Consider the following 106,696-nt stretch of genomic DNA (forward strand, 5'->3'; position numbering starts at 1 on the left):
CATGGCATGAAGGCGTGCGGACCATCAAGCGCGGGCGAGGAGACCCCCAAGCCCGGGCAATGAACCGGACCTGACTGTTCGGCGCCGGGAGGGGCACACGTAGGTCGACAGGATCCCGACTCGAAGGGGCGAAGATGGAGATCTCCGGAATCATCAGCGCGATCGTCATCGGCTGCGTCATCGGCGTGCTCGGCCGCCTCGTCGTCCCCGGCCGCCAGCACATCGGCGTCCTGTGGACCATCCTCGTCGGCATCGCCGCCGCCCTCATCGGCTCCGCCATCGCGAACGGCCTCGACGTCCAGGACACGAACGGCGTCGACTGGATCGAGTGGCTCATCCAGATCGGCCTGGCGGCGGTGGGGGTCACGGCGCTGGACCGCACGAAGTCGCGCCGCTGAGGGGGGTGTCGGGCCGGACGGGCACCAGCGCCACCGCCCCGACGCACGCCGCGCGGCGAACCACGGGCCTTCCGGAAACGGAGGGCTCGCGGCGTGGGGGGGGCCACGCGCACGCGAGGAGGCCGGGGACGGGAGCCGGAAACGTACCAGGGAGGTTTCGGTGCCCCCGCGCACGCGAGGAGGCCGGGCGCTCAAGGCGGCGCGGCCCGAGGATCACGGACGCTCCCCACGCGCACAGGAGGCCCCGAGCCCACCCCCCGTACGCCACCCCGCGCAGCCCCCGTACAGCAAACTGCCCCGCGCGCCCGTACGACGCTCCCGCGCGCCGTTCCCCCCTCGGGCGCCGGGGTCTACGCTGGACGGACACACAAAGGTCCGGTACCGGGCCCGCCGCCTCGGCTCCCCTCAACGCACGGCGGGCCCACTCGGACGGGACGCGCTCGCGGGCCCGGCGTTCAGAGGGCCCCGGTCAGAGGGCTTCACCCGTTCAAGAGGCTTCCGGCAAAGGTGAGTTCACCGCACGGTACGAACCCGGCGGCATCCGGCCCGGCCCCCTCCGGCACCCCCAACTCCCTCACGGCGTATACACGTACGGCGTCGTGGTCCCCAACTTCGCGAAGCCCAGCCCCTCCAGGATCGGCCGGCTGTCCTTGGACGCGTCGACCTGGAGGAACTCGTACCCCCGCGCGGCGGCGATGCGGGCCCGGTACGCGATCAGCGCGCGGTAGATGCCCCTCCCCCGCCACTCGGGAACCGTCCCGCCGCCCCAGAGCCCCGCGAACCGTGTGTCCGGGATCAGCTCCATGCGGGCGGAGCTGACCGGCTCGTCCCCGGCGAGGGCGACGACGGCGACGAGGATGTCGGGGTCCTCGGCGAGCCGCACCCGCAGCAGATCCCGCAGCCAGGAGGCGTCCCGCCCGAAGGCGCGCTCGTTGGCGCGGACCATCAGCTCGACGCCCGCCATGTCCGTGACAGGCTCGATCCTGACGCCCTCGGGCGGCTCGGCCCCGGTGAGCTGGGTCTTCGTCTCAGCGATGAGGAGGGTCTCGGCGTCGTCGGGCACGAACCCGGCGGCCCGAAGGCGTTCCCCCAGGTCGGCAGGCGTGTCGTGGGAGTACGTCTTCCACTCGAACTCCCGCCCGAGCCCCGTGTAGAAAGCGACCTGCTCGGCGATCACCGCATCCGCGTCCCCCTCACCGAGCCCGGACCACAGGACCCCGCTCCACCCCTCGGCGGAGGCGATCTGCCGGACGACCTGCCCGGTACGGTCGATCCGGGCGTCGGAGCTGTCGGGGCGGGCGCCCTGGCGCATCTCGCGGTCGTACAGGGCGAGGATGTCGGCATTGTTCATACGCCCACTCCAACACCCCGCCACGCCGCCCACAACACAATTACCCTGCCCCCAGGAGGACGGACGTGAAGGACTCGGAGCTGGGCCACCTGCGCCGCGCGGTGCAGCTCGCGGCGGACGCGCTGGACACCGGCGACGAGCCGTTCGGCTCGGTGCTGGTCGGCGCCGACGGGACGGTCCTCGCGGAGGACCACAACCGGGTGGCGTCCGGCGACCGCACCCGCCACCCGGAGTTCGAGCTGGCCCGCTGGTCGGCGGCGCAGATGACACCCGAGGAGCGCGCGGCGGCGACCGTGTACACCTCCGGCGAGCACTGCCCGATGTGCGCGGCGGCGCACGCGTGGGTGGGCCTGGGCCGGATCGTGTACGTCGCCTCGTCCGAGCAACTCGGCGCCTGGCTCACGGAGTTGGGCGTCCCGGCGCCCCCGGTGCGCACGCTCCCGGTCCACGAGGTCGCGCCCGGCGTGACGGTCGAGGGCCCGGTGCCGGAACTGGTCGGTGAGGTGCGGGAGTTGCACCGGCGTTTCCACGCGCGCTGAGGGCCGTACCGGCTCGGTCGGTACGGCCCTCGGACGGCCCGGCGGGGTGCACCTCAGGGATGTCCCGGCAGCCTCGCGGAAACGCCCGGCGCGCCCTCGCGAAAGGGTCCGGCGCACCCCCGCGCAGACCTTCAGCGCACCGTCACGCCCTTCAGCGCACCGCCCCCGGCCGGAACCGCCGGTACAGTGCGGCCCCGCCGAGGAGGAGGGCCGCGCTTCCGCCGAGCAGCGCGCCCTGCCCGTCGGACCCGGTGCTGGCCAGCGTGACGTTCATCCCGGGGGTGGGTGTCTGGGTGCGCGGGACGGGGGCGGCCGGCCGGTGTGGCTGCGGCGCCGGGTCGACGGGGCGGGCCGGCGGGTCCTCGTGCGAGGTGTTGACGGCCTCGTTGCCGAACGCGGGGTTGAGCGCGCCGACGACGTTCACGCTGTTCCCGCTGATGTTCACGGGGAGGTGCACGGGCAGTTGGATGCCGTTGCCGGACAGGACGCCCGGCGAGCCGTGGGTGCGCCCGTCGGTGTGGGCGCCGCCGCCATTGGCAGCCCCTGAACTCGCCGACCCTGAACTCACCGATCCCGGACTCGCCGGTCCCGACGAGGAGTTCACGCACTTGTTGCCCATCGCCGGATTCAGCAGCCCGACGACGTCCACGGTGTTGCCGCACAGGTTCACCGGGATGTGCACGGGGAGCTGGACCGTGTTCCCGGAGACCGCGCCGGGCGAGTCGGCGGTGGAGCCGTCCGCCGCGGAGTCGGCGTGGGCCGGCATCGTCACGGCCATCGCACCGGACGCGGCGACGACGGCGATCACGCCGGTTCGGGTCACCCGTCTCATGGGGTCCCTGCCTTCCAGTCGGGGCGCGGGCGTTCCCCGCACCGGACACGGGCGCCTGGCCCGCACCGGTTAAAACGCGGGCGAACCATCGGAGTTATGGCTCATCGTCCTTCCACCCCATCGAGTGACCCGCTTGTCGAACTGGCAGTAAAGCCGTCGAATCGGCACCGAGGCACCACGAGGGCCGTGCAGGGTAACCCCGCCCCGCACCCCCCGCACCTGGGCGGGCGCGCCCCGAGAACCCCGCCTATCGTGACCGTGGGCACTGCGCTCCGGGAGGCATCGATGCTGGTCACCTTGGTCGTCACGGTCTCCCTGCTCGGCGCGGGGACGGCCGCGCCCGCCCTGGATCCCGCCCGCTTCGGCCGGCAGCGGGTCGTCTGGTCGGCGTGCGAGGACCAGGACGTGCCGAAGGATCTGGAGTGCGGAAAGGTCACCGTCCCTCTCGACCACGCCCGTCCCGGCGCCGGGACCCTCGAACTCGCGCTCGCCCGCTATCGGGCCACCGGCGAGAAACACGGCTCGGTGGTGCTGGACTTCGGCGGGCCCGGCGCGCCGGGCGTACCCGAACTCGCCTACAGCCGCCGGACGTTCGCCGATCTCACCAACCACTACGACGTCGTCTCCTTCGACCCCCGGGGCGTCGGCCGTTCCTCGCCGGTGAGTTGCGGGGACTGGGCCTCGGACGAGGAGGAGGTGACCGGCGACGACCCGGGGGCGCTGCTGGCGCGGCTGCGGAAGATCGCCGGGCTCTGCGCGCGGCACTCGGGGCCTGTACTCCCGTACGTGGGAACGGTGTTCGCCGCGCGCGACCTCGATGTGATCCGCTCGGCGCTGGGCGAGCGGAAGCTCAACTACCTGGGTTTCTCGTACGGTTCGCGGCTCGGCGCGGTGTACGCGGCGCAGTTCCCGCGCCGCGTGGGGAGGCTGGCGCTCGACGGGGTGGACACGCTGACCGAGCCGGTCGCCGAGCAGGGCATCGCGGGGGCGCGGGGGCAGCAGGTGGCGCTGGATGGCTTCACGTCCTGGTGCGCGCGGGGCCCCGCCTGTCCGCTGGGCGAGGAGCCGCGCGCGGCGCGGGAGGAGGTCGTCCGGCTGGTGCGGTCGCTGGACGCGCACCCCGTCCGGTCGTTTCCGGTCGGGGAGTTCACGGGCCAGGATCTCGTGGGCGCGCTGGGGCAGGCGCTGTACCGGCGGGACTGGTGGCCGGCGCTCCGGGTCGGGCTGACCCGGCTCACGCGGGACGGGGACCCGAGCGGGGTGCAGTCGTTCGCGGCGGGCGGCATCTCGCTCAAGTCACCCACAAACACGCCTGGTTCCCACCTTTCACGGCCTCTCAAAGGCATCCACACCCCCCTGACCGACCCCGCCGACGTCCCGCTCGACAACATGGCCGCCGCCCTGATGGCCATCGACTGCGCCGACGACCCCGACCGCCCCACCGCACGCCGGATCACCGAGGGTCTGCCCGCCCTGCGCGCCTCCTTCCAGCGGGCGTCCCCCGTGTTCGGCCCGTACCGCCTCGCCCAGACCCTGATGTGCTACGGCCGCCCCAGGGGCACGGAGTTCATCCGCGAGGACGTCAAGGACCTGCGTACGCCGAAGCTGCTGCTCGTCGGGACGCGGGGCGATCCGGCGACGCCGTACCGCTGGACGACGGAGACCGCGGCGCGCCTCGGCGGTGCGGCCGTCGTCCTCGACAACCGCGGTGAGGGGCACACCGGTTACGCCTCCTCGCGGTGCGTGCGGCGGAAGGTGAATGACTTCCTGTTGTACGGATCGCTGCCGCCGAGCGGGAGTTCGTGCGGGGCGGACGAGGAGCCGCGGCCGTCCTCTTGACCTCGCGTGACACCCTGGTGATCGTCGCCGCGGAAGGAGCTCACGAGAGGAGCCGTGGACGTGACGGAGTTGCTGGGTGTCGCCGTGCTGGGTGCCGGGCACATGGGGGCGGACCACATACGGCGGCTGGACCAAGTGGTCGGTGGGGCCAGGGTCGTTGCCGTCGCCGACCCGGACACGGACCGCGCGAAGGACGCGGCGGCCGGCGTCGACGGCGTCACCGTCCACGCGGAGGCCGAGGCCGCTCTGCGGGCACCCGGCGTCGAGGCCGTCCTGGTCGCCTCCCCGGGCCCCGCCCACGAAGCGGCGCTGCTCGCGGCGTTCGAGCGCGGCCTGCCGGTGCTGTGCGAGAAGCCGATGGTCCCGGACCCGGCGGGCGCCCTGCGGGTCGTCGAGGCGGAGGCCCGCCTCGGGCGCAGGCTCGCGCAGGTGGGGTTCATGCGGCGCTACGACGCGGGCTACCGGCGCCTCAAGTCCGTACTGGACGAAGGGGCGTTGGGCCGCACGCTGATGCTGCACTGCGTGCACCGCAACGCGGCCTCCCCGGCGTTCTTCACGAGCGAGATGCTGATCGAGGACTCGGTGGCGCACGAGATCGACGCGGCGCGCTGGCTGCTGGGCGAGGAGCTGACGGCGGTGACGGTGCTGCGCCCGCGCCCGTCGGCCGGGGCTCCAAAGGGCCTGGCCGACCCGCAGTTCGTGGTGTTCGAGACGTCCGGCGGCGCCCTCGTGGACGTCGAGGTGTTCGTCAACTGCCGCTCCGGCTACCAGGTCCGCTGCGAGGCGGTCGGCGAGCACGGCAGCGCCCGCATCGGCGACGACCAGGGCCCGCTGGTCACGGTGGCGGGCGCGGCGGCGACGGAGGTGCCGCAGGACTACGTGGTGCGATTCGCGGACGCGTACGACCGTGAGGTGCGCGCGTGGGTGGACGCGGCCCGGCGGGGGCGGGTGACCGGGCCCTCGGTGTGGGACGGGTACGCGGCGTCGGCGGTCGCCGAGGCGGGGGTGCGGTCGCTGCGCGGGGGCGGGCGGGTGGCCGTGGAACTCGCCGCGCGGCCGGGGCTGTACGCCGCTGCGACGGGATAGGGCGTACGGGGTTCGAACACTCGGGTGAGGCCCTTGTGCTGCTCTGATGCAACCGGCAACTCCCGGTCCACGTCTAGGACTTGGAGGGCGTGGGGCATACCCGCCGGTAGCCTGGAAAGCCGTCCGGGAGGCCGGTGGCATATGCCGAGCGCATCACCTGAAGGTGTGTTGCCAAATCCCTTACACGACGTCGCGCGCTGTGCAACAGTCGTAACGGCCTTTCCGTTCGGCAACCCCGGCCGAACCGTCCCCGCATCGGAGTGCGTCATGCCGTCCCCTCTCTCCGCGGACCGCCCAGCCGACCGGCCAGGACCGGTCGACGCGCTGATATCGCAGGCGCGCCGGCTGCGCGGGGACATGGCGGCGGTGCGCCGGGAGGCGCGGCCCACCGGCTGCGAGCCGGCGGACCTGTGGCAGCGCGCGCTGTACGACCTGGCTCTGCATCAACTCAGCGACCTGGACGAGCACTTGGCCCAGTTGCGGGACGGGCCCCCCGGGGCAGCGGAGGCCGCGCCGACCGCTCCCCGGCGCGCCTCCCTGCTCAGCCGGGTCGGCAGCGCGGAGTGGAACCTGATGGCGGACGAGGCGGTGTGGTCGGCGGAGTTCCACCGCATCCTCGGCCGCGATCCGGCGTCCCCGGCGCTGACCCTGGACGAGCTGCCGTCGCTCGTCCTGGAGGAGGACCGGCCGAAGCTGACGGCGATGGTGACGGACTGCCTCATCGACTCGCGGCCCATCGACGGCGAGTTCCGCGTCGTCCGGCCGGGCGGCGAGGTGCGGACCGTGCACCTGATGGGCGAGCCCGTGCTCGGCGCCGACGGATGCACCGCCTCGATGTGGGCGGTGCTGCGGGACGTCAGCGAACTGCGGCGCAGCCAGCGGGCGGTGACCGAGACCCGTGACTCGCTCCGCCGGAGCGGGCCGCGTCCGCGTACCGAGGCACGGCTCGCGGTCGAGTCGCGGGGAGCCGCCACACCCCCCTGGTGCGGCTCCCTGCGACTCCCGCGCCAGGCGCCCGCCGTCCTGGACGTCGCCGGGCTGCACCTGCCCGCGTCCGGCGGCGCGCCGATCGGGGCGGACTGGTTCGACTCGGTCCAACTGCCGGGCGGCGACACGGTGTTCACGGTCGGCTCGCTGACCGGGAACGCCCAGACGCTGGAGGCCACGGCGACGATGCTGCTGGGCGCGCTGCGCGGGATGGCGCTGGCCGGCACCGAGCCGGGGCGGCTGCTCGGGTTACTCGGGCAGCTCCTCGGCGCGGGCGAGCGGCCCGCGCTCGCCGGTGTCGTCTGCTGCCGGTACCGGCCCGCGAACCGCACCCTCACCTGGGCCCAGGCGGGCCCCTGCGCCCCCCTGCTGGTCCGCGGCGGCACCGGGCGCCGTCTGACCGGGCCCGGCGGCGCCCTCCTGGGCACCGCGCCGGGCGCCGTGCACCGCCCGTCCGAGACGCGCCTCGAACCGGGCGACCTGCTCCTCCTGCACACCGACCCGGACGCCCGGACCGTCCTCACCTCCCGGCTCGTGGAGGCGAGGACGGCACAGGAGGCGGCCGAGGCGGCGGCCGAACCCCACACCGGCGAGGACTCGGCGTGCGTACTGGCGGCGAGGGTGCCGGTGTGACGATCAGACCGTCAAACCGAATCGGGCCGTCACCCCGAATCAGGCCGTCACACCGATGAGCGCCCTCACGTCGACACCACCGCCCCCCGCCCGCCCTTCGCCTTCGGCAGCGCCGACTTGATCTCCTCCCGCAGCTGCGCGATCTTCGGCTCCTTCGCGTACGGCCCGGTCAGCCGGTACATGTCGCCCAGCCGGTCCCAGGTCCGCAGCGACGAGTTCGCGCCCATCGACGACAGCGCCTGCCGCGCGTAGTGGTGGGCGTGCTCCGCGTCCCCCGCGATGAACAGCGCCGAGGCCATCGACAGGTGGTCGAAGATCCGGGACCGCTGCTGGGTGTCGTCCCGCAGGGCGAGGGCCTTGTCGGCGAAGTACTGCGCCTGGGCCGCCGCGCCCGGATCGTGCTCGGCGAGGGTGCGGTAGGCGAGGCCCTGCATGCCGTACAGGTCGGCCTCGTTGAAGAGCTGCATCCAGCTCGGCGTGGGCCCGTCGTCCCGGGCGGAGGCGAACAGGTCCTCCGCCTTGCCGAGGGTGCGGCGCATGGCCTGCCCCTTGCCCTCCGCGGCCTGCGCCCACGCCTCGATGGTGTGGAACATGGCCCGGGTGCGCGGCAGGATCTCGGGCCCGGCGCCGGACTGGGCGAGCCGCATCAGGTCGAGCGCCTCGCCGGGCTCGCCCAGGTGCACCTTCTGCCGCGCCGCACGGGAGAGGGCCTCGCTGGCGCGGGGCCGGTCCCCGCCCTCGCGGGCGGCGTGCGCGGCGATCAGGAAGTACTTCTGGGCGGTGGGTTCGAGGCCGACGTCGTGGGACATCCAGCCCGCGAGGACGGCGAGGTTGGCGGCGACGCCCCACAGGCGGCGCTGGAGGTGTGCCGGGTGGCGGTAGGCGAGCATGCCGCCCACCTCGTTGAGCTGTCCCACCACCGCCTTGCGCTGGAGTCCCCCGCCCCGGGCGGCGTCCCAGGCGCGGAACACCTCCACGGAGCGCTCCAGCGCCTCGATCTCCTCGGTCCCGATGGGGGCGGCCTCGTAGCGGTCGAACCCTACGGGGTCGGCGTTCAGGGGGTGGTCGAGGACGGGAGCGTCGGCGGACAGGATCGGGTCGGTGTGCAGCCAGTCGTACATGGCGCTGCTGAGTGCGGAGCCCGCGGCGAGCGCGGCGCCCGCGCCCACCAGGCCGCGTCGGTTGAGCATGAGGTCCATTCCCGTGAATTCGGTGAGGAACGCGACCGTCCGGTCGGGCGTCCAGGGAACCCCGTCGGGGCGCTCAGCGCTCCCGCCGCTCTGCCGTTTCCCCGGGCGCCCGTGCCGGACCAGACCGAGGTCCTCGATGGTCACGACACGGCCGAGACGCTCGGTGAACAGGGCTGCCAGCACCCGCGGTACGGGATCGCGCGGGATCTCTCCCGTGTCGATCCAGCGCCGTACCCGCGAGGTGTCGGTGGACAGTTGGGGGTGGCCCATGGCCGCCGCCTGCCGGTTCACCAGTCTCGCGAGTTCCCCCTTGGACCAGCCGGCCAGGCCGAACAGGTCCGACAGTCGGGTGTTGGGTTCTCCGCTCACGTCAAGCCCCCAGGTTCTCGGCTGGAGTCGACACTAGCCGCACCGGCCGCGCCGGGGTTGCCGGGCGACTATTCGCCAGGGTTCGCCAGGGTCCGCCACGTGGTGTGCCACGGCCGATCGGGTGTCAGGTAGGAACGCGCCACCCCGACCCGGTCGTCCGGGGACACTCCCCAGGGTGCACCTGGGTGACCGGGCCGGGCGGCGCACTTGACTTCGCAGGCACACGAAGGGATCTGTCTCGCCCATGTACGCAGCATCGTCCTCCGTGTCCGCGCCGCCCCGGCCCGCCTACCCCCGCCAGGGTGGTGGCCCCTACCTCGCACCCGTCGCCCCCGGCATGGTGCGGCAGCGCAGGCCGGCGGGCGCCGGGACACAGCCCCTCAGCGGCAGACTGGACCTGTCGGGCCCGCAGGGCGCCCAGTTGCGCACCGCGCTCGCCTCGGTGCACCGGATCTGCCCGGACTTCGCCCCGGTGCAGGTGCTGCGCCGCAGTGGCCGCAGCGTCCTGCTCGCCGGTACGACGGGCCGCAAGCAGGCCGTGGCGAAGTGTCTGCTGGACCACTCCCCCGTCTGGGCGGAGCGCGGCCGGCACGAGATAGCCGCGTACCGCACGTTCGTGCGGCAGCGTCCGCCGGTGCGTACGCCCCGGCTGATCGCGGCGGACCCGGAGAACTGCGTCCTGGTCATCGAGCGGATGGCGGGCCGGGTCGCGGCGCTGACGCGGCATCCGGTGGAGGCGCCGCCGCGCGCCGACATCCGGGCGGCGCTGGCCGCCGTGTGCCGGCTCAACGCGTGGCGGCCCCCGGCGGGCACGTTCGACGCGCCGCTCGACTACGCGGCCCGGATCTCCCGCTACCACGACCTCGGCCTGCTGACCGACCGCGACCTCGGCGACCTCCAGAAGCTGCTGCACGGCATCGCGCAGTCGGCGGGCCGGGGCGGGATGGGCCAGTTCTGCCACGGGGACGCGCTGCTCTCCAACCTGCTGCTGTCCCCGGCGGGCCCGGTCCTCGTGGACTGGGAGCACGCCGGCTGGTACCTGCCGGGCTACGACCTGGCGGTCCTGTGGTCGGTCCTCGCGGACGCGCCGGGCGCCCGCCGCCAGATCAGCCAGCTCGCCCAGGCGGCGGGCCCGGCTTCCCGGGACGCGTTCCTGGTGAACCTGATGCTGGTCCTGACGCGCGAGATCCGTACGTACGAGACGGCCGTCCAGCGCGCCCTGCACGACCCGGCGCCCGCCCACGGCTCCCTGCCGACCGGTGAGGAACAGCGCCTGCTGCTGCGGCGGTTGCACGACGACGCCCAGATGGCGCGGCGTGCGGTACGCGCGGCGGTCGGCACGCGCTGACGGCCGCAGTCCATGGTCCGAGGGCCTGCGGTGCGCCAGAGCGGCGGCGCATCGCAGGTCCTCAGCGCGTCCTGGGCTCCCCGCCGGGCGAAACGCGCAGGGTACCGCTGTGCCGAGGGGGATCGGCTCCGCACGGGCATGATTGACGGACCGTCAGCGGGCCGGTAGGCACAGACGTGTCCGGCCCGCGCGATCCCCCCCACCGGAGGCCGCATTGCCCAGACGCATCCCCCAGGCCGTCGCCTCGGCAGCCCTGCTGCTCCCGCTGCTGGCCGCCGCCCCGCCCCACGAGTCCGGCGCGTCCCGGCTCGCCCTGCAACGCGCCTTCGACGCGGCGGCGGCCGAGTACGGCGTTCCGCGCAGCGTCCTGCTCGGCGTCTCCTACCTCCAGTCCCGCTGGGACGACCACGCGGGCGCGCCCAGCGTCACGGGCGGCTACGGCCCGATGCACCTGACGGACGCCCGCACGGCCCTCGCGGGCGCCTCCCACCACAGCGACGGCGAGGAGGACCCGCGCGGCGACCCGGCGCGTCCGGCGCTGCGCCCGTCGGCCGTCCCGGCGAAGAGCGCAGACGCCCCCCGCCTGCACACCCTCGCCCACGCCGCCGACCTCACCGGCCTCGCCCCCGAGGCCCTGCGCACCGACCCCGCCGCGAACATCGAGGGCGGCGCGGCTCTCCTCGCCGCCGCCCAGCGCGCCCTGGGCGAGCCCCTCAGCGCGGACCCCGCCGCGTGGTACGCCGCCGTGGCCCGCTTCTCCGGCGCCGACGACACGGCGACGGCAGCCGCGTACGCCGACGACGTGTACGAGGTGCTGCGCACCGGCGAGGAGCGCACGACGGACGCCGGTCAGCTCGTCGCCCTGGCCGCACAGCCGCGTCTCGCGCCGGACGAGGGGCAGTTGGCGCACGCCGGGCTGCGGCAGCCGGTGACGGCCGGGACCGAGTGCCCGAGGGACGTGTCCTGCGAGTGGATCCCGGCCCCGTACGAGGAGTTCGGCGACAAGGACTACGGCAACCACGACCTCGCGGACCGCCCGGTGTCCCAGCCGGTGCGCTACATCGTCGTCCACGACACCGAGGGCGCCTGGGAGGGCGTCCTGAACATGGTCAAGGACCCGACGTACGTGTCCTGGCACTACACCCTGCGCTCCACCGACGGCCACATCGCGCAGCACGTCAAGACGAAGGACGTCGCCTGGCACGCCGGGAACTGGTACGTCAACGCGGCGTCCGTCGGCATCGAGCACGAGGGGTTCCTCGCGCGGCCCGACGCCTGGTACACGGAGGCCATGTACCGAGCCTCCGCGCGCCTGGTCCGCCACCTCGCGCAGCGCTACGGCGTACCGCTGGACCGCCAGCACATCCTGGGCCACGACAACGTGCCCGGTCCGACGACCGCGAACGTCCCGGGGATGCACACCGACCCGGGCCCGTACTGGGACTGGCGCCACTACTTCGAGCTGCTGAAGGCGCCGATCAGGGCGACGGCGCAGGGGCACGGCGGGCTGGTGACGATCCGCCCCTCGTACGGCGCGAATCGGCCTCCGTACACGGACTGCGCGGCGAAGGGGCAGCCCTGCGCGGACCACGGGTCGAGCGAGGTGCGGCTGTACACCGGCCCGGGTGAGACGTATCCGCTGGTCAAGGACATCGGCCGGGGTACGGAGCCGACGACCGGCGTCAACGACATCTCCTCGCGGGTCTCCACCGGGCAGCAGTACGCGGTCGCCGGGCGCAAGGGCGACTGGACGGCGATCTGGTACCTGGGGCAGAAGGCGTGGTTCAAGAACCCGCGCAAGCACGCGACGGCCGTGCACGCGGCGGGCCTGGTCGCCCGGGCGAAGGCGGGCCGCGCGTCGGTGCCGGTGTACGGGCGCGCCTACCCGGAGGCGTCCGCGTACCCGAAGGGCGTCCCGGTCCAGGCCCTCTCGCCGCTGTCGTACACGCTGCCCGCCCGGCAGGCGTACGTGGTCGGCGGCGAGGTGCCCGGCGAGTACTACTACGCGGTCACCTTCGCCACCGGCTCGCACCGGGTCGTCGTCGGCAAGGACAGGTACTACGAGATCCAGTACGGCCACCGCGTCGCGTACGTGCGCGCCGCCGATGTGGACGTCGTGCCGTCGCAGCGGGGCTGAGGCTCTTCCCCGGGGGGGGTCAGCCCTGCTGGAACAGTTCCGCCGGGAGCGGCTTCAGGAGGGCGTACAGGTCGTCCGTGATGGGGCGGTCCCAGGCGGCGATGGTCACCAGGACGTTGTCGCTGCGGTCGAACTGGACGCAGGAGATCCGGCTCTCGGAGAGCTTGAGGCGCCGGACGATGAGGAGGTTGTCGCCCTGCATCACCGGCATGTCCTCGGTGCCGGTGACGGTGACCTCCTCGTCGTTCTCCAGCGCGAGCAGGAGCTGGGCGACCTCGAAGGGGATCTCGTCGTCGGCGGTGTCCCTGGCCGGGGAGCCCTCGGGGAGGTTGCCGATGATCATCGCGGGGCCGCGTCCGCCGAAGAGGTCGTAGCGCAGGAAGACGCCCTGGCAGGTGCCGTCGGGGGCGGGGAGGAGGCCGGCACCGAGGTTGCCGGGCCAGTCGCCCGGGTCCATGGCGAGGACGTCGAAATCGGGGCCGGCGGGGGTTGCGCTTCGGCGGCGGAGGAACGACATACGGCCATCGTACGGGGTGGCGGGGCCATGTGGCCGAGCGCGGGTCGGATGGCGGTGGAGCACGGGCACGGGCCCCCGCGCGCGGTGCACGCGCGCGGGGGCCCGTACGCGCCGTGTCAGGTCAGGTCGAACTCGCCCTCCCGCGCGCCCGAGACGAACGCGCCCCACTCCGCGGGGGTGAAGACGATGGACGGGCTCTCGGGCCGGCCGCTGTTGCGCATCGCGATGAAGCCCTCGACGAAGGCTATCTGGACATCCCCCAGACCCCGGCTGCCCGGCTGCCACTGTGCCTCGCTGAGGTCCAGGTCCGGCTTCTCCCAGCCCGCCAACGGCTGCTGCTGGATGGTGCTTTCGGCCACGTCCGTGCTCCTCCCGGTTCCGTCGTCCGCGGGTCAGCCTAGCGATCGGCCCCGGGCCCCGACAGAGCACATCGGCCGTACCTTCCCCCCGGCTTTCAGGAGGCGGGCGCCTCGGCTCCGACGAGCCACATCGAGAAGAACTGGGAGCCGCCGCCGTACGCGTGCCCCAGCACCCTGCGCGCGCCGTCCACCTGGTGTTCCCCGGCCTGCCCGCGTACCTGGAGCGCCGCCTCCGCGAACCGGATCATGCCGGAGGCGCCGATGGGGTTGGTGGACAGGACGCCGCCGGACATGTCGACGGGGAGGTCGCCGTCCAGCTCGGTCACCCCGGACTCGGTGAGCTTCCAGCCCTCGCCCTCGTCGGCGAAGCCGAGGTTCTCCAGCCACATCGGCTCGTACCAGGAGAACGGCACGTACATCTCGACGGCGTCGATCTCCCGGCGCGGGTCACTGATCCCGGCCTGCCGGTACACGTCCGCGGCGCAGTCTTTGCCCGCCTGGGGAGACACCGCGTCCTTGCCGGCGAACAGCGTCGGTTCGCTGCGCATCGCGCCACCCAGCATCCAGGCGGGCGGCCGGGGCGAACGGGCGGCGCCCGCGCGGTCGGTGAGGACCATCGCGCAGGCCCCGTCGGAGGAGGGGCAGGTCTCGGAGTAGCGGATCGGGTCCCACAGCATCGGGGAGGACTGGACCTTGTCGAGGGTGATGTCGTGCTCGTGGAGGTGGGCGTACGGGTTCTTGAGCGCGTTGCGGCGGTCCTTGTACGCGACGAGCGAGCCGATGGTGTCGGGGGCGCCGCTGCGCCGGATGTACGCGCGCACGTGCGGCGCGAAGAAGCCGCCCGCGCCCGCGAGCAGCGGCTGCTGGAAGGGGATCGGCAGGGACAGGCCCCACATCGCGTTCGACTCGGACTGCTTCTCGAACGCGAGGGTGAGCACGGTCGTGTGGATACGCGAGGCGACAAGGCTGGCCGCCACCAAGGCGGTCGAGCCACCGACGCTCCCGGCCGTGTGCACCCGCAGCATCGGCTTGCCGACGGCGCCGAGCGCGTCCGCGAGGTACAGCTCGGGCATCATCACGCCCTCGAAGAAGTCCGGCGCCTTGCCGATGACGACGGCGTCGACGTCGGCCCACGTCACCTCGGCGTCTTCCAGCGCCCGTTGGGCTGCCTCCCGGACCAGCCCGGCGATGGAAACGTCCCGTCGGGCCGCGACGTGCTTGGTCTGGCCGATCCCGACGACGGCCACGGGTTCCTTGCTCATCGCGGATCCCCTTCCAGGACGGCGACCAGGTTCTGCTGGAGGCAGGGCCCGGAGGTGGCGTGGGCGAGCGCCCGGTCGGCCTCGCTGCGGTGCACGCGGGTCGCGGCCTCCCCGATGCGGATCAGCCCGGCGGCCATCACGGGGTTGGAGGCGAGCGCCCCGCCGGAGAGGTTGACGCGCACGCTGTCGTCGAGCTTGAGCGCCTTGCGCAGGACGACTTCCTGGGAGCTGAACGGTGCGTGCAACTCGGCGGTGTCGACGGGCCGTTCGAAGGCTCCGGCCTTCTCGGCGGCGAGGCGCGTCGACGGGGAGTCGGTGAGGTCGCGCACCCCGAGGGAGTGCGCCTCGATGCGGTGGTCGATGCCCCTGACCCACGCGGGCCGGTCGCACAACTCCCGTGCCCTGTCCCCGGCGGCGAGGATCACGGCGGCGGCCCCGTCGCCGACCGGCGGGCAGTCGCCGTGCCGCAGCGGGGCGACCACGTACTCGCCCTGCGGGTGCGAACCCCGTTGCTGGGCATGGGGGTTGAGGGTGGCGGCCCGCCTGCTGCGGGCGGCGATCTCGGCGAGTTCGCGTTCGTCGGTGTCGCCCGCGTCGATGAGGGCCCGCGCCTGGAGGGCGGCGAGCGCGACGGAGTCGGGCCACAGGGGGGCGACGTAGTACGGGTCGAGCTGACGGGTGAGGACGTCCCTGAGGTGGCCGGGCGAGGACTTGCCGTACGCGTAGACGAGCGCCGTATCGGCGTCCCCCGTACGGAGTTTGACCCACGCCTCGTACAGCGCCCAGGCGCCGTCCATCTCGACGTGCGACTCCGAGATCGGCGGCCAGGCGCCGACCCCGTCGAGGGCGAGGGTGAAGGAGAAGGCGCGGCCCGCGAGGTAGTCGGAGGAGCCGGAGCAGGTGAAGCCGATGTCGGCGGTCTTGAGGCCGGTGCGGTGCAGAACGTCGTGCAGGACCGGCATCAGCATCTCGACCTCGGACGACTCCTCGGTGGAGCGCCGGATGTCGCTCTGCGCGAAGGCGACGACCGCGATGTCCCGGGTCACAGGAGCTCCTTGTAGGTGTCGTAGTCGGCGTCGGGTTCGCCGGTGGGCCGGTAGTGGTCGGGGTAGCGGGCGCCTTCCGTCCAGACGGGTTCGACGCGCAGGCCCATGCGGACCTGGTCGTAGGGGATGCCCGCGATGCGGCCGTGCAGGGCGAGGTCGGCGCCGTCGAGGGCGATGTGGCCGTAGACGTACGGGACTTCTATGTCGAGGTTCTTCGCTTTGATGTTGACGACGCAGAACGTGGTGACCGTGCCGGCGGGGCCGACCTCGACCTGTTCGGCGGTCGCGACGCCGCAGGTGGGGCAGGCACCGCGCGGGGGGACGTACACCTTGCGGCAGCGGGGGCAGCGCTCGCCGACCGTGCGCTGTTCGGAGAGGGCGGCGATGTAGGCGGTCTGGGCGCGGCCGGGTGAGTAGGTGTAGTCGAGGCGGGCGGGGGCGACGATGCCGGTGACGGGGGCCGCGAACTCACCTGTGTGGCCCGCGAGTTCGGGGGTGTCGCCGTCGTACGGCTCGAAGCAGGCGATGTCGGTGATGGCGCCCTCTCGGTCGTCGGCCCAGCGGATGCGGACGCGCATGCCGGTGTGGACGGTCTCGGCGTCGACCGCGTGCAGGAGGGCGGTGTCGGCGCCGTCGAGGCGGATCAGGGCCCAGGCGAAGGGGGTGGCGAGGGGCTGAGCGCGGCGTGGGGTGGGGTTGAAGGCCCAGGTGGTGACCGTGCCGGTGGGGGCGACTTCGACCAGGTCGCGGAGTTCTTCGGCGGTAACGGGGTCGTACTCGACGGGCGGGACGAGGACGCGGCCGTCGGCGGCGCGCACGCCCAGGACGGTCCGCTCGCGCAGCCCTGTGAGGAAGGCGCTCTGGACGGGGCCGAGGGAGCGTGTGAAGGGGAACTCGACGACGAGCGGTGCCTTGAGCACGGTGGTGGTCCTTCGGTCAGGCCCGCTTGTAGACGGGGGCGCGTTTCTCGGCGAAGGCGCGGGTGCCTTCCTTGGCGTCGGCGGTCGCGAACACCGGCCAGCCGCGCTTGAGTTCGGCGGCGAGCCCCTCGGCCTCGGTGAGTTCGGCGGTCTCGTACACGGACGCCTTGACGGCCTCGACCGCGAGCGGGCCGCAGGCGTTGACCTGTTCGGCGATCTCCAGCGCCTTGTCCAGGGCGGTGCCGTCGGGGACGACGTGCCCGATCAGGCCGATCGCGGCGGCCTCGCGGGCGGTGTAGGGGCGGCCGGTGAGGAGCATCTCCAGGGCGTGGGTGCGGGGAATCTGCCGCTGGAGGCGGACCGTCGATCCGCCGATCGGGAAGAGGCCGCGTCTCACCTCGTACAGGCCGAAGGTCGCGGACTCGCCGGCGACGCGGATGTCGGTGCCCTGGAGCATTTCCGTGCCGCCCGCGACGCAGTGGCCCTCGACCGCCGCGATGACCGGTTTGCGGGGGCGGTGGTGGCGGAGCATCGCCTTCCAGTGCAGGTCGGGGTCGGCGTCGAGGCGGCTGCGGTAGTGCTCGCCGTCGATGCCCTTGCCCGCGAGGGCCTTGAGGTCCATGCCGGCGCAGAAGGTGCCGCCGGCGCCGGTGAAGACGATCGAGCGGATGCTGTCGTCGGCGTCGGCCTCGATCCAGCCGTCGTACAGGCCGACGAGCATGGGCAGCGAGAGGGCGTTCCTCGCTTCGGGCCGGTCGAGTGTGAGGACGAGGGTGGCGCCCTCGCGCCGGACTGTGAGGTGTTCGGTACCGCTCTCGGTGCCGCTCATGGGCGCTCTCCCCTCCTGAGCCTTCGGGGGAACAGGTTGCAGGAGGCCGGTGGGCACTTCAAGGGGCGACCGGCGACTTTCTGACAGACAGTCAGATTTCTCTGCCGTGAGGCTTCCCAGTTGCCGCCGCCTTTGCTCTGATGACCGGCGAGCCGAGGTGGGGAGGAACGGTGGAGTACAACCTTGCCGACCTGTTCGAGTCGGTCGTGGACGTCGTGCCCGACCGCGAGGCACTCGTGTACGTCGACCATCCGGGGACCGGCGCGGAACTGCGGCTCAGCTACGCCGAGTTGGATGCCGCGGCCAACCGGATCGGGCATCACCTGCTGGCGCGGGGGCTGCGGACCGGCGAGCATGTCGGGCTGCACCTGTACAACGGGGTCGAGTACCTCCAGGCGGCGCTCGGGTGCCTGAAGGCGCGGCTGGTGCCGGTGAACGTCAACTACCGTTACGTTGAGGACGAGTTGGCGTATCTGTACCGGGACGCCGACCTCGCCGGGCTGGTCTTCGACGGGGAGTTCGAGGACCGGGTGCGGGCGGTGCTGACCCGGACGCCGGGGGTACGGGAGCTGCTGCGGGTGCGGGAAGGGGAGTTGGGGGACTCCTTCGCGGAGGCCGAGGGGTCCGGGGAGCGGGGTTTCCCCGCGCGGTCCGCCGACGACGTGTTCATCATCTACACCGGGGGCACGACCGGGATGCCCAAGGGTGTGATGTGGCGTCAGGAGGACCTGTTCTTCTCCGGGATGGGCGGGGGCGCGCCGACCGGGGAGCCGGTGAAGAAGCCTCAGAAACTGGCCGAGCGGGTCGCCGCCGGGGCGCCCGGCATCACCTTCTTCCCCACTCCCCCGCTCATGCACGGCACCTCGACGCTCACCGCGTTCATCGGCTTCAACTTCGGCCAACGCGTCGTCCTGCACCGCAAGTTCGTGCCGGAGGAGGTGCTGCGGACGGTCGCGAAGGAGAAGGTCAACGCGATCTCCCTGGTGGGCGACGCGATGCTGCTCCCCCTGATCGACGCCCTCTCCGGGCCCCTGCGCGGCACCGACTGCTCGTCCCTGTTCAGCGTCTCGTCCTCCGGCGCGGTCCTCTCGGACACGGTCCGCCGCCGCTTCCGCGAACTCCTGCCGAACACCATGCTGTTGAACAACTTCGGTTCCTCCGAGTCCGGCTTCAACGGCACCGCCACGGACGACTCCGGGCCCGACAAGGGCTTCCGCGTCCAGGTCAACTCCCGTACGCGAGTGGTCGATCCGGCGACGTACGCGCCGGTCGCCCCCGGCGAGGTGGGCCGCGTCGCCCAGCGTGGGCACGTCCCCCTCGGCTACTACAACGACCCCGCGAAGACCGCCGAGACGTTCTTCGAACGCGACGGCGAGCGCTGGGTGCTGCTCGGCGACATGGCGACCGTCGACGAGGACGGCGTGGTCGTGGTGCTGGGGCGCGGGTCCCAGTGCATCAACACGGGCGGCGAGAAGGTGTACCCCGAGGAGGTCGAACAGGCCCTGAAGGCCCACCCCGACGTGTACGACGCGCTGGTGGCCGGGGTGCCCGACGCGACCTGGGGCAACCATGTCGCGGCGGTCGTCCAACTCCGCCCGGGCTCCGCCGAGTTGACACTCGACGCACTCCAGACCCACTGCCGTGCCAGCCTCGCCGGGTACAAGGTCCCCCGGCAGCTGGTCATCGCGGACACGATCCGGCGGTCACCCAGCGGCAAGGCGGACTACCGGTGGGCGCGGGAGGTCGCGGTGGAGGCGGACCGTTAGCGCAGGAACTCGCCGACGTGCGCCAGGAACTCCGCCGGCCGGGTGGCGTGCACCAAGTGCCCTGCGTCGACGGTCACATGACGGGCGTCGGGAATCCGCGCGGCGAGTTCGGCCACCTGCTCCTGCGGGATGAGGCTGCTCGGGCCGCCGCCGATGAGGAGGGTCGGCGCGGTGATCCGCGCCGCGCCCTCCCGCCAGGCCGGGTCCGGGGCGTTGCGCTGGGCGTCGGTCGCGGTGATCATCGCCCAGTCGTACGGGAGGTCGCCCTCGGGGCGTTCGGCGGGCGGGCGGGGCGGGTCGAGGGGGACCGTGACGGGGACGTCCTCCAGCACCAGCCTCCGTACGGCGGCCGGGTGTTCCTGCGCGAGGAGGAACGCGACGATCCCGCCCAGGGAGTGCCCTATCAGGTCGGCGCCGGTCAGGTCGAGGGCTTCGAGGTAGCCGTGGACGTCGTCGCGCATCGCCTCGTACCCGTACTCCCCCGGCCAGTCGCTGTGGCCGTGTCCGCGCAGGTCGGGGGCGTGGACGCGGCGCCCGCCCGCCGCGAGGCGTTCGGCGACCCGCGTCCAGTCGGCGCTGTCGAGGCCGCGGGCGTGCAGGAGGACGACGGGCGGGGCTGCCGCGGGGCCCCAGGTGCGGTGGGCGAGGGTGATGCCGTTCGTCTTGACGGTGTGCATGGCGGGGAGGGTAGCCGGGGGCGGGGCGGGCGGGGCGGTCACTCTGCCGACCGCAGAAAGGCGTTGACGTGGCGGACGAACCAGTCGGGGTCGTCGAGCCAGGGGATGTGGCCGGCGTCGGGTTGGAGGGCTGCCTCGGCGTGGGGCAGGAGCTCGGCGGTGCGGTGGGTGAGGGCCGGGTTGGGGGCGCCGTCGTGGGTGCCGGAGAGGAGGAGGACGGGGGCGGACAGGGCGGCGAGGGCCCTGCGGGTGGCCGGGGGGTCGTAGGCGTCGGGGCTGTGGAAGAGGGCGGCGGCCTCGTCGTTCGTGCGGGACTCCATGAGGGCCAGGTGGGCTCGGGTGGTGGCGTCCCAGCGGGAGTAGATCAAGGCGCCGAAGGACTCCAGGCCGCCGGAGAAGTCCCCTGACTGCCAGGTCCGCAGGGCCGCGTACGCCTCCTCGAACCACTCCTCGCCGCTGCGCAGGCGTGCGGCGGCCAGGTGGTCCTCGTCGGTGGCGTGCAGGCCGAGGGCGCGGGCCAGGACGGCGATCAGGACGAGGTGCGCGACCCGGTCGGGGTGGCGGGCGGCGTACAGGAGCGCGAGGTTGCCGGACGCCGAATGCCCCAGCAGGTCGATCCGGTCCAGGCCGAGGTGGGCGCGCAGCGCCTCGACGTCGTCCACCTGGCGGTCGCAGCGGTAGGTCGCCGGGTCGGCCGGGACCCCGGAGTCGCCGGTGCCGCGCAGGTCGAGGAGGATCAGCGTGCGGTGGGCACTCAGGCCGCCGAGGTCGCCCAGGTACTCGGACGCCACCATCGGGCCACCGGGCAGGGCGATCAGGGGCGGGCCCTCACCCCGTACGTGGTACGCGAGTTCCGTTCCGTCGGGCGCGGTGAATGTCGGCATACGGCTCATCATCTCCCCTTGTCCCGTCCCCGGGCATCTGTGTTACTGGAGGGGCGGAGGTGAGGCGGATGCTGGACGCCGGTGAGCGGATGGGTGCCGAGGAGCTGCGGGACACGCAGTTGCGGCGGCTGCGGTGGTCGCTCCGGCACGCGTACGAGAACGTGCCGTTCTACCGGGACGCCTTCGACAAGGCGGGCCTGCGTCCGGAGGACTGCGCGTCGCTGGACGATCTCGCCCGGTTCCCGTTCACCACGAAGGCGGATCTGCGGGCGAACTATCCGTACGGGATGTTCGCGGTCGACCGGCGTGAGGTGCGGCGGCTGCACGCGTCCAGCGGGACGACGGGCGTGCCGACGGTCGTCGGGTACACGCAGGCCGATCTCGATCTGTGGGCGGACCTCGTGGCCCGGTCGATCCGCGCGGCGGGCGGGCGGCCGGGGGACGTCGTCCATGTGGCGTACGGGTACGGCCTGTTCACGGGCGGGCTCGGCGCGCACTACGGGGCCGAGCGGCTCGGCTGTACGGTCGTCCCCGCGTCCGGGGGTATGACGGGCCGGCAGGTCCAGCTCATCCGGGACCTGGAGCCGCGGGTCATCATGGTCACGCCCTCGTACATGCTGACGCTCCTCGACGAGTTCGAACGCCAGGGCGTCGATCCGCGCTCCACCTCGCTGGAGGTCGGGGTGTTCGGGGCGGAGCCGTGGACGCAGGAGATGCGGCGGGAGATCGAGGAGCGGTTCGGGATCGACGCGGTCGACATCTACGGGCTGTCCGAGGTCATCGGTCCCGGGGTCGCGCAGGAGTGCGTGGAGACGAAGGACGGCCTGCACGTCTGGGAGGACCACTTCTACCCCGAGGTCGTCGACCCGGTGACCGGCGAGGTGCTGCCGGACGGGGCGGAGGGCGAGCTGGTTTTCACGTCCCTGACGAAGGAGGCGATGCCGGTCGTCCGCTACCGCACCCGCGATCTGACGCGGCTGCTGCCCGGTACGGCCCGGGCCTTCCGCCGGATGGCGAAGGTCACCGGCCGCAGCGACGACCTGGTGATCCTGCGCGGCGTGAACCTCTTCCCCACGCAGATCGAGGAGATCGTCCTGCGCACCCCGGGTGTCGCCCCGCACTTCCAGCTCCGCCTGACCCGCGAGGGCCGCCTGGACGCGCTCACCGTCCGCGCGGAGGCCCGCCCCGACGCGACTCCCGGGGACCGGCGTACGGCGGAGGCGGCGATCACCGCGGCCGTCAAGGACGGGATCGGCGTCACGGTGACCGTGGAGGTCGTCGACCCCGAGACCCTGGAGCGGTCGGTCGGCAAGATCCGCAGGATCGTGGACCTCAGGCCCCGCTGAACCGGTCCCGCAGCTCCCGCTTGAGGATCTTTCCGCTGGCGTTGCGCGGCAGGGCGTCCACGAACACGATCCGCTTGGGCGCCTTGAAGTGGTCCAGTCTCTCGCGGGCGTGGGCGAGGAGTTCGGCCTCGGTGACGTCTCCTCTCGGAACGACGACCGCGGTGATCGCCTCGATCCACTTCTCGTCCGGCAGGCCGATCACGGCCGCCTCGGCGACCGCCTCGTGGGTGTAGAGCGCGTCCTCGACCTGGCGGGAGGCGACCAGGACGCCGCCCGTGTTGATGACGTCCTTCACGCGGTCGACGATCGTGTAGAAGCCGTGGGCGTCCTTGACCGCGAGGTCGCCGGAGTGGAACCAGCCGTCCCGGAAGGCCGCTTCGGTCTCCTCCGGCTTCTCCCAGTACCCCTCGCACAGTTGCGGCGACCGGTACACGATCTCCCCGGCCGTCCCGTCGGCGACCTCCTCGCCGTTCTCGTCGACGACCTTCGCGTCCACGAACAGGACCGTGCGCCCGCACGAGTCGAGGCGGCCCTTGTGCTCGTCGGGTGCGAGGACCATGGCGAGGGGGCCGATCTCGCTCTGGCCGAAGCAGTTGTAGAAGCCGAGCTTCGGGAGGCGTGCCCGGAGCCGTTCCAGGACCGGGACCGGCATGATCGAGGCGCCGTAGTACGCCTTGCGCAGGCCGCTCAGGTCGCGGGTCGTGAAGTCCTCCCGGTTCGCGAGGGCGATCCACACGGTGGGCGGGGCGAAGAGGCTGTCCGCGCGGCCCGTCTCGATCAGCTCGAACAGGCGGTCCCCGTCGGGCGCGTCGAGGATGACGTTCGTCGCCCCGACCGCGAGGTACGGGAGCAGGAACACGTGCATCTGCGCGGAGTGGTACAGCGGCAGCGCGTGCGCGGGCCGGTCCCCGGCGCTGAGGTCGAGCGCCGCGATAGCGCTCAGGTACTCGTGGACCAGCGCGCGGTGGGACATCATCGCGCCCTTGGGCAGGGCGGTCGTCCCGGACGTGTACAACAGCTGGACCAGGTCCTCGGCGCGCGCACCCTCCCCGCCGTACGGCGCCGCCGCGGCGAGCCGGTCGAGGAGTGAGCCGTCGGCGTCCCTGAGCGCCAACCGCCGTGTGCCGTCCGGGAGGTGGCGCGCGAGGTCGGGGTCGGTGAGGACGAGGGTGGTGCCGGACTGGGTGACCAGGTAGGCGAGGTCGTCGCCCGTGAGGTTCTGGTTGACCGGGACGTGGACCAGGCCCGCCCTGGCGCAGGCGAGGAAGGCGATGAGGTAGGCGTCGGAGTTGTGCCCGTAGGCCCCGACCCGGTCCCCCTTCACGAGGCCCTCGGCGAGGAGCACGGCCGCCGCGCGGGAGACCGCGTCGTCGAGTTCCTCGTAGGTCCAGGTGCGGTCGCGGTACTCGACGGCGACCCGCGCCGGGGTGCGGCCGGCGCTGCGCCGCAGCACTCCGTCGACCGTGGTGCTGGCTTGTCCGGACGTCATGGTGGTGATCCTCGGCGGGGTGCGGTGAGCTGGTCAAGTCGGGGCCGGGTCGAGCCGATACGCCCCTTCACGCCGTCCCTCACACCAACCGTCCCCCCACTCCCGTCCGCCCCTCCGGCACCCCCACGAGCGTCACCAGCGTCCGCTCCCGCGCCTCCTCCCCCAGCACCCCGGCCACCGCGTCGGTGATCGCCCCGACCAGCCGGGCCGGTGCCTCGGGGACGGCCGGATGGCGGTAGGCCCCCTCCCTCATGCTCAGCGTGATCTGCGGCGCCGCCCCGCCCGTCACCATCCCTCCGGTCCCCCGGCGATGCGCCGGAACGCCGATCAGGTCCACCCCCACCAGCTTGCGGAAGTCGTCCCCGAAGACGGACCCGACCGCGTCGGTGAGGGCGACGATCAGCTTCGTCTCCTGCCCGGCGAGGGCCTCCTCGCCCAGATGGACGATGCAGTGCGGCATGACCAGCTCCCCTTCTCGCAGACGGCTTGCGTACGATGTCCGCCAGATTGCCTTGCCAGACAAAATAGCTTTGATCTCAAAGATAAAGGAACGGGAGCCGCCTGTCCATGCCCCCCGACGAAAACCCCCACAGCACCCCCGACAGCGACCCCGGCGTCGACCCCGCCGTCCGCGAACTCCTCCTGCTCATGCCCCGTCTGGTCGGCCGGGCGAAGAGGCTGCCGGTACCGGAGGCGCTCCAGTCCCTCTCCCTGGCCCCTCGCCACCTCTCCCTGCTGTCGTACCTCCTCTTCGACGGCCCGATGACGGTGAACGAACTGGCGGCGCGCCTCGGTGTCGCCCCCACGACGGTCAGCCTCCTGATCGGCGACCTGAGCAGAAAGGGCGTCCTGGAACGCCGCGAGGACGACCGCGACCGGCGGCGCCGGATCATCGCCCTCTCCCCCGACCACGAACCGGCGATCACGGCGTGGCTGGCCCCGGGCGCGGCGGCGTGGCGGCGTGTCCTGGCCCCCCTGACCCCGCTGGAGCGCCGCCTGTTCGTGAACACGCTGCTGGCGTACGAGTCGGAGGTGGGCGAGGAGCCGCCTTCTTGACCTTCCCCCGCCATTCCCCTGACGCGGCATTTACCCCTTGATACGCTCAACGTCCCTTTCCATCAACGACGTTGGGAGGCACGATGCGCACCCGCCTCAGACGGCTGACCGTCGCGGCCGTCGCCCTGTTCACCGGGGCGACGGCGCTTCCGGCAGCGGCGGCGCAGTCGCAGGGCCGCCAGGACCAGCCCTCATCAGGCCGCTTATCGGCGGTCGTCCGGTACACCGAGTACGGCATCCCGCACATCACCGCGAAGACCTATACGGACCTGGGCTTCGGCACCGGCTGGGCGCAGGCGGCGGACCAGGTCTGCGTCCTGGCCGACGGGTTCGTGACCGTCAGGGGTGAGCGGTCCCGCTGGTTCGGCCCCGACGCGACGAGCGACCAGTCCCTCGTCTCGGCGACCACGAACCTGTCGAGCGACCTGTATTTCAAGGGCGTCCGGGACGCGCGCACGGTCGAGAAGCTCCTCGCGGAGCCGGCGCCGCGCGGCCCGAGCCGGCAGGCGAAGGACCTGATGGCCGGGTTCACGGCCGGATACAACGCGTGGCTGAGGCAGAACCGCGTCACGGACCCCGCGTGCGAGGGCGCGCCGTGGGTCCGCCCGATCACCACCACCGACGTGGCCGCCCGCTTCTACGCCCTGTCGATCCTCGGCGGCCAGGGCGACAACGTCGACGAGATCACCTCGGCCCGGCCGCCGGCCGCGAACTCCCCTGCGCCGCAGGCCGATCCGCAGGCCGTGATCCGCGCCGTGGAGCAGCGCACCGCCGACGCCTCGATGGGCTCGAACGCGGTCGCGTTCCGCGGCGACACGACGGCGAACGGCCGCGGTCTGCTGCTGGGCAACCCGCACTACCCGTGGCACGGGGGCCGCCGCTTCTGGCAGTCGCACCAGACGATCCCGGGTCAACTGGACGTCGCGGGCGGCTCGTTGCTGGGCCTGCCGACGGTCTCGATCGGCTACAACGCGCACATCGCGTGGAGCCACACCGTCTCGACGGGCGTCCCCTTCAACCTGACCCAGCTCACGCTCTCCCCGTCCGACCCGACCGCCTACCTGGTGGACGGCAAGCCGGAGGCGATGACGAAGCGCACGGTGACGGTCGCGGTGAAGGACGGCGCACCGGTGACGCGCACCCAGTGGTGGACGCGGTACGGCCCGGTCCTCGCCTCCTCCAGCGCCGGGCTCCCGCTGCCGTGGACGGCGACGACGGCGTTCGCGCTGAACGACCCGAACGCGGCCAACCTGCGGTTCGCGGACACCTCGCTCGGGTTCGCCAAGGCCCGGGACACGGCGGGGATCGCCGCGTCGCTGGCGAAGCACCAGGGCCTGCCGTGGGTGAACACGATCGCCGCCGACTCCGGCGGGCACACCCTGTACTCCCAGTCGCAGGTGCTGCCCCGGATCACGAACGACCTCGCCGCGTCCTGCTCGACGCCGCTGGGCTCGGCGACGTACCCGGCGGCCGGGCTCGCGGTCCTCGACGGCTCGCGCACCGCGTGCGCGCCGGGGACCGACGCCGACGCCGTACAGCCGGGGATCTTCGGGCCGGCGAAGATGCCGACGCTGCGGGACGCGGCGTACGTCGAGAACTCCAACGACAGTCCCTGGCTGACCAATGCCGAGCAGCCGATCACCGGGTACGAGCGGATCTTCGGGAACATCGGCACGCAGCGGGGACTGCGGACGCGCGGGGCGATCCAGGACGTGGCGGCGCTCGCGGAGCGCGGGAAGCTGACCGTGCGGGATCTTCAGGCGCAGCAGTTCGCGAACCGGGTTCCGGCCGGGGACCTGGCGGCGGCCGACGCGGCGAAGGCGTGCGCGGCGCTGCCGGGCGGGCAGGCAACGGGGAGCAACGGTACGGCTGTTGACGTCTCCGAGGCGTGCGGGGTGCTGGCGGCCTGGGACCGGACGACGGACACCGGCAGCAGGGGTGCGCTGCTGTTCGACCGGTTCTGGCGGAAGCTGCCCGCGCAGCGCTGGAAGGTGCCGTTCTCGGCGGCCGACCCGGTGAACACGCCGAACACCCTCAACACCGACGGCCCGGCCTTCGCGGCGGCTCTCGCGGACGCGGTCACCGAGCTGCGGTCGGCGGGGATTGCGCTGAACTCCCCGCTCGGGGAGCACCAGTTCGTCGTCCGGAACGGGAAGCGCATCCCCGTTCCGGGCGGGACCGAGGGGCTGGGTGTGTGGAACAAGGTCGAGGGGCGGTGGGACCCGGCGGGGGGTGGCTACTCCGAGATCTCGATGGGGTCCAGTCACATCCAGGCCGTCGGCTGGGACGGCAGCGGGTGTCCGGTGGCGCGGACGCTGCTCACCTACTCCCAGTCGTCGAACCCGAACTCGCCGCACTACGCCGATCAGACGCGCCTGTACGGGCAGGAGCGGTGGGTGACGGCGCGGTTCTGCGAGAAGGACGTCAAGGCGTCACCCGTCCTTCGGACCGTCCGCGTCCACAGCTGAGTCCGCCCAGTACGGCTCCCGCAGGCGGCGTTTGTAGAGCTTGCCGTTGGGGTCGCGGGGCATCTCGGCGATGAAGTCGATGCTCTTGGGCCGTTTGTAGCCGGCGAGTTGTCCGGCGCAGTGGGCGAGGAGGCCGGCGGTGAGGTCCGGTCCCGGGGTGAAGCCCGGGGCCGGTTCGACGACCGCCTTGACCTCCTCGCCCCAGTCGTCGTGGGGGATGCCGAAGGCGGCGGCGTCGGCGACGGCCGGGTGGGCGAGGAGGGCCGCCTCGATCTCGGCGGGGTAGATGTTGACGCCGCCGGAGATGATGAGGTCGATCTTGCGGTCGCGCAGGAACAAGTAGCCGTCCTCGTCGAGGAGTCCGAGGTCGCCGACGGTGAAGAAGTCACCGATGCGGTTCTTGCGGGTCTTCTGCTCGTCCTTGTGGTAGGCGAACCCTCCGGTGTTCATCTTCAGGTAGACGGTGCCGAGTTGGCCGGGCGGCAGCCGGTTGCCGTCGTCGTCGAAGATGGCCAGTTCGCTGATGGGCCAGGCCTTTCCGACCGTGCCGGGCTTCTTCAGCCAGTCCTCGGCGCTCGCGAACGCCCCGCCGCCCTCGCTGGCCGCGTAGTACTCCTCGACGCAGGTGCCCCACCAGTCGATCATCGCCCGTTTCACGTGGTCGGGGCAGGGGGCGGCGCCGTGGATGGCGTGCCGCATGGAGGAGACGTCGTAGCGGGCGCGGACCTCCTCGGGGAGGGCGAGGAGGCGGTGGAACTGGGTGGGCACCATGTGGGTGTGCGTGCAGTGGTGACGGTCGATCAGGCGGAGCATCTCCTCCGGCGTCCACTTGTCCATCATGACCAGCCGGTGCCCGATGTTCAGCGACGCGCCCGCGAACTGGAGGACGGCCGTGTGGTAGAGCGGCGAGCACACCAAGTGGACGTTGTCGTCGAAGGGCTGGATGCCGAAGATGCCCAGGAAGCCGCCGAGGTAGGTCTCTTCGGGGAGTTTCCCGGGCAGCGGGCGGCGGATGCCGCGCGGGCGTCCCGTCGTCCCGGACGTGTAGTTCATGACCCAGCCGAGCGTGCGGTCGGCGGGGGCCGACTCGGGCTGTCCGTCGAGGAGTTCGGCGTACGGGCGGAAGCCGTCGATGCCGCCGACGGCGTACCGGTGGCTCGGCGGGAGGCCGGCCTCGTCGGCGGCCCGCGACGCCTGGCCGGCGAACCGTTCGTGGGCGATGAGGACCTTGGCGCCGGAGTCGGCGACGATCCAGGCGATCTCGGGAGCGACGAAGTGGTGGTTGACCGGGACGAGGTAGAGGCCCGCCTGGGTGGCCGCCAGGTAGGCGGCGATGACGTCAGGGGAGTTGGGCAGGACGATCGCGAAGGCGTCGCCGCGTTCGAGTCCGGCGGCGCGCAGGCCGTGGACGAGGCGGTTGGCCTGCGCGTGGAGGCGTCCGGCGGTCCACTCCTCGCCGTCGGGGGCGATCAGGACGACACGGTCGGGGTGTTCCGCCGCCTGGGCCCAGAAGCCGGGGGTCATCGGGGGCTCCTTCCCGCGGCGATCCGGTCGACGCGCTCGACTGCTTTCTCGAAGCCGCGCGTGAGGTCGTCGACGACGGCCTGGACGCTGCGGACCTCGGTCATCCGGCCGACGATCTGCCCGACGGGTGTCCCGAGCAGGGGTTCGACCTCGTACTTCTGGATCCGGGAGAGCGCCTCGGCGACCAGCAGGCCCTGGAGGGGCATGGGGAGGGTGCCGGGGCCGTCCGGGTCGTCCCAGGCGTCGGTCCACTCGGTGCGCAGCTGCCGGGCCGGTTTGCCGGTGAGGGCGCGGGAGCGGACGGTGTCGCCCGACCCGGCGGCGAGGAGCTTGCGGGTGACGGCGGCCGAGTGCATGTCGGCCTCGGCGGTGGTGAGCCAGAGCGAGCCGAGCCAGGCGCCCTGCGCGCCGAGCGCGAACGCGGCGGCGACCTGCGCGCCGCTGCCGATGCCCCCGGCGGCGAGCACCGGCAGCGGGTCGACGGCCTCGACGACCTCCGGGGTCAGGACCATCGAGGCGATCTCGCCCGTGTGACCACCGGCCTCGTAGCCCTGGGCCACGACGATGTCGATGCCCGCGTCCTTGTGCTTGAGCGCGTGCCGGGCGCTTCCGGCGAGAGCCGCGACCCGCACCCCCCGCGCGTGGGCGCGGGCGATGACGTCGGCCGGGGGTGAACCGAGCGCGTTGGCCAGCAACTTGATCGGGTAGTCGAAGGCGACGTCGAGCTGGCCTCGGGCGACCTGTTCCATCCAGCCGGTGATCCGCCAGCCGGACGCCTCGCCCTCGGCGAGTTCGGGTACGCCGTGTTTGGCGAGGGTCTCGCGCACGAACTGCCGGTGCCCCTCGGGGATCATGGCCTCGACGTCGGCCTCGGTGACGCCCTCGACCTTCTTGGCCGGCATGACGACGTCCAGTCCGTACGGCCGTCCGTCCGCGTGCGCGTCCAGCCAGTCCAGGTCGCGCTTGAGGTCGTCGGGGGCGGTGTAGCGGACCGCGCCGAGCACGCCGAACCCGCCGGCCCGGCTGATCGCCGCGGCGACGGCGGGGAACGGCGTGAAGCCGAAAAGGGCGTGCTCGACTCCCAGTTGGTTGCTCAGCTCCGTCTGCATGTCGCGCAGGATGCCGCAGACGGCCGTCCGAGGGAAGAGGTTTCTGATGGATCGTCAGATCTGGTGTTCCAATACGGCCATGGCCGCGTTGTGCCCCGGCACACCGCTCACCCCTCCCCCGCGGATCGCGCCCGCCCCGCACAGGTAGACGTTCGCGTGCGGTGTCTCCACGCCCCAACGCCCGTCGCCCTCCTGGGAGTAGGGCCAGGACAGGGCGCGGTGGAAGATGTTGCCGCCGGGCAGGCGCAGGTCGCGTTCCAGGTCGAGCGGGGTCTTCGCCTCGATGCAGGGGCGGCCGTCGGCGTCGGTGGCGAGGCAGTCGGCCAGGGGTTCGGCGAGGTGCGCGTCGAGCTGGGCGAGGGTGCGGGTCAGGAGTTCCTCGCGGGTGGCGTCGTTGTCGTCGCGGAAGAGACGGGCGGGGGTGTGCAGGCCGAAGAGGGTCAGGGTGTGATGGCCCGTCAGCTCCGGGCCCAGGATGGTCGGGTCGGTCAGGGAGTGGCAGTAGATCTCCGAGGGCGGGGCGGTGGGCAGCTGTCCGGCGGCCGACTCGGCGTAGGCGGTGGCGAGTTGGCCGTACCCCTCGGCGATGTGGAAGGTCCCGGCGAACGCCTCGCGCGGGTCGACGGCGGTGTCCTTCAGCCGTGGGAGGCGCTTCAGGAGCATGTTCACCTTGAGCTGGGCGCCCTCGGCGGGCTCGGGCGGTGTGGCGCCGGTGAGGTGGGCGAGGGCCTGCGGGGAGGCGTTCACGAGGACGTGGCGGGCGGTGGCGACGCCCTCGCCGTCGGCCGTGCGGTAACTGACCTCCGCCGTACGGCCGTCGGTGTCGATCCCGGTGACCTCGTGGCCGGTGGCGAGGACGGCGCCGGCCTCGCGGGCCGCTGCGGCGAGGGAGTCGGTGAGGGCGCCCATGCCGCCGACGGGGACGTCCCAGGCGCCGGTGCCGCCGCCGATGACGTGGTACAGGAAGCAGCGGTTCTGGGCGAGCGAGGGGTCGTGCGCGTCGGCGAACGTGCCGATCAGGGCGTCGGTCAGCACGACTCCGCGCACGGTGTCGTCCGCGAACCGCTCCTCGATCGCCGTCCCGACCGGCTCCTCGAACAGGGCGCGCCACGCCTCCTCGTCGTCGACCCTGCGCCTCAGCTCCGCGCGGCTCGGCAGGGGTTCGGTGAGCGTCGGGAACACGCGCCGGGCGACGTGCCCGGTGAGGCCGTAGAACCGCTGCCACGCCTCGAACTCCCGGTCCGAGCCCGTGAGTTGCGCGAAGGCGTCCCGGGTGCGGCGGTCGCCGCCGCCGACGAGGAGGCCGGTGGGCTTCCCGTGGCGCTCGACGGGCGTGTACGAGGAGATGTCGCGGGACCGGACGCGGAAGCTCAGGCCGAGGTCCTTGACGATCTTGTCGGGCAGCAGGCTCACCAGGTACGAGTACCGCGACAGGCGGGCGTCCATCCCGGCGAACGGCCGCGTCGAGACGGCCGCGCCGCCCGTGCTCCCCAGCCGCTCCAGCACGAGCACCGACCGCCCGGCGCGGGCCAGATAGGCGGCGGCCACCAGGCCGTTGTGACCGCCGCCGACGATGACGGCGTCGTACGCGTGGGATCCTTCGTGTGCAGGCATGGTTCTTGGTAACACGCGTGGGGGTGGGAGGGCGTGATCATGCGCGACGTACGGCTCGATCCGTACCGGCGAGGTGCGGCTCGGTTGTTCACCGACGGGCGGGAGGTCGGGTTGCTGGTCACCCGGGTGGACGTCTGGCGGGAGTACACGGGGTGGCTGTGGCGCAGGCGCGTGACCAGTGAGCAGGAGCTGCCGGAGTGGATGGTGTGGCCGGTGGGCTCCTCCGGCACGCTGGTCCCCGAGGACGACGTGGTCCGGGGCGAGGACGTCGACCGTGAACTCGCCGACTGGTCGGCGGGCCGCTTCCGGCTGCGCGACACGGTGTACGAGGCTCGGTGGCTGCCGGTGAGCGAGGCGGAACCCGCGCACCGGGAGCACGGCTGGGACGCGGTCTGACACTTAAGTCACGTGGTGTCACCGGGACTTGGCGCGGTGTCGCCTGTACGATCATCGAAACTCGGGGGGCATCTCAGAACGGTGCTCAGCAAGGTCGTCCTCAAAGATGCGGAGAGAACTTGTCCACCGCTTTCGTCACCATGACCATCGTCGGCGCGGTCTTCAACGGTGCCGCCGCCGTCACGTACCTGATCGGCCATGAGTACCCCAAGACCCAGGCGGACATGAAGGGCATCCCCCGCAAGTACGTCCCGGTCCTCGGGTCGTTGCTGGCGGCGGGCACCGTCGGACTGCTGGCCGGGCTCGCGGTGCCGGTGCTGGGCACGCTCGCCGCGATCGGTCTGATCCTGTACTTCGTGGGGGCGATCATCGCCCACGTGCGGGTGGGTTCCCGCAACATCGTGGGCGGGATCGTCTTCCTCGCCACGGCGGTGGCGATCCTCGTCCTCGGGCTACTCGACCACGGCCCCTGGTAGACCGGCCGCGAGGCGCCGGGAGAGTTCGACGCGGCGCGTCTTGAGGGTCGCGGTGCGCGGCAGTTCGGCCAGCGGGATCTGGACGGGCTCGGCGAGCTGCGGGTACCCGGCGGTGGCCGCGCGCCAGCGGCCGAGGTCGAGCGGCTCGTCGTGGTGGGTGCAGACGACCGGGACCGCCTCCGCGTCGGGCCCCTGCACGACGACCACCTCGGCGAGTTCCGTGAGTTCGTCGAGGAGGAGGTCCTCGATCTCCAGGTTGCTGCCGACGCCGGGAATCGCGTCGAACTCGCGGTCCAGCATGTGCAGGCAGCCGAACCGGGTGCGGTAGCCGACGTCGCCGGTGCGCCACCAGCCGTCGTTCAGGTTGGCGTCGTACCGCTCCTGCTCGCCGTGGTACGTCTTGGCGATGCCGTCCCACCGCACCTCGATGAACCCGGGGTTGTCCTGCGAGGGCCGCTGCCCGTCCCGGCTCACCAGCCGCACCCGCGCGCTGCCCGGCAGCGGGTAGCCGACGCAGCGGCCGTCCATGCGGTGCGCGAACCGGCGGAAGTACGGGCGCCCGGCGGCAGGGCCCACCTCGCTCTGGCCGTAGATCTGGAAGAACTGGGCGCGCTGCGTGGACGCGTGCAGCAGGCGGCGCACGGTGCGCGGGTGGATCGCGTCGAAGGTGCTGCTGAAGTACTTGACGGAGGCGAACGGGCGGCGCGCGTCGTCGGCCAGTTCCTCCCAGGCGAGGAACGTGTTGGGCAACGCCTCGATCAGCCACGGGCGTTGAGCCGCGAAGAAGGTGGCGACGGCGTCCGGGGTGCCGTCGTTGACCAGCAGGGGCGGCATGCCCTCAAGGAGGCACAGGGACATCGCCGCGAAGGTCCGGGAGTGGCCGAACGGGGTGTGGATCGCGACGGTGCCGCGCTTGCGCATCAGGCCGAGCAGGAAGATCTGGGGGCGCAGCCGGGAGCGCATCGTGCGGGGCGTGTGGACGACGAGTTTCGGCAGGCCGGTGGTGCCGGAGGTGTGGGTGATCATCGCCGGTTCGTCGAGGCCGCGCAGCACCGGGCGGACCGGCACCGAGCCGTCCAGCGAGGCGAGCGGGACCGCGCCGTGCCCGGCGTCGCCCACGCCGAGCACGCCCCGGGTCAGGGTGTCCAGGTCGACGCCGTCCGCGGTGAGGGCGTCCAGCTTGGGGCCGTCGGTGATCAGGTGGGGGCGGTCGAGGCGGGCGAGGAGCGCGGAGAGGGCCTCGGAGTCCAGGTGGTGGGAGAGCATCACCGGGACCGCGCCGAGGCGTTCGACGGCCGTCGCGAGGAGCCAGAGGTCGAAGTTGGGTGCCTTGCAGATCACGACGTGTCCGCCGGCGCGGACTTTGGCGACGGCCAGACGGTTCGCCATGTCGGCGACGTGGCCCGCGAGTTGAGCCACCGTCAGATCGCGTCCGGCGTCGGGCAGGACGTCCAGGTCGTGGTCGAGGACCACCGGCATCGCGCCGCGCACGCGGGCCGCCGCCTGCGGGACGACGCCGAGGTAGAGGCCCTTGCGGTGGAGTGCGGCGTGGTCGGGCTTGGGGCTCAGGCGGTACAGGAGTGTGCTCATGGCAGGGGTCCTTCGGGAGTCGTCAGCGGTCGCGGTAGGCGACCAGGTCGGCGAGTTCTTCGAGCCGCAGGCGCCAGGTGTCGGGCAGTCCGGCGCCGGTGACGGCCGTGCGGGCGTCGGTCACGAGGGCGTCGATGCGTTTCTCGACGTCGGCGCGTACGCCGGAGGCGAGGAGGGCGGCGTGCAGGGGGGCCGGGTTCCAGTCGGTGTGCCGGCTCTCCTCGACGAGCCGCGCCACCTCCGGGTCCTTGGCGGCGCCCAGCGCGATCAGCAGGGTCATCTTGTGCTCGTCGAGGTCCAGGCCGGCCGGCTTGCCGGTGACCTCCTCGTCGCCGAACGCGTCCAGCAGGTCGTCCCTGAGCTGGAACGCCTCCCCGGCCGCGACCCCGTACGCCTCGAACACGCCGTACAGCGCGGGGCGTCCGGCGAGGGCCGCGCCCAGGGCCAGCGGGCGGTGGATGGTGTAGCGGCCCGATTTGCAGACGGCGACCCAGCGGGCCAGCGCCTCGTCGGGGACGGCCTCGGCGGCGAGGGCGACGTCCAGTTGCTGGCCGACGATCATCTCGGTGACCAGCTCGTGCCAGACCTGCGCCGCCGGGCCGGTCAGCGTGCCCGCGAGCCGGTTCGCGTAGCTCAGGGCGAGGTCCCCGGCGAGGATCGCGACGCCCTCGCCGTACCGGCGCGACTCCCCCGCCCAGCCGCTGCGCGCGTGCAGGGCCGTGTGCGCGGCGTGCGCGGTCGGAGTGCCGCGCCGGGTGGGCGAGTTGTCGATGATGTCGTCGTGGATCAGCGCGAAGGCGTGCAGCAGTTCCAGGGCGGCTGCCGCGTCCACGACGGTGTCCTCGTCGCCGTCCGCGCCGGCCGCGAGGAAGCCGGTGACGCAGAACAGGGGGCGCAGCCGCTTGCCGCCCGCCGCGATCAGCTCCGCGACGACGCCGACCGGCACGGCGGCCCGGGGGTCGACGGAACTCCAGTGCGCCGCCTCGGCGTTGAGGAGGTCCGTGATGCGGCCCTCGACGCGGTCGAGGAGCTTGGCGCAGGCCTCTTCGGCATCCCGCGCCGCGCCCGAGGCGTCCCGCGCCGCGGCCGAGGCGTGTCGCCCAGCGCCTGACGCGTCAGCCCCCACCGCCCCGCCCGACTCCCTCAGCTCCCCCAATTCCCCCAATTCCCCCAACTCCCCCAGTTCCACCGGCAGTCTGAAGGTCACGTTCTCCACAACCGTCTCCTCCACCTCGACGTCCTCGAATCCCAGCTCCGCGAGCCGCCCCAGCGCCTGTGCCACCAGCGCCTCCGGCACGCTCGCCCCTGCCGTGAGCCCGACCGTGCGGACGTCCCTCAGCCACCCGGCGTCCAGCAGCACCGGGTCCGTGAGGAGCCGCGCGGGTGTGCCGGCGGCCCGCGAAACCTCCACCAGCCGCAGCGAGTTGCTGGAGTTCGCCGACCCCACGACCAGCACCAGGTCACTGCGCCCGGCGATGGCCTTGACCGCGTTCTGCCGGTTCTGGCTGGCGTAACAGATGTCGGCCGCCCCGGGCCCGGTGATGCCGGGGAACCGTTCCTTGAGCACGGCGACGATCTCGGCCGTGTCGTCCACGGACAACGTGGTCTGCGTCAGGTAGGCGGCCCGCGCCCCCGGCGCCAGTTCGAGCCGCCGCGCCTGCGCCACGTCGGCGACGACGACCGTCCGCTCCGGCACCTCCCCGTACGTCCCCTCGATCTCCTCGTGGTCGGCGTGCCCGATGAGGATCAGCGTGTCCTTGGTGCGGGCGTAGCGGATCGCCTCCTGGTGGACCTTGGCGACCAGCGGGCACGTCGCGTCGACGACCGTCAGCTCACGCCCCCGCGCGTTCTCGCGGACCTGCGGGGAGACGCCGTGCGCGGAGAACACGCACACCGCGCCGGCCGGCACCTCCTCCTCCGAGTCGACGAACCGGGCGCCCTTGCCCTCCAGTTCACGCACGACGTGCTCGTTGTGGACGATCTGCTTGCGGACGTACACGGGCGCGCCGTGGATCTCCAGCGCGCGTTGCACGGTCTCGATGGCCCGGTGCACTCCGGCACAGGCCCCCCGTGGCGCGGCGAGCAGCACTCGCGGTGTGGCGGACTGCATGGTTTCCCCCTCGGGATGGTCGGAACCGGATTCTGGAACCCGTGCGCAACCGCATCTTCGTCACGGCCCCTTGCCGGGGAATACGCGGCGAGTTGGCCCCGGCTTGGCGGCAAGCGGGCGCCAATCGCGAACCCAGTGGCCACCAAGTCGGCGCTGGCATTCTCGCTTTCTCCGCACCGCCCGCATTCCGCAGGGAAATTCCACCAGAGAGCGACACTCCATGAGCGGTCTGATCGTCCCTCCCGGCCACGGCAGGAAACTCGTCACGAAAGCGCAGGACGTGACGTTCAAAGTCACCGCGGCGGACGGCTCCTCCTCGTCCGTGTTCGAGGTGGTCGTACCGCCGGGCTTCGACGTCGGCGCGCACGCGCACACCGCGTCCCAGGAGTTCTTCTACGTCCTGGAGGGTGAGCTGGAGCTGTTCGCGTTCGAGCCGGCCGAGCGCACCGAGGACACCTGGCACGGCTGGGAGTCCCCGAAGGGCGAGCGCCCGGTCCGGGCGGTCACCGGCAGCTGCATGTTCGTGCCGCCGGGCACCCCGCACGCCTTCCGCAACGCCTCGGACGCCCCGGCCCGGATGCTCTTCCAGAGCTCCCCCTCGCCCGACCACGAGCGGTACTTCGAGGAGATCGTCGAGATCTTCGCGGCCGGCCCCTCGGTGGACCCGGAGGCGGTCGAGCGGATGCGCCGGCGCTACGACGTCCAGCAGATCACCCCGCTCCGCTTCACCCCGCCCGCAGAAAGGACGGTGGCCCCGTGACCACCAACGACAGCGTCCCTCTCGTCCACGCGAGCCTCGGCGCCCGTGAACTCGCCGCCGTCGCCGAGGTGTTCGCCTCCGGCTGGCCGGCCGGGCAGGGCCCGCGGGGCAAGGCGTTCGAGGCGCAGCTGAAGCAGCGGTACGGCGTCGGCGACGCGGTCGCGCTGAGCAACTGCGGCGCGGCCCTGCACCTGGCGATGCTGGCGCTGGGCGTCGAACCGGGCGACGAGGTGATCGTCGCCGACTACACGTTCCCGGCCCCGGCGCACGCGGTGCGCTATGTCGGGGCGACGCCCGTCTTCGCGGACGTGCGGCCCGACACCGGCACGATCGACCCGGAGGCGGTGGCCGCGCTGATCGGGCCGCGCACGGTCGGGGTGATCGCCGTCGACACGGTCGGCCTGCCCGCCGACTACGACGAGCTGATGGCGCTCGCCGACCGGCACGGGCTGTTCGTCGTCGAGGACGCGGCCTGCGCGGTCGGCGCGAGCTACCGGGGGCGGCCCGCGGGCGCGCTCGCGCCGGTCGCCTGCCTCTCCTTCCACGGCCGCAAGGGCGCCAGCAGCGGGGAGGGCGGGGCACTGCTCGCCGCCGACCCGGTGATCGGCGCGGACGCGCGGCTGCGGTCGTCGTTCGGCATCGGCAGCATCTACGACCAGGCGCAGGTGGTCGGGCTGCCGGTCCCGACGTTCACCGACATCGGCTACAACTACAAGCTCTCGGACATCGCCGCCGCGATCCTCCAGGTCCAGCTGGACCGGGTCGACGAACTCCTCGCCCGCCGCGGCACGGTCGCCGCCCGGTACGCCGAACTCCTCGCCGACGAGGAGCTGCTGACGCTGCCGTACGTCCCCGGCGACCGCACCCACGCCTGGCAGTCGTACCTCGTCACGCTCTCCCCGCTCGTCGACCGCTCCGCCCTCGCCGCCTCGCTGCGCGCGCAGGGCATCGGCTGCGGGCACGGCACCTGGGCGAGCCATCTCCAGCCGGTCTACGACGCCGTGCAGAGCTGCCCCGTCTCGGCGGACCTCTTCCACCGCAACCTCGCGATCCCCATGCACGCCGAGCTCCGTGACGACCAGGTCGAGCGGGTCGTGGACGTGCTGCGGGCGGAGCTCAAGAACAACGTCCGCGCGTCCTGACGGGAGAGCCCGTGCTTGTCGTCTGTCTTGTCGGGGCGGGGCCGCGTGGGCTGTCCGTCCTGGAGCGGCTGTGCGCGAACGAGCGGAAGTCGCCCGCGCACGGGGCGGTGACCGTGCACGTCGTCGACCCGTACGCGCCGGGCGCCGGGAAGGTGTGGCGTACGGACCAGTCGCGGCGGCTGCTGATGAACACGGTCGCCTCGCAGGTCACGATGTTCACGGACCACACGGTGACGATGGACGGGCCGGTGGAGGAGGGGCCGAGCCTGTACGAGTGGGCCGCGGGGCGGCTCGGTCCCGACGAGTATCCGACGCGGGCTCTGTACGGGGCGTACCTGGAGGACGTGTTCCGTACGGTGCGGGACGCGGCGCCGGCGCACGTCACCGTCGTGGAGCACCGCACGTCCGCGGTCGCGCTCGACGACTCGGCGGACGGCACGCAGGCCCTGCTGCTGGCCGACGGCACGCGGCTGGGCGGGCTGGACGCGGTGGTCCTCGCGCAGGGGCACCTTCCCGTCCGCCCGGCGCCCGGTGAGCCCCGCGGCGCCGGGTACTTCGCCCCGGCGAACCCCGCCGACCTCGACCTGTCCGGGATCGCTCCGGGCGAGACCGTCTTCGTACGCGGGCTCGGGCTGAACTTCTTCGACGTGCTCGCGCTGCTCACCGAGGAGCGGGGCGGCAGGTTCGTGCGGGAGGCCGGGCGGCTGCGGTACGAGCCCTCGGGGCGGGAGCCGCGCATCGTCGCCGGGTCGCGGCGCGGGGTGCCGTACCACGCGCGCGGCGAGAACCAGAAGGGGGCGTACGGGCGTCACGAGCCCAGGGTCCTGACCCTGGCGGCGGTCGCCCGGCTGCACCGGCGGGCCGAGAACGGGGAGCGGCTGTCGTTCGCCGCCGATCTGTGGCCGCTGATCGCCAAGGAGGTCGAGAGCGTCTACTACGGCACCCTGCTGGCCTCGCCCGAACGCGAGCCCTTCGTACGGGAGTTCCTGGCCGCGCCCGACCGTGCCGCCGAGGCGCGGCTCCTGGACGCCGCCGGGGTCGCGCCCGGTGAGCGGTGGGACTGGGAGCGGGTGGCCCGGCCGTGGCTCGGGCAGGACGTGGGCTCCCCGGACGCGTACCGGGCGTGGCTCCTGGCGCATCTCGCGGACGACGTCCGCGCGGCCAGGGCGGGCAACGTGCGCGGGCCGCTCAAGGCCGCCCTCGACGTGCTGCGCGACCTCCGCAACGAGATCCGCGCCGCCGTCGACCACGGGCGCCTGGAGGGCGGTTCGTACCGGGACGACGTGCAGGGCTGGTACACGCCGCTGAACGCGTTCCTGTCGATCGGGCCGCCCGTCTCGCGGGTCGCGGAGCTGATCGCGCTGATCGAGGCGGGGGTGGTGGACATCCTCGGGCCGCGGGTGCGGGTGACGGCCGGTGACGGCTTCACCGCCGTCTCCGGCGTCGTCCCGGGCCCGCCGGTACGGGCGACGTCGCTGATCGAGGCGCGGTTGCCGGAGCCCGACCTCGCGCGTACGGCGGACCCGTTGCTGCGGGGGCTGCTGGACTCCGGGCGGGCGCGGCGGTTCACGATCGCCGGGAGCTGCGGGACGCGGGTCGCGACGCGGGGGCTGGCGGTCACGGAGCGCCCGTACCGGGTGATCGACGCGACGGGGCGGGCCCATCCGCGCCGGTTCGCGCTGGGGGTCCCCACGGAGGGCGTGCACTGGGTGACCGCCGCCGGGATACGGCCGGGCGTGGACTCGGTGATCCTGGGCGACGCGGACGCGGTGGCGCGGACGGTGCTGGCGCTCGAACCGGCTGTATCGACTCTGGGAGCGTCCGCGTGACCGACCACGACCTGGGCCTTCTCTCTCCCGTCCGCGCCGGCACCCCCGCCGAGGCGGCCACCTCCGACACCGCCTGGCTGCAAGCCATGCTGGACGCCGAAGCCGCCCTCGCCCGGGCCCAGGCCGCCGTCGGGGTGATCCCCCCGGAAGCCGCCGAGGTGATCACCGGGGCCGCCCGCGCCGAGCGGTTCGACGTGACGGCCCTCGCGCTCATCGCCCGGGAGACCGCGAACCCCGTCGTCGGGCTCGTCGGCGCCCTCACCCGCGCCGTCGCCGCGACCTCGCCCGAGGCCGCCGCGTACGTCCACCACGGCTCGACCAGCCAGGACGTCTTCGACACCGGCGCGATGCTGGTCGCCGTCCGGGTGCTCTCCCTCGTCCGCGCCGACCTGGAACGCACCGCCGCCGCCCTCGCCGGGCTCGCCGTGCGGCACCGGGACAGCGCCATGGCCGGAAGGACGCTCGCCCTGCACGCCGTGCCCACCACGTTCGGGCTGAAGGCGGCCGGCTGGCGCCGGCTCGTGCTGGACGCCCGCGACCGGGTCGCGGCGCTGCTGGACGGCGGGCTGCCGTTCTCGCTGGGCGGGGCCGCCGGGACGCTCGCCGGTTATCTGGAGGCGGGCCCGGTGGGACCGCTGCTCGACGCGTACGCCGTGGAGACGGGCCTCGCCCGGCCGCCCCTGCCCTGGCACGCGCTGCGCACCCCGGTCGCCGACCTCGCGGCCGTCCTCGCCCTCACCACCGGCGCGCTCGGGAAGATCGCCGTGGACGTGCAGTCGCTCGCCCGGACCGAGGTCGGTGAGGTCGCCGAGCCCTCGCCGGCCGGGCGGGGCGCGTCGTCCGCGATGCCGCACAAGAGCAACCCCGTGCTGGCGACCCTGTTGCGCAGCGCCGCGCTCCAGGTCCCGGTGCTGGCGGCGGGGCTGACGCAGTGTCTGGTGTGCGAGGACGAGCGGTCGGCCGGGGTGTGGCACGCCGAGTGGCAGTTGCTGCGGGAGTGCCTGCGGCTGGCCGGGGGCGCGGCGCACACGGCCGTGGAGCTGGCCGAGGGTCTTGTGGTCCGGCCGGAGCGGATGCGGGCGAACCTGGAGCTGACCGGCGGCCGGATCGCCTCGGAGCGGATCTGCGCCGCCCTGGCGAAAGAGCTCGGCAAGGCCCGCGCCCGCGAGGTGGTCACCGACGCCTCGGCGGAGGCGGACCGCAGCGGGCGCGCCCTCGGTGACGTCCTGGGCGACCTGCCCGAGGTGACCGCCCGTCTGACGGCGGACCGCGTCGCCCGGCTCCTGGACCCCGGCGCGTACACGGGCGCCGCCGCCCTGCTGGTCGACGACGACGTCAGCCGGCCCTGAACCCCCCGAACGATCAATTTCCGAGAATTCCCCTACTGCCGAGAGGCGAATGCCGGACATGCCCATTCTCTGCAAGCCCGCGGTGCGCGTACCGGAATACGTCATCACGATGGAACAGACCCTGGATTTCGCCCGCACAGCGCACGCGGGAAAACCCCAATTGCCGCTCGCGCTCCGGCTGATAGAGAACACCGGGGTGAAGAAACGACACCTGGTCCAGCCGATCGAGAAGACCTTGTCCCACCCCGGTTTCGAGGAACGGAACCGGATCTACGAGATGGAGTCGAAGAAGCGCTGCCCGGACGCGATCGAGGAGGCGCTGGCGAACGCGCTGCTGCGGGCCGAGGACATCGACGCGATCATCTACGTGTCGTGCACCGGCTTCATGATGCCCTCGCTGACGGCCTGGCTCATCAACACGATGGGCCTGCGCTACGACACCCGCCAGCTGCCCATCGCCCAGCTCGGCTGCGCGGCGGGCGGCGCGGCGATCAACCGGGCCCACGACTTCTGCGCGGCGCACCCGGACAGCAACGTCCTGATCGTGTCGTGCGAGCTGTGCTCGCTGTGCTACCAGCCGGACGCGGACGACATCGGCTCGCTGCTGTCGGACGGCCTGTTCGGCGACGCGGTCGCGGCGGCCGTCGTGCGCGGCCGGGGCGGCCCGGGCGTCACCGGCGTCCAACTGGCCCGCAACGCCTCGTACTTGATCCCGAACACCGAGGACTGGATCTCGTACGCGGTGAAGGACACCGGGTTCCACTTCCAGCTCGACCGCCGGGTGCCGGGCACGATGGAGCCGCTCGCGCCGGTCCTCAAGGACCTCGCGGCCGGTCACGGCTGGGACGCCGGGGACCTGGACTTCTACGTCATCCACGCGGGCGGCCCGCGCATCCTGGACGACCTCGCGAAGTACCTCGGGGTCGACGGCGCGGTCTTCCGGCACAGCTGGGGGACGCTCACCGAGTACGGGAACATCGCCAGCGCCGTCGTCCTCGACGCCCTGCGCCGGCGGTTCGAGGAAGGCCCGCTGCCCACCGGGGCGACCGGCCTGATCGCCGGGTTCGGGCCCGGCATCACCGCCGAGATGGCCCTCGGCACCTGGGTCGACGACCACCAGTCCACGGGGAGGACCGCATGAACGACCACGGCACCACGCCCACTTCGGACCGCGTGATGCGGCTGATCAACGGCTACTGGGCGACCGGGACGGTGGGGACGGCGGCGACGTACGACCTGTTCACGCACCTGGAGGACGGCGCAGGCACCCCCGAGGAACTGGCGGCGCGGGCCGGGATCGCGGTGCGCGGGGCGCGGGCCCTGCTGGACGGGCTGGTCGCGCTGGAGCTGGTCGAGGTGGCCGGCGGGCACTACCGCAACTCCCGTGAGGCGTCGGCGTTCCTGGTCGCGGGCCGGCCCGCGTCGCTGGCGGCGTTCGCGCGGCTGAAGATGGGCCACCTGGGGTCGCTGGCCGCGCTGCCGGACGTCGTGAAGGCGGGCGGTCCGGTGTCGGACGCGGTCGTGGAGGTCGCCGACAACCCGCACTGGGAGAACCTCGTCCAGGCGATCGCCGCGCAGTCCGTGCCCGTCGCGCACATCGCCGCCGAGGAGCTGGGGCTGGCCGACGCCGGGAAGATCTCCGTGCTGGACGTCGGCGGCGGCTCCGGGGTCTGCTCGGCGGTGTGGCTCGGCCTCAACCCGGACGCCCGCGCCACCCAGATCGACTGGGCGCCGATCAACGCGATCGCCCGGCGGCTGCTCGCCGAACAGGGTGTGGGCGACCGGGTCGAGCACGTGGACGGCGACTTCCACACCGTCGGCTTCGGAGACGGGGAGCACGACGTCGTCATGTACTCCAACATCGCCCACCAGGAAGGGCCGAAGGACAACGAGGCGGTGTTCGCCCGGATCCGCCGGGCCCTGAAGCCGGGTGGCACGCTCGTCGTCTCCGACTACATCACCGACGACGACCGCAGCGGCCCGCCGTTCGCGCTGACCTTCGCCGGGGAGATGCTCCTCAAGAGCCGGCACGGGTCGACCTGGCGGCGCGGCGACTACCGGGCGTGGCTGACGGCGGCCGGGTTCGAGGAGGTGCGGTTCGTGGAGACGCCGTCGCCGACGACCCTCGTCCTGGCGCGGTGACACGAGGCGCGGTGGCCCCCGGAAGGGTCACCGCGCCGAAGCGGTCACGAGCGCTCCAGCTCCGGGGCCTGCCGCAGGATCTCCAGCTCCAGATGCTGCAACGCCGGGCTCGGCGAGATCCCCAGCCCCTCCACCATCCTCTTCTGGTGGGCGCGCAGCACCGACAGCGCGTCGGCCTGCCGCCCCGACCGGTACAGCGCGAGGGTGAGCAGCTCGCAGCCGTACTCCCGCAGCGGGTGGGCCTGTGTGAAGGCGACCAGTTCGGGGACCGCCATCTCGTGGCTGCCGACGGCGATGAGGGTGGCGCACCTGCCCTCGACCACCGACAGCCGCAGTTCCTCCAGGCGGACCGCCTCGGGCGCGACGTGCGGTGCGCCCGCGACCTCCGCGTACGCCTCGCCGCGCCACAGGGCGAGGCCGGCCTCGAACGCGTACAGGGCGCGCTGCGGATCGCCCCGGTCGAGGGCCTGCCACCCGGCGGTGGCGTGCTCCCAGAACCGGTGCGCGTCGACCTCGACGGCCCGGCTGTCGAGGAGGTAGCCGCGTCCGCGCGTGCACAGGACGGTGGCCGGGGTGCGGGGGGCGCGGTGGGGTTCGAGGGCGCGCCGCAGGTTGGCGATGTACGCGTGCAGCGAGGTGATCGCGGACTGCGGTGGCCGGCCCTCCCACAGGGCGTCGACGAGCGTGTCGACGGAGACGGGCTGGCCGACCTGGCTGACCAGCAGGACGAGCGCGGCGCGCTGCTTGGGCGCCCCGAGGTCGACCCGGCGGCCGTCGACGGCGGCCTCGACGGGGCCGAGGACCCGGAACTCGACGCCGGAGGCGGGCGCGGGCCTGCGGGGCGCACGCTGCGGGTCCGGCTGCTCCCGGCGTCGGGGGCCGGTGTCGAGGTCGAGTGCCTGGCTGACGTACTGCTTGAGTGTCTCGTTGGCGCGTCTGAGTTCGCGGACCTCGTGTTCGAGCTCGGCGATGCGCCGCGCACCGGTGCCTTCCGTCGAGGTGTCGCGGCGGAGTTCTCTGTCCCTCGTCTCCGTGTGCATAGATCTCTTGCCCCCGTTGCCGTGTTTCCGTGCGTGCGGTCGCCCCTGCCACGGGACCCCGGACAGGGGCGCCGTGGCAGAGACGGTTCACCTGCCGCTGTAGGCGGGTACCTGGCCGCTCTCGCCCGTCGCCGTGCCGGCGTCGTCGCGGCGGTGGAACAGCTTGCTGGGCCACCACATCCAGCGGCCCACGTCGAGGGTGAGCGCGGTGACGAGCACCGAGCGCACCACGAGCGTGTCGAGGAGGACGCCGAAGGCGACGGCGAAGCCGAGTTCGACGGCGAAGACCAGCGGCAGGGAGGCCATCGCGGCGAAGGTGCCCGCGAGGACGACGCCCGCCGAGGTGATGACCCCGCCGGTGGAGGAGAGGCCGGTGAGCGCGGCGCGCCGGGTGCCGTGCAGGGCGGCGTCCTCGCGGACGCGGGTGACCAGGAAGATGTTGTAGTCGATGCCGAGGGCGACGAGGAACACGAACGCGAGCAGCGGGAACGAGGCGTCGGCCCCGGCGAGGCCGAAGACGTGCTCGAAGACGAGGCTGCTCACGCCGAGGGCGGCGCCGAAGGACAGCAGGACGGTCGCCATCAGCAGCAGCGGCGCGACGACCGCGCGCAGCAGCAGGCCGAGGATGAGCAGGACGACGACAAGGACGATCGGGATGATCACCTTCGAGTCGCGGGCCGCCGCGTTCTCCGTGTCGACCATGATCGCGGTGGAGCCGCCGACCTGCGCGTCAGCGCCCTCGATCTGGTGGACGGCGGTGCGGGCGCGGTCGACGGTGCTCATCGCCCCCTCGCTGCTGGGCTCGTCCTTGAGCTGGGCGAGCAGGACCGCTTCACCGTCCTTGACGACGGGGTCGCCGACGCCGGTGATGCCGGGTACGGCCGCGAGCGCCGTCCTCACCTGCGCGGCGGCGTCGGCCTTGGCGACGACGTAGACGGGGTCGCCGGAGCCGGCCGGGAAGTGCTCGGCGCGGATCTCCTCGCCGACGGCCATCTGCGGCTTGTTCGTGAACTGGTCCTTGTTGGACAGGCCGGAGGCGTTCAGTCCGAGGGCGCCCAGCGCCATCGCGCCGAGCACGAGGACCGTGCCGGCCCACACCAGGCGGGGCCGGCCGGAGATGACGTTCCCGACCCGGTCCCAGACGCTCTCCCTGGCCTGCGCCTCGGCGCCGTACACGGGTTTCTTCGGCCAGAAGATCCACCGCCCGCAGGCGACGAGGAGGGCCGGCATGAGGGTCGTCATGGCGAGCAGTCCGACGATGATGCCGATCGCGCAGGCGGGGCCCATGCCCTTGGTGGAGTTGAGGACGGCGAGGGTGAGGAGCATGAGGCTGACGGCGACGGTCGCGGCGCTGGCGACGATCGCGGGCCCGGAGCGGTAGAGGGCCTCGGCCATCGCCTCGTGCCGGTCCTCGTGGCGGGCGAGTTCCTCCCGGTAGCGGGAGATCAGCAGCAGCGCGTAGTCGGTGGCGGCGCCGAAGAGGAGGACGACGAGGATGAAGCTGGTCTGTTTGTTGACGACCAGTCCGGCGTTCTCTGCGAGGAGGTAGATGAACGCCTCCGCCGCCATCAGGGCGACCCCGACGGTGAGCAGCGGCAGCAGGGGCAGCAGGGGGCTGCGGTAGGTGAGAAGCAGGATCGCCACGACGACCAGGGCGGTGATGGTGGTGAGCGCGCCGCCTCCGCCGAACGCCTTGATGGAGTCGGCGCCGTACCCGGCGGGCCCGGCGACGTGGAAGCCGAGCCCCCGCGCGTCCTTCTCGCCGACCTCGGTCATCGCGTCGACGACCTTGCCGAGCCCTTCCCAGCCGGTCTTGTCCTTGCGGACCTGGACGACGGTCTGGAGGGCCTTGCCGTCCTCGGAGACCACCGGGCCCTGGGGTTCGCCGACGACGTTGGTGATGCTCTTGAACGCGGTGGCGTCCGCGCGCGCCTTGGCGAGGTCGGCGGGGGTGGTCCCGGCGGCCCGGTCGTAGACGACGATCGCGGGGACGGTGTCGGCGGGCATCAGCTTCTGGGCGCGCTCGACGACGGCGGTGGACTCGGCGTTGCCCGGCAGCCAGGCCGAGTTGTCGTTCTCCTCCGCGTCACCGAGCTTCCCGGCGAGCATCAGCGCCGGAACCAGGATCACGGCCCAGATCGCGATGACGACCCACTTGCCCACCCTTCCGCTGGGCAGGGCGGCCAGTTTTCGCAGCATGCGTGTGGTCTCCAGTGTTCTGTGGGGGACGGGTGTTCCTTCGGGTCTCACGTGTCCAGGAGGCGGGCCCGGACGTGTCCGAGGGCCAGCAGCACCGGGATATCAGTGAGCAGCGGAAAGTGGTAGGCGAAGGGACGGGGTCCGACCATGTCGGGCGGTCCGTCGTAGCCGCCGTCGGCCTTCTGCCGCTCCAGGAGCCAGATGAGAGCGGCGCCGAGGGCGCGGGAGTCGTCGGCGTGGCAGAGGGTGACGATGCCGTAGGCGGTGCTGATGTCGTCGCTGGGGTCGCCGGGGCGCATGCCCCAGCCGCCGTCGTCGTTCTGGGTGTCGAGGACGGTGCGCTCCACGCGGGCGGCCATGGCGCCGGAGCGCAGGTCGTCGGGGTGGGCGGTGCAGGCGGCGAGGCGGACCCGGAAGAGGCTGTGCAGCCGGGAGCGGCTCCAGCCGGGTTCGAAGCCGCCGTCCGCGTCCTGGTGCTCGGCGAGGAACGCGAGCGCTTTCGCGCGCTGGGGCGCGGTCTCGGGGTGCGGGCCGAGGGCGCCGACGGCGGCGGCCGTCATGCAGGGCTCGGACGAGGCGCCGGCGACGTACGTGGGGAAGCCTCCGTCGGTGCCCTGGACGGCGAGGAGGGCGGCGACGCCGGCGCGGACGGTCCCGGCGTGGGCGACGGGGTCGACGGCGTGCAGGAACTCCAGGGCGCAGGAGGTGTCGTCGACGTCGTTCTGCGCGACGGCCGGTGACATGGACCAGCCGCCGGTGAGGGGGGTGCCCCGGGAGAGGGAGGGCAGGGGGGCGCCGCCGCGTTCGGCGGCGAGCGTGGAGGCCATACGGCGCAGCAGGGCGAGGTCGGCGCCGGCCGCGTGCAGGGCGAGGCCGCCGGTGGAGGTGCACCAGTTGTGCATCTCCAGGACGAACGGGAAGCCGCCGTCGGGGCGTTGGTGGCGCAGGAGGGTGGCGAGACCGCGCCGTACGGTGTCGTCGTGGCGGCCGGTGCCGGCGAGGGCGTGCAGCACCAGCAGGTGCATGAGGGCGTAGCCCTCCCAGACGGTGGTGTCCGGGTCGGTGGCGAGGAGGGTGTCGAGGGCCGCTTCGGTGGCCTGGTTGCGGACGTCGAGGGCGGTGGCGAGGATCAGGGTGATCGCGGCCTGCTGGACGGCGGCCCAGGAGTGCAGCGGGTCGGTGGGGACGTGTCCGCCGCCGGGGAGTTCCGCGTCGGCGGGCAGCGGGCAGCCGAGGACCGACAGCACGGCGTACACCATGAGGCGGCGCCGGGTGGAGATGAAACCGGGCGCGGAGCCCAGGATGTTCGCGGCGAGGGTCCCGGCGAGGACGCTGTTGCCGCCCGCCGTGCGACCGGCGGCGCCTTCGACGGCGTGGGTGGCGAGGACGCGGTCGAGGGCGTCGGGGGACTCCAGGTGGCCGCGCAGGTAGCCGAGGAGGCGTTCGCGGGCCGGGGAGGCGGTGCCGGTGCGGGTCATGAGGGCGAGGGCGAGGGCGGATTCGAGGACCCGGCTCTCGCACTGTTCGCGTATCGCGCCGTCGTCGTCGGTTCTGGCGCTGATATGGGCGGTCAGGCGGGCGGTGGCGCGGCGGAGTTCGGCCGGGGTGATCCCCTGGGGCAGTCGCAGCGGGGCCGGGCGCGTGAGGTCCGCGATCTTCATGTCGTGCTCCTGTCTGGTGCGGCCTGGGTGGCGGAGAACGGGCCCGGCCCCTGCGAGGGGGGCCGGGCGGTGCGGGTCAGCCGACGCTCTGGGCGAACCGGAAGAAGCCGTGCGGGTCGTACTTCCGCTTGGTCCGGGCGAGGCGCGCGTAGTTCTCGGCGTAGTAGGAGCGCCGCCAGTCGGGCAGCCGGGGGTCGATGAAGTTCTGGTAGGTCTCGCCCTGCGAGTAGGGGTCGATGACGGCGAACCCGTCGTCGACGAACTCCCAGGCGGCGGCCTTGGCCTCCGCGCTCACCGAGGCCGCGTTGGAGGTGAGGTAGCTGACGGAGAAGAGGCTGTCGCGGTGGACGTAGGCGGTGGCGTCGCGGGCGACGGTGTTGGCCCGGCCGCCGAGCGCGGAGATCTGGAGCTGGCGCATCTGCCCGCCCGCGAACCGGTTGGCATTGAACGTCTCCAGGGCCTTGGCCCAGCCGTCGCGGGGCATGCCGCGCTCCTTGAAGAGGCGGCTGCGCCAGGCACCGAACGCGGGGCGCTGGATCTTCCCGTCGGGCGAGGTGTCGGCGCGGTGGCACTGCTGCACGGACAGTTCGGAGCACTGGTAGAGCTGCATGAGGATCGCCCGGTAGGGGGCGGTGAACTTCTGCTGGTAGACCGGCGGCCGGCCGACCAGGGAGATGAGGCGGGCGATCTCGGCGTCGAATCCGGTGCCGGTGTCGACCGAGCCGAGGAACACGGACGCGGTCGGCACCCCGCCGGGGCCCGCGTCGGTGAGGGTGACGTTGACGCCGCTGCCGATGGTCCAGGGCGCGTCGGGCAGCCACCGCGTCCAGCCGTCGAGCATGTCGAGGGCCTGGTCGAAGGTCCACACGAGGTTGATCGCGGCGACGTCTCTCAGCGGCGAGGGGGTGATGTCGTACGAGGTGACGATGCCGAAGTTGCCGCCGCCACCGCCGCGCAGCGCCCAGTACAGGTCGCTGTTGCAGTGCGGGGCCGCAGTGACGGTCCGTCCGTCGGCGAGGACGACCTGGGCCGCGGTCACCTTGTCGGAGGCGATGCCGATGCTGCGGGTGAACAGGCCCATGCCGCCGCCCTGGAGGAACCCGCCCGCGGCGACGGTCGGGCAGTAGCCGCCGGAGATGCCGAGCCCGGCCGGGGCGAGGGTGTCGGCGATGTCGACGAGCTGGGCGCCGGGCCCCATCCGCACCGAACTCTCGCCCAGGGTGATGGAGTTGAGCTGGGAGACGTCGATGATGAGGCCCTGCGTGGTGGAGTAGCCGGCCGCGCTGTGGCCGCCGCTGCGGGCGGCGACGGGGATGCCGTGGGCGGCGGCGAAGCGGACGCAGGCGGAGACGTCGGCGGCGGAGGCGCAGTAGGCGACGGCCTGGGGGGCCGCGCTGTCGAACTGGACCTGGTAGAGCTGCTTGGCCCGCTGGTAGTCGGCGTCGGCGGGGAGCACCAGGCGCCCCTGGAGCCGGTCGGCGAGCTTGCTCCAACGGCCGCCGACCGTGGCGGACTTGGGTCGCGCGGCGCCGGTCAGCGCGGTCGCGGTGAGCGCGGCGCCGCCGACGGCGAGGAAGGACCTTCTGTCGATCATGGTGTTTCTTCCGTGTTGGTGAGGCGGAGCGGTCGGGCGGCGGGTCACGGGGCGCGGTGGCCGAGGACGAGGGCGAACGCCTCGGCCAGGGCGCCGGCCGGGTCGGCCTCGGTGCCGGTCGCCCGCCAGGCGACGTGCTGGTCGGGGCGGACCAGCACGGCGCCCCCCGCACCGGTGCCGGGCAGGGACTGCCAGGCGGCCTCGTCGAGGCGGGTCACGGTCAGCGGGACGGACAGCTTGTCGGCGACCTGCTCGGCGGCCTCGGCCCAGGCGGTGCCGTCCGCTCCGGTGAGCAGCGCGAAGCCGGTGCCGACCAGGTCGTGGGTGGAGCGGCGCTCGCCGTCGCGCCCGGTCCAGGCGTGCGGCAGGAGGTGGCCGGGGCGGGTGGTGGGCCGGTACACGTCGCCGAGCGGTGAACGGGCGGGCGGTGCGCTGCCGTCGGGGACGACCGCGCCCTGCTCGTAGGCGAAGCCGGTCTCCACGTCGAGGGCCTGGCACTCGGCCCGGTGGGTCGCGAAGATCTCCGCCGCCCGGGCCCGCTGCGCCGCCCCGACGGGGGTCGGCGAGAAGTAGGAGAAGAACGCGACGGTACGGCGCTCCGGCGGCACGTGCGGGCCGAGGCCCACGGCGGCGTCGATGACGACCTGGTGGTGTCCGGCGGCGGACATCGCCCAGCCCAGGTTGAACTGGCCGACCGGGCGGCGTTCGGCCTCGTACGTGTCGAGCAGGCCGTCTCCCGCGCGGCCCGTCACCACGGAGGCGAGCTTCCAGGCGAGGTTGTGCGCGTCCTGGATGCCGCTGTTGAGCCCGAGCCCGACGGCCGGGGGCTGCCGGTGGGCGGCGTCGCCGACCAGGAACACCCTGCCCTGCCGGTAGCGCTCGGCGATGACCGCCTCCACGCTCCAGCTCGTCACGTCGTGCAGGGTCAGCTCCAGCTCGGGCAGGCCCAGCACCTCGCGGATCCGGCCGATGACGGCCGCCTCGTCGGTGCGGTCGATACCGGCCAGCGGCAGGTGCAGGCCCCACTCCTCGCAACTCTTGCCCCAGGTCGGGCCCATCTCGATGAGGGCGCTCGACAGGTCGGGGCGGTAGGGGTTGAGGAACCAGGTGATGACCGAGCCCTCGGTCCACCACTGCGACAGGTCGGCGGAGAAGTACGCGGTGGTCGCGTCGAACAGGGCGGGCAGGCCCTCCATCCGGATGCCGAGGGCGGGTCCGACGGTACGGCCCGCGTCGGCGGCGATCACGTACTGCGCGACGACCGTCGTCGTCTCGCCGGTCTCCGTGTCGCGGATCTCGGCGGTGACGTTCTCGGCGTTCTCGGTCAGCGCGACCACCTCGTGCCCGAACCTGACCCGCCCGGGGCCCTGTTGCTCGGCGTGGCGGCGCAGGATCGGCTCCAGGCGCAGTTGCGGCAGCTTGGCGGGCAGCACGGGGCCCGCCGCCTCGTACGCGTCACGCAGTTCGCCGCCGCCGAAGGCGTCCATCTCGTGGATGACGCGCCCGTCGAGCGGGCCGGGTCCGGTCAGCGTGGTCTGCCAGCGGACCTTGCCGAACTGCTCGGGCCCGGCGGCGAGTTCGGTCACGTCGTCCACCAGGCCGTACTGGCGGAAGATCTCCATCGTGCGCTGGTTGAGGTAGTGCGCCTTCGGCAAGCGCGAGGTGTCCGCGCGGCGCTCGACGAGGAGGTGGTCGATGCCGTGGGCGGAGAGGAACACGGAGGCGGAGAGACCGGAACCGCCGCCTCCGACGATCAGGACAGGTACTTCCACGGTGCTCATGAAACGTCCTTCTGAAGGGAGTTGGTAAGGGAGAAAGAGGGAGGTCAGACCGGGTCCGCGAGGGCGCCGTCGGGGAGCTGCATGATGTCCGGCACGCCCGCGCCCCACCGGTAGTAGGACTGGAGCTTGTAGTACTCGCCGTCGGGCTGGGAGGCGACGGCGTACACGAACCGGGTCTCCGGGTCGGCGCCCTGGACGTGCCGCACGAACGTCCGGATGCGGTCGTCGAGCCGGACCGGCAGGGAGGCCGGGTCGGTCGTCGCGACGGCGAAGCAGACGCGGGTGATCGCCGGGGAGTCCCAGTCGAGGGTCACGTACACGCCGAACGCCTGGCGGCCGAGGCGGAGCATCTGCTCGCTGGGTTCCGCCTGGTCGACCTCGCGGAGCATGGCCCGGACGGACTCCGGCGCGATGCCTCCGGCGGGGGGTTCGCCGAAGTAGATGTTGACGGTGCGGTGGCGGTAGTCGACGCCGAGCAGGCCGACCGTGTCGCCGAGGCCGTGCCGGTCGATGAAGCCGAGGCTCGCGGCGAGGCTGCGCGGCATCGAGGGGAGGTCGGCGAGCGTCCTGACGTCCTGGAGCCGGGTGCGGGGCAGGACGGCCCAGATCTTCTTGAAGCCGCCCACCACACCGAAGTCGATGCCGTAACCGTCGACGGGGCAGCGCTCGCTCAGGTCGGCGAGGAGCCGGGAGACAGGGTGCTCGTCCTTCTCCAGCAGCCCGTTGTCGACCGCGAGCCGGTAAGGGTCGAGGCCGTCGGGGATCGTGAACCGGCAGTCCAGTTCGCCCGCCCGGCCCTCGCCGGTCGACACGCGGAACGCGACCACGGCATCGGCGAGTTCACCTCCGTACAGGTCCAGAACGCGCAGCACGTCGTCGCGTTCGTAGTCCACCTCCAAGAGCCCGGCCGCTTCCTCGATGGCCGAGTGGAGGGCGTGCACCGCTTCGTTCATCGCGGTCACCTTCCTTGTCTGGTGCTTGCTTGTCTGGTGCTTGCCGGTCGGGTGCTTGTCGGTCGGGTGCCGGGCTCGGTGAGCTGGGCGAGGAGGCGGGCCACCGTGAGCCGGGGGCGCCGCGCCAGCCGGGCGCCCGCGCCGCTCAGCGCCGACGGCAGCCCCGCGCAGTGCCGCACGAGGTCGCGGACGGCGTCGGGTTCGGCGCCGATCCGCTCGGCGCCGGCCGCCTCCGCGAGCAGCCGGACGGCGTCCTCGTCGTCCAGCGGCCCGAGGGTGAGCGTGTGGGGCGCCGGTACGCCCGCCAGCGGGCCCCGCCCCGTGACGAGCAGGGCACTGTCCGGGCCGGCCGGGAGCAGGGCGGTGAGCTGCGCGTCGTCCACCGCGTCGTCGAGGACGACGAGGAGCCGGGCACCGGCGAGACGGGCACGGTAGCGACGGACCAGGTCGTCGAGCTGGAGTGGGCCGGTGCCCACCGGTTCCCCTTCAGGTAACTCCCCCAGTGCGTCGAGGAGTTCGGCGAGGACGGCCGTGGGTGCCCGCGCCGTGCCGTCCGGGTGGCGGAGGGTCGCGTGGACGACGCCGTCCGGGAACGCCTCCGCGCAGCCGTGGGCCACCTCGGTCGCGAGGGCCGTCTTGCCGGTGCCGGGCGGGCCCGTGATCAGGGCCGACCTGAGGCGGGCGCCCAGGAGCAGCGACCTGAGGCGGTCCGCCTCGGCGGTGCGGCCGGTGAACGCGGCGCACCGAGGGGGCAGCAGCACGGGCGGCGGCTCGGCGGTGTCGCCGCGCAGCATCCGCAGGTACGCGTCGCCGAGCCGGCGGCCGGGTACGACGCCGAGTTGCCCGGCGAGGACGCGGCGGCCCTCGTCGTACACCTGGACGGCCTCGGCCTGGCGGTCGGAGCGGTGCAGGGCGGTGACGAGGTGGGCGCGCAGGGTCTCGTCCAGCGGGAACCGGGCGACCAGGGCGAGGAGTTCGGGGACGAGGGCGCGGTGCCGGCCGAGCGAGAGGTCCGCCTCGATCCGGCGCTCCAGCGCCTGCGTCCGACGGAACTCCAGCCGGGGCCGCTCGTATTGCAGGAGGTGTTCGGTCACGTTCTCCAGGGCCTGGCCGCTCCAGCAGTCGAGCGCCCCGCCGAGCAGCCGTCCGGCCTCCTCGGGCCGGTTCTGCTCAAGGGCCTCGCGGCCGAGCCGGTCGAGCCGTTCGAAGGAGAACAGATCGACGTCGGCCTCCCGGACCTCGAGCACGTATCCGGGTCCTTTCCGGAAGATCCGCGCGCAATTCCCCAGGGTTTTCCTGAGCCGTGAGACATGGGTGTAGATCTGTGAATTCGAGGTCGGTGGCGGTGTATCCCCCCAGAGCGCGGCGCTGAGCCGACTGTCGGCGACGAGTGTGCCGCGTGCCATCAGCAGCACGGCGAGTACGGTGTGGATCTTGGCTCCGGAGAGCGGGACGTCCGAGCCCTCCCTGGTCACGGAGACCGGGCCGAGCAGCCGGAATGTGAGCACTCCAGCGGAGTTCAGCAAAGTTCAGCCTCCCCCGCGAAACGACTTGCTGAGCGCTCCTCACTCTATGAGCCGCCGCTTTTCCCTCGTTATCGAGTGGATTTCGAGGGGCGAAACGGCGTCGAAATCGCGCCAAAAGCGCGCCCCTCTAGGATGCTTCACGAGCACCACAGATCAACGAGCACCACAACAGGAATACTCAACGGGGAGAATCAGATATGCGTAAGCACCGAACACTCGCGGGTGCCCTCATCTTCCTTCCGCTGCTGCTCGTCGTGGGCATCACGGCGGACACCACCGGAGACCTGCCGTGGACCAGCGTCAGCGTGTCCGAGGACGACCTGCCCTGGACCTGACGGCCGGCGGGTCAGCGGTCGGCGAGCAGTCCGGCCAGGAGCGACCCCTCGACCGGGCGGGACGCGTCCTGTGCGCCGAGGACCTCGCGCAGCCGTCCCGCCCGCCGCTCCCAGGCGGGTGCGCCGAGGGTGCGGAACTCCCGCTGGGCCCAGTCCAGGGGCTCGCCCGCGCCGGGGCCGCCGCGTACGGCTTCGGCGCAGGCGAGGTGGACGACGATCCTGGCCTGGAGGAAGCGGTCGCCGACCTCCTGGGCGAGGCGCAGCGCGCGCAGCAGTCCGGCGCGGGCCTTGCAGGGTTCGTCCTGCCGCCACTGCGCCTCGCCGAGCGCGCACAGGCCGTGCGCCTCGCCGAGCCGGTCTCCCTGGCCGCGCGCGAGGCCGACCACGTCGTGGCAGATCCGCTCGGCCTGTGCGCAGCGCCCCGCGCCGAGCAGTCCTTCGGCGAGCCGGTAGAGGTTCTGGGTGCGGCTGCGCAGCGACCCGGCCTCGTAACTGACCTCGATGGCCTGGTTGCTGAGGCTCACGCCGCGTTCGGGGTTGCCCTGTTCGATCTCGATCTGGGCGAGCAGGCCCAGCGCGTGGGAGAGGCCGGAGTTGTCCTCGGCGCGCCGGAACAGGACGAGGGACTCCTCGCAGCAGCGGGCCGCCTCGGCGAGGTCGCCGAGGAAGCGGGCGCACACGGCGAGGTTGCGGCGCACGATGGCGCGGCCCTGGATGTCGTCGGTGTCCTCCAGGTGGTCGAGGGCGGTGCGCAGGAGGTCGCGGGCCTCCTGGTGGCGGCGCTGGTAGATGGCGAGGGTGCCCAGGGAGCGGAGCATGGTGCCCGCGCCCCGGGTGTCGCCGGTGCGGCGGGCGCCGTCGAGGGCGAGTTCGGCGGTGCGGCGCCAGTCGTCGAGGTAGTTGCGGGTCTCGTAGAAGGGGACCGCGCCCGCGACGAGGTGCCAGGCGCGCTCGGTGCGGCCTTCCCGTACGGCCTGGGCGACGAGCGCGCCGAGCGTCTCGCGTTCGTCCTCGAACCATTCGATGGGGTCGGCGACGAGTTCGCCGGCGGTGTCGCCGAGGACCGGTTCGGCGGGGGCGGGGCCCGCGCCCTTGCCGTAGAGCTGTTCCTGGGCGGTGTGCACGAGGGTGAGGACGGCGGTCAGGACGCGGTCCAGGGTCTGTTCGCGGTCCTGCGGGGTGTCCTCGGCGAGGCAGCGGTCCCGGGCGAAGCGGCGCGCCTCGCCGGGGAGGCGGAAGCGGGTCGTGCCGGCCCGGGTGGCGCGGACCTCCAGGAGCCCGGCGGCGACGAGCCGGTTCAGGAGTCTCCCGGAGGTGTCCGGGGTGACGCCGAGGACGGGGCAGCCGATCCACTCGGGGACGTCGGGGACGTCCAGCATGCTCACCTGCCGGTAGAGGCGCGCGGCTTGAGGGGACAGCGCCCGGTAGCCGAGGCGGGTCGCGTCGCTCTCGCCCGCGAGGGGTGCGGCGGTCTCCTCGGGGGGCGGGGCGGGTGTGCCGGGCTCCTCCCGGGGGCGGCTGGGCGCACGGTTCGCGAGCCCGTACCAGAGGGCGGGTTCCTCGTGCGTGGGGGCGGGTTCGGGGGTGTCGCGGAGGTCGGTCTCCCGGTGGGGGCGCGCGGGTTCGGGGGCGGTGAGGCCGTGCGGTAAGGGGATGCCGGCCGGTGTACCCGGTGGGCCGGGCTCGTCGTGCGGGCGCGCGGTGTCGGGGCGGCGCTGGGCCGGCACGGAGGGGGTGTGCGGCTGGGCGCGGGCGTCGCCCTCAAGGACCGTACGGTGCAGTTCCCGCAGTTCCGCGCCCGGTTCGACGCCGAGTTCCGCGACGAGGATGCGGCGGCCCTCGCGGTAGCAGTCGAGGGCCTCCGAGCGGCGGCCGGAGAGGTGGTAGGCGCGCATGAGGACGGCGCGGGCGTCCTCCCGCAGGGGGTGTTCGGCGACGAGCGGGCCGAGGGACTCCACCACCGACCGGTAGCGGCCCCGCCGGAGCTGGACGGCGGCGTACTCCTCCGTCAGGTTGGTGCGCAGTTCGGTGATCCGGTCGACGACGCCGCTCAGCACGCTGTCGTCCATGCCGTCCAGCACGGGCCCCGACCACAGCGCGAGGGCGTCCTCGAAGCGGGCGGCGGCCTCGTCCACTTTCCCGGCCTCGGCGGCGGCGCGGGCCGCCGCGGCCGACTCGTACAGGTCGGCCACGTCGACGTAGTGGCCCTCGCGGTGCAGGACGTAGCCGGGGAGCTGGGTCTCGATCAGGCCGTCGACGCCCGCCTCGTCGCGGAACGTCTTGCGCAGCGCGGAGACGCAGATGGCGATCTGGTTGCGGGCGGTGACGGGCGGTCGGCCGTGCCAGACGGCGTCGGCGAGCGCGTCCACGGAGACCGCGCGGCCGGGGGTGAGCAGGAGCACGGCGAGCACGGTGCGCTGTCGTGCGCTGCGCAGCAGCAGCGGCCGGCCGTCCACGCGCACCTTGAGCGGGCCCAGCACCTGAAACGACAGACAGACCGTCATGCCGCCTCCTTCCAGGACTGTGAATGTCCCGCCCCCCGCGAAGACACAGCATGGCCATTCTGTGGAGATGGCTTGATCTTGACAAGGCGGATACGCATCTTGACAGGGCCGTTCCGCTCTTCTCACACTCCGCGACGCTCCGTCACCGACGGTCCGGTGCCAAGTGATCGCCAATCGCCGGAAAAGAATCATGGGTTGTACTCGGTACGTGACGCCGGGCCCGGCTCTCGCACACAGCCCAGTTCTCAGGAATACGGCACCTGCCAAGAAGGAGCACCCCACATGAACCGCTTGTCGACGCGCCGATTCACCCTGACCGCTTCCGCCGTCACCGCCCTCGCGGCGTCCCTGGCGCTGGCCGGCTCGGCCGTCGCCGTCGCCCCGGCGTCCGCGACCGCCTCGTACAACTGCGACGCGGCGGGCAGCGGCACGATCAAGCTCACCGCGGCCGACTCCGGTGGCGTCAAGTCCGTGAAGCTCGACTCCACGGACATCGTCGCGCAGTTCCCGTACGCGGCGAACTCCGTGACGACGACGCTGAAGCTGAAGAAGGCGTCCGGCGCCGAGGTGCAGTTCTCCGGCGCCGTCCACCCGGCGGCGACCACGGGCGCCCCGCTGTCCTTCGGCCCCCTCCCGCTGTCCTCGGGCTCCCTGGCCGCCGGGGACGTCACCGACTCGGCGGTCCTCGCGGGTACGCCGAGCGCCTCCAACTGGTCGCTCAAGTTCGTCGTGACCAACGCGGGCGGCACGTTCACCTCGTACTGCACGGCGACGAGCACGCAGTCGAGCGCGTTCACCTGGTAGTCCACCGGGTGATCCGCTGATGTGCCGAGTCCCTCCGGGAGCGCGCCCCGGAGGGACTCGGCGCGTCCCGGAGGGGTCAGGCCCCGCGCCGGTGCGGCACCCGCGGCTCCCGCGTCCGGCCGCCGTCGAGGCAGCGCAGGCACTGCGCCTCGTCGTCCCGGGCCGTGAGCGTGTCCGGGTGATCGGGGCCCAGGAGGTGTTCGCGGGTCGTGGCGATCTCCCGGTAGTGGGCCAGCGCGTCCTGCCAGCGGCCCAGCCAGCCCAGCGCGACGGCGACCTCGCGGCGGCTGACCAAGGTGTCCTCGTGGTCCTCGCCCAGGACGCGGACGCGGATCGCGTGCACCTCGCGGGACTCGGCCAGCGCCTCCTCCCAGCGGCCGAGGCGGCCCAGGTTGACGCCGAGGCCGTGCCGGGCGCGGAGCGTCTCGGGGTGCGCGGGGCCGTGCACGCGGGTCCGGTCCCGCGTCAACTCCCGGTACAGCGCCAGGGCTTCCGCGCCGCGCCCGAGCCGGCCCAGGGCGATGCCGGTCTCGTGGCGGGCGGCGAGCGTGTCCGGGTGGTCGGGTCCGAGGACCCGCGCACGGGCCTGCGCGACCTCCCGGAACGCGCCCAGCGCCTCCGGCCAGCGCGCCAACTGGCCCAGCGCGTACGCCACTTCGTGCCGGGTCGCCAACGTGTCCGGGTGCTCCTCGCCCAACACCCGCGCCCTCGCCGCCGCGACCTCGCGCGCCATCCGGTACGACTCCGTCAGCCGGCCCAGCCTGGCCAGGTTGAAGGCGAGGTTGTGGCGGCAGCGCAGGGTGTCCGGGTGATCGGCGCCCATCGCACGCGTGCGGGCCGCGAGGACGGTCGTGTACATCTGGTGCGCCTCCAGATGCCGCCCCAACTGCCCCAGCACGTACGCCGTCTCCTGCCGCGCGGCGAGCGTGTCGGCATGGTCGTCCCCGAGGCTCCTCGCACGGGCCGCCGCCACCTGCTGGTACTCCCGCAACGCGTCCAGCGCCCGGCCGGTACGACTCAACACGAACGCCACCTCGTACCGGCTCGCGAGCGTATCGGGATGCTCCTCCCCCAACACCCGCGCCCGCTCGGCGGCAACAGCACGATGCACCTCCCCGGCCTCGACCCAACGCCCCAGCCCACCCAGCCTGAGCCCCGCGTCATGGCGCCGCGCGAGGACCGCCAACTCCTCGGGCGACGGAGGCTGCCGAGGGCCCGCACTCGGGACGACCCCCAGGGCGGGGCGGGACGTCCAGGTACCGGAGAGGGGCGTCGGCGGGGGCGGCGGGGTGCGGGGGCCGGTGGCTTTGGGGCCCTGGGTCATGCCCCGGGTCCAGAGCGGGAGACGGGGATCGACGGGGCGCGGGGCGATACCGAACGCCCTTGCTGGGGGCTGCTGTTGGGACGGACTCACGGCAGCACGATCGGCACGCTCGGCACGGGGCGGCTCGCTGGAGCGGGGCTGCTCGCCGGCACGGGGCCGCTCGTCGGCGTGGGGCAAGCCACTGGAGCGAGCAGGCTCACCAGCGCGCGGCAACTCACCAGCGCGGACCGCCTCACCGGCCCGACGCCCCGCCTCCGGCCGACGCGACTCGCCGACTCCCGCGCGCGGGTCGCCCCGAAACGCCTCCGCGCCTTCCGTGCGCGGATCGCGCCAGAGCGCCTCAGGTCGACGCGGCTCACCGGCTTCGGTGCGCGCGACGAGCCGGAACGCCTCCGCCCCTCCCCCACACGCCTCGCCCCCACCGCCCTCCGCGCGCGGGCCAGACCAGAGCCCCCCACCGTCCTCACCCGCCAACCGCACCCCACCGCCTCCGGCACACGGATCACGCCGGAGCACCTCAGCACCTTCACCGACCTCCGTGCCCGGGCCACGCCGGAACACCTCCACCCCTCCCCCACACGCCTCGCCCCCACCGCCCTCCGCGCGCGGGCCAGACCAGAGCCCCCCACCGTCCTCACCCGCCAACCGCACCCCACCGCCTTCGGCGCGATCACGCCGGAGCACCTCGGCATCCTCGCCGGCTTCCGTGCCCGGGCCGCGCCGGACCGCCTCCGCCTCTCCCCCGTTCTGCCGCACCCCGCCCCCGTCACCACGCCGCTCGCCCCGCCCCGGTTCGCCCTCACCGGCACCACCCTGACCCCACCGCGCCCCAACACCCCCGCCGGTGAACCCCGGTTGCGTCGTCACGACCGTAGGCACGTACCCCGGTGCCGCGCGCCCGGAGGCGATGCGGCGGACGATTTCGCTCGCGTCGCCCGGGCGGGCGGCCGGCTCCTTCGCGAGGAGGTCGAGGATGATGCAGTCGAGGTGGTCGGGGAGTTCGGGGCGGTGGGCGCTGGGGCGGCGGGGCGGGGTGTCGCGGTGGGCGATGAGGACGGCCCAGGGGTCATCCATGGCGAACGGCGGGGCGCCGGTGGCGAGTTCGTACAGGACGCAGCCCAGGGAGTACAGGTCGCTGCGGAGGTCGACCTCGCTGCCGCCGATCTGCTCGGGCGACATGTAGTGCGGCGTGCCCATGGCGACGCCGGTGCCGGTCAGGCGGGAGGTGGCGGCGATGTCGTGGCCGAGGCGGGCGATGCCGAAGTCGCAGATCTTGGCGGTGCCGTCGGAGAGGCGGACCACGTTCGCGGGTTTCAGGTCGCGGTGGACGATGCCCTGCCGGTGGGTGTAGGAGAGCGCGGCGGCAAGCTGGTCCGCGATGTCGACGACGTCCACGACGGGCAGCGGGCGATGGCCGGTCGCGGTGAGGATCTGGCACAGGTTGGGCCCGTCGAGGAACTCCATGACCAGGTAGAGCACCCCGTCCGACTCCCCGAAGTCATGGACGACGGTCACCCCCCGGTGCTGCAACCCGGCGGCGACCCGGGCCTCCCGGCGGAACCGCTCCCGCAGAATCCGGGTGAACCCCGCGTCATGCTGCGGACCGGGCGGTTTCAGACACTTGACGGCGACCTGCCGCCCGAGCGACTCGTCCATCGCCCGCCACACCTCGCCCATCCCGCCCCGCCCGATGAGCTCCAGCAGCCGATACCGCCCCTGGACCAGCCTCGCCTCAGCCATCAGCCCCGCCGCCCCCGTCGTTGCCCTTCCGGCGCCCTCCAGTATGACGATTTATCGCCCCACCGGGTACGGCGCGAACCCCACATCCTCGCGCCCCCCTCAGGCCGGCTCACCCCTGCCTCGGCTCCCCCAGCACCAACCCCGACTCCCGCCGCCACGCCTCACCCTCCGGCTCCCAGGCGACACGGTTGCCGAGTTCGACCCAGACACCGAACTCGCCGGGGGACACCTCGCTGTGCTGATCCATCTGGGCACCGTTCAGACAGAGCCGCAGCCCGCAGTTCTTCGTGTCGGACAGACCCCGCCAGTCGCAACCCCAGTCCGCGACCAGACTCAACGGCCCGAGCACCGCGACCATCCGGTCCAGTTCCTCTTCCGTACAGGCGTGATGGGACTCGGTCTCCGGCGTACCGAAGGGCCGAGTGGTGTCGAGGAAGACCGTCACGCCTTCGGGCAGCGGCCAGAGGTCGCCGAGACCCGGGTCGAGGTGCAGATCGGCCACGAGGCAGAACGCCGGCTGTTGCCTTGCGAACGTGATGGCATCGCGCCGCTCCAGTTCGTTCAGGAAAGGGAAGACGACGACGGGATCGCGGTCCGCGACCAGGCGGGCGGCGTCGAAGGTCCGCAGAGCGTACGCGTACTGCTCCGCCGTACTGATCGGTTCCAGTTCGGGCCACCAGAGGGCGGACCCGTCGCCGAGGTCGCGCATGATCGCCCGCGCCCGCGCCAACGCGCTCCCGGCGTCGGGAAAGGGTTCGAGTACGGGCCAGAGTGTGGAGGCCAAGAAGTGTTCCTTTCAAGACGGACCCCGCAGTCCTTGGACTCGGACAGGCCCTCGGGCGGCGGCCGGAGTTCGACGAGGCCGGGGCTCGGCCCGATGTCCGCGACGCAGAAAAGGGCTCGCGCACACGGTGGAGGGCCGAGGACGAGGACCATGCCGTCGGGGAGCCGCCCGGATCACCACCCCGGCTGCGGTTCGCCCAGCGAGAGTCCGCAGTCCCGGCGCCAGTGCTCGCCTTCGGCCGTCCGGGCGACGCGGTTGCCGAGGGAGATCCAGACGCCGAACTCGCCGGGCGACGGCACGGCGATCTGCTGCGTCCAGACACTGTTCAGGCAGAGCTGCACACCGCAGTCCTTGACCTCGGACAGGCCGCGCCAACCGCAGTCCCAGTCCACGTCCAGAGACAGCGGCCCGAGAACGGAGACCATGTCATCCAGTTCCTCCTCGGTGCTGTCGGGGTCGGGTTCGCTGCCGGGATCACCGAAGGGCGCGGTCGAGTCCAGCGTGAGAGTCAGCCTCTCGGGCAGCGGCCAGAGGTCGCCCAGGCCGGGGCGCAGCCTCACATGGCCGGCGAACCACGCGTCCGGCTTGTCGTTGTCGAACGTGACGACGGTCCGGCTCCGGACTTCATCCAGCCAGAGCCCGACGCCGGACTCCGCCCGGTTCCCGTGGATGCGGGCGGTCTCGAAGGCGGACAGGGCGTACGCGTACTGCTCGGCCGTGGCGACCGGTTTCATCCGGGGAGTGGGGAGGGAAGCCCAGTCCGCCGATTCGCGCATGATCGCGCGCGCCCGTTCCAGAGCGCTGCGGGCGTCAGGAAATGACTCACGCACCCGGTAGAGCGTCGAGGACAAGGAGTCGCCTTTCGCATGGGGGAACGGGCGGACGCGTCGTGGTGGGACGGGTCCGCCCGTGCCTCGGATTTCAGTAGGTGTACCCGTTCGACGAATGGTAGGTGTGGTTCTTGTCGACATAGCCGCCGTCGGAGTCGGTACCCAGGTCGAACGTGCCCACGCTGTCGCCGCTCTCGTTGTAGACCCGCAGCCGGTATCCGGTGATCGACTTCACCCCGCCCCTGCGGGCGTTCTGGTAGCTGCGGACCCACTGCTTGACCGCCGGAGGATCGGCCAGGTCGGGGACCTGGATGAAGATCTCGTTCACCTCTGTGCCGCCCTTCCAGTCCTGCCGCCAGCGCAACTGCTTGACGGCACTCTCCAGTTGGCCGGTGAACCTCCCCTCGTCGGCCTCTCCGATGGTCTTGACCTCGCCGTAGCCGACGATGTCACCCTGCTGGTCGAGGTATTCGAGGTCCGCGTTCTTGACCTTGTCCTTCCCCTTGGCTCCCGGCGCGCTCGTCAGCTCGTTCTCCTTGGGCATCACCCGGGCACGGGTCCCCTCCGGGGCGCCGTCCAGCGCGCGGTAGGCGTTGTCGAGAGTGAGCTGCGGCTCGCCGTGTTCGTCTTTGTGTTCCTGCCGCAGCGACTGCGCGTCCCTGTCCCGGTCCGGATCCCCCGAGGACGCGCCGTCCGATCCGCCCCCGTCGTCGCCGCCCCCGCCGCCGTCCCCGTTCTGCACGGCGTACGCGATGTTCGGCGCGGCGACCGCCGACGCCACCGTCGCGCTCCCGGACACGGCGAGCGCGGTCCCCGCCGCGATCAGCGCCTCGCCGGGGCCGAGCGCCCCGATGCCGGTGGCCATGAGCGCGCCGCCCAGCCCGTCCGACGCGGCGCCGATGAGCAGTTCCCCGACACCCAGCGCGGCCAGGGGACCGTTCGTCCGGTCGATGACCTGCTGCGCGGTGTCCGCGAGACTGGAGACCGCGTTGGAGATCGAGCTGAACCAGCTCTGCCCGGTGGGGTCGCTGCCCGTCACCGGGTTGTTCGCGGCGTAGTCGTACCCCGTGAGCTGCGAGGGGTCCGTGGTCTCCAACTGCGGGTCGCGGCTGATGAAACGCCCGGTCTGGGGGTCGTACTCGCGCAGGCCCAGGTTGACGAGGCCGGTGGCGGTGTCGGTGGTGCCGCCGACGTAGCCCTTGTCGCCGGTCCAGGTCGTGGGTGTCGTGCCTCGGGTGCCGCCGAAGGGGAGGTACTCGCGGCGGGTCACCGCCTGGGTCTGGTAGTCGACCGACAGGTAGTCGGTGCCCTGGCGGTCGGGGATGAGGTACTGGATGTTCCCGCTGCTGGAGCGCGCGGCGACGGTCGTGCCGGCGATGGAGTAGTAGCGGGTGCCGGTGACGGCCTTGGTGGAGAGGTTCTCGACGAGTTCCTCGTCGCCGAGGTAGAGCGTGGCCTGGGCCGGGTCGGTGCGCAGGACGAGGCCGCCGTCGAGGCCGTAGAGGTAGCTGGTCGTGCCGCCGGACGTCGTGTCGGTGTCGAGGCGGTTCTGGTGGTTCCAGGTGAGGGTCTGGTCGCCGAGGGCGCCGCCCTGGATGGATGTGGTGTTGCCGGAGGCGTCGTAGTGGTAGGACGCGGTGCCGGCGGTGGGGCCGGTGGTGCTGGTGAGGGTGTGGGGCTGGTCAGTCGCGGAGCCGGGTGCCGGGTAGTGGTAAGCCGTGGTGGTGTCGGTGGCGCCGTGGTCGGTCTGGGTGTCGCGCTGGCCGTCGGCGGTGTAGGTCCAGGTCTGCCAGTAGGGGTCGGGCCCGCCGACGGTCGAACTGCTCGCCGGGGAAGCGCAGTTGTCGGTGGCGGTCCAGGCGGCGGTGAGGCGGGCGGCCCAGTCGTAGCCGTAGCACTGGGTGCCGGACCGGCTGCCGGTGACGGAGGTGAGGAGCCCGGCGCCCTTGGAGACGTCGGTGTCGCCCCAGGTGTACGCGGTGTCGTCGACGACCGTGGAGCTGCTGGAGTCGGTGGTCTTCGCGTCGGTGGGCTGGCCGGTCTGGGCGTCGTACTGGAGAGTGAGGTCGACCCAGCTGGTCGTGGGGCCCATGGAGTACTGGAGGGGCTCGCCGTACTCGTCGTAGCCGATGGCGGAGACGTACGTCCACGCGGTCGTCCCGGTGCTCGCCAGGCTGGTGGGCCGGCCGAACTGGTCGTACCCGTAGTTGACGGTCTCGGCGGGGAGCCCGCCGCCCGCCGGGGACTGGCTGGTGGCCGGCGTTCCGGTGGTCTTGTACGTGTACGACTGGGTGTACCCGGCGCTGGGTGCCAGGGGCGCGAGGTTGCTCGGCAGGTTGGCCAGCGTGGTCTTCACGGCGGCGACCTTGCCGAGGCTGGTGTAGCCGAGGACGGCGTTGGTGACGGAGGGGCTGCCCGTACCGAGCTGGTACGACGTGGACGAGGTCAGGTACCCCTTCTTCAGCGTGTCGTACGTCCAGGAGGCCGTCTGGTTCGCGGCGGACGCGGTGGCGCCCCCGGTGGTGTCGTAGACGGCGGTGCGGCGGCCGTCCTTGTCGTACGCGTACGTCGCCTGGTCGCCGCGCGCGTCGGTGGTCGTCAGGAGCTGGCCGGCGTTGTCGTAGGTCGCCGAGGAGCCGCCCGCGTCGGGGTCGGTGGCGGTGACCTGGTCGCCGAGGAGGTTGTAGGTCCAGCTCCAGGAGTTGCCGGCGGGGTCGGTCTGGCCGGACTGGTGGCCGTCGGGGAAGTACGTGTAGTGCGTGTCGGAGTAGTCGGAGGCGCTGTCGTGGACGGGGTCGGCGGCGGCGCCCGCGTGGTACTGGTACAGGTCGGTCCTGCGTCCGCGCGCGTCGGTGAGCGTGGACTCGGCGACGCCGCCCTTGGGCGGGATGGTGGTGGTGAAGTTCCCGCCGAAGACGGTGGTGGTGTTCCAGGTGGCGGTGCCGAGGGCGTAGGCGGTGGAGACGGTCTTGCGGCCGGCGCCGTCGTAGGTGAAGCCGGTCTCCGAGGGGATGTCGCCGTCCTGGGCCTGCACGAGGGTCGCCGAGGGGGCGCCGCTCGCGTAGTAGGGGGCGGTGGTCTTGGCGACCCAGCCGTTCGTGTCGTAGACGGTGTCGGTGACGTCCCGGCCGCCGTCGACGGTCGCGATCTGCGTCTCGCGGGGGCGCAGGAGCGCGTCCATGAGGAGTTCGCTGCTGCGGTAGGTGCCGTCGTCGTCGAGGGTCTGGGTGGTGACGGTGCTCGGCTTCCCGGCGGCCAGTACGTACGTGTACTTGGCCGTCGCGGCGGTGATGCCGGGGCGGAAGACGGCGGTGCGGCGGCCCAGCGCGTCGTACTGCGCCCTGGTGACGTACCCGGCGGCCGTGGTCTGCGTCAGCATCAGGCCGCGCGAGGCGTCGTACGTCTGGCTGAGGGTCTGGCCCATCGGGTCGGTGGACACGATGGCGGTGGGCGCGGCGCCGGTGGTCGGGGTGTAGGCGGTCGTGGTGGTGCGCTGGTCGGCGTCGGTGCTGGTCAGGGGGCGGCCGTAGACGTCCGTGGTGAGCGCGGACATGGTCGAGTAGACCGGGGTGGAGCCGCTGTACGAGGTGGCCTGCTGGGTCGAGGTCGGGTCACCGGCGGTGGGGGCGGCGCCGAGGGTGCTGGAGCCGTCGTAGAAGACCCGCTTGTCGCTGACGGCGTCGGCCGGGAGCGTCGGGGTGGTCGCGCACTTGACGGAGACCGTCTTCGTCTCGTCGACCAGGTCGTAGATCCACGCGGAGGCGTTGTCGGCGTAGGTCGCGGTGGTGCACAGGTCGTCGCCCGTGGTGGAGACGTCGCCCTTGTCGTCGGCCTGGGTGACGCGGCCGTGCGCGTCGTGGGTGTAGTCGGTCTCGGTCTCGCGGGTGGAGCCGGAGGCGAGCGGGGTGTAGACCTGAACGGACTTCTGGCCGGTGAGGAACGCCTTCTGCGCGGGGAGCCCGCCGGACAGGGCGTGGGTGGCGGTGGCGGCGCTGCTCCAGGGCGCGGTGACCGTGTCGTTGACGACCTTTCCGCTGCCGCGGCCGTCGTAGAGGATCGCCTCGTACGTCAGGCCCGCGTACTGGGGTGAGTCGGTGACCGCCGGGTCGCCCCGGGAGTCGGTGACGGACGCCGAGCGGGTGCCGCCGGCGAGGGTGTCGCCGTCCATGCCGCGGAAGTAGGTGTAGTCGGTCTCGGTCACCGGGTCGGGCGCGGTGCCGGTGCTGACCTTCATGCCGCCGTAGCCGCGCCACTGGTCCCAGGTGCGCTGGGCGGCGGGGGTGAGCGGGTTGTCGTCGTGGTGCCAGGCGGGCGTGCCGACGGGGGTGTAGCGGGTGACGATCGTGTCGTTGACGCCGCCGCCGGTCGGGTCCTGCTGGGTGACCGTGGTGACGACGTACTTGTTGAACCAGTCCAGCATCGGCGCGGTCTGCCCGGTGGGCGTCCAGTACCCCGGGTAGCACAGGCTGGTGTTCTGGCTCGCGTCGCTCGGGGTGCCGCCGCCGCAGGCCGGGGCCGAGTAGCCGACGCTGATGATGCCGCCGGACTCGGTGGTGATGGTGTTGAGGCGGTAGCGGGTGATGGGCGGGTAGCCGTCGGTCAGGTCCACGCGGTTCGACAACGGCGTGCCGGAGAAGGTGACTTGAGGCATGGTGAGCGACGCGGTGGAGCCCCCGGCGGAGGTGTCCTGGCCGGTCCGGGTCACCGAGTCGAGCCACAGGGACGGTGTGGTCGCGTCCCCGGTCGCGGGGAACGAGTACGTGAACGCCCACGCGTCGACGTTCGTCTCGGTCGTGCCGACGAGCGCCTGCGTCTGGATACCCGTCAGCTCGTTCTCGCTCCAGAACGTCGGCGAGTTGGCGGAGCAGGCCGCGCCGCTCGCGCAGTCGAGGTCGAACGGCACGTCGGGCCACTTGGACGCGGTCGAGCTGGTCAGCGTGGAGGTCGCGCAGCCGGTCGGGGAGGTGTCGCAGCGGCCGTTGTAGGTGAAGGTGACCTGGGCGGCGGGGCTGGTGGAGTAGACCGAGCCGTCGCGCTGGCCGTACTGGATCTTCGCGAGGGCCGCGTCGCGGATGTACGGGGTGTCGGCGGTCTTGCCGAGGTCGCGGGCGTAGTGCGCGGTCGTCGGGGTGTAGAAGTAGGACATCACGTCGCCGTGGGTGTCCTTGACGTAGTCCAGCATCCAGCGGTAGCCCTGCTGGCACCAGGAGTTGGCCCAGGTCGCGTTGTAGCAGGGCTGGCCGGAGGCGGTGGCGTAGACGGGTTCCGTCAGCACCGAGTTCGTGGCCGCGCTGCCGGAGGACCAGCCGGGGAGCTGGTTCAGGCCGAAGGTGTACTGGGTGCCGTTGGAGGTGGTGACCCGGAAGTACTCGCCGCTCTGGGCGCCGTTGGTGGCGCCGGTCAGCCGCTCGACCCGCTCGTCGGAGTCGCCCTGCGCGCGGTAGGCGCCGGTCGTGTCGTCCTTGACGAGGGTCGTGGCCGTGCCGTTCAGGGACAGCGTGAGCTGGTTGTCGGAGGACCAGCAGTTGTCCCAAGTCCGCGTGGTTCCCGCCGGGTTGTCGTGGCAGGAGGCGTACGAGCGCTCGATGTAGTTGCTCGGCAGGGAGAAGCCGTCGCCGACGGCCGACGCCTGGTTGTTCGTCGACGAGGTGAGGCCGTCCACGCTCTGCGAGTCGTAGCCCAGGGCCAGATTGGGGGCCAGGCCACCGGGTACGGCGGGGCCGCTGATCGGGTACGACCAGGTGAACGCGTCCGTGCTGCCGCCGGCCTGCCAGGAGCCGGACGCCTTCAGCGAGGTGGCCGTGAAGTCGCCGCCGCCTCCGGTGGGCGCGGCGGTGGCGGCCATGACGACGTCGCTCTGCGCGAGGGCGAGGGGCGCCGAGATCGTCTGCGCCTTCGTGTCGTTGGTGGAGGCCACGGGGGTCTGGGTACGGCAGGCCGCGCGGGTCGGGGTGGTGAGGGCGCAGGCGGGGAGCTGGACGAGGCGCAGGCGCGCACCCCAGTCGGCGCCGTACGCGGCGGTGAAGTCGCGGTAGTCCAGGGCGAGTTGGGACTTCGACTCGGGGAGGCCGGTGAGCTGGAGGAGGACGCCGTCGACTCCGGCGGAGCGGGCGGTGCGCTGCGGGAGGAGGCGGGCGGTGGTGTGCGTGAAGGACGAAGTGGCGCCGGGGGCGGAGGAGTTGACCGAGGAAGCGGCTGCCTTCCCGGCCGAGGTCTTGGCGGACGCGGGCTTGCCGGGCGCGGGCTTCTCGGACGCGGGCTTCTCGGGCGCGGGCGTGAGCCAGATCGGCAGGCCGCCTGCCCTGAGCCGGGTGCCGGACGCCGGCTCGCTGAACCCCGCCGCCCCGCTGGGCCACGTCACCTTGGGCGACGGCGAGTTCGCGAGGTGCCGTGCGGGACCGTAGTGCGAGCGCACGGCCGTCACAGGAACCGGCTTCACCTGGGTGTACCCCGGCTGCGCGTGGCGGTGGGCCGGCTGTGCGGCGCCCGTGACACCCACGATGACGGAGATCACCGCGGTCAGAGCGGTCAACCCGCGTCTCAGGCGGCCGTCGGGTCTCGGGCCGCCCGGTGAACCTGTCGTCCTGGGCAAGGCTTGCTCCTTCACACGGCAATGTCGATCTTCACGACGCAACGGACCGTACGTGTCAGCGGATTTGCCGCGCATCGGGCAACCGGAAGCTCTTCCCCGATTCTTGACATGACCACATGCGTCTCTCACCTGCCCGGCTGATCTTTGCGGGGTTCCGAACGACTCCTCACATCCGCCCCGAAAGACCTTCCACAGACGGGAATCCGATGCACCCACCTCGTGCACGTGCGCGAATCCACAGACCCGGCGCGGCTCTCACGGTCGCCGCGGTCCTGGCGGTCGGCGCGGCCGGCCTCGCCACCACCCCTGCCGCGGCGACGACCCCGCGTCCGGCCGCGGGCCTCCAGGTCACCGGCAAGAGCGCCCCCGTCACCAAGTCCCCCGCGTCATCGGTGAGTTCACCGGTCCTCCCGGACGGCTACGGCCCCACCTCGGCGGACGCCACCGCCATGCGGGCCGCGGCCGAGCAGGCCCACGCCACCGGAAAGCCGGTCACCGTCTCGGCCCTCACCAGCCCCACCATCCAGGTGGAGGCGCGGCCCGGCGGCGGCTTCCGCACGGTCTCCAACCCGTTGCCGGTGCGAACCCGGCAGAAGAACCGCTGGGTCCCGGTGGACCTGACGCTCACGCACCACGCCGACGGCACCTGGTCCCCGAAGGCCACGGCGTACGGCACGGTCTCCTTCTCCGGCGGCGGCACGGCCCCTCTCGCGGTCACCCGCTCCGGCGCCACCGCGCTCACCCTGACCTGGCCGACCCCCCTGCCGGCGCCCCGCGTCGACGGCGAGACCGCGACCTACCCCGCCGTACTCCCCGGCGTCGACCTCCAGGTCACCGCCACCGCGTCCGGCGGCCCCAGCGAGACCCTCGTCGTCCACGACGCCACCGCCGCGCGCAACCCCGCGCTGGCCGCCCTGCGCCTGGGCGCTCAGGTGAACGGAGGACACCTGGCCCCGGCGGCCGACGGCGGGCTCACCGTCACGGACACCCACGGCACGGCGGTGGCCGACTCCCCCACCCCGCTCCAGTGGGACTCCAACCGCGCCCTGCACACGACGGCGAAGGTCGCCTCCGACGCCTCCGACGCCACGCACCCGGGCCTGGCCGCCCGCGTCGCCGGCGTCCGCACGCGCCTGGGCCGCGGCACCCTGACCCTCGTACCGGACAAGGCGATGCTGACCCGCGCCGGGACGGTCTTCCCGGTGTACGTCGACCCCTCGGTGAACTGGCACCCGGTCGACTACGCGAACCCGGCGTTCGACGAGGTGAAGCAGGGCTGCCCGGGCACGTCCTTCTACGACAAGACGGGTTCGCTGGCCGACAACGGCTATCTCGGCGTCGGCTACAACGGCTGGCCCGAGGGCTCCTGCAACACGGGTGACGAGCACGCCATCTACCAGTGGACGCTGTCCAAGACGATCTTCGGCGCGACGATCAGCAGCGCCGAGGTCGACGCGACGGACATCTACTCGGCGTCCTGCTCGACGACGGCGACCGTCAACCTGCACTGGTCCCGGGGCATCGGCTCGGGCACGGACTGGAGCAACCGGCCGCGGTACAACAGCTATGCGACGTCGGCGAGCTTCGGACCGGCCTACAACCCGTCGCTGTGCCCGAACAACGGCAGCTCCACCAACGGGTTCAACGTCCTGACGCCGATCAAGAAGGCGGCGAGCGGGCACTCGACGAGCTTCACCGCCACGCTGAGCGAGGACTCGATGGAGTCCAGCCGCGACGACCTGGGCTTCAAGCGGTTCTCGCACAACCCGACGCTCCAGATCTTCTACGACAACCCGCCGAGCGCCCCCACCGCGGCGACCATGGCGGCCGTGTCCGGCGCCGCCGACGCGGCCTGCGACACCTCGTCGCCGTACCCGTACATGGGCAAGACGATCGCCTCGACGCCGCCGGTGCTGCGCGCCAAGGTGAAGGACCCCAACGGGGACAAGCTCCAGGCGACGTTCCAGTACTGGGTGGACGGCACGACCACGAAGGCGACTCTCAAGAGCGGCGACAACCTGGCGAGCAACACGTACGCCACGGCCTCGCTCCCGGCGTCGTTCGTGTCGTCGCTGGCGGCCGGGAAGACCGTCGACTGGGACGTCATGGTCACCGACGGGATGGCGTCGACGACGTACAGCCAGTCCCCCACCTGCCACTTCACCGCCGAGCCGACCGCACCGGACGAACCGGCGCTCACCTCGGAGAGCAACCTCTACCCGAACACGGACGTCACCGACGCGGCCGTCGGCGCGGCGGCGGGCACCTCGGGGAAGTTCGACATCACCGGCTCCGGCACCACCGCGACGAAGTTCGTGTACCACCTCGACGTGCCGCCGCCGACGAGCGGCGCCCCGGCGGGCGAGACCGTCACCGCGAGCGGCAACAAGGCGACGGTGACGGTCGTCCCGCCCTCGCCCGGACCGCACACCCTGTACGTGTACGCCGTGGACGGCGCCGGTGACGTGTCGGGCACCTCCGCCTACCCGTTCCTGGCCGCCGGGCACCCGAACACGACCTGCGCGAGCCTCGCGGCCTGCTTCGACAACGTGGGCATCAGCGCCGACAGCAACATGACGGCGGCCAACTTCGACGGCAACGGGCACAGTTTCTCGGCGACCGACTGGGCGAACGCGGGCTGGACGAGCGGCGGGAAGGTGACCGTCGACGGCGCCACCATGACGCTGCCCGCCTTCGGCTCGGGCCAGAAGGACAACCTCCTCGCCGCCAACCAGACCGTGAGCTACTCAGGACAGGGCAACGCCCTGGTCTTCCTGACCGCCTCGACGTACACCAACCTCAGCTCGCCCGGCGCCATCGCGGGCGACACCACCTCGCCGTACGTGCCGTCCGGGACCCGGGTCAGCGCCGCCTACTGCTTCTCCGGCGACGACGCGGACTCCTTCTGCCCGGCGAGCGGCCAGATCACGTACACCGACGGCACCAGCGCGACGTACATGCTGACCGTGCCCGACTGGTCCAACACGGACAGCTCGATCGCGGCGGCGGTGTTCCCGCACGCCAACGGCTCGACCCAGAGCACGGCGGACCGGCAGCTGTACGCGTTCTCGGTGCCGGTCGACCCGGCGCGGACGATCGCCTCGGTGACCCTGCCCGACCTGACCGGCGCGGCAGGGCCGAGCGAGCCGACGCTGCACGTCTTCGCGCTGGGCACCCGCAACACGACCGGCGGGACGGCCGAGGCGAACGGCACCTACGCCGCCGCGCCCTCCGGCCAGTCCTGGACGGGCGCCTGGTCCGGCGCGACCGAGGGGAGTTTCGGGCTGCCGGGCGGCGGAACGTACTCGAACCAGACGATCCGGGTAGCCCTCAAGCCCTCGGTCTCCGGGTCCACGGTCCGCGTCAAGCTCGACAACGCGCTCGGCACGAACAAACTCTCCATCGGCCACGCGACGATCGCCCTCAGCTCCACGCCGAACGCGATCGGCGCGGTCCCGTCGGGCACGCCGACGACCCTGAAGTTCGGCGGCGCCCAGGCGGTGACCGTCCCCGTGGGCGGCATGGTCTACAGCGACCCGCTGCCGTTCGCCGTCACCGCGAACCAGTACCTGCTGGTCTCCTACCAACTCTCCAACGCCGTCCCGTACTTGGTGCAGCACACGTACGCGGGCGGCTCCTACGAGTACATCACCGCGAACGGCAGCGGCGACCTCACCACCGGCACCAGCGCCACGCCGTTCACCACCACCGCCGCCGCGTACGGCAACTTCACCGACCTGGTGACCGGTCTGGACGTGCAGTCCGCGAACGTACCCACCGAAGCGGTCCTCGGGGACCATCTGGTGGACCCGTTCCAGCCGAACACCACGCTGCCCAACTCCAACGGGTACCGGGTGGCCGACGGCCTGACCGCCGCCGAACCCACCACGGCCAGCCCCTACGGCGTGCTCGCCGAGGGCATCGAGGCCAACCAGCTGATGACCGACAACCCCGAGACGTACAGCGGCAATCCGGTCGGCGGACCCTCGGTGCTCTCCCGGCTCGACCGCGACATCCTCGACCAGCCAGGCCTCTCGACGGTCGTCGTGGACGCCGGGCTCGAAGACCTGCTGGCCGGGTCCACCAGCGACGACCTCGACGCCGACGGCTACACCGCGCTCGTCCAGCAGCTCCAGGGCCGGGGCGTCAACGTCGTCCTCACCTCGCTGACCCCCTGCGAGGGCTTCGCCGGGGACGGCGCCACCCCGAACGACCCGTGCACGTCCGCCACCGACGACAACCGCACGGACGTCAACGCGTTCCTCGGCGGCATGAACCTGGGCAACCCCTGGGCCACGCCCGCCGTGTACTTCGCGGACTTCGACGCGGCCGTGGCCGTGCCGGACGCGACGACCGGCGAGGAGGAACTCTCGACGGCGGCCGACAGCGGCGACCACGTCAACCTCTCCAACCCCGCCTTCGGGGCGCTCACCACGGCGCTCCTCTCCCCCGTCGACACCTGGGACCTCGACGACGGCGACGGAATGCCGGTCGCCACCGACACCGCCGCGACCGACACGCTCAACACCCTCAACGCGGCGGGCGCGAACCCGGACCTGGGCAACAACCCGCTCACCCTGACGGGCGGCGCGAGCTGGGCGACGGACTCGACGCGGGGCACGGTGCTGAGCCTCGACGGCAGCACCGGGTACGCGGTCAGCGCGAACCCCCAAGTCGTCGCCACCACCGGCAGTTTCACCCTCTCCGCGTGGGTGAAGCCCACCACCACCGGTACGTCCGACCAGACCGTCCTGTCCGAAGAGGGCACCCAGACCTCGCCCTTCGCCCTCCAGTACAACCACACCCACACCGGAAACCCCGGCTGGGCCCTGGCGTTCACCAGCGCCGACACCGCGAGCCCGACGACGACGTACACCTACGCGGCGAACGCCTCGGCGGGCGCCTGGACCCACCTGGTCGGCGTCTACAACTCCGCGACCAAAACAGCCCAGTTGTACGTCAACGGCACCCTCGCCGCCACGACGACCGGCGTCACCCCCTGGGCGGCGACCGGTGATCTCGTCCTCGGGCGAGGGCTGTCCGGGGGCACACCGGGGGCCTGGTTCGGCGGTTCCGTCAGCGACGTGCAGGCGTACGCGTACGCCTTGACGGCGAACCAGATCACCGCGCTGTACCAGAACATCCCCTGAGGCACCGACAGTTGAGGGTGGCCCGCCTTTGCGCGGGCCACCCTTTTTTCGTGGGGCTCAGCTCTGCGGGGAACGCGGGTCAGCGGCGCACCCTGGGCATTCCCAGGCCGATCCATGTGATGATCTCGCGCTGGATCTCGTTGTTGCCGCCGCCGAAGGTGAAGATGACGGCGGAGCGGTAGCCGCGTTCCAGTTCGCCGTGGAGTACGGCGCCCGCCGAGCCCTCCTGGAGGGCACCCGGGGCGCCGACGATCTCCAGGAGCCAGGCGTACGCGTCGCGGCGGGCCTCGGAGCCGTAGACCTTGACGGCGGAGGCGTCCTGGGGGGTGAGGGTGTTGTTCTGGACGGCTTGGACCATCTGCCAGTTGAGGAGTTTCAGGGCGTCGAGCTTGATGTGGGTCTGGGCGAGGCGGCGGCGTACCCAGGGGAGGTCGAGGACGCGGCGGCCGTCGGCGAGCTTCGTCTCCCCGGCCCAGCGCTGGACGTCCGCGAGGGCACGGACCGCCATCGTGCCGTGCGCGGCGAGGGTGACGCGCTCGTGGTTGAGCTGGTTCGTGATCAGGCGCCAGCCCTCGTTCTCGGCGCCGACCCGGTTGGTGACGGGGACGCGGACGTCCTCGTAGTAGCTCGCCGTGGTGTCGTGGGAGGCGAGCGTGCGGATGACCGTGCAGGAGTAGCCGGGGTCGGTGGTGGGGACCAGCAGCATCGTGATGCCCTTGTGGGGCGGGGCGTCCGGATCGGTGCGGGTGGCGAGCCAGATCCAGTCCGCCGTGTCGCCGTTGGTCGTCCAGATCTTCTGGCCGTTCACGACGTACTCGTCCCCGTCCCGTACGGCCCGCGTCTTCAGCGCCGCGAGGTCGGTGCCCGCGCCCGGTTCGCTGTAGCCGATCGCGAAGTCGATCTCGCCGGAGAGGATGCGGGGGAGGAAGTACGCCTTCTGTTCGTCGGTGCCGTACCGCATGATCGTCGGGCCCACGGTGTTCAGCGCCATCAGCGGGAGGGGTACGCCCGCCTGCGCGGCCTCGTCGAAGAACACGAACTGTTCCACGGGGGTCAGGCCCCGGCCCCCGTACTCCTTCGGCCACCCGACACCGAGCCAGCCGTCCTCGCCCAGGCGGCGGATCGTCTCCCGGTAGAACCGTTTCGCGCCGACCGGATCGGCGTGCCGCGCGTACGCGTTGTCCGGCACCAGCTCCGCGAAGTACTCCCGCAACTCCGCGCGCAACCGCTGTTCTTCGGGGGTCTGGTCGAGGTGCACGGGGCCTCCTCCGGGGGCGGGGTCTTGAGGGCGCACACGGTAGAACGTGTTGCAGAAATAGGGAATGGCGGGCCGCGTTCCCATCGGGGTGAGGGCTCTAGTGAGGGCCGAGGGTCCTCGGGGCGCGCTGTCGCTGGGGGGCGTGTTGTCAGTGAAGGTCGTGTTGTCAGTGGGCGGCAGCACAATGGGGTCATGACTCACCGCCTGCTCCTCATCGCCCCCGCCATCTCCGCGTCCCTGCGGGCGGGGCGGTTCGACGACGGGGGGTCGTTGGACGCGGCGGGGGTGCGGGCGGCGGAGGCCGCTGCGGGTGCGGTGCCTCCCGCCGAGCGGGTCCTGTGCTCGCCGAGTGCGCGGTGCCGGGAGACTGCCGCCGGGCTCGGGCTCACGGGGGTGGACGTCCCGGAGCTGGCCGGGATCGACGCCGGGCGGTGGCGGGGGGAGACGGCCGAGGAGGTGGGGGCCCGGGAGCCGCAGGCACTCGCCGCATGGCTGTCCGACCCCGGCGCGGCTCCGCAGGGCGGGGAGTCCGTGCGGGAGTTCTGCGCGCGGGTCGGGGGGTGGCTGGAGGCGGGTGCGGAGCTGTCCGGGCGGACGGTCGCCGTGGTCGAGCCGGAGGTGGTGCGGGCTGTGGTGGTACGGGTGCTGGGGGCGCCGGAGGAGGCGTTCTGGCGGGTGGACGTGGCGCCGCTGTCGGGGGTGGAGGTCAGCGGGAGGGGCGGGCGGTGGAATCTGCGGGTGGGGAGGGTTCTGGGTGGAGTGGAGCCGGGGTAAGGCTGACGGGTGGGGTGGCGAGGTCGGCGGGCCGGCTCAAGACGGCGGGCGATTTTCGTACCGCCTGCTTGCCACCCGCTCTCGACGGCCGACCCGCCTCACCCCCGCCTCACCACCCCGCCCCGCCCCCTCAGCTGATCTCGCGCTTGAGGATCTTCCCCGTCGACGTCATCGGCAGCGCCTCCGCGAACTCCACCACCCGCGGATACTTGTACGCCGCGAGCCGCTCCTTGGCCCAGTCGACGAGCTCCGCCTCCGTCACCTCGACCCCCGCCTTGCGGACGACGACCGCCTTGATCTCCTCGCCGTGGGAGGGGTGGGGGAAGCCGATGACGGCGACCAGGGACACCGCGGGGTGCTCCATGAGGAGTTCCTCGATCTCCCGGGGGTACACGTTGAACCCACCCCGGATGATCATGTCCTTGGCGCGGTCGACGATGTAGTAGTAGCCGTCGGCGTCCCGCCGCCCGAGGTCACCGGTGCGGAACCAGCCGTCTTCGAGGACCTCGGCGGTCGCGTCGGCCCGCTTGTAGTAGCCCTTCATGACGTTGTGCCCCTTGACGGCGATCTCCCCGATGGCGTCGGGGTCGTCGGCGAGGGGCGAGCCGTCCCCGCCGACGAGCCGCATCTCGACCCCCGGCACGGGCACCCCGATGGACCCGACGCGGGGCTCCTGCCCGAGCCGGGAGAAGGACGCGACGGGGGATGTCTCGGAGAGCCCGTACCCCTCGAGGATGGTCACCCCGAACCGTTCGCGGAACTCGCGGTGCACCTCGTGGGGCAGCGCGGACCCGCCGGAGACGGCGACCCGGAGGTTACGGGCGAGCGTCCCGACGTCCACGGAGTCGTCGAGCGCGCCGAGCAGCGCCCAGTACATGGTGGGGACGCCACCGAAGAACGTGACGTTCTCGGAGAGCATCAGCTTCAGCGCGGCGGCGGGCTCGAAGCGGGGCAGCATGACGATCGTCCCGCCGTACGCGAGCGCCCCGTTCTGGATGACGGTCTGCCCGAAGGAGTGGAACAGCGGCAGCACGCACAGGAACGTGTCGGGCCGCTCGACGGACGCGCCGAAGAGCGCCTCGTCGATGAGGACGTTGTCGCGCATGTTCCGGTGGCGCAGCTCGGCGCCCTTGGGGCGGCCGGTCGTGCCGGAGGTGTAGAGGATGACGGCCGTGTCGTCCTCGTCGGTGACGGCCGTCTCGAACACCGGCGGCTGCCCGGCCCACGGCAGCCCGCTCGCCGGGTCGACGACGAACAGGTCGACCCCGTCGGCCTCGGCGACGGCCTCGCGCGCGTACTGCCCGATGGGCAGCTCGGGCGTCCCGGAGAACGCGATCAGCGCCTTCGCGTCGGAGTCCCGCAGGTGGTAGGCGATCTCGCGGGGCTTGAGCAGCACGTTCAGGGGGACGACCGTCGCGCCCGCCTTGAGGATGCCGTAGTAGGCGAACGTGAAGTACGGCAGGTTCGGCATCGACAGCGCGACCTTGTCGCCGGGCCGGACACCCGCCGCCACCAGCAGGTTCGCGACCTGCGCGGCGGCGCCGTCGACCTGTGCGTACGTCAGCCGCAGCTCGCCGAAGACGATCGCGGTGCGCTCCGGGTGGCGGGCGGCCGAGTCCTCCAGGAACCCGGCCAGGTTGTACGCGGTCATGATCCGTCCGCCGTCCACTGGCACGGCATAACGGCCTCCCTCATCGCAGGATCAACGCGGACGGTCCCCATGAACCCTCCGACTTCGGACGCTAGTTGAGCGCACCATGCCGTCGCAAGGATCTTGCGTCAAGGATGTGTGCAGGTCACAGGCTTGCGGCATGGTCCGGGACATAGTTCTGGAGGTCGCGCGGCGGGCGTACGTACCCCGTGGACGGCGGGCGCTCCGGCAAGTCCAGGACCGGCAGCGGGACTTCGTGGTAGGGCACCGAGTCCAGCAGGTGGGCGATCATGTTGAGGCGGGCGCGCTTCTTGTCGTCGCTCTCGACGACCATCCAGGGTGCCTCGGGGATGTCGGTGTGGACGAGCATCTCGTCCTTGGCCCGCGAGTACGCCTCCCAGCGGGTGATCGACTCCAGGTCCATCGGCGAGAGCTTCCAGCGCCGGACCGGGTCGTCGAGGCGTTTGCGGAAGCGGTCCTGCTGCTCGCCGTCGCTCACCGAGAACCAGTACTTGCGCAGCATGATGCCGTCCTCGACGAGCATCCGCTCGAAGATCGGGCACTGCCGCAGGAACCGCTGGTACTCCTCCTTCGTGCAGAACCCCATCACGTGCTCGACCCCGGCGCGGTTGTACCAGGAGCGGTCGAGCAGGACGATCTCCCCGGCGGCCGGGAGGTGTTCCACGTACCGCTGGAAGTACCACTGCGTCCGCTCCCGCTCGGTCGGTTTCGGCAGGGCGACGACCCGGGCGACCCGGGGGTTGAGGTGCTCGGTGACCCGCTTGATCGTGCCGCCCTTCCCGGCCGCGTCCCGCCCCTCGAACACGACGACCAGCCGCGCGCCCTCCGCCCGCACCCACTCCTGGAGCTTCACCAACTCGGTCTGGAGGCGCAGCAGTTCACTCTCGTACACCTTCCGCTTGAGGTTTCCCGCCGCCGCCATACCGCCTCTTTCCGTCGCCGCACAGGTGAACGCCCGCAGTCTAAGGAGCGGCCGGTCGCGCGTCGTACGCTGGCGGCCATATGGACGCTCTCACCGCCGCCGCCCGCCTCGCCGGCGGCCCCGCGCACACGGTCCGCCCCCTGTCCGGCACGGTCGCCGAGGTCGCTCTCGGTGACGGCCGGACGGTGATCGCCAAGCACGCCGACGCGCCCGACGCGGCGCGCGCCGAGGCCGCCGGGCTGCGGTGGCTGGGGGCCGCGGGGGCGGTGCCGGTGCCCGCGGTGTACGGGTACGACGCCGGGTGGCTGGTGACGGAACGGGTCGCGGCGGGTGCGCCCACCGTCGGGGCCGCGCTGCGGCTGGGGCGGGGGCTCGCGGCGCTGCACGCGGCCGGGGCGCCCGCGTACGGGGCCGGTCCGCCCGGTGGTCCGCGTGAGGCGTACATCGGACTCGCGCCGATGCGGAACGTCCCCGGCGCCGAGTGGGCGGGCTGGTACGCCGAGCACCGGGTGCTGCCGTACGTCCGGGCGGCCGTGGACCGGGGCGCGCTGACCTCGCGTGACGCGGCCGTGGTGGAGGGGGCGTGCGCGCGGCTTCCTGCCGTCGCCGGGCCGCCCGAGCCCCCGGCCCGGCTCCACGGCGACCTGTGGAACGGCAATGTGCTGTGGGGCGCCGACGGGAGGGCGTGGCTCATCGACCCCGCCGCGCACGGAGGGCACCGGGAGACGGACCTGGCGATGCTGCGGCTCTTCGGGTGCCCGTACCTGGAGGAGATCGTCGCCGGGTACGAGGAGGTCGCGCCGCTGGCGGAGGGGTGGCGGGGGCGGGTGGGGGCGCATCAGCTGTTTCCGCTGATGGTGCATGTGGTGCTGTTCGGCGGGGGGTACGGGGAGCAGGTGGTGGGGGTGGCCCGGAGGGTGGGGTGAGGCCGTACGGCGGCCGGGGTGAAGGTTGGTTCGCCTCCCGCCCTCACCCCGGCCCTGCTACGGCGGGCCGGCGCCCGTCCGGCTCAGTGCGCGCCCAGCCCGCCGCCCCCGAAGGATCCGCTGGACCCCGGCGTCCACCTGCGCCGCTTCTTGGACGCGCTGGTCCTGGTCTGCATGTTGGTGAGTTCGTACGGAGTGAGGGCGTGACCGCCCTTGGGGACCTTCGGCACCTCGTCGGGTTCCCGGTTCTCCAGGATCTCGTGAACCGCGCCTTCCGGCGGGAGGTGCGGCTGTTCGTCGGGGCGCGGGCACGGCAGCTCGCGGTCCTTGGCACGGGCGCCCAGCCAGAACGCGCCCATCAGCATGGCCACCACGGCCACGCCGACCGCGAACAACGCCAGGCTGAGCAGGCCGCTCGGGGCGGCCAGCATGACGGATGCGGTACTCATATATGCCGAATACCCCCGGAAGGGGAGGAGAACCCTCCGGTGCGCCGCGGAGCCGTGAAGTACCGTCGCCGGGTGACCACACCACGTAAACCCCGAGGCCCCTACCGCAAGGGGCTGGAGCGGCGGGAGCAGATCCTGCGGGCCGCTCTGGAGGTGTTCGGCGACCACGGCGAGCGCGGCGCGTCGCTGAAGGAGATCGCGGACCGGGTGGGCATGTCCCAGGCGGGCGTCCTGCACCACTTCGGCTCGCGCGAGGAGCTTCTCGTCGCGGCGCTGGAGGAGCGGGACGCGCAGAGCGGCCGGGCGACCGCCGGTATCACCTCCCCCGGCGAGGTCCTCGCGTCGACGGCGGCGCGGAACGCGGACCATCGCGGCCTGGTCGACCTGTTCGTGACCCTCTCCGCCGCCGCCTCGGACCCCACGCACCCGGCGCACCCCTTCTTCACCCGCCGCTACGACGAGCTGACGCGCTCCCTGGCGACGGGGCTGCGCGAGGCCCAGGAACGCGGCGAGACGCGCACGGACGTACGCCCCGAGCAGCTGGCCCGGATGCTGATCGCGCTCTCGGACGGCCTCCAGGTGCAGTGGCTGCTGAACCCGGACGTCGAGATGGCGGAGACGATCGAGGCGTTCAACCGCATGTGCCGTGGAACCGGCGACGGCGCAAAGGCCCACGGCGGCCCGGCGAATACCTAGCGCTGTTCGCTTTCTGAACCTAGAGTCGGCCTCACCCGCGCCCGCACCCCCGTGAGGACCGCCCCATGGACGACACGACCCCCCTCGACCTCGCCACCAGGACCTCCCTCCTCTCCGGCCACGACCTGTGGACCACGGTCGACGTGCCCGACGCCGGCCTGCCCTCCCTCCTCCTGTGCGACGGCCCGCACGGCGTCCGCAAGCAGACCGGCGGGGCCACCGCCGTCTACGACAGCGAACCGGCGACCTGCTTCCCCCCGGCCGTGGCCCTCGCCTCCAGCTGGGACCCGGAGCTGCTGCGCGGGGTCGGTGAGGCCCTGGGCCGGGAGGCCCGCGCGCTCGGCGTGGAGGTCCTGCTCGGCCCCGGCGTGAACATCAAGCGCTCCCCGCTGTGCGGCCGCAACTTCGAGTACTTCTCGGAGGACCCGCTGCTCAGCGGCGTCCTCGGCGCCGCGCACGTGACCGGCGTGCAGAGCCGGGGCGTCGGCGCGTCGGTGAAGCACTTCGCGGCGAACAACCAGGAGACGGACCGCATGCGGGTGAGCGCGGACGTCGACGAGCGTCCGCTGCGGGAGATCTACCTCCCGGCGTTCGAGCGGATCGTGCGGGAGGCCCGCCCGGCGACGGTGATGGCCGCGTACAACAAGGTCAACGGCGTCCCCGCGACCGAGAACCACCACCTGCTGGCCGAGATCCTGCGCGGGGAGTGGGGGTACGACGGTGTCGTGGTCTCGGACTGGGGCGCGGTGTCCGACCGGGTCGCCGCGCTGGAAGCGGGCACGGACCTGGAGATGCCGGGCACGGGCGGCCGTTCGGACGCGGAGGTCGCGCAGGCGGTACGGGACGGCCGGCTGGCCGAGTCGGTCGTGGACACCGCCCTGGACCGCCTCCGCGCCCTGGTGCGCCGGGTCCGCGCCGAGTCCGCCCCGGTCCCGGTCGATTTCGACGCCCAGCACCGGTTCGCCCGCGAGACGGCCGCCGACTGCCTGGTCCTCCTCAAGAACGACGGGGATACGCTCCCCCTCCCGCCGGCCGGCCGTATCGCGGTCCTCGGCGACTTCGCGCGGCACCTCCGCTACCAGGGCGGCGGCAGCTCGCACGTCAACGCCACCCGGGTCGACAGCCCCCTGGACGAACTCCGTGCCGGACTCCCGGACGCCCGCGTCGACTTCACCGACTCCCCGGCCGAGGCCGCCGACGCCGACATCGCGGTGGTCTTCGCGGGCCTGCGCGAGGCGGACGAGTCCGAGGGCTTCGACCGCGAGCACCTCGAACTCCCCGCCGATCAGGTCGAGTTGATCCGCGCGGTCGCCGCCGCCGCGCGGCGCACGGTGGTCGTCCTGCTGAACGGCGGCGTGGTGAGCCTGGAGGGCTGGTACGACGGGGTCGAGGCCGTCGTCGAGGCGTGGCTGCCGGGCCAGGCGGGCGGGGGCGCGATCGCGGACGTCCTCACCGGCCGCGTGAACCCGTCGGGACGGCTCGCGGAGACGATCCCGCTGCGCCTCCAGGACACCCCGGCGTACCTCAACTTCCCCGGCGGGCAAGGGCATGTGCGCTACGGCGAGGGCGTGATGGTCGGGTACCGGTACTACGAGACCGCCGAGGTCGTCGTCCGGCACCCCTTCGGGCACGGCCTGAGCTACACGTCGTTCGAGCAGTCCGGCTTCCGGGTGACGCCGACGGGCGCGGACACGGCGACGGCGTCGGTGACGGTCACCAACACCGGCGCCCGGTACGGCAAGCACGTCGTCCAGATCTACGTCGCCCCGGCGCCCCGGCCGGTGCCGAGTCCCGTGCGCGAGCTGCGCGGGTTCGCGAAGGTCGCGCTGGCGCCCGGCGAGAGCACGAGGGTCGAAGTGGCCCTGGACCGGCGGGCGTTCGCGTTCTGGGACATCGAGCGCGGGGACTGGACGGTGACGGCGGGGCGCTACGAGGTGCAGCTCGGGGAGAACGCGCACACGGTGGTGGCCTCGGCCGCCCTGGAGTTGGCGGGGGACGGCTGGTCCCGTCCGCTGACGCTGGATTCGCCGGTGGACGAGTGGTTCGGCCACGCGGTCGCGGGTCCGGCGCTGCGGGAGGCGCTGGGCGGTGACGGGATGGTCGGGGACGACGTGCTGCGGATGATCGGGTCGATGCCGCTGAGGCAGTTCCAGGGGTTCTTGCCGAAGCCGATCCCGGAGGAGCTGCTGGCGGGGCTGATGGAGGCGTAGCGAACCTAGCGTTTGCTTGGTCGGCATGGCTACTGTGTCGGCATGGCCCTCCAGTTGGACATGTCGGGAAAGGTCGTCCTGGTCACCGGGGGAACGCGCGGGGTCGGGGCGGGGATCGCGGAGATGTTCCTGAAGGCGGGCGCGCACGTCGAGGTGTGCGCCCGCACCGAGCCGCCCGGACTCCCCGCGCGCTTCAGCCGGTTGGACGTCCGCGACCCGGACCAGGTCGAGCGGTGGATCGCGGACGTGGCCCGCCGCCACGGCCGGGTCGACGTCGCCGTCAACAACGCGGGCGGCGCGCCGTACGCCGATTTCGCGGACGCCTCCCCCGGTTTCCACCGCAAGGTCACGGAGCTCAACTTCCTCGCGCCGGTGTACGTATGCCGTTCGGTGTTCCCGGTGATGGCGGACGGGGGCCTCGTGCTGAACGTGACCTCGATCAGCGCGCGCCGGGTGAGTCCGGGGACGGCGGTGTACGGGGCGGCGAAGGCGGCGCTGGAGAGCCTGACGGCGTCGCTGGCGGTGGAGTGGGCGCCCAAGGTGCGGGTGAACGCGGTGAGTTGCGGGCTGGTCGAGACGCCGGGGTCGATGGACCACTACGGCGACGCGGAGCAGGTCGCGCGGGTCGCGGCGACGATTCCGCGGGGCGTGTTCGCGCGGCCACAGGACGTCGGGGGCGCGTGTGTGCTGCTGGCGTCGCCGCTGGCCGCGCATGTGACGGGGGCGGTGCTGAACGTGGACGGGGGCGGCGAGTGGCCGGGGTTCCTGCGGCACACGCCGAACGCGTGAGCCGGGGCTTGATCGCTATGCTGAGCGCCGCACGGAGCGCGGCTGGAAGGAACGAACGACATGGCGGTACGACGTCCCGTCCGCACGGCAGCCGACAACGGTTCCCCGAAGGCCGGTTCGGACCGCCGTGCCGAACTCCTGGGGATCGCCGCCGCGTTGTTCGCCTCGCGCGGGTACACGCAGACCACGGTCCGGGACATCGCCGACGAGGCGGGCATCCTCTCGGGCAGCCTGTACCACCACTTCGCGTCGAAGGAGGAGATGCTCGACGAGATCCTCCGCGACTTCCTCGGCCGCCTGCTGGAGCGGTTCGCGGCGATCGAGGAGACGGAGCGCGACCCGCGCCGGGTCCTGGACCAGCTCGTCCAGCACTCCTTCGCCGTCATACACGAGACGCCGGAAGCGGTCGCCCTCTACCAGAACGAGTCCGCCTCCCTGTCCGGCCAGCCCCGGTTCGCGTACGTCGAGCAGTGGGGCCGCAAGATCGAGAAGATCTGGCTGCGGGCCATCACCGCGGGGCAGGAGTCGGGGGCGTTCCGCGCGGACGTCGACGCGCGTCTCACCTACCGGTTCATCCGCGACACGGTGTGGTGCTCGGTCCGCTGGTACCGCCCGCGCGGCCGGCTGCGCCACGAGGCGGTCTCCGAGCAGTACTTGAGGATCCTGTACGGGGGTCTGGTCACGGAGTGACGGGCACCTCCCGGTCGCGCAGGCCCCGGGGGTCGATCTCCTCGCGGATCAGGCGCAGTTCGGCCGGGTCGGGGAGCCGGGTCTCGGTGACGCCGGTCGCGTCGAGGTCGAACCCGGTGCGGGCGCGGACGTCGTCGACGGTGACGCCGGGGTGCACGGAGCGGATGCGCAGCCGCCCGTCGCCGCCGTAGTCGAGGACGGCCAAGTCGGTGACGACGACGCCGAGATGATGGAACGTCAGTTTCTGGGCGCGGTCGTTGCCGACGCCGCACACGAGGTCGACCTGCTCCACGAACACCTTCGGCGAGTGCCGGGCGACCCAGTAGTCCGTACGGTGGTTGGCCGTGTTGCCGGGGGCGCCGCGCACGCCGATCAACTGCCGTGCGGGGCGGCGCCAGTCGCCGACGAGGGAGATGTTCTGGTTGCCGTAGCGGTCGATCTGGCTGGCGCCCATCATGCTCTGGCGCCGTCCGCTCTCCAGGAGTTCGAAGATCCGGCCGAAGGGCACCCAGCCCTCGACGACTCCCCCGTCGGCGGCCGTGCCCCCGAGCGGCGGCGGCTCGCTCATGCAGTACGCCTCGCCGTCGGACAGGACGAGTTCGGGGCTGGTGGTGAGCCGGGCCAGGCGGGCGCCGATCGCCGGGATCAGCCCGACGGCGTGCGCGAGGACCTCACCGGCGCCCTGCCAGGTGTCGGCGCAGGCGGCGGCGCACACTTCGGCGCGGGTGATCATCGCCCCTCCTCGGCGGGAAGATCCGTGTGGAAGTCGGCGACGGCCCGCTGGTAGGCGTTCTCGTCGCCGTCCAGGAACCGCTTGCGGAACAGCTCCCAAGAGCCGGGGTCCTTGGCACAGGCCGCGTAGTGGGCCTGGAACGCCTCGTCGCGCTGGTGGTCCGGCACGCAGGAGGTGAAGTGCGCGCCGTTCGGCGTCTCGATCACGCCGGTCACGAAGATGCGGCTGAGCAGCAGGGTCTGGGCGGGGCCTTCGGCGAGGAGGTCGGGGACGACGCGTTCGGCGCTGACGTAGCAGCGGTCGGCGGCGCGGGCGAACAGGTCGTCGAAGTACGGGTCGGGGCCCAGGTACTGCGCGTTCCCGGCCGGGTCGGCGCGGTTCATGTGGATCAGGGCGACATCCAGCGGGAGCGCCTTCATCGCGACGTACTCCTCGCCCGTGTAGGGGGAGTTGACGGTCCTGAGGTCCGGGTTCATGGTCAGGACGTCCGAGCCGAGCCCGGCCCGCGTCGGCAGGAACGACAGCCGGCTCGCCGCCGCGCGCAGTCCTGTGACGACCATCCCCTCGTCGTACTCGGCGGTCTCGATCTCGCCGCGTTCGCGGGCGGCGCGGAAGTGCGGGTCCAGGGCGATGGAGTCCAACGAGACGAATCCGTAGACCAGTCTGCGGACTCGCCCCGCCGCGCAGAGCAGTCCGGCGTCGGGGCCGCCGAAGGTGACGACGGTCAGGTCCCGGGCGTCGCCGCGCAGGATCTCCCGGACCAGCGCCATGGGTTTGCGGCGCGAGCCCCAGCCGCCGATGCCGATCGTCATGCCGGACTCGACGACTCCGGCGAAGTCCGCCAACCGCACTGTCTTGTCAGCCATGGTGACCCTCTCGGGGTTTCGGCGCCGACCCGTTCCCTACCAAACAAGTGCTTGGTGGGTTACGGTAAATCGCCGTTCCGGCTCCGGACAAGCAGGGGGGCTGATGGACCTGCCCGAGTACGTTCCCGGCCACGAGTTGCTCGCAGGGAGGACGGTGGTCGTCACGGCCGCCGCCGGGGCGGGGATCGGCTCGGCTGTCGTGCGGCGCAGCCTCGAAGAGGGCGCGCGTGCCGTGGTGTTCGGGGACGTCCACGAGCGGCGGCTCGCCGAGGCGCGCCAGGCGCTGGAGAAGGAGTTCGGCGCGGACCGGGTCGCAACGGCCGTATGCGATGTGACAGTTGAGGAACAGGTGGAGGAACTCCTCGATGTGGCCGACTCGTTCGGCGGCGTCGATGTGATGGTCAACAACGCGGGGCTCGGCGGAACGCGTTCGGTGCTGGAGATGAGCGACGCCGAGTGGGGGCGGGTGCTGGACATCACGCTCACCGGCACGTTCCGCTGCGTGCGGGCGGCGGGGCGGCGGATGGTGCGGGACGGGCGGCGCGGGGTGATCGTCAACAACGCGTCGGTGGTGGGGTGGCGGGCGCAGGAGGGGCAGGCGCACTACGCCGCCGCGAAGGCCGGGGTGATGGCGCTGACGCGGTGCGCGGCGCTGGACCTCGCCGGGCACGGCATCCGGGTCAACGCGGTGTCGCCGAGCCTCGCGCTGCATCCGTTCCTGGAGAAGGTCACCAGTGCGGACCTGCTGGCGGAGTTGACGGGCCGCGAGGCGTTCGGGCGGGCGGCCGAGCCGTGGGAGGTGGCCAACGTGGTGGTGTTCCTCGCGAGCGGCTACGCGTCGTACATGACCGGCGAAGTCGTCTCCGTCAGCAGTCAACACGCCTGAGAGGAGGGCCCGTTGTGGCACTGCACACGCCGCTGTGCGAGCTGGCCGGGGTGCGGCATCCGATCGTCCAGACCGGGATGGGGTACGTCAGCGGGCCCGAGCTGACCGCGGCCACGGCGGCTGCCGGAGGACTCGGCATCCTCGCCGGCGCGACGCTCACGCTGGCGCAGACCCGGGACGCGATCCGCGCGGTGCGCGAGCGGACCGACGCGCCGTTCGGGGTGAATCTGCGCGGGGACGCGCCGGACGTCCTGGAGCGCGGTGAGCTGCTCGTGCGGGAGGGGGTGCGGGTCGCGTCGTTCGCCCTCGCGCCGCAGGAGCGGGTCATCCGGCGGCTCAAGGAGGGCGGGCTGGTCGTCGTGCCGTCCGTGGGGGCCCGGCGGCATGCGGAGAAGGTGGCGGCGTGGGGGGTGGACGCCGTGGTCGTGCAGGGGGGTGAGGGGGGCGGGCACACCGGGGGCGTCCCCACGTCGATCCTGGTGCCGCAGGTCGTGGACGCCGTGGATGTTCCGGTGATCGCCGCGGGTGGGTTCCGGGACGGGCGGGGGCTCGTGGCCGCGCTCGCGATGGGGGCCGTGGGGGTCGCGATGGGGACGCGGTTCCTGCTGACCAGTGACAGTACGGTGCCGGACGCGGTGAAGGCGGAGTATCTGCGGCGGGGAGTGGACGGGACGGTCGTGACACGGGTCCTCGACGGGGTTCCGCAGCGGGTGCTGCGGACCGAGTTGGCCGAACGGCTGCTGCGGGAACGGGCAGTGGGGCGGGCCTGGCGGTCCGTGCGCAACGCATCGGCGTTCCACCGGAGTTCGGGCATCCCCTGGTCCGCCATGGTGCGGGAGGGGCTCGCCATGCGGCGTGGGCACGAGCTGGGGTGGTCGCAGGTGCTGATGGCCGCGAACACGCCGATGATGCTGCGGGCGTCGATGGTCGAAGGGCGCGTGGATCTGGGGACGTTGGCCTCGGGGCAGGTCGCCGGGGTGATCGAGGATCTGCCCAGTTGCGCGGAGTTGATCGAACGGATCGTGACGGAGGCGGAAGCCGTGCTCGCGCGGCTTACGGGGCTTACCGGGTCCGCCGGCTTCATCAGGTGAAGGGGCTTGCATGGGTACCGAGTTCATCGCGACGGCCGTCGACGAGCGGGGCGTCGCCGAGGTCGTCGTCGACCGGCCGCCGGTCAACGCGCTGCCCGTGGCCGGGTGGTACGCCCTCGCGGACGCGGTGACGGGGCTCGGCCGGGACCCCGCCGTACGGGTCGTCGTGCTGCGGGCCCGGGGGCGGGGCTTCAACGCCGGTGTGGACATCAAGGAGCTGCGGGGCGAGGGGGCGGTCGTCGAGGTGAACCGGAGCTGCTTCGCCGCGTTCGCCGCCGTGTACGAGTGTGCCGTGCCCGTCGTCGCGGCCGTGCACGGGTTCTGTCTGGGCGGGGGGATCGGGCTCGTCGGGAACGCGGACGTCGTGATCGCCTCGCGGGACGCGTACTTCGGGTTGCCCGAGGTGGACCGGGGGGCGCTCGGGGCGGGTACGCATCTCTCGCGGCTGGTGCCGGGGCATCGGGCGCGGGCGATGATGTACACGTGCGCGACGGCTACGGCCGCCGAACTCCACGCGTACGGCTCGGTGTTGGACGTCGTGCCCGAACCGTCCTTGCGTACGCGGGCGTTGGAGGTGGCCGGCGAGATCGCGGGGAAGCATCCGGCGGTGATCCGGGCGGCGAAGGAGGCGTTCAACGGGATCGACTTGTGGGATGTGAAACGGAGTTACCGGTACGAGCAGGGGTTCACGTTCGAGATGAACCTGTCGGGGGTGACCCGGCAGGAGAGGTTCGGCCTCGACACCGACATCGACACCGGCTCGCGCTCCGGCTCCGGGGAGTAGGCCATGGACCTGACCTGGAACCCCGAGGAGGACGCGTTCCGCCGGGAAGCCCGCGACTGGCTGGCCGCGCATGTGCCGTCGCCCCCCTTGCCGTCCGGCGACACCCGCGAGGGCTTCGCCGCCCATCTCGACTGGGAGCGTGAGCTGTTCGGGGCCCGCTGGTCGGTCGTGTCGTGGCCACGGGAGTACGGCGGCCGGGGAGCCTCGCTGTGGGAGTGGCTGATCTTCGAGGAGGAGTACTACCGGGCGGGCGCACCGGCCCGGGTCACCCAGAACGGGATCTTCCTGCTGGCCCCCACGATCTTCCGGTACGGCACCCCCGAGCAACAGGCCCGTCTCCTCCCGAGGTTGGCGGCGGCCGAGGACCTCTGGGCGCAGGGCTGGTCGGAACCCGGCGCGGGCAGCGACCTCGCGGCGATCCGCAGCCGTGCGGCGCGGGTCGACGGCGGCTGGCGGCTCACCGGCCACAAGACGTGGACCACGCGCGGCGCCTTCTGCACGCACCTCTTCGGCCTGTTCCGCACCGACCCCGAGGCCGACCGGCATCGCGGCCTGACCTACTTCCTGGTCCCGCTCGACGCCCCCGGCGTGACGGTCCGCGGCTTCCCGCGCCTGGACGGGGACGAGGGGTTCGCGGACGTCTACCTCGACGACGTCTTCGTACCGGACTCCGACGTCCTGGGCGAGGTCGGCCAGGGCTGGACGGTCGCCATGGCCACCACGGGCTCCGAACGCGGCCTGACGCTCCGCTCCCCCGGCCGCTTCCTGCACACCGCCGACCGCCTGGTGGACCTGGCCAGGTCCCTGGGGGCGGGGCCCCACCGGGACGACGTCGTGCAGGCGTGGATCGAGGCGCAGGCGTATCAGTGGTTCACCCTGGAGCAGGTCACGGCGATCGCCGAGGGCCGCGAGGTCGGCGCCGAGGCCAGCCTGAACAAGCTGTTCTGGTCCGAGCTGGACGTCCGCCTGCACGAGACGGCCGCCGAACTCCTCGGCCCGGACGCCGAGTTGGCCGGACCGTGGAGCAAGGGCTTCCTCTTCTCCCTCGCCGGGCCCATCTACGCCGGCACGAACGAGATCCAGCGCAACATCGTCGCCGAGCGGCTGCTCGGGCTCCCCAGGAGGTGAGCGGGTGCGTTTCTCCGTGGCCGAGGTGGACGCGGCGCTCGCCGAGGCGGCGGGCGGGGTGCCGGCGAAGCCGGACGTGTGGCGGATGCTGGCGGAGGTGGGGGTGCTCGGCGCGCTCGTGCCCGGTGAGGCGGGCCTCGACGAGAACTGTCTGCCGCCGCTGATGGAGAAGCTGGGGCACAGCGGGGCACCGGTCCCGGCCGCCGAGACGATCGCCGTCGGGGCGCCCCTGCTGGCCGGACTCCCGGTACTGGCCCAGGTCTTGGACGGCTCGGCCCTGCTCACCGCCTCCTTCGGCGAGGGCGCGCCGGTGCCGTTCGCGGCCCGCGCGGATCTCGTCGTTCTCGCGAGGGCCGGTCGCGTACGGCTGTTGCGGCGCGAGGAGTTGAGCGTCGAGCCTCTCGAATCGGTCGACGCGACACGCCAGTTGGCGCGTGTCACAGCTCCGGCCGGGGGCGGTCTGCTGCTCACCGACGATCCCGCCATGCTCGAAGTGGCCCGTCGGCGGGGGGTGTTGGCCACCTCCGGGCTGCTCGTGGGCCTCGGGACGCGGATGGTCGAGCTGACCGTCGCGTACGTCCGGGAGCGGGAGCAGTTCGGGGTGCCGGTCGGCTCGTTCCAGGCGGTGCAGCACACGCTGGCCGACGCGCTGGTGGCGCTGCGGTTCGCCCGTGCGTCCGTCCTCGCGGCGGGGTGGGCGCAGGCCGCCGGGGACGCCGACGCGGACGTACGGACGTCGGCGGCGAAGGTGCTCGCCTCGGAGGCGGCCCGGAAGACCGCTCGGGCGGCGATCCAGTGCCACGGCGCGATCGGCTACACCACGGAGTACGAGCTGCATCGCTATGCCGAGCGGGCGTGGGCCCTGGCGGCGGACTGGGGCGGTCCCGCACACCACCGGGCCTTGATCGCGGCCCGGTTGGGCCTCTCCGAACCCCGAGGAGGCGCGTCATGATCTGCCGGAACCGCGTAGCCGTCGTCACCGGCGCGGGCCAGGGCCTCGGCCGCGAACACGCCCTCGCTCTCGCCGCCGAGGGCGCGGCCGTCGTCGTCAACGACCTGGGCGAGGCCGCGAAGTCCGTCGCCGAGGAGATCACCGCGAACGGCGGCACGGCGGTGGCCGACCTGGGGGACGTCAGCGACTGGGCGTACGCCGAGTCCCTGATCCGCCGTGCCGTGGACGAGTTCGGCGCGTTGGACGCCCTGGTGAACAACGCGGGCGTCAACCGCGACCGCATGCTGGTGTCGATGACGGAGGCCGACTGGGACACCGTCCTGCGCGTGGACCTCAAGGGCCACGCGGCCCCTCTGCGGCACGCCGCCGCCTACTGGCGCGACCGCGCGAAGAGCGGCCGTCCGGTCGCCGCCCGCATCGTCAACACCTCTTCCGGCGCGGGCCTGTTGGGCAGCATCGGCCAGGGGAACTACGGCGCCGCCAAGGCGGGCATCGCCGCCCTCACGGTCGTCGCGGCGGCCGAACTCGCCCGCTACGGCGTGACGGTGAACGCGATCGCACCGTCCGCGCGCACCCCGATGACCGAAGCCGTCGAGGCGTTCGCCGACCGGATGCGGGCCCCGGAGACGGGCTTCGACACCATGCACCCCGGCAACGTCTCCCCTCTCGTGGTCTGGCTGGCCTCCACCGAATCCGGCGAGGTGACCGGCCGGGTCTTCGAGGTCGAGGGCGGGATCATCGGCGTGGCGGACGGCTGGCGGTACGGGCCCCGGGCGGAGCGGGACCGACGGTGGACGCCGGGTGAAGTGGGCCCGGCGGTGCGGGAGTTGCTGACCCGGGCACCCGATCCGGCTCCGGTGTACGGGGCCTGACGAACCTGGCCTTCGCGCCAGTCATCGGATGTGTAGCGAGACCCCTAGAAGGGATCACCCGTCCGGCCGCTCCCCAAACGTTCATGTCCGTTAGCCGAATTGAAGCCGACCCAAGTCTTGTCACTGCGGGCGACGGCATCGTAACGTCCTCGGCATTCCGAGATACATCGGAGGAATCACGGCTCAGGGGAGAACACGGCCAATGACGCCCGCTCGCATCCGCTCGACCGCAGCCGCCACCGCCGTCCTCGCGGCGCTCGCCCTCGCCACCGCCTGCAACCGCGAGAGCTCCGACTCGTCCTCGTCGGGCGGCAAGTCTCCCATCGGGATCGATCTGCCGCGCTCCGACACCGACTTCTGGAATTCGTACGCGCAGTACCTCAGGAAGGACATCAAGACCGACGGCGTGGACGCGCTGCCGCTGAGCAACTCGCAGAACGACGTGACCAAACTCGTCGCGAACGTGCAGGTGTTCCGCAACACGGGCGCCAAGGCGGTGGTGATGGCGCCGCAGGACACGGGCGCGATCGCGTCCACGCTGGACAGCCTGTCGGCGGCGAAGATCCCGGTGGTGAGCGTGGACACGCGGCCGGACAAGGGCGACGTCTACATGGTGGTGCGCGCGGACAACAAGGCGTACGGCACGAAGGCGTGCGAGTTCCTGGGCAAGCAGCTCGGCGGGCAGGGCAAGGTCGCCGAGTTCCAGGGGGCGTTGGACTCCATCAACGGGCGTGACCGCTCGGAGGCGTTCGCGGCGTGCATGAAGGCGAAGTTCCCGAAGATCCAGGTGTTCGAGCTGCCGACGGACTGGAAGGGCGACGTCGCCTCGGCGAAGCTCCAGTCGCTGCTGGCCCAGCACCCGGACCTGAACGGCATCTACATGCAGGCCGGTGGCGCGTTCCTCCAGCCGACGCTGGCGCTCCTGGAGCAGAAGAAGCTGCTGAAGCCGGCCGGGCAGCCGGGCCACATCAGCATCATCTCCAACGACGGCATCCCGCAGGAGCTCGACGCGATCCGCAAGGGCCAGATCGACGCGACGGTCTCCCAGCCCGCCGACCTGTACGCCAAGTACGCGCTGCACTACGCGAAGGCGGCGGCCGAGGGGAAGACGTTCGAGCCGGGCCCGACCGACCACGGCTCGACGATCATCAAGATTCCCAACGGACTCGAGGACCAGCTCCCGGCGCCGCTGGTGACCAAGGAGAACGTCGACGACGCCGCGCTGTGGGGCAACAACATCGGCTGACGCGGGGGAAGTTCATGACGGACATCAGCACGACCCCGGTGGCCGAGGCCATCGGCGTCTCCAAACGGTTCGGGGCGACGGTCGCCCTGCGCGACGCGCACATCTCCGTCGCCCCGGGCGAGTCGCACGCCCTGGTCGGCCGCAACGGCGCGGGCAAGTCGACCCTCGTCTCGCTCCTCACCGGCATCCAGCGCGCGGACGCGGGCGCCCTGCGCTTCTCCGGCGCCCCGGCCCCGGCGCCGGGCGACCTCGCCGCGTGGCGTTCCCGGGTCGCCTGCGTCTATCAACGCTCCACGATCCTCGACGAGTTGACCGTCGCCGAGAACCTCTTCCTGAACCGGCAGAGCGCGAGCGCCGTCCGCCCGATCCGCTGGCGGCACCTGCGGGAGCGGGCGCGGGAGTTGCTGACGGAGTACGGGGTCGACGTCGACCCCACCGTGCGGGCGAAGGAACTCACCGTCGAGCAGCGGCAGTTCGTGGAGATCGCGCGGGCCCTGTCGTTCGGCGCGCGGTTCATCATCCTGGACGAGCCGACGGCGAAGCTCGACGCGCGGGGCATCAGCCGGCTGTTCGCGAAACTCCGTGAACTGCGGGAGCAGGGTGTCGCGTTCCTGTTCATCTCGCACCACCTCCAGGAGGTGTACGACCTCTGCACGACGGTCACCGTGTACCGGGACGCGACGCACGTACTGACCGCGCCGGTCGCCGAGTTGGGGCACCGGGAGCTGGTGGAGGCGATGACCGGCGAGTCCGCTGAGCTGCCGGTCGCCGTCCCCCGGCAGCGGACCTCGGCCGATTCCACCACGTTGCTGTCCGTCTCCGGCCTCACCCTTCCGGGTGTCTGCGAGGGCCTCGACCTGACCGTGCGCTCCGGCGAGGTGGTCGGGCTCGCCGGGTCAGCGGCGAGCGGGAACGTGCAGGTGGGCGAGGCCATCGCGGGCCTGCACAAGGCGCGGGGCGGGCAGGTCGCCGTACGCGGGCGGGTCGTGCGGACCGGGAGTGTGCCGTCGGCGCTGGCCGCCGGGGTCGGGCTGGTGCCCGAGGACCGGCATGCGCAGGGGCTGGTCACCGGGCGCAGTGTCGCCGAGAACGCGACGCTGACCGTCACCGATCAGCTCGGGCCGTTCGGGACCGTACTGCCGTCCCGGACACGGGAGTTCGCGGGGCGGGTGATCCGGGAGCTGGACATCAAGACGCCCGGCGCCTCGACGCCGGTCACCGCGCTGTCCGGCGGCAATCAGCAGAAGGTCGTCGTGGCGCGGGCGCTGGCGACCGACCCGGATGTGCTGGTCGCGATCCGGCCCACGAACGGGGTCGACGTCAGGTCCAAGGAGTTTCTCCTGGGCACGGTCCGGGGGATCGCCGACGGCGGGAAGGCCGCGCTGATCGTCTCCGACGAGCTGGACGATCTGCGGGTGTGCGACCGGGTCGTCGTCATGTTCCACGGGCGGGTGGTCGCCGAGTTCACGCCGGGGTGGCGGGACGAGGAGATGGTCGCCGCCATCGAGGGCGTCGCCGACGCCTTGGGGAGGTAAACCATGTCCGTGACCACCGAAGTGACGCCGCCTCGGGCGAAGGCGGCCGGGCTGTCCCGGCTCGACCTGGGCCGCTTCCGTGACCTGTCCCTCGTACCGGTCATCCTCGTCCTGATGCTGATCGGGTTCATCGTCTCGCCCGCCTTCCTCACCTCCGACAACCTGATCGGGGTGCTCCAGCAGTCCACGGAACTCAGCCTGTTGGTGCTGGCGACGACGTTCATCCTGATCAGCGGGCGGATGGACCTGTCGCTGGAGTCCACGATCGGGGTGGCTCCGGTCATCGCGGTGTGGCTGGTCCTGCCGAGCAGCGGCGGGCGGTTCAACGGGGTCGATCTGCTGCCGGGCTGGACGGCGGTCCCGCTGTGTCTGCTCATCGGCGCGGTCATCGGGGCCGTGAACGGGTTCCTCATCCTGAAGCTGCGGCTCAACGGGTTCATCGTCACGCTCGGCGCGCTCACCATGCTGCGCGGGCTCCAGGTCGCCCTGTCCGAGGGGCAGTCGATCGTGGAACTCCCGCCGTCGTTCACCTACCTCGGCCGTACCTCGTGGCTCGGGCTGCCCGCCGCCGTCTGGGTGTGCGGCGTGCTGTTCGCCCTCGGGGGCGGCGCGTTGGCGTGGCTGCGGCACGGGCGGGCGTTGTACGCGATCGGCGGGAACCAGGAGGCGGCCCGTACGGCCGGTATCCGCGTCGACCGCATCATCTGGATCGTCCTCATCACCGGCAGCGTCCTCGCCGCGTTCGCCGGCATCCTCTACAGCGGTCACTACGGGTCCATCTCCGCGACGCAGGGCAGCGGCTGGATCTTCCAGGTGTTCGCCGCGACCGTCATCGGCGGAGTCAGCCTCAACGGCGGCAAGGGCTCCGTCTTCGGAGCCCTCACCGGGGTACTGACCCTCCAACTCGTCGTCAACGTCATGACATTGGCCGGGGTGCCACCGCTGTGGAACCAGTTCCTCAACGGGGTCATCATCATCGTGGCCCTCATCGTGTCGCGCTTCGCCTCGGGCGAGAAACAGGAGTGACCCGGGCGGGGCGATCTGTTTCGAACTCGTGGTGAACTTCGGCGACAACACCGAGGCGGCCCGGGCTGCCGCCCTCGTCGGCCCCAGCGCCTCGGCGCTTCGCGCGGGTGACCACCGGATCCCTCTCCCCGGCTCGGCCTCACCCCGGCGGAACTGACCGAACTGGGCCACCAGTTCTACGAGTTGCTGGCGACGTTCCACGGCTACGTCACCGCCCGGGTCAGCTGGGATCCGGAGCCGTTCCTGGACCCCGCCGAGCTCAGGCACTGGTCGGAGGAGCTGAACGACGGCAGCCTCCACGGCCTCGTACTGAGCGACGAGGTGCACGCGGACCTCGGCCTCGGCGCCGACTACGAGGTCTTCCGGCCCGGCTACCGCTGGATCCCCTGTCGCGGCGAGTAGCCGGGCGGCCTCGCGGCGGACCGGCGGGGCCCGCCTCGCGTCACCCGCGCTGGGCCGCCAGGCGGATCGGAGCGTTCGCCGCCCCATATCCGGCGTATCCGCCGTCGCGTTGGACGAACTCGAAGAAGACCTGGCCGACCGTCGCCGTGTAGCAGTGGCGGAACTCGCCGCCCTGTTCGTCGCGGTCGTAGAGGATGCCGAGGTCGCGGTAGGTCTCCAGCTCCGCGGCGGGGAGGTCACAGCGGGCGGCGAGGTCGTCGTAGTAGTTGCCGGGGACGTGGAGCAAGGGGGCGCCGCAGGAGCGGAGTTCGCGGGCTGTGGCGACCACGTCGGTCACCGCTACGGCTATGTGGCGGGCCCGGTCGTCGGCCTCCGGTGTGGGGGCGAGGTTGAGGACGAGGCGCGGGCCCGAGGGGGACGCCGAGAGGGCGCGGCTGCGCAGCAGGCCGTAGGGGTCGGCGAGTTCGACGGTCTCGTGGGGGCTGAGGCCCAGGATCGTGCGGTGGAAGAGGACCGCTTCGTCGAAGTGGTGCCAGGGCTGGGTGAGGGCGAGGTGGTCGAGCCGGCCGTCCGCCGTGCTCTCGCCGGTGAACGTGAAGTCGTCCGTCCAACTCGCCAGTCCTGTGCGGCGGGTGGCGCAGAAGAGGACTTCGGTTCCGTCGGGGGCGGCGATGGAGTCGAGGGGGACGTCCTGGGCGGCGCGGTGTTTGGGGAGGGTGGGGGCGAGGAGGGCTTCGGCGCGGCGGGCCGAGGCGGCGGGCTGGGTGGATTCCAGGCCGAGGGCCGCGAGGGTCGTCTGCGGGCGCCCGGTCGCGGTGGTGAGGACGACGCGGGCCTCGCCGCGTTCCCAGAGGGCGACCGGCTTCGTGCGGTGGCGGGCCGTGCGGGTGAAGCCGATGGCGGCGAGGAGCTCTTCGGCCGGTCGGGGATCGCTCGTCGCCAGTTCGGCGAAGGCGACTCCCGTCACACCCACGGAAGCCGGGAGCCGGGAGGCGCCCGCGCTCTCCTCCAGGGCGAGCAGGGAGCGCATGCCGTCGAGGGCGGTGCGGCCCGCGTCGGCCTGGCGGAAGACGTCGTTGAAGACCTCCAGGGAGAGGGGTCCGGCGTACCCCGTGGCGAGGACATGGCGGAGCAACCCCGTGACGTCCAGGCCGCCTTGGCCCGGGAAGCAGCGGTAGTGGCGGCTCCACTGGAGGACGTCCATCGCCATCACGGGCGCGTCGGCGAGCTGGAGGAAGAAGATCTTCTCGCCGGGGATGTCCTCGATGCCCTTCGGGTCGGAGCCCCGGGAGAGGATGTGGAAGCTGTCGAGACAGGTGCCGAGCGAGGGGTGACCGGCGTCGCGGACGATCCGCCAGGCGTGGTCGTACGTGCTGACGTGCCGCCCCCACGCGAGCGCCTCGTACGCGACGCGGATGCCGGACTCCCGGGCCGCGTCGGCGAGCCGGGCGAGCTGGGCCGCCGCCAACTCGTCGTCGTCCAGGGCGAGTACGGACACGTTGGAGCAGACGAGGACCGTGTCCACGCCGAGCCGCCCCAGGAGGTCGAACTTGTGGCGGGCGCGGCGCAGGTTGCGGGCGAAGAGGTCCTCGGGGACGGCCTCGATGTCGCGCATCGGCTGGTAGAGGTCGATCGTCAGGCCCAGGTCGGCCGCGCGGGCGGCGATCTCCTCCGGGGTGAGGGGGCTGGCGAGGAGGTCGTTCTCGAAGATCTCGACGCCGTCGAAGCCCGCCCGCGCGGCGGCGGCGAGTTTCTCGGTGAGGGTGCCGCTGAGGCAGACGGTGGCGATGGACTTACGCATGGCCGCTCCCGATCCTGATCCAGGTCTTGCCGGCCCGTGAGGAGGCGCCCGCGAACGCCTCCTGAGCCTCCGTCAGAGAAAACCCCGCCTCGATCACCCTGCCGGGGCGGGCGGCCGGCAGTTCGGCGACGGCCGCGGTGAAGTCGCCGGGGTGGTCGTAGATCATCGAGCCGCGCACCACCAGCTGGCGGCGCACCACGTCGTCCGTACTCAGCGGCAGCGGCTCGGAGTTGAGGCCGACCAGCACGACCGTCGCGCCCGGCGCGGCCCGCTCGACCGCCGGGCTCAGCGCGGGGGCGTACCCGGACGTCTCGAACACGTACGTGAACCCGCCCCGCCCGTCGTCCGCGACCGCGCCCAGCCGCACGGCCTTCTCCAGCCGCAGGGGGTGGGGTTCCGTGACGACGGGTACGGCGCCGAGGCGGGCCAGGGTCAGACAGACCAGCAACCCCTGCGCCCCCGCACCGACGACCAGGCACCGGTCCCTCGCCGTCACCCCACTGCGGCGAACGGCGGCGCGCGCGACGGCGTACGGCTCGGCGCAGGCGAGGTCGGCGAGGCTGATCGAACCGGCGGGGTCGGTGAGACCGGCGAGGTCGGCCGGGTCCGCCCTCCCGGCGCCCAACTCCCCAGCGGAGGCGGCGCCTTGAGCCGAGCCGACAGGATGGGCGAACGGCGCCGGGACCACCACCCGTTCGGCAAGGACACCGGGGCTGTTGAGACCGACGATCGCGCGACGCGGACACGCCGAGGTCAACCCCATGCGGCAGTCCACACACTCCAGGCAGGCGTAATTGGGTTCGATGACGACCCGCTGGCCCACCTGGCGGTCCACCACGTCCGTTCCTACGGCGACGATCCGCCCGAACCCCTCGTGCCCCATCACCCACGGACTCCCCGGAACCTCACGCCGGCCGTGGAACACGGCGAGGTCGGTCCCGCACACCCCCACCCCCTCCACGGCGACAACCACATCCCGTGGCCCGCCCTCCGGCGAGGGCCAGTCCTCCACCACGTCGACCCGCCCCGGCGCCACCAGAACCGCCGCTCTCACGAGACCTCCCAGCCGACCACTAGACGGTTCACTTGTTCCGCTCTACGGCCAACTCTACCGTCACCGCCACCGAGGGCACCCCCTCCTCCGCACCCCGCATCCGCCAGGCCACCACCGCCGACACCAGACACCCCACCGCGACATACCCGGCGACCAGCGACCACCCGCCCCCGGCCCAGACGACCAGCACCCCGGCGATCAGCGGCGTGAAACCGCCCCCGACGGCGCTCGCGAGCTGGTACCCGACCCCCGCCCCGCTGTACCGGTACTCGGCCCCGAACATGTCGGTGAACAGCGACTGCTGGACGGACACGGCCATGTCGTGCCCCACGTTCACGAGCAGCACCGCGCAGACGACGATGAGCACCATCGACCCCGACTCCATCGCCCAGAAGTACGGCACGGCGCCCGCCGCCCCGATCAGCCCGCCCGCGACGTAGATCCGCCGTCGCCCGTACCGGTCGGCGAGATAGGCGAAGGCCGGGATGGTCACCACGGCGAGCCCTCCGACCGCGAGGTTCACGTCGAGCAGGCTGTCCCGGTCGAGCCCCAACTCGTCGGTGCCGTAGGACAGTCCGAAGGTCGTCACCCCGTAGAAGGTGAACAGTTCCACGAACCGCAGCCCGATGATCGCGAAGAACCCGCCGGGGTTGGACCGCACGGCCGCGACCAGCGGGACCCGCGGCCGGGCCCCTTCCGGCATCCCGGCGACCTTCTCGGTGAACACCGGCGACTCCTCGACCTTCGCCCGGATCACCAGCCCGACCAGCACCAGGAACGCGCTGAACAGGAACGGTATCCGCCACCCCCAGGCCCGGAACGCGGCCTCCGACGTGCCCGACGACATCAGCTTGGTGACGAGCGTCGCGAGCAGCAGCCCGAAGGACGCGCCGACCTGGACGCCGCTGCTGTACAACGACCGCCATTTCCGGGGCGCGTTCTCCACGGCCATCAGCGCGGCCCCGCCCCACTCGCCGCCGACCGCGAAGCCCTGCGTGGCCCGCAGCAGGACCAGCAGGACGGGCGCCCAGATCCCGGCCTGCGCGTACGTCGGCAGGACGCCGATCAGCGTGCTGGCCACGCCCATGATCAGCATGGTCAGCACCAGCATGCGTTTGCGGCCCAGCCGGTCGCCGAAGTGGCCGAAGACGATGCCGCCGAGGGGCCGGAAGAGGAAGCCGACGCCGAAGGTGGCCCAGGCGGCGAGGGTGCCGACGGCCGGGGAGGCGTCGGGGAAGAAGAGGTCGCCGAAGAGGAGTCCGGCGACGATGCCGTACAGGAAGAAGTCGTACCAGTCGACCACGGCGCCCATGAAGCTCGCGAAGGCCGCGCGCCGGGCGAGGGCGCGGTGGGGAGCGCCGGGCGCGGTGTCCTGCGGGGTGCTGCTCATCACTCACACACTCCGTCGGGTGAGGGGGAAGGGAAGAGGGGAGAGGGGGCGGGAAGAGGGGGGAGCCGAGCGAGCGGGCCCGGCCCCCGTCGCATCCCTTGGTCCGCAGAATGGACCAATTGATCCGACGAGCGGAACGATAGGTCGGCTGGTTTGCGCCGATCAAGAGTTGCGGCAAGATTTCCCGCACACCGCCGGACGGCGGGTCCGCTGGGTGGACTACCGTCGGGGCAGGCGCAGGAACGACACCGGACCGACGGGGAGACCGCGGGATGAGCACCGACGAGGCACCACCCTCACAGGCACACCTCTCAGCGGCGCGGCCGGCGGAGGAACACCCCTCGGAGGGCCACGCCCCCGGCGTGCGCAGCGTCCGCCGGGCCGTCGAGATCCTCAACCTCCTCAGCGAGGACCGACCCGTCGTCACCCTCCGCGAGGTCACCGAGGCCACCGGCCTCGCCAAGACCACCGCCCTGCGCCTGGTCCAGACCCTGGAGGAGACCGGCCTCCTCGGCTCCCACCCCGCCGGGTACACGGCGGGCCCGGCCCTGTGGCGCTGGGCCTACCTCGCGCGCAGTCAGTGGGAGGTCCCCCAGGAGACGCGCAAGGTCATGCGCGACCTCGCGGACCGGCTCGGCGAGACCGTCAACCTGTTCGTCGCCCGAGGTGTGCACCGCATCTGCGTCGCCCACGAGGAGAGCCCCCACCCGCTGCGCCACGTCGTGGACGTCGGCGACGAGCAGCCCCTGTGGGCCGGCGCCTCCTCCAAGATCCTGCTGCGCGACGCCCCCGCCCCCTTCCTGCGCCGGGTCGCGACCACCTCGCCCCAGGGCGAACCCCTCGCGGACCGGCTCAGGACCTGGGCGGCGGAAGCGGCCGAGCGCGGATACGCCGTCAGCTCCAGCGAGTTCGACGAGGGCCTCACCGCCGTGGCCGTACCCATCCTCGGCCGCACGGGCAAGGTGGCCGCGTCCCTCTCCCTCAGCGGCCCCACGCACCGCTTCCCGTACGAGTCGATCGAGCGCTTCGCCGCCGAACTCGCCCAGGGCGCCCGCCTCATCTCGGACCAGGGCTTCAGCCACCCGCTGGGCAACACGGGCTGAGCGGCACCCCGAAAAGCCGGACGGCACCCCACAAAGCGAGCCGCGCTCCGAAAAAGTTCGACGGTACGCGAGGTATTGACGCTGCCCCTGAGGCACCTATCATCCGAACCGTCCGACACTCTGTCCGACGTTCGTATATGCGAACAGCGCCGCAGACGGCAAGCCGCACGACACCTCGCGCACCCCACCTGAACAGCCCGAAAGCCCGCCCGAAGGTGGGAGCGCTCCCACCCCACTGGAGGAGCCGATGGATGGCACAGGAGATCCGACGCCCGGCATGTCATGGCCGGGACAGCAGATCACCCGGCGCGGAGCGCTGGCGGCCGGAGCCGGTCTGATCGTGGGAGCCGCCCTCCCCGGCACCGCCGGCGCCACGACCGCAGCCGCGACCTACACCAACCCCGTCCTGTGGCAGGACTTCGCCGACATCGACGTCATCCGCGTCGGCGACGCCTTCTACTACTCCGCCTCGACGATGCACTACTCCCCCGGCGCCCCCATCCTCCGCTCCTACGACCTGGTCAACTGGGAGTTCGCCGGCCACTCGGTCCCGAGGCTGGACTTCGGCGCCAAGTACGACCTGAACGGCGGCCGGGGCTACGTACGCGGCGTGTGGGCGTCGTCCCTGGCGTACCGGCCGAGCAACCGCACGTTCTACTGGCTGGGCCAGATCGACTTCGCGCGGACGTACCTCTACTCGGCGCCCTCGGTGGAGGGCCCGTGGAACCGGCTGGCGTCGCTCGGGAACGTGTACTACGACGCCGGACTGCTGGTCGACACGGACGACACGATGTACGTCGCGTACGGCAACACCACGATCAGCGTTGCCCAGTTGGCGCCGGACGGCCGCAGCCAGGTGCGCGCGCAGCAGGTGTTCAGCACCCCGGCGAGCATCGGGACGCTGGAGGGCTCGCGGTTCTACAAGGTGGGCGGCAGCTACTACATCTTCCTGACCCGCCCGGCGAACGGCCAGTACGTCCTGAAGTCCTCCGGCGGCCCCTTCGGCCCGTACACGCTACGGCAGTTGCTGCTGAACCTGCCGGGTCCGGTGCCAGGCGGCGGGGTGCCGCATCAGGGCGGGCTCGTGCAGACGCAGACCGGCGCCTGGTACTACCTCGCCTTCGTGGACGCCTATCCGGGCGGCCGGATCCCGGTCCTCGCGCCGGTCACCTGGACGTCGGACGGCTGGCCGGTGCTCCAACTCGTGAACGGCGCCTGGGGATCGACGTATCCGAGCCCCGTCCTGCCCACTCCCCCGCGTCAGGTCGCGCCGATGATCGGCGTCGACACCTTCGACGGCACGACGCTCAAGCCGAAGTGGGAGTGGAACCACAACCCGGACGACACCAAGTGGTCGGTGAACAACGGCCTCACGCTGTCCACGGCGACGGTCACGAACGACCTGTACTGGGCCCGCAACACCCTCACCCACCGTATCCAGGGCCCGAGTTCGACGGCGACCGTCACCCTGGACATCGCCGCGATGCGCGACGGCGACCGCGCGGGGCTCGCGCTGCTGCGGGACTCCTCCGCGTGGATCGGCGTCAAGCGGGAGGGCGCGGCGACGCGGCTCGTGATGGTGAACGGGCTGACGATGGACGGAAGTTGGAACACGACGGGGACGGGTACGGAGGCGGCGAGCGTACCCGTGACGGCGAACAGGCTCTGGCTGCGCGCGAACGCGGACATCCGGCCCGGCGCCGCCCGCTCCGGCACCTTCTCCTACAGCCTCGACGGCGTCTCGTTCACCCGGCTCGGCCCGGCCTTCTCGATGGGCAACGCCTGGCAGTTCTTCATGGGTTACCGCTTCGCCCTCTTCAACCACGCCACCCGGGCGCTCGGCGGTTCGGTCCGCGTCCCGCGGTTCGAGGTGTCGGTGCCCTGACGGCACGTCACGCCGCCTGCGGCTCCCGGCTCCGGCCGGGGGCCGTACGGCGTTCCCGCCACAGGCGCCGCAGGGCGAGCGCGAAGCCGAGGCCGGACAGCAGGGCGAGGGCGGCGAGTTCGAGCGTGAAGGACGCGACCCACTCGGGGTTCATCCGGCGGGTCAGGCCGCTGCCGTACTGGCAGGTGAACTGGGGTGGGAAGAGGGTGTACTCCAGCGTCCTGGGCTGGTTGCTCCCCCAGTCCGCGCCCCGGGAACAGGCCGACGCGGGTCCTGCCAGCAGCCGCCATCCGAACAGCGCGTAGGCGCCGGCGAACACCGAACCGAGGACGAGGAACGCCGTTCCCGTGCGGAGGAGTTTCGCGGTCCTGGTCATCGGCCCGACGAACCGGCCGCCCAGCGGGGGTTCCAGGCACTCCGCGACGAGGGCGACCAGCAGGCAGGTCACCAGGATCGCGAGACCGGCCCACATGAGGACGTTCAGCAGTCCGTGGCCGCCGATGGACGACACGTCCCCGTGCTCGAACTCGCAGACGGTGGCGGGCGGAAACGCCTGGTCGCGGGTCCGCAACAGCTTTCCCGGGCCGGTGGTCAGCCCGTGCATGCAGCGCTCGTCGAACTCCATCATGCCGACCGAGGCGACCATGCAGCCGACCAGCAGCGCCGTGAGCGAGAGCCCGACGCCTGCCCAGAGCCCGTTCGTTCGATAACTCCCGTACATCCGGGCACTGTAGCCGTCAGGGCTCCCGCTTGATCGTCTTCATCGTGAAGTGGGAGACGATGTTCCTGATCCCGGGGATGGTCATGAGCCGGGTACTCATGAACGTCTCGTACGCGGCGAGGTCGGCGACGGCGACCCGCACGAAGTAGTCGGGGGCGCCGAAGAGCCGCCGCAGCTCCAGGACCTCGTCCGCCCCGGCGAGGGTCTCCTCGAAGCGTTCGACGGTCGCCGCGTCCTGCGACTCCAGGCTCAGATCGAGCAGCACCTCGAAGGCGCGGCCCCGGGCGGCGGGGTCGACGACGGCCCGGTACCCCTGGATCACCCCCTCGGCCTCCAGCCGCTGGACCCGGCGCAGGCACGGCCCGGTGGTGAGGCCGACGCGGGCGGCGAGGTGCACGTTGCTGAGCCGCCCGTCCCGCTCCAGCTCGGAGATGATTGCCAGATCGATCGCATCCATGGAAGAAGATTGCTCCACGAGCCGTTCTCAGGGCAATTTTCGCAACCACTTGTCGCGCGTTTCGCGGGACCATGAAGGGGTGCAACAGCCCGTCGACGCGATCACCACACCGCGAGAACCCCGCCGCAAGACCACCCGCGCCCAGATCACCGCCGGTGTCCGCGACTCCTTCTCCGCCGGCCTCGGCATCTTCCCCCTGGGCATAGCCCTCGGCCTCCTGATCCTCCAGGCCGGCCTCCCCTGGTGGCTCACCCCCGCCCTCTCCCTGGCCGCCTTCGCCGGTTCCCTGGAACTCCTCCTGGTCGGCATGATCGCGAGCACCACCCCGCTCGCGGCGATCGCTGTGACCGTCCTGGTCGTCAACTTCCGCCACGTGTTCTACGCGTTCTCGTTCCCCCTCCACCTGGTGAAACACCCCCTGGCCAGGACGTACGCGGTGTACGCGATGATCGACGAGGCGTACGCGGTCAACGCGTCGCTCCCCGAGCACGAGCGCTCGGCGCCCCGGCTGCTGGCGATGCAGGCGGCGTGCGAGGCGTACTGGGTGGGCGGCGGCCTGCTCGGCGTGGCGCTCGGCAGCGCGCTGCCCGCTCCGGTGAAGGGCCTGGAGTTCGCGCTGTGCGCGCTGTTCACGGTGCTGACGCTGGACGCGTTCCGCTCCCGCGCTCAGGTGCCGTCCGCCCTGCTGGCCGGGGCGAGCGTCACGGTCGCGCTGCTCCTCACGCCGGGCGTCGCGATGTTCACGGCGCTGCTCCTGTTCGTGGGCCTGCTGCTGGCCCGCCACGCCCTCACGGAACGGACCGCCGCCGATGCCTAGTACGCCGTACCTGCTGGCCGTCCTCGCGATCGTCTTCGGCATCACCTTCGCCCTGCGCGCCCTGCCGTTCGCGCTGCTGGGCCGCCTGCGGGACTCCCCGCTGGTCGCGCGGCTCGCGGTGTGGATGCCGGTCGGGATCCTGCTGGTCCTCGCGGTGACCGCGCTGCACGGCACGGTGACGAAGGACCCGCACGGCGCCGGGTACGCGCTGCTCGCGGTCGCCGTCACGGTCGTCGTCCATCTGCTGTTCGGCCGCCGGACGATCCTCAGTGTGGGCCTCGGGACGGCCGTGTACGTAGCCTTGCTCAATCTGATGTAACGACCACGTTGTCACCGCCCCCGGTGTCAGCACCCCCGAGGAAAGGTTTCCCTTGACCCCCGGCAGCTATTACGAGCGCATCGACGAACACCGCTTCAAGCCGACGCACCACGCGCAGGGCGCCTGGGCTCCGGACGAGCAGCACTTCAGTCCGCTGGGCGGTCTGATCGTCCACGCCATGGACCAGCACCTCGCGAACCGCCCCGATCTGCTCCTGTCCCGCGTCAGCTACGACATCCTGGGCCGGCTCGCCCTGGACGAGTGCGAGGTCGAGGTGGAGACGGTCCGGCCGGGCCGCACGATCGAGCTGATCGAGGCCGTCGTCCGCATCGCGGGCCGAGCTGTGGTGCGGGCGCGCGGCTGGCTGCTGACGGCCGTCGACACGGTCTCCGTCGCGGGCGGTACGGGTGAACTCCTGCCGCCGCCCGAGTCGTCGCCGTCCTGGCCGATGGCCGAGACCTGGCCGGGCGGGTACATCGCGTCGCTCGACGTACGGATGCCCGCGCCGCCGGTCCCGGGCCGGGGGACGGCGTGGATCTCCTCCCCGTACGCCCTCGTCGCCGGCGAGCCGGTCAGCCCGCTGACCTCGTTCCTCACCCTCGTCGACACCGCCAACGGCGTCGCCGTACGGCGTCCTCCGACGGAGTGGATGTTCCCCAACGTGGACCTCACGGTCCACCTCCACCGACAGCCCGAGGGGCCGTGGACGGGGCTCGACACGACCGTCACCTTCGGGCCGACGGGGCAGGGGCTGACCAGCACGGTCCTGTACGACGTCCACGGCCCGGTCGGACAGGCCCAGCAGATCCTGACGGTGCGACCGGCGACGGCCGGGTGAAGTACCGGCGGTACGGGGTCCGTTGCGTGGACCCCGTACTCGCGGACTCCGCCCGGGGAGACGCCGCTTACGCGTCGGTCTCGGGCCGTTCGGCGTCCGCCCAGTGCGTGTGGAACGCACCCGGCTTGTCCACCCGCCCGTACGTGTGGGCCCCGAAGTAGTCCCGCTGCCCCTGGAGCAGCGCGGCGGGGAGGCGTTCGGCGCGCAGGGTGTCGTAG

General features: G+C 72.5%; 84 protein-coding genes and 2 pseudogenes. 43 read left to right on the plus strand and 43 right to left on the minus strand.

The window, feature by feature from the left end:
* Positions 1 to 134 precede the first annotated feature (134 nt).
* Positions 135 to 398 (plus strand): GlsB/YeaQ/YmgE family stress response membrane protein, encoded by a 264-nt coding sequence (locus PV682_RS11165; protein ID WP_055721198.1) that lies wholly within the window; start codon positions 135 to 137, stop codon positions 396 to 398.
* A gap of 574 nt (positions 399 to 972) precedes the next feature.
* Here the strand turns inward: PV682_RS11165 and PV682_RS11170 are convergent.
* On the minus strand, positions 973 to 1,749 hold the full coding sequence (locus tag PV682_RS11170) for a GNAT family N-acetyltransferase (RefSeq protein WP_319726775.1): 777 nt from the start codon (positions 1,747 to 1,749) through the stop codon (positions 973 to 975).
* A gap of 65 nt (positions 1,750 to 1,814) precedes the next feature.
* On the opposite strand from PV682_RS11170, the gene PV682_RS11175 reads away from it, so the two are divergent.
* Entirely contained in the window at positions 1,815 to 2,288 is a 474-nt protein-coding gene (locus tag PV682_RS11175; protein WP_319726778.1) for a nucleoside deaminase, read from the plus strand.
* Between the two features lie 151 nt (positions 2,289 to 2,439).
* On the opposite strand, the gene PV682_RS11180 is transcribed toward PV682_RS11175, so the two are convergent.
* Entirely contained in the window at positions 2,440 to 3,120 is a 681-nt protein-coding gene (locus PV682_RS11180; protein ID WP_319726781.1) for a chaplin, read from the minus strand.
* A 285-nt stretch (positions 3,121 to 3,405) separates the two neighbouring features.
* On the opposite strand from PV682_RS11180, the gene PV682_RS11185 reads away from it, so the two are divergent.
* From PV682_RS11185 to PV682_RS11195, 3 genes are all read left to right on the plus strand, one after another.
* A complete protein-coding gene (locus PV682_RS11185) occupies positions 3,406 to 4,959 on the plus strand; it encodes an alpha/beta fold hydrolase (protein ID WP_319726785.1) in 1,554 nt (517 codons plus the stop codon).
* Between the two features lie 60 nt (positions 4,960 to 5,019).
* Positions 5,020 to 6,045 (plus strand): Gfo/Idh/MocA family protein, encoded by a 1,026-nt coding sequence (locus PV682_RS11190; RefSeq protein ID WP_319726788.1) that lies wholly within the window; start codon positions 5,020 to 5,022, stop codon positions 6,043 to 6,045.
* 267 nt (positions 6,046 to 6,312) lie between these two features.
* Positions 6,313 to 7,665, plus strand: coding sequence for a PP2C family protein-serine/threonine phosphatase (locus PV682_RS11195; protein WP_319726790.1), 1,353 nt, complete (start codon positions 6,313 to 6,315; stop codon positions 7,663 to 7,665).
* A gap of 65 nt (positions 7,666 to 7,730) precedes the next feature.
* Here the strand turns inward: PV682_RS11195 and PV682_RS11200 are convergent, their stop codons facing one another.
* Entirely contained in the window at positions 7,731 to 9,224 is a 1,494-nt protein-coding gene (locus tag PV682_RS11200; RefSeq protein ID WP_319726793.1) for a DNA-binding protein NsdB, read from the minus strand.
* A gap of 244 nt (positions 9,225 to 9,468) precedes the next feature.
* Between PV682_RS11200 and PV682_RS11205 the strand changes: the two genes are divergently transcribed.
* Positions 9,469 to 10,572, plus strand: coding sequence for an aminoglycoside phosphotransferase family protein (locus tag PV682_RS11205; RefSeq protein ID WP_319726795.1), 1,104 nt, complete (start codon positions 9,469 to 9,471; stop codon positions 10,570 to 10,572).
* A gap of 214 nt (positions 10,573 to 10,786) precedes the next feature.
* Complete coding sequence (locus tag PV682_RS11210) at positions 10,787 to 12,709, plus strand: N-acetylmuramoyl-L-alanine amidase (RefSeq protein WP_319726797.1); 1,923 nt, start codon at positions 10,787 to 10,789, stop codon at positions 12,707 to 12,709.
* 19 nt (positions 12,710 to 12,728) lie between these two features.
* Here the strand turns inward: PV682_RS11210 and PV682_RS11215 are convergent, their stop codons facing one another.
* The 6 genes from PV682_RS11215 to PV682_RS11240 all read right to left on the minus strand — a co-directional run bounded on the left by PV682_RS11215 (position 12,729) and on the right by PV682_RS11240 (position 17,642).
* The gene (locus PV682_RS11215; protein ID WP_055720480.1) at positions 12,729 to 13,226 is read right to left on the minus strand and encodes a hypothetical protein; all 498 of its coding nucleotides are present in this window, start codon (positions 13,224 to 13,226) and stop codon (positions 12,729 to 12,731) included.
* Between the two features lie 116 nt (positions 13,227 to 13,342).
* A complete protein-coding gene (locus tag PV682_RS11220; RefSeq protein WP_055720481.1) occupies positions 13,343 to 13,585 on the minus strand; it encodes a DUF397 domain-containing protein in 243 nt (80 codons plus the stop codon).
* A 95-nt stretch (positions 13,586 to 13,680) separates the two neighbouring features.
* Positions 13,681 to 14,847: a thiolase domain-containing protein gene (locus PV682_RS11225; RefSeq protein WP_319726801.1), complete on the minus strand. Its 1,167-nt coding sequence runs from the start codon at positions 14,845 to 14,847 to the stop codon at positions 13,681 to 13,683.
* Positions 14,844 to 15,893 carry a thiolase domain-containing protein gene (locus PV682_RS11230; RefSeq protein WP_319726803.1) on the minus strand — a complete coding sequence of 350 codons (1,050 nt, stop codon included), beginning with the start codon at positions 15,891 to 15,893 and terminating at the stop codon, positions 14,844 to 14,846. Before PV682_RS11230 ends, PV682_RS11225 begins: the two co-directional genes overlap by 4 nt.
* Entirely contained in the window at positions 15,890 to 16,813 is a 924-nt protein-coding gene (locus PV682_RS11235) for a Zn-ribbon domain-containing OB-fold protein (protein ID WP_319726806.1), read from the minus strand. The genes PV682_RS11230 and PV682_RS11235 overlap by 4 nt, the downstream gene beginning before the upstream one ends.
* A 16-nt stretch (positions 16,814 to 16,829) precedes the next feature.
* Positions 16,830 to 17,642: a crotonase/enoyl-CoA hydratase family protein gene (locus PV682_RS11240; RefSeq protein ID WP_319726809.1), complete on the minus strand. Its 813-nt coding sequence runs from the start codon at positions 17,640 to 17,642 to the stop codon at positions 16,830 to 16,832.
* Between the two features lie 170 nt (positions 17,643 to 17,812).
* Here PV682_RS11240 and PV682_RS11245 point away from each other — a divergent pair, with 170 nt between their 5' ends.
* Positions 17,813 to 19,408, plus strand: a complete 1,596-nt coding sequence (locus tag PV682_RS11245; protein ID WP_319726810.1) for an acyl-CoA synthetase — start codon at positions 17,813 to 17,815, stop codon at positions 19,406 to 19,408.
* Here the strand turns inward: PV682_RS11245 and PV682_RS11250 are convergent.
* Together PV682_RS11250 and PV682_RS11255 are read right to left on the minus strand one after the other, a co-directional pair.
* Positions 19,405 to 20,085, minus strand: coding sequence for an alpha/beta fold hydrolase (locus PV682_RS11250; RefSeq protein WP_319726813.1), 681 nt, complete (start codon positions 20,083 to 20,085; stop codon positions 19,405 to 19,407). The two genes, PV682_RS11245 and PV682_RS11250, sit on opposite strands and share 4 nt — an antisense overlap.
* A gap of 38 nt (positions 20,086 to 20,123) precedes the next feature.
* A complete protein-coding gene (locus PV682_RS11255) occupies positions 20,124 to 20,969 on the minus strand; it encodes an alpha/beta fold hydrolase (RefSeq protein ID WP_319726815.1) in 846 nt (281 codons plus the stop codon).
* A gap of 68 nt (positions 20,970 to 21,037) precedes the next feature.
* On the opposite strand from PV682_RS11255, the gene paaK reads away from it, so the two are divergent.
* Positions 21,038 to 22,315, plus strand: coding sequence for a phenylacetate--CoA ligase PaaK (gene paaK, locus PV682_RS11260; RefSeq protein ID WP_319726817.1), 1,278 nt, complete (start codon positions 21,038 to 21,040; stop codon positions 22,313 to 22,315).
* On the opposite strand, the gene PV682_RS11265 is transcribed toward paaK, so the two are convergent.
* Both PV682_RS11265 and PV682_RS11270 read right to left on the minus strand, forming a co-directional pair.
* Entirely contained in the window at positions 22,302 to 23,804 is a 1,503-nt protein-coding gene (locus PV682_RS11265) for an acyl-CoA synthetase (RefSeq protein ID WP_319726819.1), read from the minus strand. The genes paaK and PV682_RS11265 overlap by 14 nt on opposite strands.
* 79 nt (positions 23,805 to 23,883) lie before the next feature.
* A complete protein-coding gene (locus PV682_RS11270) occupies positions 23,884 to 24,264 on the minus strand; it encodes a hypothetical protein (RefSeq protein ID WP_319726822.1) in 381 nt (126 codons plus the stop codon).
* Between the two features lie 107 nt (positions 24,265 to 24,371).
* Between PV682_RS11270 and PV682_RS11275 the strand changes: the two genes are divergently transcribed.
* Together PV682_RS11275 and PV682_RS11280 are read left to right on the plus strand one after the other, a co-directional pair.
* Entirely contained in the window at positions 24,372 to 24,860 is a 489-nt protein-coding gene (locus PV682_RS11275; protein WP_319726825.1) for a MarR family winged helix-turn-helix transcriptional regulator, read from the plus strand.
* 83 nt (positions 24,861 to 24,943) lie between these two features.
* The gene (locus tag PV682_RS11280; protein ID WP_319726827.1) at positions 24,944 to 27,328 is read left to right on the plus strand and encodes a penicillin acylase family protein; all 2,385 of its coding nucleotides are present in this window, start codon (positions 24,944 to 24,946) and stop codon (positions 27,326 to 27,328) included.
* Here the strand turns inward: PV682_RS11280 and PV682_RS11285 are convergent.
* The 3 genes from PV682_RS11285 to PV682_RS11295 are packed head-to-tail and all read right to left on the minus strand — an operon-like array spanning position 27,293 to position 31,575.
* Entirely contained in the window at positions 27,293 to 28,852 is a 1,560-nt protein-coding gene (locus PV682_RS11285; RefSeq protein WP_319726829.1) for an acyl-CoA synthetase, read from the minus strand. The two genes, PV682_RS11280 and PV682_RS11285, sit on opposite strands and share 36 nt — an antisense overlap.
* Positions 28,849 to 29,961, minus strand: a complete 1,113-nt coding sequence (locus PV682_RS11290) for an NAD(P)H-dependent flavin oxidoreductase (RefSeq protein WP_319726831.1) — start codon at positions 29,959 to 29,961, stop codon at positions 28,849 to 28,851. Before PV682_RS11290 ends, PV682_RS11285 begins: the two co-directional genes overlap by 4 nt.
* 54 nt (positions 29,962 to 30,015) lie before the next feature.
* Positions 30,016 to 31,575 (minus strand): phytoene desaturase family protein, encoded by a 1,560-nt coding sequence (locus tag PV682_RS11295; protein WP_319726833.1) that lies wholly within the window; start codon positions 31,573 to 31,575, stop codon positions 30,016 to 30,018.
* A gap of 39 nt (positions 31,576 to 31,614) precedes the next feature.
* Here PV682_RS11295 and PV682_RS11300 point away from each other — a divergent pair, with 39 nt between their 5' ends.
* Positions 31,615 to 31,971 (plus strand): hypothetical protein, encoded by a 357-nt coding sequence (locus PV682_RS11300; RefSeq protein WP_319726835.1) that lies wholly within the window; start codon positions 31,615 to 31,617, stop codon positions 31,969 to 31,971.
* Between the two features lie 119 nt (positions 31,972 to 32,090).
* Positions 32,091 to 32,447 (plus strand): DoxX family protein, encoded by a 357-nt coding sequence (locus PV682_RS11305; protein ID WP_319726837.1) that lies wholly within the window; start codon positions 32,091 to 32,093, stop codon positions 32,445 to 32,447.
* Here the strand turns inward: PV682_RS11305 and PV682_RS11310 are convergent.
* Together PV682_RS11310 and ispH are read right to left on the minus strand one after the other, a co-directional pair.
* Positions 32,424 to 34,037, minus strand: a complete 1,614-nt coding sequence (locus tag PV682_RS11310; RefSeq protein ID WP_319726838.1) for an AMP-binding protein — start codon at positions 34,035 to 34,037, stop codon at positions 32,424 to 32,426. The two genes, PV682_RS11305 and PV682_RS11310, sit on opposite strands and share 24 nt — an antisense overlap.
* Before the next feature lie 22 nt (positions 34,038 to 34,059).
* A complete protein-coding gene (ispH, locus tag PV682_RS11315) occupies positions 34,060 to 36,147 on the minus strand; it encodes a 4-hydroxy-3-methylbut-2-enyl diphosphate reductase (protein ID WP_319726839.1) in 2,088 nt (695 codons plus the stop codon).
* A gap of 220 nt (positions 36,148 to 36,367) precedes the next feature.
* Here ispH and PV682_RS11320 point away from each other — a divergent pair, with 220 nt between their 5' ends.
* Genes PV682_RS11320 through PV682_RS11345 form a run of 6 tightly spaced genes read left to right on the plus strand, consistent with a single transcriptional unit; the run spans position 36,368 to position 43,369 of the window.
* Positions 36,368 to 36,907 (plus strand): cupin domain-containing protein, encoded by a 540-nt coding sequence (locus PV682_RS11320; RefSeq protein WP_319726841.1) that lies wholly within the window; start codon positions 36,368 to 36,370, stop codon positions 36,905 to 36,907.
* The gene (locus tag PV682_RS11325; protein ID WP_319726844.1) at positions 36,904 to 38,049 is read left to right on the plus strand and encodes a DegT/DnrJ/EryC1/StrS family aminotransferase; all 1,146 of its coding nucleotides are present in this window, start codon (positions 36,904 to 36,906) and stop codon (positions 38,047 to 38,049) included. Before PV682_RS11320 ends, PV682_RS11325 begins: the two co-directional genes overlap by 4 nt.
* A gap of 11 nt (positions 38,050 to 38,060) precedes the next feature.
* Positions 38,061 to 39,878, plus strand: a complete 1,818-nt coding sequence (locus PV682_RS11330) for an FAD/NAD(P)-binding protein (protein ID WP_319726846.1) — start codon at positions 38,061 to 38,063, stop codon at positions 39,876 to 39,878.
* Entirely contained in the window at positions 39,875 to 41,227 is a 1,353-nt protein-coding gene (gene pcaB / locus PV682_RS11335) for a 3-carboxy-cis,cis-muconate cycloisomerase (RefSeq protein WP_319726848.1), read from the plus strand. The genes PV682_RS11330 and pcaB overlap by 4 nt, the downstream gene beginning before the upstream one ends.
* A gap of 58 nt (positions 41,228 to 41,285) precedes the next feature.
* Positions 41,286 to 42,368 (plus strand): type III polyketide synthase, encoded by a 1,083-nt coding sequence (locus PV682_RS11340; protein ID WP_193555228.1) that lies wholly within the window; start codon positions 41,286 to 41,288, stop codon positions 42,366 to 42,368.
* A complete protein-coding gene (locus PV682_RS11345) occupies positions 42,365 to 43,369 on the plus strand; it encodes a class I SAM-dependent methyltransferase (protein WP_319726851.1) in 1,005 nt (334 codons plus the stop codon). Before PV682_RS11340 ends, PV682_RS11345 begins: the two co-directional genes overlap by 4 nt.
* Before the next feature lie 44 nt (positions 43,370 to 43,413).
* Here PV682_RS11345 and PV682_RS11350 read toward each other — a convergent pair whose 3' ends face one another.
* The 8 genes and pseudogenes from PV682_RS11350 to PV682_RS44300 form a co-directional block, all read right to left on the minus strand.
* On the minus strand, positions 43,414 to 44,409 hold the full coding sequence (locus PV682_RS11350; protein ID WP_319726854.1) for an AfsR/SARP family transcriptional regulator: 996 nt from the start codon (positions 44,407 to 44,409) through the stop codon (positions 43,414 to 43,416).
* Between the two features lie 87 nt (positions 44,410 to 44,496).
* Positions 44,497 to 46,608, minus strand: a complete 2,112-nt coding sequence (locus PV682_RS11355; protein ID WP_319726856.1) for an MMPL family transporter — start codon at positions 46,606 to 46,608, stop codon at positions 44,497 to 44,499.
* 47 nt (positions 46,609 to 46,655) lie between these two features.
* Positions 46,656 to 48,269, minus strand: coding sequence for a prenyltransferase/squalene oxidase repeat-containing protein (locus PV682_RS11360; protein WP_319726858.1), 1,614 nt, complete (start codon positions 48,267 to 48,269; stop codon positions 46,656 to 46,658).
* Between the two features lie 76 nt (positions 48,270 to 48,345).
* Positions 48,346 to 49,863, minus strand: a complete 1,518-nt coding sequence (locus PV682_RS11365; RefSeq protein ID WP_319726860.1) for an FAD-binding oxidoreductase — start codon at positions 49,861 to 49,863, stop codon at positions 48,346 to 48,348.
* A gap of 44 nt (positions 49,864 to 49,907) precedes the next feature.
* Positions 49,908 to 51,644, minus strand: a complete 1,737-nt coding sequence (locus tag PV682_RS11370) for an FAD-dependent monooxygenase (protein ID WP_319726865.1) — start codon at positions 51,642 to 51,644, stop codon at positions 49,908 to 49,910.
* 44 nt (positions 51,645 to 51,688) lie between these two features.
* Positions 51,689 to 52,597 carry an aromatic prenyltransferase gene (locus PV682_RS11375; protein WP_319726868.1) on the minus strand — a complete coding sequence of 303 codons (909 nt, stop codon included), beginning with the start codon at positions 52,595 to 52,597 and terminating at the stop codon, positions 51,689 to 51,691.
* Between the two features lie 5 nt (positions 52,598 to 52,602).
* Positions 52,603 to 53,844: a BTAD domain-containing putative transcriptional regulator gene (locus PV682_RS11380; protein WP_319726870.1), complete on the minus strand. Its 1,242-nt coding sequence runs from the start codon at positions 53,842 to 53,844 to the stop codon at positions 52,603 to 52,605.
* Positions 53,845 to 53,883: 39 nt separating this feature from the next.
* Positions 53,884 to 54,105, minus strand: a pseudogene (locus PV682_RS44300) (AfsR/SARP family transcriptional regulator); the annotation flags it as partial.
* Positions 54,106 to 54,320: 215 nt separating this feature from the next.
* On the opposite strand from PV682_RS44300, the gene PV682_RS11385 reads away from it, so the two are divergent.
* Positions 54,321 to 54,458 (plus strand): hypothetical protein, encoded by a 138-nt coding sequence (locus tag PV682_RS11385; protein ID WP_159051838.1) that lies wholly within the window; start codon positions 54,321 to 54,323, stop codon positions 54,456 to 54,458.
* 11 nt (positions 54,459 to 54,469) lie between these two features.
* Here the strand turns inward: PV682_RS11385 and PV682_RS11390 are convergent, their stop codons facing one another.
* Positions 54,470 to 56,962 (minus strand): BTAD domain-containing putative transcriptional regulator, encoded by a 2,493-nt coding sequence (locus tag PV682_RS11390; RefSeq protein WP_319726874.1) that lies wholly within the window; start codon positions 56,960 to 56,962, stop codon positions 54,470 to 54,472.
* Positions 56,963 to 57,244: 282 nt separating this feature from the next.
* Here PV682_RS11390 and PV682_RS11395 point away from each other — a divergent pair, with 282 nt between their 5' ends.
* Positions 57,245 to 57,766, plus strand: coding sequence for a hypothetical protein (locus PV682_RS11395; protein WP_319726876.1), 522 nt, complete (start codon positions 57,245 to 57,247; stop codon positions 57,764 to 57,766).
* Between the two features lie 76 nt (positions 57,767 to 57,842).
* On the opposite strand, the gene PV682_RS11400 is transcribed toward PV682_RS11395, so the two are convergent.
* From PV682_RS11400 to PV682_RS11415, 4 genes are all read right to left on the minus strand, one after another.
* Positions 57,843 to 60,830, minus strand: a complete 2,988-nt coding sequence (locus tag PV682_RS11400) for a serine/threonine-protein kinase (protein ID WP_319726878.1) — start codon at positions 60,828 to 60,830, stop codon at positions 57,843 to 57,845.
* A 109-nt stretch (positions 60,831 to 60,939) separates the two neighbouring features.
* Positions 60,940 to 61,614, minus strand: coding sequence for a hypothetical protein (locus tag PV682_RS11405; protein WP_319726880.1), 675 nt, complete (start codon positions 61,612 to 61,614; stop codon positions 60,940 to 60,942).
* Between the two features lie 173 nt (positions 61,615 to 61,787).
* Entirely contained in the window at positions 61,788 to 62,465 is a 678-nt protein-coding gene (locus PV682_RS11410; RefSeq protein WP_319726882.1) for a hypothetical protein, read from the minus strand.
* A gap of 70 nt (positions 62,466 to 62,535) precedes the next feature.
* Positions 62,536 to 68,976: an RHS repeat-associated core domain-containing protein gene (locus PV682_RS11415; RefSeq protein ID WP_319726884.1), complete on the minus strand. Its 6,441-nt coding sequence runs from the start codon at positions 68,974 to 68,976 to the stop codon at positions 62,536 to 62,538.
* A gap of 266 nt (positions 68,977 to 69,242) precedes the next feature.
* Between PV682_RS11415 and PV682_RS11420 the strand changes: the two genes are divergently transcribed.
* Positions 69,243 to 74,186, plus strand: coding sequence for a LamG-like jellyroll fold domain-containing protein (locus PV682_RS11420; RefSeq protein ID WP_319726886.1), 4,944 nt, complete (start codon positions 69,243 to 69,245; stop codon positions 74,184 to 74,186).
* Positions 74,187 to 74,265: 79 nt separating this feature from the next.
* On the opposite strand, the gene PV682_RS11425 is transcribed toward PV682_RS11420, so the two are convergent.
* Positions 74,266 to 75,444 carry an acyl-CoA dehydrogenase family protein gene (locus tag PV682_RS11425; protein WP_319726889.1) on the minus strand — a complete coding sequence of 393 codons (1,179 nt, stop codon included), beginning with the start codon at positions 75,442 to 75,444 and terminating at the stop codon, positions 74,266 to 74,268.
* Positions 75,445 to 75,636: 192 nt separating this feature from the next.
* Here PV682_RS11425 and PV682_RS11430 point away from each other — a divergent pair, with 192 nt between their 5' ends.
* Positions 75,637 to 76,218 (plus strand): histidine phosphatase family protein, encoded by a 582-nt coding sequence (locus PV682_RS11430; RefSeq protein ID WP_319726891.1) that lies wholly within the window; start codon positions 75,637 to 75,639, stop codon positions 76,216 to 76,218.
* Positions 76,219 to 76,348: 130 nt separating this feature from the next.
* Here the strand turns inward: PV682_RS11430 and PV682_RS11435 are convergent, their stop codons facing one another.
* On the minus strand, positions 76,349 to 77,869 hold the full coding sequence (locus PV682_RS11435; RefSeq protein ID WP_319726894.1) for a long-chain-fatty-acid--CoA ligase: 1,521 nt from the start codon (positions 77,867 to 77,869) through the stop codon (positions 76,349 to 76,351).
* A 145-nt stretch (positions 77,870 to 78,014) separates the two neighbouring features.
* Complete coding sequence (ppk2, locus tag PV682_RS11440) at positions 78,015 to 78,812, minus strand: polyphosphate kinase 2 (RefSeq protein ID WP_319726896.1); 798 nt, start codon at positions 78,810 to 78,812, stop codon at positions 78,015 to 78,017.
* A gap of 80 nt (positions 78,813 to 78,892) precedes the next feature.
* Here ppk2 and PV682_RS11445 point away from each other — a divergent pair, with 80 nt between their 5' ends.
* The gene (locus tag PV682_RS11445; RefSeq protein ID WP_319726898.1) at positions 78,893 to 79,738 is read left to right on the plus strand and encodes a fructosamine kinase family protein; all 846 of its coding nucleotides are present in this window, start codon (positions 78,893 to 78,895) and stop codon (positions 79,736 to 79,738) included.
* 83 nt (positions 79,739 to 79,821) lie between these two features.
* Here PV682_RS11445 and PV682_RS11450 read toward each other — a convergent pair whose 3' ends face one another.
* Positions 79,822 to 80,187 carry a DUF6479 family protein gene (locus PV682_RS11450; RefSeq protein WP_319726900.1) on the minus strand — a complete coding sequence of 122 codons (366 nt, stop codon included), beginning with the start codon at positions 80,185 to 80,187 and terminating at the stop codon, positions 79,822 to 79,824.
* 72 nt (positions 80,188 to 80,259) lie between these two features.
* Between PV682_RS11450 and PV682_RS11455 the strand changes: the two genes are divergently transcribed.
* The 4 genes from PV682_RS11455 to PV682_RS11470 all read left to right on the plus strand — a co-directional run bounded on the left by PV682_RS11455 (position 80,260) and on the right by PV682_RS11470 (position 84,572).
* Positions 80,260 to 80,883 carry a TetR/AcrR family transcriptional regulator gene (locus PV682_RS11455; RefSeq protein WP_319726902.1) on the plus strand — a complete coding sequence of 208 codons (624 nt, stop codon included), beginning with the start codon at positions 80,260 to 80,262 and terminating at the stop codon, positions 80,881 to 80,883.
* A 65-nt stretch (positions 80,884 to 80,948) separates the two neighbouring features.
* Complete coding sequence (locus tag PV682_RS11460) at positions 80,949 to 83,093, plus strand: beta-glucosidase family protein (RefSeq protein WP_319726905.1); 2,145 nt, start codon at positions 80,949 to 80,951, stop codon at positions 83,091 to 83,093.
* 42 nt (positions 83,094 to 83,135) lie between these two features.
* A complete protein-coding gene (locus PV682_RS11465; RefSeq protein WP_319726907.1) occupies positions 83,136 to 83,882 on the plus strand; it encodes an SDR family oxidoreductase in 747 nt (248 codons plus the stop codon).
* Positions 83,883 to 83,942: 60 nt separating this feature from the next.
* Positions 83,943 to 84,572 carry a TetR/AcrR family transcriptional regulator gene (locus PV682_RS11470; protein WP_319726909.1) on the plus strand — a complete coding sequence of 210 codons (630 nt, stop codon included), beginning with the start codon at positions 83,943 to 83,945 and terminating at the stop codon, positions 84,570 to 84,572.
* Here the strand turns inward: PV682_RS11470 and PV682_RS11475 are convergent.
* Together PV682_RS11475 and PV682_RS11480 are read right to left on the minus strand one after the other, a co-directional pair.
* On the minus strand, positions 84,562 to 85,305 hold the full coding sequence (locus tag PV682_RS11475) for a CoA-transferase subunit beta (RefSeq protein WP_319726911.1): 744 nt from the start codon (positions 85,303 to 85,305) through the stop codon (positions 84,562 to 84,564). The genes PV682_RS11470 and PV682_RS11475 overlap by 11 nt on opposite strands.
* Positions 85,302 to 86,171 (minus strand): CoA transferase subunit A, encoded by an 870-nt coding sequence (locus PV682_RS11480; RefSeq protein WP_319726913.1) that lies wholly within the window; start codon positions 86,169 to 86,171, stop codon positions 85,302 to 85,304. The genes PV682_RS11475 and PV682_RS11480 overlap by 4 nt, the downstream gene beginning before the upstream one ends.
* Positions 86,172 to 86,274: 103 nt before the next feature.
* On the opposite strand from PV682_RS11480, the gene PV682_RS11485 reads away from it, so the two are divergent.
* From PV682_RS11485 to PV682_RS11530, 10 genes are all read left to right on the plus strand, one after another.
* Positions 86,275 to 87,057: an SDR family oxidoreductase gene (locus PV682_RS11485; RefSeq protein WP_319726915.1), complete on the plus strand. Its 783-nt coding sequence runs from the start codon at positions 86,275 to 86,277 to the stop codon at positions 87,055 to 87,057.
* A gap of 20 nt (positions 87,058 to 87,077) precedes the next feature.
* Entirely contained in the window at positions 87,078 to 88,148 is a 1,071-nt protein-coding gene (locus PV682_RS11490) for an NAD(P)H-dependent flavin oxidoreductase (protein ID WP_319726978.1), read from the plus strand.
* A gap of 10 nt (positions 88,149 to 88,158) precedes the next feature.
* A complete protein-coding gene (locus PV682_RS11495) occupies positions 88,159 to 88,932 on the plus strand; it encodes an enoyl-CoA hydratase family protein (RefSeq protein ID WP_319726917.1) in 774 nt (257 codons plus the stop codon).
* Between the two features lie 3 nt (positions 88,933 to 88,935).
* On the plus strand, positions 88,936 to 90,060 hold the full coding sequence (locus PV682_RS11500; RefSeq protein ID WP_319726920.1) for an acyl-CoA dehydrogenase family protein: 1,125 nt from the start codon (positions 88,936 to 88,938) through the stop codon (positions 90,058 to 90,060).
* 4 nt (positions 90,061 to 90,064) lie between these two features.
* On the plus strand, positions 90,065 to 91,012 hold the full coding sequence (locus PV682_RS11505; protein WP_319726922.1) for an acyl-CoA dehydrogenase family protein: 948 nt from the start codon (positions 90,065 to 90,067) through the stop codon (positions 91,010 to 91,012).
* The gene (locus tag PV682_RS11510; RefSeq protein WP_319726924.1) at positions 91,009 to 91,884 is read left to right on the plus strand and encodes an SDR family oxidoreductase; all 876 of its coding nucleotides are present in this window, start codon (positions 91,009 to 91,011) and stop codon (positions 91,882 to 91,884) included. The genes PV682_RS11505 and PV682_RS11510 overlap by 4 nt, the downstream gene beginning before the upstream one ends.
* Before the next feature lie 202 nt (positions 91,885 to 92,086).
* Positions 92,087 to 93,130: a sugar ABC transporter substrate-binding protein gene (locus tag PV682_RS11515; RefSeq protein WP_319726926.1), complete on the plus strand. Its 1,044-nt coding sequence runs from the start codon at positions 92,087 to 92,089 to the stop codon at positions 93,128 to 93,130.
* Between the two features lie 14 nt (positions 93,131 to 93,144).
* Positions 93,145 to 94,665 carry a sugar ABC transporter ATP-binding protein gene (locus PV682_RS11520; protein ID WP_319726928.1) on the plus strand — a complete coding sequence of 507 codons (1,521 nt, stop codon included), beginning with the start codon at positions 93,145 to 93,147 and terminating at the stop codon, positions 94,663 to 94,665.
* A 3-nt stretch (positions 94,666 to 94,668) separates the two neighbouring features.
* The gene (locus tag PV682_RS11525) at positions 94,669 to 95,691 is read left to right on the plus strand and encodes an ABC transporter permease (RefSeq protein WP_109364707.1); all 1,023 of its coding nucleotides are present in this window, start codon (positions 94,669 to 94,671) and stop codon (positions 95,689 to 95,691) included.
* A gap of 183 nt (positions 95,692 to 95,874) precedes the next feature.
* Complete coding sequence (locus tag PV682_RS11530) at positions 95,875 to 96,093, plus strand: hypothetical protein (RefSeq protein WP_319726932.1); 219 nt, start codon at positions 95,875 to 95,877, stop codon at positions 96,091 to 96,093.
* A 40-nt stretch (positions 96,094 to 96,133) separates the two neighbouring features.
* On the opposite strand, the gene PV682_RS11535 is transcribed toward PV682_RS11530, so the two are convergent.
* Genes PV682_RS11535 through shiA form a run of 3 tightly spaced genes read right to left on the minus strand, consistent with a single transcriptional unit; the run spans position 96,134 to position 100,338 of the window.
* Positions 96,134 to 97,894, minus strand: a complete 1,761-nt coding sequence (locus tag PV682_RS11535; RefSeq protein WP_319726934.1) for a bifunctional sugar phosphate isomerase/epimerase/4-hydroxyphenylpyruvate dioxygenase family protein — start codon at positions 97,892 to 97,894, stop codon at positions 96,134 to 96,136.
* On the minus strand, positions 97,887 to 98,948 hold the full coding sequence (locus PV682_RS11540; RefSeq protein WP_319726936.1) for a zinc-dependent alcohol dehydrogenase: 1,062 nt from the start codon (positions 98,946 to 98,948) through the stop codon (positions 97,887 to 97,889). Before PV682_RS11540 ends, PV682_RS11535 begins: the two co-directional genes overlap by 8 nt.
* 28 nt (positions 98,949 to 98,976) lie before the next feature.
* Positions 98,977 to 100,338, minus strand: coding sequence for a shikimate transporter (gene shiA, locus PV682_RS11545; protein WP_319726939.1), 1,362 nt, complete (start codon positions 100,336 to 100,338; stop codon positions 98,977 to 98,979).
* 272 nt (positions 100,339 to 100,610) lie between these two features.
* Between shiA and PV682_RS11550 the strand changes: the two genes are divergently transcribed.
* Complete coding sequence (locus PV682_RS11550; protein WP_319726941.1) at positions 100,611 to 101,441, plus strand: IclR family transcriptional regulator; 831 nt, start codon at positions 100,611 to 100,613, stop codon at positions 101,439 to 101,441.
* A gap of 277 nt (positions 101,442 to 101,718) precedes the next feature.
* Entirely contained in the window at positions 101,719 to 103,326 is a 1,608-nt protein-coding gene (locus tag PV682_RS11555; RefSeq protein WP_319726944.1) for a glycoside hydrolase family 43 protein, read from the plus strand.
* A gap of 7 nt (positions 103,327 to 103,333) precedes the next feature.
* On the opposite strand, the gene PV682_RS11560 is transcribed toward PV682_RS11555, so the two are convergent.
* A complete protein-coding gene (locus tag PV682_RS11560) occupies positions 103,334 to 104,047 on the minus strand; it encodes a hypothetical protein (RefSeq protein ID WP_319726946.1) in 714 nt (237 codons plus the stop codon).
* A gap of 16 nt (positions 104,048 to 104,063) precedes the next feature.
* The gene (locus PV682_RS11565; protein WP_319726949.1) at positions 104,064 to 104,504 is read right to left on the minus strand and encodes an Lrp/AsnC family transcriptional regulator; all 441 of its coding nucleotides are present in this window, start codon (positions 104,502 to 104,504) and stop codon (positions 104,064 to 104,066) included.
* Between the two features lie 79 nt (positions 104,505 to 104,583).
* Here PV682_RS11565 and PV682_RS11570 point away from each other — a divergent pair, with 79 nt between their 5' ends.
* From PV682_RS11570 to PV682_RS11580, 3 genes are read left to right on the plus strand one after another with little or no spacing between them, the layout of a single operon-like run.
* Positions 104,584 to 105,321, plus strand: a complete 738-nt coding sequence (locus tag PV682_RS11570; protein ID WP_319726951.1) for an AzlC family ABC transporter permease — start codon at positions 104,584 to 104,586, stop codon at positions 105,319 to 105,321.
* Positions 105,314 to 105,640: a branched-chain amino acid transporter permease gene (locus PV682_RS11575; protein WP_319726953.1), complete on the plus strand. Its 327-nt coding sequence runs from the start codon at positions 105,314 to 105,316 to the stop codon at positions 105,638 to 105,640. Before PV682_RS11570 ends, PV682_RS11575 begins: the two co-directional genes overlap by 8 nt.
* Before the next feature lie 52 nt (positions 105,641 to 105,692).
* On the plus strand, positions 105,693 to 106,478 hold the full coding sequence (locus tag PV682_RS11580; protein ID WP_319726955.1) for a thioesterase family protein: 786 nt from the start codon (positions 105,693 to 105,695) through the stop codon (positions 106,476 to 106,478).
* 67 nt (positions 106,479 to 106,545) lie between these two features.
* On the opposite strand, the pseudogene PV682_RS11585 reads toward PV682_RS11580, so the two are convergent.
* Positions 106,546 to 106,696, minus strand: a pseudogene (locus tag PV682_RS11585) (NADP-dependent phosphogluconate dehydrogenase); the annotation flags it as partial.

It is taken from the genome of Streptomyces niveiscabiei, from assembly GCF_033794345.1.
Lineage (GTDB): Bacteria > Actinomycetota > Actinomycetes > Streptomycetales > Streptomycetaceae > Streptomyces > Streptomyces niveiscabiei.

Excerpts from the sequence above, each read along its gene's own strand:
- PV682_RS11165 (WP_055721198.1), top strand. The coding sequence starts at position 135 with ATGGAGATCTCCGGAATCATCAGCGCGATCGTCATCGGCTGCGTCATC.
- PV682_RS11170 (WP_319726775.1), bottom strand. The coding sequence starts at position 1,749 with ATGAACAATGCCGACATCCTCGCCCTGTACGACCGCGAGATGCGCCAG.
- PV682_RS11180 (WP_319726781.1), bottom strand. The coding sequence starts at position 3,120 with ATGAGACGGGTGACCCGAACCGGCGTGATCGCCGTCGTCGCCGCGTCC.
- PV682_RS11185 (WP_319726785.1), top strand. The coding sequence starts at position 3,406 with ATGCTGGTCACCTTGGTCGTCACGGTCTCCCTGCTCGGCGCGGGGACG.
- PV682_RS11195 (WP_319726790.1), top strand. The coding sequence starts at position 6,313 with ATGCCGTCCCCTCTCTCCGCGGACCGCCCAGCCGACCGGCCAGGACCG.
- PV682_RS11205 (WP_319726795.1), top strand. The coding sequence starts at position 9,469 with ATGTACGCAGCATCGTCCTCCGTGTCCGCGCCGCCCCGGCCCGCCTAC.
- PV682_RS11215 (WP_055720480.1), bottom strand. The coding sequence starts at position 13,226 with ATGTCGTTCCTCCGCCGCCGAAGCGCAACCCCCGCCGGCCCCGATTTC.
- PV682_RS11225 (WP_319726801.1), bottom strand. The coding sequence starts at position 14,847 with ATGAGCAAGGAACCCGTGGCCGTCGTCGGGATCGGCCAGACCAAGCAC.
- PV682_RS11240 (WP_319726809.1), bottom strand. The coding sequence starts at position 17,642 with ATGAGCGGCACCGAGAGCGGTACCGAACACCTCACAGTCCGGCGCGAG.
- PV682_RS11250 (WP_319726813.1), bottom strand. The coding sequence starts at position 20,085 with ATGCACACCGTCAAGACGAACGGCATCACCCTCGCCCACCGCACCTGG.
- PV682_RS11255 (WP_319726815.1), bottom strand. The coding sequence starts at position 20,969 with ATGCCGACATTCACCGCGCCCGACGGAACGGAACTCGCGTACCACGTA.
- paaK (WP_319726817.1), top strand. The coding sequence starts at position 21,038 with ATGCTGGACGCCGGTGAGCGGATGGGTGCCGAGGAGCTGCGGGACACG.
- PV682_RS11265 (WP_319726819.1), bottom strand. The coding sequence starts at position 23,804 with ATGACGTCCGGACAAGCCAGCACCACGGTCGACGGAGTGCTGCGGCGC.
- PV682_RS11270 (WP_319726822.1), bottom strand. The coding sequence starts at position 24,264 with ATGCCGCACTGCATCGTCCATCTGGGCGAGGAGGCCCTCGCCGGGCAG.
- PV682_RS11275 (WP_319726825.1), top strand. The coding sequence starts at position 24,372 with ATGCCCCCCGACGAAAACCCCCACAGCACCCCCGACAGCGACCCCGGC.
- PV682_RS11280 (WP_319726827.1), top strand. The coding sequence starts at position 24,944 with ATGCGCACCCGCCTCAGACGGCTGACCGTCGCGGCCGTCGCCCTGTTC.
- PV682_RS11285 (WP_319726829.1), bottom strand. The coding sequence starts at position 28,852 with ATGACCCCCGGCTTCTGGGCCCAGGCGGCGGAACACCCCGACCGTGTC.
- PV682_RS11290 (WP_319726831.1), bottom strand. The coding sequence starts at position 29,961 with ATGCAGACGGAGCTGAGCAACCAACTGGGAGTCGAGCACGCCCTTTTC.
- PV682_RS11295 (WP_319726833.1), bottom strand. The coding sequence starts at position 31,575 with ATGCCTGCACACGAAGGATCCCACGCGTACGACGCCGTCATCGTCGGC.
- PV682_RS11300 (WP_319726835.1), top strand. The coding sequence starts at position 31,615 with ATGCGCGACGTACGGCTCGATCCGTACCGGCGAGGTGCGGCTCGGTTG.
- PV682_RS11310 (WP_319726838.1), bottom strand. The coding sequence starts at position 34,037 with ATGAGCACACTCCTGTACCGCCTGAGCCCCAAGCCCGACCACGCCGCA.
- ispH (WP_319726839.1), bottom strand. The coding sequence starts at position 36,147 with ATGCAGTCCGCCACACCGCGAGTGCTGCTCGCCGCGCCACGGGGGGCC.
- PV682_RS11320 (WP_319726841.1), top strand. The coding sequence starts at position 36,368 with ATGAGCGGTCTGATCGTCCCTCCCGGCCACGGCAGGAAACTCGTCACG.
- PV682_RS11340 (WP_193555228.1), top strand. The coding sequence starts at position 41,286 with ATGCCCATTCTCTGCAAGCCCGCGGTGCGCGTACCGGAATACGTCATC.
- PV682_RS11345 (WP_319726851.1), top strand. The coding sequence starts at position 42,365 with ATGAACGACCACGGCACCACGCCCACTTCGGACCGCGTGATGCGGCTG.
- PV682_RS11350 (WP_319726854.1), bottom strand. The coding sequence starts at position 44,409 with ATGCACACGGAGACGAGGGACAGAGAACTCCGCCGCGACACCTCGACG.
- PV682_RS11355 (WP_319726856.1), bottom strand. The coding sequence starts at position 46,608 with ATGCTGCGAAAACTGGCCGCCCTGCCCAGCGGAAGGGTGGGCAAGTGG.
- PV682_RS11360 (WP_319726858.1), bottom strand. The coding sequence starts at position 48,269 with ATGAAGATCGCGGACCTCACGCGCCCGGCCCCGCTGCGACTGCCCCAG.
- PV682_RS11365 (WP_319726860.1), bottom strand. The coding sequence starts at position 49,863 with ATGATCGACAGAAGGTCCTTCCTCGCCGTCGGCGGCGCCGCGCTCACC.
- PV682_RS11370 (WP_319726865.1), bottom strand. The coding sequence starts at position 51,644 with ATGAGCACCGTGGAAGTACCTGTCCTGATCGTCGGAGGCGGCGGTTCC.
- PV682_RS11375 (WP_319726868.1), bottom strand. The coding sequence starts at position 52,597 with ATGAACGAAGCGGTGCACGCCCTCCACTCGGCCATCGAGGAAGCGGCC.
- PV682_RS11385 (WP_159051838.1), top strand. The coding sequence starts at position 54,321 with ATGCGTAAGCACCGAACACTCGCGGGTGCCCTCATCTTCCTTCCGCTG.
- PV682_RS11390 (WP_319726874.1), bottom strand. The coding sequence starts at position 56,962 with ATGACGGTCTGTCTGTCGTTTCAGGTGCTGGGCCCGCTCAAGGTGCGC.
- PV682_RS11395 (WP_319726876.1), top strand. The coding sequence starts at position 57,245 with ATGAACCGCTTGTCGACGCGCCGATTCACCCTGACCGCTTCCGCCGTC.
- PV682_RS11400 (WP_319726878.1), bottom strand. The coding sequence starts at position 60,830 with ATGGCTGAGGCGAGGCTGGTCCAGGGGCGGTATCGGCTGCTGGAGCTC.
- PV682_RS11420 (WP_319726886.1), top strand. The coding sequence starts at position 69,243 with ATGCACCCACCTCGTGCACGTGCGCGAATCCACAGACCCGGCGCGGCT.
- PV682_RS11430 (WP_319726891.1), top strand. The coding sequence starts at position 75,637 with ATGACTCACCGCCTGCTCCTCATCGCCCCCGCCATCTCCGCGTCCCTG.
- PV682_RS11435 (WP_319726894.1), bottom strand. The coding sequence starts at position 77,869 with ATGACCGCGTACAACCTGGCCGGGTTCCTGGAGGACTCGGCCGCCCGC.
- ppk2 (WP_319726896.1), bottom strand. The coding sequence starts at position 78,812 with ATGGCGGCGGCGGGAAACCTCAAGCGGAAGGTGTACGAGAGTGAACTG.
- PV682_RS11445 (WP_319726898.1), top strand. The coding sequence starts at position 78,893 with ATGGACGCTCTCACCGCCGCCGCCCGCCTCGCCGGCGGCCCCGCGCAC.
- PV682_RS11450 (WP_319726900.1), bottom strand. The coding sequence starts at position 80,187 with ATGAGTACCGCATCCGTCATGCTGGCCGCCCCGAGCGGCCTGCTCAGC.
- PV682_RS11460 (WP_319726905.1), top strand. The coding sequence starts at position 80,949 with ATGGACGACACGACCCCCCTCGACCTCGCCACCAGGACCTCCCTCCTC.
- PV682_RS11465 (WP_319726907.1), top strand. The coding sequence starts at position 83,136 with ATGGCCCTCCAGTTGGACATGTCGGGAAAGGTCGTCCTGGTCACCGGG.
- PV682_RS11470 (WP_319726909.1), top strand. The coding sequence starts at position 83,943 with ATGGCGGTACGACGTCCCGTCCGCACGGCAGCCGACAACGGTTCCCCG.
- PV682_RS11475 (WP_319726911.1), bottom strand. The coding sequence starts at position 85,305 with ATGATCACCCGCGCCGAAGTGTGCGCCGCCGCCTGCGCCGACACCTGG.
- PV682_RS11480 (WP_319726913.1), bottom strand. The coding sequence starts at position 86,171 with ATGGCTGACAAGACAGTGCGGTTGGCGGACTTCGCCGGAGTCGTCGAG.
- PV682_RS11485 (WP_319726915.1), top strand. The coding sequence starts at position 86,275 with ATGGACCTGCCCGAGTACGTTCCCGGCCACGAGTTGCTCGCAGGGAGG.
- PV682_RS11495 (WP_319726917.1), top strand. The coding sequence starts at position 88,159 with ATGGGTACCGAGTTCATCGCGACGGCCGTCGACGAGCGGGGCGTCGCC.
- PV682_RS11500 (WP_319726920.1), top strand. The coding sequence starts at position 88,936 with ATGGACCTGACCTGGAACCCCGAGGAGGACGCGTTCCGCCGGGAAGCC.
- PV682_RS11510 (WP_319726924.1), top strand. The coding sequence starts at position 91,009 with ATGATCTGCCGGAACCGCGTAGCCGTCGTCACCGGCGCGGGCCAGGGC.
- PV682_RS11515 (WP_319726926.1), top strand. The coding sequence starts at position 92,087 with ATGACGCCCGCTCGCATCCGCTCGACCGCAGCCGCCACCGCCGTCCTC.
- PV682_RS11520 (WP_319726928.1), top strand. The coding sequence starts at position 93,145 with ATGACGGACATCAGCACGACCCCGGTGGCCGAGGCCATCGGCGTCTCC.
- PV682_RS11525 (WP_109364707.1), top strand. The coding sequence starts at position 94,669 with ATGTCCGTGACCACCGAAGTGACGCCGCCTCGGGCGAAGGCGGCCGGG.
- PV682_RS11535 (WP_319726934.1), bottom strand. The coding sequence starts at position 97,894 with ATGCGTAAGTCCATCGCCACCGTCTGCCTCAGCGGCACCCTCACCGAG.
- shiA (WP_319726939.1), bottom strand. The coding sequence starts at position 100,338 with ATGAGCAGCACCCCGCAGGACACCGCGCCCGGCGCTCCCCACCGCGCC.
- PV682_RS11550 (WP_319726941.1), top strand. The coding sequence starts at position 100,611 with ATGAGCACCGACGAGGCACCACCCTCACAGGCACACCTCTCAGCGGCG.
- PV682_RS11555 (WP_319726944.1), top strand. The coding sequence starts at position 101,719 with ATGTCATGGCCGGGACAGCAGATCACCCGGCGCGGAGCGCTGGCGGCC.
- PV682_RS11560 (WP_319726946.1), bottom strand. The coding sequence starts at position 104,047 with ATGTACGGGAGTTATCGAACGAACGGGCTCTGGGCAGGCGTCGGGCTC.
- PV682_RS11565 (WP_319726949.1), bottom strand. The coding sequence starts at position 104,504 with ATGGATGCGATCGATCTGGCAATCATCTCCGAGCTGGAGCGGGACGGG.
- PV682_RS11575 (WP_319726953.1), top strand. The coding sequence starts at position 105,314 with ATGCCTAGTACGCCGTACCTGCTGGCCGTCCTCGCGATCGTCTTCGGC.